Below are 115,343 nucleotides of genomic sequence, written 5' to 3'. Positions count from 1 at the left end.
TACCGTCTCGGCACGGATATTCTGCTGATTCCGACGCGCGAGCTTGTGTCGCCGGAATCGTTGATCGCACGTACCAGCATCTACCGCATGGCCGGATTCACGACGATGCCGCCGCGCGACATCGCCAGTTTCCTGCCGCAGGACGGGTTCGAGCCGCCGGAAGGGCCGTTCTATCTGGTCGTCGAACCGCACACCGGCACGTGCTATATCAACCGCGAGCCGGACGTGGCACGCAAGCTCATCGACTCCGACGAGCGCACGCCGCTCACGCTCGAAGAGGGTCTTGCGATCGCGACGCAGCACCCCGAGTGGTTACTCGAGAAGAACGGGTTCAATCTGCTCGGCTCGCGCAGCGCGGACGGCCGTGTGCCGAGCATCTGGATGAGCCAGAACGCGCCGCGGCTGGGCGCGGTGTGGCCGAATTCGCGGCACACGTGGCTGGGCAACGCGTACTGCATGTCGCGGCGCGGCGTGAGTTTGTTCAGATAACGGGATGATGACTTGCCGACTTCGGCTTCACGATGAGGCATGGACGAGTCATATTCTGTCATTTCGAGCGAGGCGCAGCCGAGTCGAGCAATCTTTGCGTGCGTCGATGGCAAGAGATTTCTCCGCTCGCTGTCGCTCGGTCGAAATGACAGGAATGATTATCATTCGGTCGAAATGACAGGAATATGGGATGCGAATAGCGCAGCCGACGATCGCATGAAGATAGTCATGCGAAGTGCCGCGATCATCGATACGAGAACTGGTACTCTGTCTGACCTGATGTGATGGGTCTGACGCTCCCCCAGTCAGCTACGCTGACGGCGTCCTGTAATTGCGGACGGCCTGCGGCCGCGTTTTGCTGGCTTGCTGTCGCTCGCGCCTTGCCTACAAACGCCTCGGGCGTTTGCTTTACGGCTCGGCCCTCAACCGAGGGGGCCGAGAACGCGTCAGCGCTTTGACTGTTTGAGCGCGGCGCGGATGACGGCGGCGAACGCGGCGGTGGTGCCGATCGTGACGCCGGCGAACACCTGCGGGCGGCGCAGCTCGTTGCGCAGGCCGATCGCGTCGGTGATGCAATGGTCCTCGAAGAACACGCGCAGCTCGTTGCTCGAATACCGGCCGACCAGCTCGCCCCACGTGAGCATGCGCGTCACGTAGTTGCGCGGATTGTCCTCGCGGAATTCGAACAGGCGCACGCCGCGGTAGCGCGACTTCGGACCGTAGCACTCGAATCCGCAGGTCGGCGCGTAGCCGAGATCGATGCCATCGACGTGACCGACGAACGAATTCTTGTGATCGTGCCCGCAGAACAGCGCGAAATAGCCGCCCGCGTCACGCATCGCGTCGACCTCGCCCACGTTCTCGTCCGCGCAGCCGATCGCCTCGCCGAGCCTAGAGCCGGGTCGGCAGATCTCGTGGTTGAGCACATAGCAGTGCCCGGCGAAATTGCGTGCGCCCTCCACCGCGTTCGGCGTCCACGGGCTCACCTCGGTCAGGCAGTCGTAGAACTCCTGCGGCGGGATGTGCTGGAACGCGATCGTCGGCACCGGCTTGCCGTCGCCGTTGCGCTCGGCAAAGTCACGCTGCACGGAACTGAGCCATGCGACCGCCTCCTCGCTCGGCGTGCCGTATCCGTCGGAATCGGCGAGGTCAAGACCGCGCGAATTGGCGACGTAACGCGGATACTGCGCGTCGTTCTCCTCCGGCTTGCCCGCATAGTCGCCCGAGTTGATCATCGTCACGCCCATCGCGACGCGGCCCGAGCCGTCCGACGCGGCGACCGGCAGCGCGAACGTGCCCGGCTCGATCGAATCGGCCGGGTTCAGGCATCCCGGATACTCACGGTAGATGTCGTCCTGCTCGTCGGCGAGGATGCCGCACTGGAAGTCGTGATTGCCGTAGGTCGCGGCGAACGGCACGCCGGCGCGCACGATGGGCCCTAGGAACGCGCTGAACGTGTCGCGCACCTTCTGCCGGGTGTCGTCGAGCAGATCGTCGAGCGTGACGACGTCCTCGACCGGCGGCACGTCGGGGTTGCGGCGGGCGGCGATGCGCCGGTGGATGCCCTTGAGCTTCGCCTCGACCTCGGTGACGAGCCGCACCTTCGCGCCCGGATTCTCGCCGCGGCGGCGCAGGAACGTGTCGATGTACGCCGGATCGTAGCCGCGGATCTGATCGCCGGTGAACACGACGAGATCGGGGTCGGCGGCCTTGATCGCGGCCTCGATCATGCGGATCGTGTCGGGGTGGACGTTCGGGCCGTCCTGGATGTCGGCCATCTGCAGCACGCGGAACGTGCCGTCTTCGCGGAACTTGAGTTCGGTGTGCGGTGTGCGGTGTGTCATGCACCCCATCTAACCGTGCGGCGTCCGCGAACTCCATGCGAACGCCGCGATCTGTGCGGGAGTATCACGTTTGCGCAACCGTGCGTTTCCCGAACGTTCCGATTGGCAGATGACCGACCGGCGACGGTTGCGTGACGATCGTGCGGGGGTTGCGTGACGATCGTGCGGAGGTTGCGCGGTGCTGGACGTCGACTGTGCGCCGGCCGAACGTCGGTTGCGTGACAATCGTGCGATGACTGCGTGACGGTTGCGCGGCGATCGGACGCAGGTTGTGATGACCGTCGCCAAATGCCGGAATGACGGCGATTTGCGGGGGTAAGACCGGTATGATGAAAGGTTGTATATGTTACGTGCGCGTAAACGATGCGTGCTGACATGCAGACAACCGTCGCCGGACGTGCCGGCGAACCCCGAAACACGAGGAATTCCAAGAAAAGGAGGAGTGATGGGTCAGGATCAATCGTCAGTGTTTGATCTCGCGGCAGTCGCCGCAGCGTCCAACGGAGGGAACAACGACCCGCTGCTGCCTCCGGCGCGATTCATCGGCGACCCGCAGAAGCCGAGCAAGATGCCGTACAACAAGTACGCCGCCTACGACAAGCAGGTGCCGTTCGACTATCCGCAGCGCACGTGGCCGGGCAAGCGCCTCGAACGCGCCCCGCGCTGGTGCTCGGTCGACCTGCGCGACGGCAACCAGGCACTCGTCAACCCGATGGATTCCGAACGCAAGCTGCGCTTCTGGAACCTGCTCGTCTCCATGGGCTTCAAGGAGATCGAGGTCGGCTTCCCGTCCGCGTCCGAAACCGATTTCGACTTCATCCGCATGCTCATCGAACGCGAGCTGATCCCGGACGACGTGACCATCGTCGTGCTCACGCAGTGCCGCGAGCACCTCATCCGCCGCACCTACGAGGCGCTGCGCGGCGCCAAGCGCGCGGTCGTGCACTTCTACAACTCCGTGTCCGTGCTGCAGCGCGAGGTCGTGTTCCGCAAGAACAAGGCCGAGATCAAGCAGCTCGCCACCGACGCCGCCGAACTGTGCAAGAGTCTCGAATCCGAGGCCAAGGGCATTGACCTGTACTACGAGTACAGCCCGGAGTCGTTCACCGGCACCGAGCCGGAGTACGCGGTCGAGGTGTGCAACGCGGTCATCGACGTCATCAAGCCGACGCCCGAGCACAAGATGATCATCAACCTGCCGGCTACGGTCGAAATGACCACGCCGAACGTGTTCGCGGACGAGGTCGAATACGTCTCCAACAACTTGAATGACCGCGACTCGATCGTGCTGTCGCTTCACCCGCACAACGACGAGGGCATGGGCGTGGCCGCCACCGAGCTGGCGCTGCTGGCCGGCGCCGACCGCGTCGAAGGCTGCCTGCTCGGCAACGGCGAGCGCACCGGCAACGTCGATCTCGTCACGCTCGGCCTGAACCTGCTCACGCAGGGCATCGACCCGCAGATCGACTACTCGAACGTGCCGGAGATCCGCAAGACGGTCGAGTACTGCAACCAGATCAAGATCTCCGAGCGTCACCCGTACGCGGGCAACTTCGTGTTCACCGCGTTCTCCGGCTCGCACCAGGATGCGATCAAGAAGGGCCTCGAGGCGCGCCAGATGGCCGCGGACCGTGCCGGCGCGGACCTCGACAGCTTCGTGTGGCTCGTGCCGTACCTGCCGATCGACCCGAAGGACATCGGCCGCACGTACGAGGCGATCATCCGCGTCAACTCGCAGTCCGGCAAGGGCGGCATGGCGTACCTGCTCAAGACGAACCACAACCTCGACCTGCCGAAGCGCCTGCAGGTGGAGTTCGACAAGATCGTGCAGAAGTACGCGGACGAGACGAAGAAGGAAGTCAAGGACGAGGATATCTGGCGTCTGTTCAAGGACGAGTACCTGCCGGTCGAGGAGTCGGGCGCGACGGCGGCCGGCGCGATCGTGGGCGATACCCGCGACGCGAGCCTCGAGCAGTGGGGCCGCCTGAAGCTGCTCAAGGTGTCGGTCTCCTCCGGCGAGGACGGTTCGGACACCGTGCTCAAGGCGAAGCTGCTCGACCGTGGCGCGGGCGCGGCGAACGCTGGCGAGCCGGTCGTGCGTGAGCTGAGCGGCATCGGCAACGGCCCGATCGCCGCGTTCATCAACGCGATCTCGAATCTCGGCATCGAGGTGTCGGTGATGGATTACGTCGAGCACACGATGTCCGTCGGCACCGACGCGATGGCCGCCTCGTACGTCGAGGCGCAGGTCGGCGAGGACGCGGAGAGCCAGATCATCTGGGGCGTCGGCATCGACTCCTCGATCATCACCAGCTCGCTCAAGGCGATCATCTCCGCGGTCAATAGGTCGGAACGCTGACATTTGTCAGCGTGCTGTGTTTGTCGGAGTACCCCACCCGTCAGCTTCGCTGACACCCTCCCCTGAAAGGGGAGGGAGATGTTTTCCCTCCCCTCTTAGGGGAGGGTGGCGCGAAGCGCCGGGTGGGGTACCACGCAGACGCTAGTCTGCGTTCCCAGAACAGAGCCGCGCGAAGCGCGTCTGGTAATCCTGATACGACGAAGGGCCTTCTTGCACATGTTTGCAAGAAGGCCCTTCGTGTGTGTTACGCAATCATCACTGGCCGGTGGTGTTGCCGGTGTTGCCGGTGCTGCCGGAATCGCCGCCGGAGGATTGGTTGCCGGAGGTCGTGCCGCCGGGCGACTGCGATCCCGATTCGGTGCCGGTCGTGCCGGATTGCGCGCCGTTCGACTGCGACTGGTCGCCGCCGGTGGATGTGCCGCCGTTCGACGTACTGCCCGACTGCGAGCCGGTCGACGAGCCGTCCGATTCCGACTGCGTGCCGGACTGGCTGGACTGCGAGCCGTTCTGCGACGATTCGCCGCCGTCCGTCGTACCGTCGCCGCCGTTGTTCTGCTGCTGCGACGACGACCCGCCGTTCTGCTGCGAGCCGGTCGAACCGTTCGACCCGGTCGTGCCGGAGCCGGTCGAGGACGACGATCCCGCGCCGAGTCCCCACGTGCCGTCCGGTCCGCCGATCTTGCCGTCGTCGGTCGCGGTCGGGAACTGCTCGACGTCGGTGCCGGCCAGCGCCTGGCTCATGAACTCGCTGAACAGGTGCGCCGGGTAGCCGGTCGAGGAGACGCCGTATCCGGAGAACTCCGGCACGACCTGCGGCGAACCGTTGTCGTCCGGGTTCCAGATCGCCCACACGTTGAGCAGTTGCGGCACATAGCCGACGAACGAGGCCGCGGTCTCGTCGTTCGCGGTGCCGGACTTGCCGGCGACCGCACGGCCCAGCGCGGCCGCGACGCCCGCCGCGGTGCCGTTGACGGTCGTGCCCTGCATGGCCTTCTGCACGAGCGCGCAATCGTTCGCATCGAACACCTGCTCGTTCGCGATCGTCGCCTTGTACATCTCCTTGTTGTCGCCGTCGGTCACGGTCGAGACGATGTGCAGCGTGTTCTTGACGCCGTTCGCGGCGATCGTCGAATGGCCCTGCGCCAGATCCCACGCGGTGATCGAGTTGATGCCGAGCACGTTGTACGGCGACGTTTCGTCGATCTCGCTTTCGATGCCGGCCTCATGCGCGATCTTGGCGATGCGCTGCGGCGTCAGATGCTCGTTGACGTTCATGAACACCGTATTCACCGAGTTCGCCGTGGCCTGGTACAGGTTGATGTACCCCCAGTTGATCTCGAGCGCATTGTTGACCTCGTTCTCGATGCCGGAGAAATGCTGGTGCGAGTTGCCGTTGAACAGCGTGCTGAAGTTCACGCCCTCCTGCGCGGCGCCCAGCAATGCGAACGGTTTCATGGTCGAACCGGGCTGGAACATGGCCTGCGTGGCGTTGTTGTACTGGTGCTTGAGATAGTCCGGGCCGCCGTACATGGCTTTGACCGAACCGTCGCGCGGATCGACCGCGATGCCGCCCACCTGAATCGACTCGGGCATGCCGTCCGGCCGCGTGTCGCCCACGGTCTGGATCTCGTCCTGCATGGTCTTGTCGATCGTGGTGACGATCTTGTATCCGCCCGTCTCGATGTCGTCCTTGGTGAACGTGCCCGAATTGATCAGCTCGTTCTCCACGGTGGTCAGCAGGTAGCCGTTGTATCCGGAGAACGTGTTGTTCTGCGAGACTTCGATCGTGTCCGGCAGCGAGTTCGCCTTGCTGTGCTCGGCGGCGGTGATGTAGCCGTCCTCCTCCATGATGTTGAGCACGCGCTTCATGCGCTGCGTGGCCATCTTCGCGTTCACGGCCGGGTCCCACGTGGACGGCGCGGGGATGATGCCCGCGATCATCGCGGCCTGCTGCAGCGTCAGGTCCTTCGCGTCCTTGCCGAAGTACGCCTGCGCGGCGGCCTGGATGCCGTACGCGCCGCGGCCGAGATAGATCGTGTTCATGTAGTTGCACAGGATCTCGCTCTTGTCCTGCGCCTGCGCGAGCTTGAGCGCGAGGATCGCCTCGCGCGCCTTGCCCACGTACGACGTCGTTTCGCCCAGATAGTAGCGTTCTGCGTACTGCTGCGTGATCGTCGAACCGCCCTGGCGCGTGCCCTTGGTCACGTTGTTGAGCAGCGCGCGGCCCATGCCCTTTAAGTCGATGCCCTTGTTCGTGTAGAACGTGCGGTCCTCGGACGAGACGATCGCGTTGCCGATGTAGTCCGGCAGGTCGTTGCACTGGATGATCTGGCGGTTCTGTTCGGCGAACGAGCCGATCTTGGTGGTGCCGTCCGCGTAGTAGACGGTGGTCGTCTGCGACAGCGCGATCTTGTCGGCCTGCGGGATTTCGGTGGTGATATAGAGGTATGCGAACGCGCCGATGCCGGTGACCAGACCGAGCGCGAACAGGCCGAGGATGACCTTAAGAATAATGTGCCGGTTGCGGCGGGGTCTCTTGGAACCGGACGCGCGATGCGAGCCGTGGCCGCTGCGTCGGTTGACGGGGCGACGGGTCGACGAACTGCGCGACGAACGGCCCGAGTGGGCCGCCGCGTGGCGCGATCCGGAAGTACTGCGTGATGAAACCATGATCACCACCGTAACGTTTCGCCTTGAAAACGACGGCCGGTATCCGCATGACGACGGCGGTGGCAAAGTGAATTTTTCCTGAATTTACACATTTGGCCGGGAGCGTGTCTAATAGGAAAGCGCTTACTCCCGATTGGGATGCGGCGACTGTGTGATGGCTGTGAGCCGGCTGGGCGACGTGGACATGTTGCATGGGTGAACGCTCACAGCGACTAGTATTACGCGCAACTCGTCGCATATCTGTGCGGCGGGGAACCGTAAGGGGAAGGAAACAAGCATGGCTGACAAGCAATGGCCACGCTGGGTCGCGATCGCGGCCAGCGTCGCGATGCTCGGCGCTCTGCCCGCGGGGGTGGCGAACGCCGCGCCGCAAGCGGAGGCGAACACCGCCGATGCCGCCGGTGCGCTGAGCGGACAGGTGTCCGCGAAGGTGCTCGGCGCCAAGGGAGACATCACCGCGTTCGTGCAGACCACCGGCGAATCCGGCGTCGAGGCGAAGGCAAGCGCGCTCGACTCGCTCAACCATCAATGGTCGTTCAAGTCGCAGGAACAGAAGGAAGACGAAGCCGCCAAGGCCGGCGAAGACAGCGCCGCCAAGGCTGAGGACACCGCGAACGGCGTGTTCGGCCAGCTCAAGCAGCTCGACGCGAACGCGCAGCAGCTGTACACCACGTCGTACGCGATCTCCGGCATCGCCGTCAAGGCCGACGCCGCCGCGCTGCGCAAGCTCGCCGAACAGTCCGACAAGGTCGTGTCCGTTTCGGCCATCACGCCGAAGACCGCCACCACCGTCTCCACCGAGGACACCACCGCATCCGAGAACGCGGCCGCCAAGCAGGCCGACGCCGCCGCGCAGCAGGCCGCCGGCAGCGAAAAGCCCGCCAACAAGAACAGCGATCCGCTCGTCAACGCCGTCAAGACTTGGACGCAGACCGGCAACACCGGCGAAGGCGTGAACGTCGCCGTCGTCGACACCGGTCTCGACTACACGCACGCCGACTTCGGCGGCGCGGGCACCACCGCGGCCTACGACACCGCGCTCGCCTCCAAGGCCGACCCGCTGACCGATCCGACGCTGAGCAAGCTGCTCGACAAGACCAAGTTCAAGGGCGGCTACGACTTCGCCGGCCCGATCTACGGTTCCAAGGACGCCAACGGCCAGACCATCGAAACGGCCGAGCCTGACGCCAACCCGATCGACGGCAAGGGCGGCCACCACGGCACGCACGTCGCCGGCACGGTCGCCGGCTACGGCGTGACCAAGGACGGCAAGACCCTCAAGGCCGACTACACCAAGCTCACCGACGGCGACGTCGCCGGCCTCGAAGTCGGCCCCGGCTCGGCCCCGAAGGCCAGCCTGTACTCACTGAAGGTCTTCGGCGACAACGGCGGCACCACCGGCCTCGTGCTCGAGGCGCTCGACTGGGTCGCCAAGCACAACCTCACCGCGGCCGACGCCGACAAGATCGACATCGTCTCCATGTCGCTCGGCGGCAGCTTCGGCGCGTCCGACGACCCGGAGAACAAGGCCGTCGACAACCTGACCAAGGACGGCGTGCTCTCCGTGATCGCGGCCGGCAACGACGGCGACGTCACCGACATCACCGGCGCCCCCGGCACCGCGACCAGCGCGCTGACCGTCGCGGCCAGCCAGTCCGGCAAGACCCTGCAGGACGCCGTCGAGGCGACCTCCGGCCCGCTCAAGGGCACGAAGCTCGCCGGCCAGTACTCGCAGAACTACACCAAGCTTGACGACTTCTCCGTCGAAGGCAAGGTCGTGCGCGTCAAGGCCGCCGACAACCTCGAAGGCTGCGCGCCGTACTCCGCCGAGGACGCGGCCGCCGTCAAGGGCAACATCGCGTACGTCGAATGGAACGACGCGGCCGTCAACTGCGGTTCCGGCAAGCGCTTCAACTACGCCGAGCAGGCCGGCGCGATCGGCATCGTCTTCGGTTCGCAGAGCAACATCCCCGAAGCGGGCATCGCCGGCAACGCCGACATCCCCGGCTTCCAGTTCGTCAAGGACGCGACCGAGAACAAGCAGCTCCAGCAGTCCATCGACGACGGCACGCTCACGCTCAAGCTGGCCTCCAGCCTGCGCCTGAGCGAGGACGTCGACTACTCGGCCGAAGCCGCCGACACGATCGCATCGTTCACCTCGCGCGGCATCCACGGCTCGTACGACGGCACCGTCAAGCCCGACGTGGCTGCCCCCGGCGTCGGCATCATCTCCGCCTCCGCCGGCACCGGCGCCGCATCCGAGGTCATGAGCGGCACCTCGATGGCCACCCCGCTCACCTCCGGCGTGGCCGCGCTCGTGCGCTCCGCCCACAAGGATTGGGACGCCTACACCGTCAAGGCGCAGCTCATCAACACCGCCGACCATGACGTGCTCACCGCTGACCGCAAGACCGCGTACGGCCCGCTGCGCGTCGGCACCGGCCGCATCGACGCGCTCGCCGCCGTCAACAACGGCGTGCAGGTCACGTCCGACAACACCGCGGCCGTCACCGGCCAGTTCGGCGTCGTGCAGGTCACCAAGGCCGGATACACCGCCAAGAAGACCTTCACCGTCACCAACAAGACCGATCAGGCGCGCACCTACAAGGTGTCGTACGATCCGCGCGTCACCACGCCGGGCGTCGACTACCAGGTGAGCACTGACACCGTCACCGTTCCCGCCAACGGCACCGCCACGTTCGACGTCACGCTGAGCATCCCGGACCAGTCCAAGCTCGAGCACACCGCCGATCCGACCAAGGAACTCGAAGTCGCCGGCCTGCCGTCCAGCTACGTCACCGACGCGAGCGGCATCGTCAAGCTCACGCCGGCCGATCCGTCCGCCAAGGACGCGTACGGTCTGCGCGTGGCCGTCTCCGCCGCACCCAAGCCGGTCTCCGAAACCACCGCCGCCTATCAGCAGAACGCCGACGGCAACGGTACGCTGACCATCTCCGGCCACGGCATCAAGCAGGGCGACGCAGCCAACGGCACCGCGTACGAATCCAAGTTCGTGCCGCTCGTCAACGCGATCTCCGATCCGGTCGACGGCTACTACGGCGACGCGAAGAGCGATCCGGACGCCGCACAGCGCAGCCTCGGCGCGGCCGACATCCGCTCGATCGGCTACTCGTCCACCGCACCGCAGCTCGCCGACAAGTCGCAGGGCATGCTGAACTTCGGCGTGGTCACCGACTGGACGTGGAACCACTTGGGCAACGTGTTCATGCCGGACATCGTGTTCCTCACGCCGTACGGCCAGTTCCTGCTGTCGGTGAACAACACCAACGGCGGCGCACAGGCCGACACCGCGTACGCCGTCACGTATCTGGTCGACTCGAAGAGCGGCTCGCTGCTCGGCATCGTCGACCAGGAGCCGATCGACGACGTGTACATCAACGATTCCAACCAGGTCGTGCTCTCCGTCAAGCTGTCCGCGATCGGCTTCACCGCCGACGATGCGAGCGCTCCGGTACAGTTCATGGGCCAGACCGAATCGCTGTACGCGGCCGGCAACACGAAGAACCAGTACATCGCCGACGTGACCAAGAGCGCCGAGATCGACGCGTACAACCCGGACCTGTGGTTCGGCGACGCCGGCCAGTCCGGCAACGGCGTGAGCGCGTTCGACGACCAGGACGGCACCACGGTGGCCGTGCACTCGACCGCCACCCGTACCGCCGCGGCCGAACCGCTCGTGCTGCACCAGCTCGGCCAGATGCCGGATTCGGTGAACAAGCTCAACCTCAAGGCCGCGCTTGACACCGCCGCCGGACTGGACGAGAGCGCGTACACCGCCGACTCGTGGAAGACGTTCAAGGCCGCCTACGATGCGGCGCAGACCGTCTACGCCAACCCGATCGCCAAGCAGGCGGACGTGGACACCGCCACCGCGAACCTGACCAAGGCGACCAAGGCGCTCGTCGTGCTCGTCAAGAAGGATGCGCTGAAGGCCGCGCTTGACGCCGCCGCCGGTCTGAACGAGGCCGACTACACGCCGAACTCGTTCAAGCCGTTCAAGGCCGCGTACGACAAGGCCAAGGCCGTGTACGCGGACGAGAAGGCGAGCCAGGCCGATGTGGACGCCGCCACCAAGGCGCTGACCGACGCGCAGGCCGCGCTCGTCAAGGCCGCCAACAAGACGGCTTTGAAGGAGACGATCGACAAGGCGTCGAAGCTCAACGAGTCCGACTACCGTCCCGAGGCGTGGCCGGCGTTCACCGCCGCGCTCGAGTCGGCCAAGACCGTGTACGCGGATGCGAACGCCACGCAGTCCGATGTCGACGCCGCGCTGAACAAGCTGGTCGCCGCCATCAATGAGCTGGAATCCAACAAGGCCGCCGACAAGACCAAGCTCGGCATCGTGCTCGGCGCGGCCGCGAAGCTCAACGAGTCCGACTACACGCCGGTTTCCTGGGCTGCGTTCGTGGCCGCCCGTGACGCCGCGCAGCAGGTGTACAACGATGCGAACGCCACGCAGGACTCCGTCGACTCCGCCGCCAAGGCGCTGGCCGATGCGGCCGCCAACCTGGTGAAGGCCGCCGACAAGACCAAGCTCAAGGCGGTTCTGGACTCCACTGCTGGGCTCAAGGAATCCGATTACACCGCCGATTCGTGGACCGCGTTCGCTGCGGCCCGTGATGCCGCGCAGAAGGTGTACGACGATGCCAATGCTTCGCAGGCGGATGTGGATGCCGCGGGCAAGGCGCTCGCCGGGGCCTACGCCGATCTGAAGAAGGTCGAGCAGCCGGCCGAGGTGTCGAAGAGCGCGCTGAAGGCGGCTCTGGATGCTGCGGCTTCGCTCAAGGGGTCCGATTACACCGCTGCTTCGTGGGCTGCGTTCGTGGCGGCTCGCGATGCGGCGCAGAAGGTGTATGACGATGCCGGGGCTTCGCAGGCCGCGGTCGATGCCGCCGCCGGTGCGCTGAACAAGGCCGTTGCGGCGTTGGTCAAGGCGCAGGCGGGCGAGAAGCCGGGCCAGCCGGGCGCGGGCGAGAAGCCTGCCAAGCCGGGTGCCGGCGACAACGGCCAGCAGCCGGGCAACAAGGCGCCGTCCAAGAACGGTGCCGAGACCGAGAAGCAGGCCGAGCTTACGCAGACCGGTTCCTCCGTCGCGCCGTTCGCCGCGGTGATCGCGCTGGCCGTTGCGGCCGCCGCAGCCCTGCTCGAGCTGCGCCGTCGCACCGCCGCCCACACCCGTCGCCACTGACATCGCTGACGGATCGCGGTGAAGGTGCCGGCATCCGCCGACGCCTTCCGTGATATGCCCCGCTGGGAGTGTTCCCCGCGGGGCATTTTTCATAAGGCTTCGGCGTTCCGCCCCGCGGGGAGCGGCCCGTGCGGGGCGGTTCCTAGCGAATATCCGCGTTCGGCCCCGCCAGAGCCGCTCTCCGCGGGGCAAAACGCCGAAGCGGGTCGCGAATTGCCTCGCTGGGACCGTTCCTAGCGGGGCAGGACGCTGAAGTCGGGTGCGTGTCGCCCCGCCAAGGGGGTTCCTAACGGGATGAACCACTGAGATTGAGCGCGTCTTGCCTTGCCAGACCGTTCTAGCGAGGCAAGACGTGAGTGCATTCCGTGATATGCCCCATTTAATCCGCCTCTAGCGTGGCGGGACGCGGACGCTTTCGAGAATCGGCCCCGCGGGAAGAGTCGCCCATGCGACCGGTGCCTCGGGGCGGCGCCGTATTCGGTTATGTAAGCACTGAGCGCAACTATTCCCGGAAAAAAAGACGTTGATTCCCTGAAATAGTTGCGCTGACCATGTCTCAGTGCAACTATTTCAGGAAAACAGCCCCGTGTTCCGAGAATTGTTGCGTTGAGCCGTCACCAGCGCAACAAATCTCGGACGAAGCCGTTGATTTCCGAGAATTGTTGCGCGGAACACACGGATTCGTCCGGGCATGATGTACACTAGTGAAAGCCTCCACGCGGCGCTATGTCACCCAACTCCCCCAGGGCAGGAATGCAGCAAGGGTAAGTGGCCTCTGACGGGTGCGTGGAGGTTTTTCATTGCTTCACCGCTGCCGGCGCCGTGGCCTGATGCGGATCGAAGAGGTTCAAGGCGTTAAAGACCAGCCCGGGAAGATCGGGGCCGCAAAGCACGATTCGAGCACCGTTGCGTGATATTCATGCGAGTACCCGCCCGTTACTGGCCGTTTCATCACGCGAATGGCCCTGTTTGCGTGATATTCGTGCGGGTATCGGACCGGAACTGGCCGTTTTGTCACGCAAAGGAACGGCCCGCGAGGCCGCCGGGCATCCGCGGCCATCGTAGAATCGTGGATATGACCGACGAACAGCAGCCCATCGCGCCCCCTCCCACACCATTCGTGCCGTTGCACCTTCCGGATCAGTCATCGGCACAGACCGGGTCCGCGGCACAGTCCGGGGAATCATCGTCGGCCTCGGCCATCGACGGCACCGCGATCGGCGACGCCACGAACGTCATGGCGCCGGTTATCGGCGGCCTCAACCCAACGGAACCGGGCGCCGCGCAATCCGCCCCAACCGACGCCGAATCCGACCCGCTGCTCGCCCGTCCGCGCGTGTCGAGCCGCATACTGTGCGTCGTGTTCGGGCTGCTGCTTATCGCCGCCGCGTTCGGCGTGTGGTGGCTCGGCGTGCGCACCGAAACCGGCCAATCCTACGACGAGATCGTCGTCACGGGATTCGACAACGCGCTGCCCGGCTGGCTTGCGGCGACGCTCAGTCCGTTCATCGATTGGAACGTAGGCACGGTGATCCTCAATCTCACGGTGCTGCTGTCGCTGCTGCTCGGCGCGATCGCGGTCGTGGTGACGATCGTGCGCAAACGTTGGCTGTTGCTGGCCCAATCCGTCGTGATCGTCGTGTTGAGCTACGCGTCGACGTTCCTCAAGGAACTGCTGCCGCGGCCGTATCTGATCGATACGCAGACGCCTCACGCGAATTCCGCGCCGTCCGGTCACACGATTCTCGCGGCGGCCGCGTCGGTGCTCCTGCTGATCGCCGTGCCGCGCGTATGGCGAGCGGTGTGTGCGGCGATATCGGCCGGATTCACTGCGGTGATTGGGCTTTCGGTGATCGCCGGCGGCTGGCATCGACCGACCGACGCGGCGATGTCGGTACTGCTGGTCGGCGGCTGGACGCTGATCGTGCTCGCGTTCACGGCGAGGAACGGTATGGACGAGCCGGGCGGCCGCGTCTCGTCGGCGAGTATCCAGATCGTCGGCACGGTGATGATTACGGCCGGACTGCTGGCCTGCGCATACGCTGCATACGTTATCTGGCAGGTGCTGCCGGGACTTGCGCTGAGCGCGGCATGGTCCGCCTCGGGCGCGTATCTGTCGACGATCGTGGGCGTGAACGGGGTGACGCTGCTGACCGTCGGGCTGGTGCTCGCGATGCGGCAGCTGACCGCCGCCCCGCTGAGCCGGCTCGGACTGATCGGAGCCCCACCCGCCCCACCGCAGCAGTAGCGAGGCCGCAGCCGCCACACGACGGTTTTGGCCTTTGGCCGCACGTCATGGTTAATATGACGTTCCGTAAGGCAAGTATGTAAGGAGCAGTCATGGCAACCGGCAGCAAGCTCGTCATCGTGGAGTCTCCCACCAAAGCCAAGAAGATCGGCGGGTATCTCGGCGAAGGGTACACCGTCAAGGCATCGGTGGGCCACATCCGCGATCTCGCCCAGCCCAGCCAGGTGCCCGCCGCCGACAAGGAGAAGTTCGGTAAGTTCGGCGTGGACGTCCAGGACGGGTTCAAGCCGTATTACATCGTCGACGGCGACAAGAAGAAAACCGTCGCCGACCTCAAATCCGCGCTGAAAACGGCCGACGAACTCTACCTCGCAACCGATGAGGATCGCGAAGGCGAGGCGATCGCGTGGCACCTCGTGCAGACGCTCAAGCCGAAGGTGCCGGTCAAGCGCATGGTCTTCCACGAGATCACGCCCGAGGCGATCAAGGCGTCGCTGACCAACACGCGCGACGTGGACGGCGCGATGGTCGACGCGCAGGAGACGCGCCGCATCCTCGACCGACTCTACGGCTATGAACTCTCGCCGGTGCTGTGGCGCAAGGTCGGTCCCGGCCTGTCCGCCGGCCGCGTGCAGTCCGTCGCCACGCGACTGATCGTCGAGCGTGAGCGCGAGCGCATGGCGTTCGTCCGCGCACCCTACTGGGACGTGACCGCCGAACTCGTCGCCCCTGACGCGGAGGGTCAGGACGCGCAGTTCGACGCGCGCATGATCTCGCTCGGCGGCAAGCGTCTCGCTGTCTCCAAGGACTTCGGTGCGGACGGCAAGCTCACGCCGGACGGATTCGCCGGCAACGTCCTGCAGCTCGACGAATCGTCCGCGAACGCCGTCGCCGAAGCGCTCAAAACCGCCGCGTTCACGGTGCTGTCCACCGAATCCAAGCCGTACCGCCGCCGCCCGCAGCCGCCGTTCACCACGTCGACGCTGCAGCAGACCGCCGGCAACCGGCTCGGCATGAGCTCGCGCCAGACCATGCGTGCCGCGCAGGGCCTGTACGAGAACGGTTACATCACGTACATGCGTACCGATTCGGTCACGCTCTCGCAGGAGGCGATCGCGGCCGCGCGCAACGCCGTCGAATACCATTTCGGCAAGGCGTTCCTGTCGGATGCGCCCAAGCAGTATGCGACCAAGACCGCCGGCGCGCAGGAGGCGCACGAGTGCATCCGCCCGGCCGGCGCGCGGTTCCGTGATCCGGCCGAACTGGCGAGCCTCGTGCCGCCGGATCAGCTGAAGCTGTATACGCTGATCTGGCAGCGTACGTTGGCATCGCAGATGGCCGACGCGACCGGATCGACCGCGACCGTGCGGCTTTCGGCACCGGCGGGTGCGGCGTACGGCGAGGCCGTGTTCCAGGCTTCGGGCACGGTGATCGAGTTCTTCGGCTTTATGAAGGCGACCGGGGAGGGACGCAAGGCGACTGGGGCAGCCGGTGACAAGGGTGCGAACGATGGCAAGGGCGATGGCAAGGCCGCGAAGAACAGCGAGGAGAACGCGTCGCTGCCGCCGATGAGCGTCGGCCAGCAGGTGAGCGTGGACGACGTGACCGCGGACGGCCACGAGACGCAACCGCCGGCACGCTACACCGAGGCGTCGCTCGTCAAGACCCTGGAGGCCAAGGAGATCGGCCGTCCGTCGACGTACGCGAGCATCATCTCGACGATCATCGACCGCGGATACGTGTACGAGCGTGGCCGTGCGCTCATCCCGTCGTGGCTGGCGTTCTCGGTCATCAAACTGCTCGAGACGAAGTTCCCGAAGTACGTGGATTACGAGTTCACGGCCGACATGGAGAACGGGCTCGACCAGATCGCTCACGGGCGTGAAACCGGGCGCGACTGGCTGACCCGGTTCTACTTCGGATCGGGCGAGGGCACGGCCGCGAACGCCGACGAGGCGCACGCGGGTCTGCAGCAGCAGGTCGCGCAGCTTGGCGAGATCGATGCGCGCGCGATTAACACGATCGACATTGGCGACGGTCTGCACGTACGCGTCGGCCGTTACGGCCCGTATCTGGAGGATATGGAGCATCTGGACGCGGAGGGCAACCCGAAGCGCGCGTCGCTGCCGGAGACGCTCGCGCCGGACGAGCTGACCGTCGAGGTCGGGCACGACCTGATCGAGCACAATTCGGGCGGGCCGCGCGTGCTGGGTGTGGACCCGGTGAGTGGCGGCACGGTCGAGGTGCGCAACGGACGGTTCGGGCCGTATGTGGCGCTGGTGCCGGCGGAGGCTGCTGAGGCCGGTGCGGGAGAGGCCGCTGCGGCTGAGACGGGAGACGCCGAGGCTGAGGCTGCGGGTAAGACCGCCGCCAAGACCAAGGTCAAGAAGACCACCAAGAAGGCCGCGGCCGCGCCGAAGCCCAAGATGGCGTCGCTGTTCAAGACGATGAGTCCCGAATCGCTCACCCTCGAGGACGCGCTGCGACTGCTCAGCCTGCCGCGCCTCGTGGGCTCGTACGAGGAGACGAACGCCGAAACCGGCGAGATCTCTGAGGTCAAGGTCGAAGCGAACAACGGTCGTTACGGCCCATACCTGACCAAGACCGGCGCGGACGGCAAGAGCGAGACGCGCTCGCTCGGCTCCGAGGACGAGATCTTCACGGTCGACATCGACAAGGCGAAGGAACTGTTCTCGCAGCCGAAGTACGGTCGCGGCCGTGGACGCGGCGCGGCCAAGCCGCCGCTGCGCGAGCTCGGCCCGGACCCGGAGACCGGCAAGCCGGTGACCATCAAGGACGGCTTCTACGGTGCGTACATCACCGACGGCGAAACCAACCGCACGGTGCCCAAGCAGTACACGCCCGAGTCGATCGAACCGGCAGAGGCGTTCCGACTGCTCGCCGAAAAGCGTGCGGCCGGCCCGGCCAAGAAGCGCACGCGCAAGACGGCGACGAAGTCGGGCACGACCGCGAAGAAGACGACCACCAAGTCGACGGCCAAGAAGACCACGGCCGCCAAGACCAAGGCGTCCTCTTCCGCGAAAAAGACGACCACGCGCAAAACCGCCGCGAGAAAGGCCGAATGACGATGATATGGGGTTTCTTCACTCTTGAAGAAGCCCCATTTTCGTTGTGCATGCGGTAGCTGTTTGTCGCGAGACCGCGTGATGTTTTCGGAAGCCATATCCGGAGACGATCTCGCCATGCCGTCGGTCTTTCCTCAAACTCTGAGGCAGTTTCTTCTCTGTGCAAGGGTCTTTCTGCGAACTTTGAGGCAGCCATTGCGTCTGACAACACGCGGAGCACCCCCGAACATGGCTCGCAAGGTCGTTGTTCCAGGAGACTGCTGCCTCAAGGTTTGCAGAAAGACCTCTTCCGAAGTGAAAAGCTGCCTCAAGGTTTGCGAAAAGACGGTCAATACCGCACGTGCGTTAAGGTGAAGGGTATGACCGGAGTGTTTGTTTCGTTTGAGGGCGTCGACGGCGTGGGCAAAACCACGCAGGTCGAGCGGTTGCGCGCATACCTTGAGGCGCAGGGGCGCGAAGTGGTGGTCACCCGCGAGCCGGGAGGCACGCCGCTCGGACAGGCGATCCGCCGCATGCTGCTGCATGGCGTGGAGAGTTCCGCCGATATCGCCGCCCGCGCCGAGGCGCTGCTGTTTGCGGCCGACCGCGCCCAGCACGTGGCCGAGGTCATCCGCCCGGCACTCGAACGCGGGGCGGTCGTCATCACCGACCGATACCTCGACTCGTCGCTCGCCTATCAGGCGGGTGGCCGTGAACTGACCGCCGACGAGATCCGCTCCTTAAGCATGTGGGCCACGAACAACCTGCTGCCGGCCCGCACGTACCTGCTCGACATGGACCCGGCGCTCTCGCACGCCCGGCTTCAGCACGCGGCCGACCGCATGGAATCCGCGGGCGACGGGTTCCAGACCCGCACCCGTCAGGCGTTTCTCGACCTGGCTGCTACCGAGCCGGCCCGGTTCCGCGTGATCGACGCGAGCAAGTCGATCGACGAGGTGTGGTCGCAGATTCATGAGGATATTGACGGACTGTTGGCGCAGGGCGGTGCGCGATGAGCGTGTGGGATGCGATCGTCGGTCAGAAGCCGGTCGTGGAACAGCTCAAGGCCATCTCCACCGGCGACCCGAAGGCCATCGCGCAGTCGTGGCTGATCTGCGGTCCTCCCGGTTCCGGCCGCTCGAACGTGGCCAAGGCGTTCGCCGCCGCGCTCGAAAGCCCCGATCACGGTCTGAGCGACGAGTCGACCAAAACCACGCGCGACATCCTCGCCGGCACGCATCCAGACGTGACCGTCCTCGCCACGAACAAGGTCACCATCGGCATCGACGAGGTGCGCGACCTGATCGGCGTGAGCGAACAGATGCCCGGCACCGCGCCGTGGCGGATCATCATCATCGAAGACGTCGACCGTATGCTCGAACGCACCACGAACGTGCTGCTCAAGGAGATCGAGGAGCCGGCCGAACACACGATCTGGCTGTTGTGCGCCCCGAGCGCGCAGGACGTGCTACCCACGATCCGCTCGCGCACCCGCATCGTGAACCTCGCCGTGCCCACGAACAAGGCCGTCGCCGCATTCCTCATGAACACGGTGAACCCGAGTCTGCCCGACAAGCAGCGCTTCACCGAGCACGTCGCCGCCCGTGCGGCCCGGCTCGCGGAAGGGCACATCGGCGTGGCGCGGCTGTACGCGACGAACGAACGCGTGATGACCGACCGCGACGAGCTGATCGTCGGCGTGATCGGTCTGCGGCGCGCGTCCGATGCGGTGCTGCTCGCCGGCAACCTGATCGACAACGCGAAGGGTCAGGCCGAGGCCGATGTGGAAGCGCAGGCGGCGCGCGCAGAAGCCGATTTCCGTCGCGTCAACGGACTGGGGGAGAAGGATCGCATCCCGCTCAACCTGCGTGGTGCGTACAACCAGATCGCCAAAAAGGACGAGCTGAAACGTCAGGCGACCCGTCGCAGCCGCGACGTGCTCGACCGTGCGCTCAACTCGATCGCCAGCGTGTACCGCGACGTTGCCGTGATGCAGAACAACGCGGAGGACGCGGTCGGCATCATCAATCTGGAGAACCGCGAGGCGATCGCGGAACTGTCGGTGCGCCTGAGCCGGGCCGGTGCGGTGCGCCGTCTCGACGACATCGCCACGGCCCGCCGCCGCCTCGCCGGCAACGGCAACCCCACCCTCCTGTTCGAGGCCCTCTTCTGCGCCCTGATTCCGTAGCGGGGCGGGAGTTGCGTGTGATCCTGCGTGCTTGATGGCATGCTGTGGTGCGTTGTTGGTGTGCGTGTCATTATGGAATCACGTTGCACGTGATGTTGTTTGTTGGCGGACTTCGTCCGCGGTACCCCACCCGTCAGCTTCGCTGACACCCTCCCCTGAAAGGGGAGGGAAATGGCTGCGGGAATGTTGCAGTGGCTCCCGCGTCACGCCTTCCTCTGAGAGGGGAGAAACACTGGCTGGCTCATGATTCCGTCCTTTTCTGGGGCACGCCCTCCTCTGAGGGTGGAGACGTGATGGGTTCTCCCTCCCCTCTCAGGGGAGGGTGGCGCGAAGCGCCGGGTTGGGGTACGCGGCGCAAGCCGCCAACCAACACGGCATTGCGCGAAGCGCAATCCCGAACACGCCTCGTTACATACGCCCGCGATAGACTGAAGCCATGAAGATTTCCGCTGATTTCACGGTGGTGCCCGACGACTTCGCAAAGGCCGCCGCGCCCGAATATCGCAATGGCGGCGTGCCCGTCATCTCCTTCCCGTTCTACATCGACCAGATCGACCCGGCCGTGCGCTACCTGCACTGGACGTTCACCGATCCCGATTCGATCCCGGTGTGCGGCTTCGAATGGATCCACTGGACGGTCGCGAACCTGCCGATCGACGCGCTCATGTACGACTTCAACGATTCGCACGCGCTGCAGATCCCGCCGGACTTCTCACGCCAGCTTCCCGCGATGATTCCGGAGGCCGTGCAGGGCCGCAACTCGTCGGCGAGCAAGTTCGTCGGCCGCGACAACGATCCGGCCGTCACGATGCGCTACAACGGCCCGCAGCCGCCGGACAAGGACCACGACTACTACCTGCACGTGTGGGGCACCAAGGAACCGCTGCCCGGCCTCAATCAGGGATTCTGGATGAACGAGCTGCTTCACGCACTGAGAAACTGCGGCGAAACCCCGGACCAGGGCGGTATCTTCGTTACCGGAAAAGCGTGATCTACCAGTAGAAGTCACAGCAGTCATCAGAAAGGAAGCAACATGCCCTGCACCACGATTCTGGTCGGCAAGGACGCCAGCTACGACGGTTCCACGATCATCGCCCGCAACGAGGACAGCTCCAACGGCGAGTTCAACCCGAAGCGTTTCGTCGTCATCAAGCCCGAGGAACAGCCGAGCGTCTACCACAGCGTCATCTCCCACCTGACCATCGACCTGAGCGAGGAAACCCCGCTGCGCTACACGGCCGCGCCGAACGCCGACCTCAAGCAAGGCATCTGGGGCGAGGCCGGCATCAACGAGGCGAACGTCGCGATGAGCGCCACCGAAACCCTCACCACGAACGAGCGCGTGCTCGGCGCCGACCCGTTCGTCGAATACCAGCCGGCCAAGGGCGATCCGAACGGCGACGACTATGAGCCGGAGGTCCTCGGCGGCATCGGCGAGGAGGACTTCGTCACGCTCGTCCTGCCGTACATCAAGACCGCCCGCGAAGGCGTCGAGCGTCTCGGCTCGCTGCTCGAACGGTTCGGCACCTACGAGATGAACGGCGTCGCGTTCTCCGACGTGAACGAGATCTGGTGGCTGGAGACGGTCGGCGGCCATCACTGGATCGCCAAGCGCGTGCCGGACGAGGCGTACGTGACCATGCCAAACCAGCTCGGCATCGACGAATTCGATCTCGACGACGCGCTCGGCGAGCAGGAGAACCACATGTGCTCGGCCGATCTCGCCGAGTTCATCGAAGACAACCATCTGGATCTGTCGGTCGAATCGACGTCGCCGTTCAACCCGCGCGACGCGTTCGGCTCGCACTCCGACATGGACCACGTCTACAACACGCCGCGCGCGTGGTCGATGCAGCGTTTCCTCAACCCGTACGACGAGGTCTGGGAAGGTCCGGACGCCGATCACACGCCGGAGTCGAACGATATTCCGTGGGCGCGCCAGCCCGAACGCAAGGTGACGATCGAAGACATCAAGTATGTGCTCTCCGACCACTATCAGGGCACCGAATTCGATCCGTACGGCAAGCGCGGCGACGAGCGCACCAAGCACATGTACCGTCCGATCGGCATCAACCGCCAGAGCCAGCTGTCGGTCATGCAGATCCGCCCGTACCGCCCGCAGGTCAGCCGCGCGATCCAGTGGATCGCCTACGGTTCCAACCCGTTCAACACGCTCATGCCGTTCTACACGAACGTCGACGCGACGCCGGCGTATCTGGAGGACACGACCACGCGCGTGACGACCGAGAACTACTACTGGGCGAACCGCGTGATCGCCGCGCTGTGCGACGCGCAGTTCTCCGACAACGAGCCTGCCGTGGCGCGGTATCAGGAGAAGACCGGCGCGCTCGGCCACCAGCTGGTCGCGCAGACCGACGCGGAAGTCAACGCGATGGACGGCGTGTGGCCGACGGTCGAGGAGGCCGTGGCCGAGGCCGCTGCCGAAGATGTTGCGGATGCGGACGATGCTGACGATTTCGGCGGCGAGCTGGACGAGTTCGATGCCGGCGCCGACCTCGACGTGCAGCCGATGGAACCGGACGAGATCGTCGACGCGCTGCGTGCGAACGAGGCCGTGCGTGAGACGCTGACCGCCGCCAACCAGCGGCTGGCCGACCGCCTGAAGACCGAGACGGACAAGCTGCTCGACACCGTGCTGTACAACACCAGCATGAAGATGAAGAACGGCTTCCATCTGTCCGATTTCTAAGGTTTGGTAACTCGGCTCCCCTTGCTAGGGGAGCTGTCGGCGCAGCTGACTGAGGGGTAGTCAGAAGGTGAGGCATATAATCTTCTGACTACCCCTCATTCTCGTTATGCGAGCTAGCTCCCCTGCCTGGTGGAGCCCAGTAGGTGAGAAAGGATTTCCGTCAATGACCTCCATCGAGGATTTCACCAGCCAGTACGGCCTGGTCAAGAAGATCGACGCGTTCGGCTACATGGACTACCTCAAGTCCAACCCCGACGCGCCGCGCAAGCACGGCAAGGTCGTGCTCGTCACCGCCGACACGCCGCTCAAGGCGTCCCGCGGCGAAGGCAAGACCACCACCACGATCGCGCTCATCGACGCGCTGCGTGCGCGCGGCATCGACGCGACCGCCGTGCTGCGCCAGCCGAGCATGGGCATCACCGCGGCCGGCTCGAAGGGCGGCGCGTCCGGCGGCGGCAAGGCGTCGCTGACCCACCCGGAGCTCATCGACTGGGGCCTGTGCGGCGAGATGGCCGCCATCGCGGCCGCCCAGAACCTGCTCGTCTCCTTCGCCGAGAAGGCGATCGACGAGGGCAAGCTCGACGATGTGCTCGTGCCGCGCGTCTCCGAAGTCCCGTCGCGCTCCCTGCGTTCGATCACCGTGGACGCGGGCAAGAACAACGTGGCTGAGAAGGTCGTGCTCACGCCGACCTCCGAGCTCATGCAGATCGTCGTGCTGTCGCGTTCGATGGACGAGATCGGCGAGCGCGTGTCCCGCATGATCGCCGGCACCAAGGACGGCAAGGCCGTCACCTTCGGCGAGTTCATCGACCTGTGGCGCATCACGAACATGCTGGGCGACGCGGTCAAGCCGGCCCTGACCGAGACCGTCAACGGCTCGCCGGTGTACGTGCACGGCGGCCCGTTCGCGAACGTGTCGATCGGCATCCCGACGCTGATCTCCGTGGAGATGGCGTGCGCGCTGCACGACGTCGTCATCGTCGAGGCCGGCTACGGCACCGACGCTGGCGCGCAGAAGTGGCTCGACATCGCGTGCCGCGAGTTCGGTGCGCAGTGGCCGTCCGCCGCGGTGGTCGTGACCCGCGCCTCGACGTGGCGCGACGATCCGGAGCTGGCGTGGCGCTACCCGTTCCACGTGAACCGTCTCGAAGGCCTTGATATTCCGGCGTTCCCGCTCATCAACCTGTGGGAGGGCGAGGACGACCAGATTCCGGCGCTGCGCGAGACCGCCAAGAAGCTGGAGTTCCGCGATCCGATCATCGGTAACCTGTACCGCGACGGCGGCGAGGGACTGGCCGACCAGCTCGATGCGTTCGTGGACGTGCTGACCAACGGTTCGATGCCGGCCCGTCCGCACAGCCACAAGGGCATGTCCGTGATCGAGAACGTGAAGTGGGTCGCCGAGCATGCATACGGCGTGCCGGCCGAGCGCGTGCTGCTCAAGGACGGTTTCGTCGCCTCGCGCGATGCGGCCGTGGCGCTGTGCGAGTCCGCGGGGCTGTCGCTGGCCGATCTGGCGCTGGTCGCGGTCAAGTCCCCGGCCACGATGACCGACAACGACCGCGCGCCGGAGGACGAGCGAACCGTGACCCTGAAGAAGGTCGAGGTGCACGCGGGCGCCGGTCTGGTGCACGTGAACCTGACCACGTCGCTGACGACCCCGATGCCGAAGATCGTGTGATATTTCGGTTGGTTTGACTGGTTTGACTGGTCCAGCTGGCTGTTGGCTGATTGCTGGCCGGTCTGACTGACTGCTGAAGGCCGTAACTGAGTCCGTTTCGTTCCTGACGATCGCGACTCGGTTACGGCTTTTTGTGACTGTTTTTGTGTCTGTCACTGCGCGGTGAACAGTTGGCCCGGGAAGTGGCGGCTGATTGACGCGGTGCGATCGGGATTGAGAACCGCACATTCAAAGGGGAATCGTGCGACGAGGTTGTCGGGGGAGACGACGAACAGCGCGGTTGCCAGTCCGTCGGCCAGCGCGGTCGGATACCATTGCCTGTCATTTCGACCGGGGCGGCAGCCGAGCGGAGAAATCTTTCCGGAACCGTCGCGTCCATCGTCCCTAACCGCGACCCACGTTGCGGCGACGTCACGCACGGGCCGACCGTCGATCGCGTTGAGCAGATGATGCAGCTCAAGATGCCCCGCCGTCTGCCAATGCCGCCGGCTTGGGGCGCTGGCGCAGAACGATCCGCGCGTGACGTTCGCCGTGCCCACCGCCCGTGACGTATCGGCCGGGTCCTCCAATCCGATCGTGATCGGTTTCGAGGAATGAATCAGCAGATCGCCGCCCGCATCGATCAGGAATTCAGGATAAGCGTTGTTCGTCCTCTCTCTTGTGCTGGGCGGAACAGCGGTTTCTGCACGATGCTGGAATGCGAAGGAGTCCATCGACTCACCCACGTCATCGCGCGAAACCGACGTACCGTCGATCAATCGTCCGATGCAATCGACCAGATACCCCTTGCCGCACGCGCCGAAATCAAGATGCACTGCACGCCGCGTGACCAGCGTGGTGCCGTGCCGCCCGTCGCGCGTCACATCGCCGCGCCATGTCGGCCGTCCATGAACCGCGCCAAGCCGGTCGCTCGCGTCGGCGGCCATCGTGAACGAATACCGCGCGTCATAGCCAAGCCGGATCAGGTCCTCCCCGACGCACGGGTCGATCGCCCCGTCGGTCGCGTCGACCAGTGCGTCATACAGGTCAAACAACCTTGCCGTCCACTGCGGAAACTCGAACCTACCGCCATGCGCCGCCTCGCCCATCGCCGTGACGGTCGAGTCGGCGCGAAACCGCGACAGCACGCGCTCATACTCGCTGATGAACGTGGCAATGCGGGCGTGGAGAGAGGCATCGGCCGTCTGCAAGATGTCTCCGCTCGCTTCGCTCGGTCGACATGACGGGAGTGAATCGTCCGGACGACATGACGGGGATGAATCGCTCGATCGGCATGGCAGAGAGGAATCGTCCGGTCGGCATGACGGGGAAGTCTGATCGCGCGACAGACATGACGAGGAACGCGCATCGCTCATCCGCACGATCAACCCGGTTCCCAGCGCCCCCGGAAACGCCATCACCCGCGGCATCCGCTCGCTCAGATCACTCATGCCACCATCGTATTCGCAGTGCTGGTTTTTAGATCCGTGAGAGCGGGACGCATGGGTCTTTCTTGAAACTCTGAGGCAGATTCTGCGTCTGGTAGGGGTCTTTCTTCAAACTTTGAGGCATGGTGTGGTTTTCTTGGTCTTTGCATATTTGAGTACGGGGGGATGCATGTGGTGCGGTATGCGAGCGCGCTGCCTCAACGTTTGGAGAAAGACTCAAACACAGGCGAAGATCTGCCTCAAGGTTGAGAGAAACCCGCGGCTTGGGGGTGTCTGATGGTGTGTTCGACGAGGTGTCGTCTTTGATGGTCATCTTGGTAAGCATCAACGCGAGATAGGCTCGAAAAGTTATGTGCATTGGATCGCGTCGAAACCGCGATACTATTGACGTAGTGTCAATGCTGATGGGAGGTTCAACGATGAGCACGGTGCCGCAAACGCATGAAGACGGAAGCCACGAGTCGGAGAGCGGGGCAGCTGCTGCGGTCAAGGGGCCGGGTGTTGCGCCGGCGGGAACCAAAGCCGTCAAGGACTTGCCAACCGCCAAAGTATGGGCGTTCGCGACTGGGCAGTTCGGCTGGGCGCTGCTGAGCGGCATCATTTCGAACTGGCTCGTCTACTTCTACCAGCCTGACGCCGAAACCATCGCCCAAGGCCAGACCGTGTTCGTGCCGCAGGGCCTCGTCATTCTGGGCATTGTCACCGTCGTCGGCGGCATCACCGCGTTCGCGCGCTTCTTCGACGCGTTCGTCGACCCGGCCGTCGCAAGCCTGTCGGATCGCAGCAAGTCCCCGCGCGGCCGCCGCATACCGTTCCTGCAGTTCGCCGCGCTCCCGCTCGCCGTCGTCACGGTCCTCGTCTTCTGGAGCCCGGTGGGCACGACCAGTTGGGCGAACGCCGTGTTCCTGTTCGTCACCGTCATCGGCTACTACATCGCGCTCACGTTCTATTGCACGCCGTACAACGCGCTCATCGCCGAGCTGGGCCACGACTCGAAGCAGCAGCTCAACATCTCCACGACCATCTCGTTCACGTTCATCGCCGGCACCGCCGTCGCGTACGTCGCGCCGGTCATCTGGGGCGCGTTCGTGCCCGGGCTCGGCCGCGTGAACGCGATCCGCGTCACGTTCACGATTCTCGCCGCGATTGCATTCGTATGCATGCTCGTGCCGGCGCTTGCCATCGACGAGCGCGAGTACGTGGATTCCAAGCCGACCAGCGAGGACACGCTCACCTCGCTCAAGGAGACGTTCCGCGACCGCGAGTTCGTGAAGTTCGTCAGCTCGGACATCGTGTATTGGATCGCGATCACGATGTTCCAAACCGGTCTGCCGTTCTTCGTGACCAGTCTGCTCAAGCTGCCGGAAACGAGCACGACGATCTACTTCGTGCTCATGACTGGTGTTTCGGTGCTGTTCTATCTGCCGGTGAACATGTTCGCGGGGCGCGTCGGCAAGAAGCGGCTCATGCTGGTCGGATTCGTGATCTTCACGTGCGCGTACGTGTTCGCGTCGCTGCTCGGCTCGGGCGTGCTCGGCGCGGTGCCGGCGATGGCGCAGGGCGTGGTGCTGTCGGTCGCATGCGCGATCCCGATGGCGATCTTCGGCATCCTGCCGCAGGCCGTGGTGGCGAACATCGCGGGCGCAAGCTCCAAGACGACCGGCGAGGACCGGCAGGGCATGTTCTACGCGGCGCGCACGTTCGCGATGAAGATGGGGCAGAGCCTGTCGATGCTGCTGTTCACCGGTCTGAGCACGATCGGTGCGGCTTCTGGATTCGGCTATCGCGTGGCCGCCGTGTGCGCGGCGGTGCTGTGCGGCCTCGGCGGATTGATCTTCGCGTTCTATGACGAGAAGAAGGTGCTCGCGGTGTTGGAGGCATAACCGTTGAACGGTATCTTGCAGTTGTAGGGCCATGCCTTGGCTCGTCCGCAGTCGGAAGCGATGGTGCCGAATGCCGAATCGTTGGAAAATCAAGCTTTTCTGATTCGGGAATATCGGTTGTTTTTGGTACATGGCCCTACAACTGCAAGATATGCTTGTGCGATTACCGTGAATGCGGTTTGGTGGCGAAACAAATAACGGTCCGGGTCCAATGCGGGGTTGCCCGCTGATTCGGCGTGTTGCGAGAGGGCGACAGTGGCGGAATATCGGATGGTGAGACGACGGCGGGTGAATTTTGACGCGTTCGTCGTTGATATTCCGCCATAATCGCGTCACTACCGCAAACCGGCCAAAAAATCAAGACTGTTTTTTCTGTGAGTTTCCTCGTACCTTATTGGCGGTGGGTGAAAAACCCCTATGCGCATATGAGAGGAAGCTTCGCAATGTCGAATCGTGCCATGATGAGTCGCGCCGTCGAACAGACGATGGACGCGCGCACGGCGATGAAGACGATCGCAACCAAGACCACGGTTGCCGCGATCGCATTCGTCGCCGCGTTCGTGACCATGCTGAGCCTCGCCGTCGCCCCCATTTCGACGGGCACGTCAACGGATCAGTCGGTTCTGCCGTTCACGCAGGCCGCGTTCGCTGACGACAGCTCAAGCGTCGACTACGAGACGTGGGCCGCCGTCGCCAAGGCCATTGACGACCAGCTGCAGGACGGCCTCAAGGAATACACGTCCGGCAACACGGCCGGCTCGACGTCCAAGTTCATGGCCGCGTACAACACGATCTACATCGCGTCCAACTTCACCGCCGTCGTGCGCGACTCGGTCAGCTCCGACAAGCAGACGAGCCAGCAGCAGGCGTTCCAGGACATCCAGAACCTCTCGTACACGTCCGGCAACGACGACCAGCTCAAGACCAAGATCACCGATCTCGTGAACGACCTGAACGCAACCGCGCAGCAGCTCGACGCCAACACGAGCCTCGCCAACCCGAAAAAGTACGCCGAGGCCCTGCAGGCGCAGATCGCCAAGGAACGCAAGGAACTCGACGCCAAAAAGAAGAAGAACCCGGGCAAGGGCAACCGTTCGTGGACCGACGTGGCCAACGAGATGACCCCGATCCTCGACAACGCGTACAAGGCGTATGCGGCGGGCGACGCGGCCAAAGGCGCGACGCTCGTGAACAACGCGTACTACCAGTACTACGAGAAGCTCGGCTTCGAGAAGAACGTGATGAACGCGATCAGCGGCAACCGCGTCTCGCAGGTCGAATACCAGTTCAAGATGTGCCGCAAGTCGATGAACACCGGCGCGGACCTCAAGAGCACGAAGAAGCTCATCGACGACCTCAAGGCCATGCTGGTCAAGGATGCGGGCATTCTCGACGGCGGCGCGGCCGACAAAGAGGGCGGCTTCACCAAGCTCATCACCAGCGCGGTCGGCCAGGCGTTCCTGATCCTTATCCGCGAGGGCCTTGAGGCGCTGCTCGTGGTCGCGGCCGTGGTGGCGTACCTCGTCAAGTCCGGCAACAAGCGCTTCACCAAGTGGATCTACCTCGGCGTGCTCGCCGGCCTTGCCGGCGCGGGCGTGGTCGCGGTGATCTTCGTGCTCGCGTTCGGCGGCTCCGGCCCGATCCAGGAGATCATGGAAGGCGTGTGCGCACTCATCGCCATGGGCATGCTGCTGTGGACCAGCAACTGGATGCTCAACAAGTCGAGCGTCGAGGCGTGGAACCGGTACATTCGCACCAAGACCGAGGCGGCCGTCAAGTCGGTCTCCGCGCAGGTCGAGTCCGGCGATCACGTCGCGTTCGGCACGGTGATGTCGCTTGCGATGCTGAGCTTCCTCGCCGTGTTCCGCGAGGGTGCCGAAACGGTGATCTTCTACCAGTCGATCTACTCGATGAGCCAGGATACGAAGGGCATGTGGACGGGCGGCATCGCCGCGGCCGTGGTGCTCGTGATCATCTTCGTCGTCATCCGGTTCACGTCGGTGAAGATTCCGATCGGCCCGTTCTTCCTCGTTACGTCGATCCTGATGTCGGTGCTCGTGGTCGTCTTCGCGGGCGGCGGCGTGCACGCGCTGATCGAGGGCGACGCGCTGCCGGCCAACTACCTGCAGGGCGTGCCGACAAACGACTGGCTCGGCTTCTACCCGTACGTCGAATGCATCGTGGCGCAGGTGATCGCGGCCATCGCGGTGATCACGCTGTTCGTGGTCGGTTTCGTCAAGCAGCGCAAGGCCAAGGCCGAGCTTGCCGCGTGCGGTGATCGCTGATGAATACGACATACCTTGTCATTTCGACCGAGCGTATCGGAGCACCTGTCATTTCGACCGAGGCGATAGCCGAGCGGAGAAATCTTCCCAAGCGGCAACGCCTCTGAAAGATTTCTCGACTCCGGCCTTACGGCCTCCGCTCGAAATGACACCTACAGATTTTCCCCAAAATTTCAACCTAGACAAAGGAAGAGAAATATGAAGAACAAGAAACTCGCCGCCGTCCTCGGCGTGCTGCTCGCCGGTTCGATGGCCTTCTCGCTGGCCGCCTGCGGCTCGACCACCGCGTCGAACGACAACGCCAAGTCGGACACCTCCACCTCCGACACCAAGTCGGATGACACCAAATCGGACGACACCTCCTCCGACGCCGGCACTGGCTTCGAGGAAGTCCCGGTCGGCCCGTCCGGCACCGCCGAGGAGCAGGATCAGGACAACGGCCCGCTGACCGTCGGCGCCGTGTACTTCCAGCCGATCGACATGGAACCGGCCTCCTCCGGCCTCAAGGCCGCGGACGCCTCCTTCCACCTCGAGGCCGACATCCACGCCAACGAGAAGGGCACCGAGCTCGGCTACGGCAAGGGCGACTTCATCCCGGACCTGACCGTGAACTACACGATCATCGACAAGTCCACCGGTAAGGAGGTCGAGGGCGGCAAGGCCACCTCCGGTACCTTCATGCAGATGAACGCCTCCGACGGCCCGCACTACGGCGCCAACGTCAAGCTCGACAAGGCCGGCACCTACCAGCTCAAGCTGTCGATCGAATCCCCGGCCGCCAAGGGCTGGATGCTGCACGTCGACCCGGAGACCGGCGTCAAGGGCCGCTTCTGGACCGAGCCGATCGAGGTCACCTTCGACAACTGGGATTACACGCCGCGTCAGTGGTGAGCGCGTAGGCGAACAGCCCAGTGGGCTGTTCGTAGCGCTCATGGGCGATGTGGCAACATCGCCCGGGACAGCCGGCCAAAGGCCGTCCTCCAGTGCACGACGGAGTGGCCGAGCCGTTAAGGAAACAGCCCAGTGGGCTGTTTCTAGGCGAGGGCGAGCGATAGCGAGCCAGCAATAACGCGTTCGCGATAGCGAACGTCCGAATTTGCCGGCGGTATCGTTGATTCCATTGTGGCGATATAGCGAACGCTCCCTTCCGCGAGAGGGGAGCTTTTGCTGTTTTGGGGATGCTGGGTTGATGAGGCTGGTCGGGTGTGACCCCCTCAGTCAGCTGCGCTGACAGCTCCCCCTAGGTAGGGGGAGCAGAGGTGACGACTCTTGCGCCCCCTGTTAGGGGGGCTGTCAGCAACGCTGACTGGGGGGCAACACCCCAACCACATAAAGCCCGACAAAGTATTAGACGTATAACCATTGTCTCTCCCTCAGTCAGCCCTGCGGCTGACAGCTCCCTCATCAGAGGGAGCCAAGGAGCGGCGTGAAAGGACGCGAATGCTTGAACAATTCGTGACGGTGATGCCGGGGACGCTGGCCCCCGCATTGCTCGTGATGTGCCTGAGCGTGATGCTCACGGTCGGCGAGGGGCGCGACAAGCCGATCAGCACGCATTGGCGTCTGTGGGGCGTCGGCGTCGGCCTCGTCGCCGCGATCGTGTTCGCGGCCCTGCGCGCGTCGGCCGTCATCAACCAGCGCACGTTCGTCAACTATCCGGTGCTGTGCGTCGCGGTCGTCGTCGACCTGCTCGCGCTGGCGACCGTCATCCTCGCCCGCCGCATCACCACGAACTGGCAGCGGCACGCGGTCTGGATGCACGTCGCGAACGCGATCGCTGCGATCGACATCGCGCTCACGCTGTTCTACGCGCTGCCCGACGTCATCCTGCAGCTGACGATCTGGGTCGAGCCGGGAGACCCGATCTTCACGTCCGCGATGCTGCTGCGAGCGCTCGGTTTCGCGCTGGGACTGGCGATGTCGATCATCGTCGCCGCGATCTTCCGCACGATGCGCTCGACCGCGGTGCGACCTGCGTTCACGGCCGCCGTCGTGCTGACGATGGCGATCCTGTTCGTGCAGCATCTGACCGGACTCGCGCAGATCCTGCAGGCGCGAGGATTCCCGATGAACCACACCGAGTTCGTGATGCTCGCGTGGTCGATCAACAACAACCGCGAGATGATTCTTGCGCAAACGTTCGCGTTCCTGATCCCGGCCGTCGCGTCGGTGGTGGCCGGATTCCGCATGCCGATGACCGGTCCGAATGAGGCGACCGTGCGCCGGCACAAGGCGTTCCGTCGTCGTGCGGTCGCGGCGGCCGCGTGGAGCGTCGTCGCGATGATCGGCGTGGCCGTGACGCTCACGGTCGGCGTGGCCGCGACCCAGCAGGAGGTCACGCTCTCGCCGCCGGAAGCGTACTCGTTGAAGGACGGCGTCGCGACGATCCCGTTCAGCCAGGTCGAGGACGGCCACCTGCACCGCTTCGAATACAAGGCGAAGGACGGTACGGTGATGCGGTTCATCATCATCAAGAAGAACGGCGGCGCGTACGGCATCGGCCTCGACGCGTGCGACAACTGCGGCGACGCTGGCTACTACGAGAAGGACGGCAAGATCATCTGCAAGAAGTGCGAGGTCGCGATCAATCTGGCGACGATCGGCTTCAAGGGCGGATGCAACCCGGTGCCGTTCCCGTACAAGACCGGCAACGGCAAGATCACCATTCAGACTGCGGATCTGGACGCGCTGAGCGCCCACTTCCAGTGAGTCCACTCTCTTGGCCCCCTCAGCTGAGGGGGGCTGTCGAGCGAAGCTCGACTGGGGGAGTGTTGAAAGGGCCGAACGCATAAGCGCTTGGCTGCCCCTCAGTCTCGCTACGCGAGCCAGCTCCCCTGACAGGGGGCAAGAAAAAGGAACGTTTGGCTTCTGACGCTCCCTCAGTCAGCTGCGCTGACAGCTCCCTCAACCGAGGGAGCCGAGAAAAACGGAAAAGGAGGAACACGTTGTTCTTTCTGCGAATGATCGCGCGGTCGTTCACGCGCCAGCTACGCAGGCGGCTGCTCATCGCGCTCACCGTGTGCCTGTCGGCCACGGTCAGCGTCTCGATGCTGGGCGTCGTCTTCGACGTCGGCGACAAGCTCAACGCTGAACTGTCGACGTACGGTTCGAACATCATCGTGCAGCCGAAGGCCGACGCGGTCGTCTCCGACCTGTACAACACGACCGGCGTGACCGGCGCGGCCGCCCAGGCCGACCCGACCGCGTTCCTCAAGGAATCGGACGCGGCCAAGATCAAGACGATCTTCTGGGCGTTCAACATCACCAACTTCGCGCCGCAGCTCAACGTGCACGCCGAGGTCAACGGCACGAATGCGCCGCTTGTCGGCACGTGGTTCAACAAGGAACTCAAGCTCGCGTCCGGCGAGACGACCGTGGTCGGCGTCGAGGGCATGCGTTCGTGGTGGAAGATCGAAGGCGCGTGGCCGAAGGACGACACCGATCAGGGCATGATCGGCGCGACGCTCGCGCAGCAGCTCGGCGTGGGCGTGGGCGATACGGTCACGCTCAAGAAGACCACGGCGTCCGGCAAGCACAACGAGCAGGCGATCAAAATCGTCGGCGTGTACGATTCCGGCGATGACGAGAATGGCTCGCTGTACCTGTCGAGTTCGGTCGCGCAGGTGCTCGCGGACCTGCCCGACGCGGCCGACAAGATCGAGGTGAAGGCCCTGACCACGCCGGAGAACGACCTCGCGCGCAAGGCCGCGCAGAACCCGGCCGCGCTCAGCCAGGACGACTGGGAGACGTGGTACTGCACCGCGTACCCGAGCTCGATCGCGTACCAGATCGAAGAGGTGATTCCGGACGCGGTCGCCAAGCAGGTGCGGCAGGTCGCCGCGTTGCAGGGGAACGTTTTGCAGAAGACGCAGGCCGTGATGATCCTGATGACCGTGCTGAGCCTGATCGCGGCGGCCGTGGCCGTGGCGAACCTGATGGTCGCCTCGATCGGCGAGCGGTCGGCCGAACTGGCGCTGCTTAAGGCGATTGGCGCGACGGACGGCGCGGTGTCGCGTCTGATGATGGCCGAGACGGCGGCGATCGCGCTGCTCGGTGCGATCGTTGGCGCGGGACTCGGTTCGGGCGTCGCGCAGCTGATCGGGCATGTGGTGTTCGGTTCGGGCATCACGATGCGGCCGATGGTGTTCGTGCTTGTGTTCGTGCTGCTTGCGATCACCGTGCTGCTCGCGTCCGCGTCGTCGATCCGCTCGATCCTGAGTCTGCGCCCCGCGGAGGTGCTCCATGGCCGGTGAGTTCGCTTCACAGTGTCATTTCGAGCGCAGCGTAGCGGAGTCGAGAAATCTCTTCCTTGCGACGCGTATGGCGTTGGTTGCCGCAGGGTCGTTCCTCGGGAGAAGATTTCTCCGCTCGGCTGTCGCCTCGGTCGAAATGACAGGGTTACGCATCGGTACGACGAGAAAGGAGTGGTGAGATGACGAATACCGGAATGTTCTTCCGCATGCTGTTCAGCGCCGTGTTCCGGCGGCGCTCGCGTGCGATGATGGCGGTCGTCGCGTCGCTCGTCGGCGCGGCCACGCTGTTCTGCCTGGCGATGATCTGCATCGCCGTGCCGCAGCAGATGAACGAGGAGATGCGCGCGTACGGCGCGAACCTGATCGTCACGCCGACCTCGTCCACCGCGTCGGCCGACAAGGCCGGCATCGACGAGGCGATGGTCGAGCACACCACCGAAATGGTCGCGGCGAAGGGGTCCGAGAAGCATGCGACCTACCGGTATGAGAACGTTCGCGTGAACGCCGCGCCGTACGTGATGGCCGGCGTGGACGCCGCGCAGGTGAAGAACCTCAACCACCACTGGGTGATCGACGGCTCATGGCCGTCCGACGGCAAGGTGCTCATCGGCCGCGACATCGCCGACGCGATCGGCCTCAAGGTCGGCTCGCGCATCACCATCGGCTACCGCGCCTCCGACAACTCCTCCACCTCCTCGGCCCCCTCGGCTGGGTCGAGCCGTGAAGGAAACGCCGGCGGCGTTTCTAGGCGAGAGAGCGACGACAGTCGCTCCAGTGAAACGGCCGAAGACTCCGCAGTTGCTGGGCAGGCTGGCTCGCGCAGCGAGACTGAGGGAGGGAACACGGGTTCCACCTCCACCACCAACGGCACGTCCAACACGCAGTCCTCCGGCCAGCCCACCCAGGATGGCCGCGTCTCCAGCGACATCATGGACACGTCCGGCACCGAATTCCGCGTCGCCGGCATCGTCGACACCGGCGGCAGCGAGGACTCGATCATCTACGCCACCAACGCCGACGTCAACAAGCTCACCGGCGTCACACGCGGCGTCGACGTCATCGAATACTCCGCCGGTGCGAACGATCTCAACGCGCTCGTGCAGAGCATCAACGACATGACCTCCATGCACGTCAAGGCGCAGCAGGTCACCAAGATCACCGCATCCGACACGCGCATCATCACCATGCTGCAAACGTTGTTCTGGATCGTCTCGCTCGTCGTGCTCGTGCTCACGCTCGTCGGCGTCGGCACCACGATCAGCTCGATCGTCTCGCAGCGACGCAACGAAATCGGCCTGCGCAAGGCGCTCGGCGCCAGCTCGTCGGCGATCGGCATCGAATTCTACGTCGAATCGGCCATGTACGGCCTCATCGGCGGCCTCGTCGGCACCGCGATCGGCTACGGGCTCGCGCAATGGCTGTGCGTGGCCGTGTTCGAGCGTTCGATCGGCTTCAACTGGTGGCTCGGCGTCGCGTCCGTGCTGCTTGCGGCGATCGTCGCGGTCGTCGCGTCCATCCCGCCCGTCCACCGCGCCACGCGCATCGACCCGGCCGTCGTGCTGCGCGAGGAATAATCCGTCGGCTTACGGCTTCGTGAACAACGCTTGTGAATAACGTAAGGAAACATCATGGATATGCTGCTTGAACTCGACCATATCTCGAAAATCTACGGCGATCTGCACGCCGTGGACGACCTGAGCCTGACCGTGCCGGCCGGGCAGTGGCTGGCGATCGTCGGCTCGTCCGGCTCCGGCAAGACCACGCTCATGAACATGATCGGCTGCATGGACACGCCGTCGCGCGGCTCGGTCAAACTCGAAGGGCGCAAACTCGAGGATCTGAACGCCGGCCAGCTCGCGGACGTGCGCAAGAACCTCATCGGACTCGTGTTCCAGAAGTTCTACCTCGTGCCGCATCTGACGGCCGTGGAGAACGTGATGGTCGCGCAGTACTACCATTCGGTCGTCGACGAGAAGCAGGCGCTCGAAGCGCTGGACCGCGTAGGGCTGAAGGACCGCGCGCACCACCTGCCGAGCCAGCTGTCCGGCGGCGAACAGCAGCGCGTGTGCATCGCGCGTGCGCTCATCAACGATCCGAAGCTGATCCTCGCGGACGAGCCGACCGGCAACCTCGACGAGAAGAACGAGAAGATCGTGCTCGACCTGTTCCGCCAGCTGCACGAGCAGGGCACGACGATCATCGTCGTGACCCATGACGCTTTGGTGGCGAGCTGCGCCGAGCGCGAGATCATGCTCAACCACGGCGTGCTCGTGGGCGAGAAGTGGAACGACGAGGCCGCGCGCGCCGCATACGAGGCGGCGGGCGGGCGCCCGGCGTCGACCGGTGCGGCCGTCGAGGGCGCGCAGACCGGCGAGACCGCGATCGGGTTCGCCGACCCGACCAAGGCCGCGAAAACGGGCCAACTCGTGAGCGAATAGTCCTGTGGACTATTCGTAGAGTTGGCCGAACAGCGGCAGCTGTGAGGTAATGTTGAGCCCGACCGATAGGTCGGTCCGTAATTGCAGGACGGTGAGGAATAATCCGCCGGCGTGGATTCTCTTCTGTCATTTCAAGTGAGGCGAAGCCGAATCGAGAAATCTTGATACCTCGCTGGATGGTAGAGATTTCTCCGCTCGCTGGCGCTCGGTCGAAATGACAGTGAGGGCCATGAGATCAACTACTGTGGAGTGATATGAGCGATACGAACACGTTGAAGAAGTCCGCGGTCGCGGCGGCGGCCGGACTGGTGGTGGCCGGCGCGATGCTGGCCGGATGCGGCGAGCCGAAGGCCACGCCGATGAACGACGAGTATTCCGGCAATTCGGGCGAGACCGAGCAGTCGCAGGAGGAGCAGTCGAACTCGTCGGATGGGTCCTCGTCTTCCGGCTCGTCGTCTTCGACCGGCGCAGGCAGCCGAGACACCGGCACGAAGTCCGACAAGAAGGACACCGGCAACTACGCGGACGGCACGTATTCGGTCAATGGCCAGTACGGGCCGATCGGCGAGGACACGATCGACGTGCACGTGACCGTCAAGGACCAGAACGTCGAGAAGGTCGAGATCATCGGGCATCCGTTCACGAGCATCTCGAAGAAGCACCAGACCGATTTCGCGGAGGCGATCAACGGCGTGGTCGACGGCAAGCCGCTCAAGGATCTGAAGGTCGACACGGTCGCCGGCGCCAGCTGGACCACCGACGCCTTTAATGCCGCTCTGGAGGTAGCCCGTCAGGAGGCTTCCGTTCAGTAGTTGTCACACTCGCTGCAGAACAGTGGTTGCGGGAACAGTGTGACACGATGTCGTGTCACACCTGCAGTGGAGTGGCTTTTGCGGGGAAAGCGTGGCACGGATTCATGTCACGCTTTTTGGAAAAGCGTGTTGTATTGGAGGGTGTGACAGACAGCGTCCCTCTGCGCTACTGGGGATTGTTGCAATTTCAAGGAATCTGTTGTCTCACCTTGCATTTGTGATGGATATTCGCCAAGGTGTGACAATTCGTATGTCACACCTTGCCCATCGCGCCGCATTTGACGATAGTGTGGCAGGATATCTTGTCACACCATCGTCAAACATCGGTCATCGCATCAAGCGTGACAGATCCTATCTCGCAAGCACGGGCCACAGGAGGGCTGTCATGCGTTCGGGCCAGTCGACGGCTGCATCCGGGGCGAGCGCTTTGGCTGCGAGCATCGAACCGAGCGTGGTGCCGAACAGGAAGCGCGCATCCACATCCGCGCGGAACGCGCCGGAGTCCACGCCTCGCGCGATGAACTGCGCGAACCGCTGCTGCGCCGGGTCAAGAATCTGCCGCGCCAGCCCATGCACGGACTCATTGCTGGTCGAGAGCACCACGCCCACCGCCTTCAGGCCGATCTCGTCGTTGAAGCTGGCCGCGACGCGTTCCAGCAACGTCCGCAACCCTTCGCGCGTGGTCTCCAAGTGTCCGAACTCCGGCAGGCTCACCGCCTCGATCTGCAGGTGGCGCAGCAAGTCATCCGTGTTGCGGTAGCGTCGGTAGATCGTGGTTTTCGCGACGCCGGACCGGCGCGACACCTCCTCGATCGTCATCGCGCCGATGCCGTCCGAGATGAGAATGTCGAGCGTCGCCTGTGCGATCTTGCGATCCGTGGCCTCGCGCGTGCGCGCGGCGCGTGGTGGCACGGCGGTCGTTGATGAGTCAGTCATGATTCCTTCTTCGTTACGTTCATGATAGGTCGGGGTGACGGGTGTTGACCCCCTCAGTCAGCTTCGCTGACAGCTCCCCCTTGTGTAGGGGGAGCAGAGAGGAACGGGGCCGAGTTCATCGAGCCATCCCTGAGCTCTCCCTGTGCAGGGGAGGGTGACCGCAAACGATCGTTCACGGTCGTCCCGATGCTTGAGACCCTTGTGTTGTAGGGGGTCGGCCAATGTGGCCGGTCACAGCAGCTTCGTGCTTTCGACCTGCGCCACGTACCACTTGTTGAATCCGATCAGGGGCTTGCGCAGCAGCAGTCCAAGCAGCAGCAGCGGCGGCACGAACAGCGCCAGTTTGCCCAGCGCGATCCAGTAATCATTCGCATAGATGCCCGCGATCGCCGCGCGCACCATCGTCACCGAATGCGTGATCGGCAGCCACGGACTCAACGCGGAGACGAAGTCGGGCAGGATCTGCAACGGATACGCCGCACCCGACCCGCAGATCTGCACCACGAGGTACAGCACGCCGATCGCCTTGCCAACGTTGCCAAAACTCACCACCATCGTGTACGCAAAGAACGAGTACACGAGCGAGCTCACCCACCCGTCGAGCATGAACAGCCACGGATGCACGGCCTGGATGCGCATGAACAGCAGCGTGCCGCCGCACGAGACCGTGCTTTGCAGCAGCGCGATCGTTGCGAACACGCCGTAATGTCCCAAATACAGCTCGTGTGGTCGCGCCGGGCGGCCAACGGCCGCCTCCAGCTCGTCGCGCACGCGCCGCGACACCGAGGTCTTCAGCGTCACCGCCATAAGCAGCGAGCCGACCCACAATGGCAGGAACGTGTACAGCGGCGCGAGCGAGCTGCCGAAGTTCGCGACCGGGAAGATTGCCTTGCGTTTGAGCTGTACCGGCGCGGCCAGCGTCGACGCCATCGCGTCCGTGTCCGTCCCGAGCAGATCGCGCACCTGCGCCATGTCGCCGCTGCTCAGCGCGTCCTTCATTTTCCCGTTGAAGTCGCTCAGTTTCGCGCTTGCGGCCGTCAATGTCGCGGCCGTCTCGTTCAGTGTGGCCTTGACATCCGCGAGCTTGGCGTTGGCCGTGTCTGCGGTGTCGCGCAGTCCGTCGATCGCATCGGCCGTGGATGACGAACCGGCCGTCAGCGTGCCGGCAAGATCCGTGACCGACGAGGCCAGCGAGTCGATCTGCGGCTTGAGCGATGCGTCGAAGTCGGACTGCGCCGACGTGACGCTCGCCTTGGCCTGTGCCGCAAGATCCTTGATCTGCTGCCGCTGAGCCGTCGCGTCCGCGGTCTTTGATGTCAGATCGCTCGCCGCGTCGTTCAGCGCGTCGCGCAGCGCGGTCTGCCGGGCGATCACCCGATCCAGTCCGTCCAGCAGCGTGGCCTGCGCGTCCGAGCCGATCGTCGTGGACGGATCGAGTCCGGCGACCGTGTCGCGGATCGACTGGTACTGCGCACGTTGGCTGTCAACGTTCGCAGCCTGTGCGGTCAGCGATGCCGCAAGATCGTCGCTCGACTTGCTCGCGCTCGCGTACACGTCGTCGATGCTGCTTGACACCGCGTCGAAACTGTTCGCGCTGGTCTTCAGCGCGTCCGTCATCGTGCCCGTCGCCGAGGCGAGCGCGTCGCTCACTGTCGCGGCTCCCGACTTCGCCGAATCGACCTGCGACTTGACGTCCGCCGCCGAACCCGACGCGGTGTCGATCAGATCGACCGAACTCGACATCAGCGATCCGGCCGAATCGGTGAGTGTGCCGTACATGGTCAACGTCGCCGCCGTATCGTCCAGCGTGCTCGCGAAATCGCCAACCTTTGCATTGAACGAGCCGATCATCTGCGTGGCCTGCGGACTGTCGAGCTGGTCGAGCAGATTCGATGCGATCGACAGCGCGGTGCCGGTGATCGTCTTCGCGAACATCTCGTTGACCTGCGCGGCGACTTGGTCCGCGCCTTGGCCGGTCACCTTCGGCGCGAGCGCGTTGACCTTCTCGTTCGTGTAGTACGTGAGCTTCGCGTGGCTCACGGTATCGGCCGTGAAGAACGTCATCATTTTTTCGGAAAAGTCCTTCGGAATGATGACGGCCGCATAGTATTCGCCGGATTTTGTGCCATCGATTGCATCGCTTTCAGTCGTGAACGTCCAGTCGAGCTGGCTGTTCGCGCGCAGGGCGTTGACGACCGAGTCACCGACCGTGATCCTGACCGGAATCAGGTCGGACTGATAGCCCTCGTCCACGCTGGCGACCGCGAATTTCAGGTTACCGGTGTTCGAGAACGGGTCCCAGCTCGCGGCGATGTTGAACCACGAGAACAGGCCGGGAATGGTGACCAAGCCGATCACGATGATGACCGAGACGACGTTGCCGGTGATGCGTTTGAGATCGCCGACGAACAGCTTGATGATCGCGTTCACTTCGCGTGCCTTCCTTCCGTGTGCATGACGGGCAGCTCGACGGACAGCGCTGCCGGCATCCCTGACGCCGTATGTGCAGGCCGTTTGCGCGAACGTTTGCGTCGGTAAATCACTTCGCGGATCGCGTCGTCGCTCAACGTGCCCAGCTGGACCTGCCGTTCAAAGCTGTCGCGCATGAGTTCGATGGCCATCAGGAATCCGATGATGACCAGAATCCACACGATCCACGTCGCCAGCACGGCGAGCTTCACGCCGATCACGTCCGAGCCGTTCGCTCCGGCCACGAATGAAAACGTAACTGCAAGCACGGCAGGAACGGCCAGCCCGGCCACGAGCGCCCCACGACGCAGCCGCGGATAGCGTGTCATGAACGCGGCCGCACGTCGTTCGACGCCCGCGCGGTACACGTCCTTGTCCGCAAGCATGCGGATCGCCTGCGCCATGCTGAACGGTCGGTCCGGCAGCTGCACCTCCTCGCCGACGAACATGTCGCTCTCGGCGAGCTGGCGCGCGAACAGCCGGTTCAGATTCGTCAGCAGCGGGCGCACGACCAGTCCGATCGCAAACGAGACGGCCGCGAACGCGAGCAGCATCGCGATGTCGCGCGCCCAGTGACCGCCGTAGAACCCGCCGATCGTCTCGCGGAACGCGCCGATCGAATACGTGAACGGGAAGAACGGGTACAGCCCGCGGTAGAAGCTCGGCATCATCTCGATCGGATACAGGCCGGACGCGCCCGGAATCTGCACGATGATCAGCGCCACGCACAGGCCCTTGCCGACGTGCATGAGCGTGGTCGACAGCATGTAGATCAGGCTCAGGTACGCGAGCGACGTGCTCACGCCGGTGAGCAGGAACAGCGGCGCGTTCACGGTCTGCACGCCGAGGATCAGGTCGCCGGCCGTGGTGACGAGACCCTGCGCGGCGGCCGGCACGGCCAGCAGCAGGAAACGCGCGAGATAGCGTTCGCTCGCGGTCGGCTCCTCGTCGAGACCCTCGTCGTCGACCTCGAGCCTGACGATCACCATGAGCGCGAACGCGCCCACCCACAGCGCCATATTCGTGAACAGCGGGGCCATGCCGGAGCCGTACGTGGCCACCGGATACACGGTTTTCGTGGTGAGCACGGTGGGGGAGAGCATGAATGCGGAGATCGCGGAGACGTTGAGCTTGCCGTCGGTGCCGAGCAGCTGGCCGAGTGCGTTCGTCGATGCCAACGTTGCCAGATCGGTGGCGGTGGTGTCGAGTTTCGTCTCGACTTTCGTAAGGCCCGAATCGGTCTGCTTGAGCGCTTGCGTGGTGTTGGCTGCGGCCTGGTCGAGCTGGTCGAGCACGGTTTCGGTCTGCGCGATGAGCGCGTCCTGGCTGGTGACAGCGTTCGCAAGGCCGGTTGCGGTGCCGGCGAGTTGGTCGAGTCCGCTGCTCAGCTGCGGCGCCGCGGTGTTCGCGATCGTCTTGCGGGCGGCTGCGGTCTGGTCGAGCGTAGTCTGCGTTGCCGTGTTCATCGCATCGGCCGAGTTCTGCGTGCCGCTGATCAGCGATCCGGTGTCGCTGTTGAGTGCGGTGAGGCGGTTGACCGAGTCGCCGATCTTCGTGTGCTGCGCTTCGAGTTTGCTGATAAGGTTCGCGGTGACGCTGGTCGACGGCAGTTGCTTGAGCTGGTTGATCAGGTCGGTGGTCGTGTCGTTGGCCTGCTTAGCGACGGTGAGCGCGTCGCCGACCGCCGCGTTCGCGCTGGTCATGCCGCCGGTGATCGTCGCGATGCCAACGTTCGCCTTCGCGCTCGCCTGCGACAGCAGATTCGTGCCCTGATCGATCGCCGCGCTCGTGCTGCTGATCGTGCTGCGGGCCGTATCCTGCGCGTCGGTGATGAGCTTAGCGGTCGATTCCAGCGTGCTGCCGGCGTTCGCCGCGGTGAGCTTCGCCTGTGCGATCGTGCCGCGTGCGTCCTTGGTCTTGTTCGGGATCTTGCCGAGCGCATCGGTCAGATCGGCGATCGAACCGCGCGCCTTGACGATCTTCGATTTCGTCTCGTTGAGCTGCGCGACCGTCTTGCTCGTGGTGTCGTTCGTCTGCGCGGCGACCTTGTCGCCGGCCTTGTTGACCACGTCGGAGATCACCTTGCTCGCGGTCGAGACGAACGCGTTGTTGACCTGCGTGTCGACCGTGGACGCGCCGGTGTCGGTGATCTTCGGCGCGACCGCGTTCGCTTTTTCGTTGACGTAGTACTCGAGCGTCGGGCGGTTCTTGCCGTTCGTGATCACGCTGGCCATGTCCTCGCTGAACGTCTTCGGGATGACGATCGCGGCGTAGCTTTCGCCGGATTCGACCTGCGCGATCGCCTCGGACTTGCTTACGAATCGCCAGCCGAGATCGTGGTTCGCCTTGAGCTGGTCGACAAGCTGGTCGCCGAGGTCGAGATCGCCGAGCAGCGCGTCGCTGGTGCCGGCGTCGTTGTTGGCGACGGCGACCTGCACGCCTTTGGTGTTGCTGTACGGGTCCCAGAAACCGACGATGTTGAACCACGCGTAGAGCGCGGGAATCACGGTGATGCCGACGATGATGACCCATGCGGTCGGCACGCGCAGCAGGCGCAGGGCGTCGCGGCGCAGTATCTTCAGCACATTGCTCATGGCATCCTTCCGGTCGATGGCGGTTCGGGTTTGTCGGCGGCGTGCGGTTCGTGCCGTCGCGCGTTTCCGCGTTGCAGTGCTACGCAATCCGTAGCGCTACGCATCACGTAGTGTAACGCTCCCTGTGGATCGTTTTGCGTGGGCTGATGTGAGACGTCGGTTCTGCGGTCGTGCCGCATTCGAACGGTATCCCCATCCTCTTGCGTGACAAATCTGCTAGTACCGGCCGGATAATCGCCAAAACATCACGCGAGGAGCTTGGTTTGCGTGATGTTTTGGATAGTAATGGGTGGTTGATAGCCCGAATATCACGTGAAGGGTCTGGTTTGCGTGATGTTTTGGATAGGATCGGCTGACTGCTAGCCAAAACATCACGCGAGGAGATTGGTTTGCGTGATGTTTTGGATAGGATCGGGTGCTGAATAGCTCGAATGTCACGTGAAGGGTCTGGTTTGCGTGATGTTTTGGATAGGATCGGTTGGCTGCTAGCCAAAACATCACGCGAGAGGGGTCGGTGACCGAGGCTGATGGCTGAGGGCCGGTGGTTGATGGTTGACGCCCGGATGCCGTCGCGGTTGGGCGGCGCTGATAGCGTGGACTGCATGAGCGAAGCAACAGACCAGACCAAGGATGCCGCGCAAACCGGGGAGACCGCGCAGATCGAGGGTACTGCTCGGCATGATGCCGTCGTGCCGGCGGAGGAGCCGGGTCGGTCCGAATCGACGGATATCGGACCGATCATCGGCATTCCTGGGGAGGTCATGCCGGAACCGGCGGAATCCGAGCCGTCATCCGCGGAACTTGCGCCATCGTCAACGGAACCGTCGGCCAGCGGACCCGAAGCATCGATCGCCGGCGAACCGATCCCCGGCGACATCAACGGCGACGGCATCGTCGACATCGATGACGAACGCCTCCCGCTCGTCGCGCGCATCTACGGCATCGTGCTCGTCGTCTACGGCATCACCACCGTCCCGATCATCGTGCTCACCGTCATCGCCGTCGTCCGTGCGCTCGCCTCAGGGCAGGTCGTCGTCACCCAGCCCGACCTCACCGCCATCCTCAGCTGGCTGTCGGCCGGCACGAACTCCGTCACCACCGTCATCCTGATGATCTTCGGCATCCTGCTGCTGCGCAACCGGCGCAAGCATGCGGCCCGCTGGATCGAAGCGCTCATCCCGCTCACCATCGCCGAAGGGCTGTTCGTGGTCGCGCTCGACGGCCTCAAACCGGCGCTGTTCCTGCCGATCGTCCAGCTCGTCATCCTCGTCGCGCTGTCCGTCACCGTCGACCCGGCGCTGCGCGAGGAACGCCGGCTCAAAACAGCGCTCTGGCACATGGACAGGCGCTCGGAATACGAACGCGCGCTCGCCCAGGGCATGCCCGGTCGCGACCTGAGCGGCAAAGGCTACATCTCGCTCGACTTCTTCAACATCTTCTGGCTGTTCATGGTCGGCTGCGTGTTCGGCCTCGCGATCGAGACGATCTACCATTTCGCGCTGTACGGCGGTGAATGGCAGGACCGCGCGGGCCTGCTGTGGGGCCCGTTCTCGCCGATCTACGGCTGCGGCGCGGTGCTGCTGACCGTGCTGCTCAACCGGCTGTGGCGCGCGAACTGGCTGCTGATCTTCTGCGCGAGCGCGGTGATCGGCGGCACGTTCGAATACCTGACGAGCTGGTTCATGGAGGTCGCGTTCGGCATCACCGCGTGGGATTACACCGGCCAGTGGCTGTCGATCGACGGGCGCACGTCGGGCAAGTACATGTTCTTCTGGGGGCTGCTGGGCTTGGCGTGGGTCAAGCTGATCCTGCCGCGACTGCTTGCGCTCATCCAGCGGATTCCGTGGGGATGGCGGTATACGCTCACGCTCGTGTGCCTCGTGTTCATGGTGATCGATGCGACGATGACCCTGATGGCGCTGGACGCGTGGTATTCGCGCCTGGCCGGCATCGCGGTCGACTCGCCGGTATCGGACTTCTTCGCGCGGCATTTCGGCGACGAGTTCATGGCGAACCGCTTCCAGACCATGAGCCTCGACCCGTCCAAGGCCGGGCGCGCGTAGGGGTGATGCTGCCGTGCGGTCGGACGCGCGAACGCCGGCTGAGAACGGGGGTATTGTGTCGCGGGGCGAAGCCCGATAGATTGGGTGGAGTTTGTCCGTTCCGCGTGTTCCGCTGATGTCGGGACCGGAACCCCAGCACAGTATCGGAGATCACATGAGCCAGCAGCAGTCTGCCGCCAACCAGCCCAATGTCAGCCAGCCCGGCCCGACCGTCCAGCCCGCGCCGAAATCCTCCCGTCTCGCCGTCCCCGACCTCATCTCGATCGGCATCTTCACCGCCCTCTACTTCGTGTGCGTGTGCGTCGCCACGCTCGTCTCCACCCTCATCGCCGGCGCGGGTACGATCTTCCTGCCCGCCGTTGCCGCGCTCATCTGTGGCCCGGTGTTCATGCTCTCGGTCGCGCGCGTCGGCAAGTTCGGCGGCATCACCGTCATGGGCGTCGTGATCGGCCTGTTCCTGTTCGTTTCCGGTCATTTCGCGCTCTCGTTCGTCGCGAGCATCGTCTTCCCGCTCGCCGGCGACCTCATCGCCCGCATCGGCAACTACAGGAACCGCGTCACCATCCTCATCGGCTACGTCGTGTTCTGCTACGGTCTGACCGGCCCGATCCTGCCGCTGTGGTTCATGAAGGACGCGTACGTCGCCTCGCTTGAGGCGCGTGGCAAGAGCGCGGCGTACATCAATGACCTGTTCTCGCAGATCAGCGTCGGCTCGTTCTTCGTGGCGATGGCCGCGATCCTTGTATGCGGCCTGATCGGCGGCTGGTTCGGCCAGCGCATCCTCAAGAAGCACTTCGTCAAGGCCGGCATCGCCTGATGACCGCGTCGATTGCGATGACTGCGTTACGTGACCGGTGTACGGGTGCGTACGTTCGCATGATGATGCGTGGTGCGAACGTGTGCGTTGGCCGTGGCGGCTTGAGCATCGGGCGGTGTGCATGATCGGCCAGTTGCCCGCATCCTCCGACCGCTTCGTGTCGCATGATGGGACGCGTGATGGGTCACGTGATAGGTTGTGTGACGGGGAGCGTGACGGGGTGCGGGTCGAGCCACACGAGTCACATGGGGCATGCGTCAGGTCGCGCTCCGAATCGTATGCGTCAAGCGGGCCATGTGACGGGTCGCGCATCGAGGCGCACGGGGCACAGTCACGCTCCGGGCCACGCGCCGCGTCGCAATACAACGGCATACGTCTCGACCCGCGCGCGAAACTGTACCTGTTGCTGCTCGCGAACCTGCTGCTGTTCTTCCACGTGGATACGCGCGGCGAGGCGGTCATGGTTGCGCTGTTCCTGCTGCCGCTGTTCGTGGCTGGGCGGTGGCGGAACGGGTTGCGATTGGCGGTGCTGTATTTTGCGCTGCTCGGGCTGGGACTGTGGTCTGATGCGGTGACGCTGGACGGCTCGGGCGGCGGTTCCGGTGGATCGCTGATCGGCATGATGAACGATGGTGCACACGGTGGTGCTACGACATCGTTTGCAGTGATGGCAGGCCACATCGCCGGACTGCTGTCGGTTGGCATCCGCATGATGATGCCGTGCCTGATCACCGGCGCGTACGCGTTCACCACAACCTCGATCAGCGAATTCGTATGCGCGATGCGGCGCATGCGCGTGCCCGAGGCGATCGTCATCCCGTGCATGGTCGTCATCCGGTTCTTCCCGACCATCGCGCACGACTACCGGCAGATCCGCAACGCGATGGCCCTGCGCGGCATCGCGGCCGGCCGGTTCGCACTCGTGCGCCACCCGGTGCAATCATTGGAATTCATCATCGTGCCGCTGCTCATGAACGCGACGTTCGTGTCGCGCGACCTGTCCGTCGCGGCGCTCACCAAAGGACTCGGCATCGCCGGCGAACACACCTGCATGACCACGATCCGCATGCGCTGGTTCGACTGGGCGTATATGGCCGTGTGCACCGCGCCGCTGGCGCTCGCGATCGGAGGCGTGCTGTGAACGAAGCTCCTGCCATGTTATTTCGACCGAGCGAAGCGAACGGAGCAATCCTAGCCCACGCCGCATCCTCACCGTCCGCTCCCATCATCGTAATCTCCGACACGTCGTTCCAATACGCGCACGACGACACCGGTGCTGCGGCTGCCAATCCGGCCGTTGAAATCTCTTCGCGGGTCGACGCGACGGCTCCCGCCCTCTCCCACATCGATCTCGCCATCCGTCCCGGCGAAACCGTCATGCTGTGCGGGCAGTCCGGCTGCGGCAAAACCACCGTCACGCGGCTCGTCAACGGTCTCATCCCGAACTTCTTCCACGGTCCGTTGACCGGAACGCAGACCATCTGCGGGCTGGGCGGCGCCGGTGACGCGACGGACAGCGCACACGCTGCAAACGTTACCGCTCCCGTGTCGATCGAAACGCTCGTGCCGCTCGTCGGCAGCGTCTTCCAGAATCCGAAAACGCAGTATTTCAACGCCGACACGACCAGCGAACTTGCGTTCCCATGCGAGAACGTTGGCATGCCGTCCGCCGAGATCCGTGCGCGCGTCGCCGAGGTCGCGCACCGGTTCGGCATCGAGCATCTGCTCGGCCGCAGCGTCTTCAAGCTGTCCGGCGGCGAGAAACAGCGGCTCGCGGTCGCCGCGGCGACCATGCTGCACCCGCGGATCATCGTGATGGACGAGCCGACCAGCAACCTCGACACGGACGCGATGCGCGACCTGCACGACATGGTCGCCGCGCTCAAACGCGACGACGTGACGGTCGTGATCGCCGAGCATAGGCTTGCGTGGTGCGCTGATCTTGTCGACCGGTATGTGCGGTTCGAGCACGGCTCGATCGCGGGCGAATACACGGCCGCCGAGTTCGAGGCGCTCCCGGCGGAACGGCTCGAATCATGGGGCTTGCGCGCGCTCGACCTCACGCCGTACCGCGAGGCGTTGCGGGCGAAAGCCGGTGTGGCCGGCGGTGCGCCGGACGGTGCCGATACGGCCGTGAAAACGTCGGACGAGCGTCCGCGGCCGGCTCGCGAACGCAACGACAGACTGTCTTCGGGGCGGGAAACATCGCAGCCGTCGGTCAACGTTGCGGTCAACGCGGAGACCGCAACGCCGGCCGATATGCCGGTCGCATCGCAGGTCGGTCCGGTCATCGATTCGGCAAGACGGCATCCGTCTGCTGCGTCCGTGCTGGCCAATCCTTCCACGCCGCAAACGGAACGTCAGTCGTCTGCCATCGGCAACGTTCCCATCATCGCCACGCGCGACCTCGTCGTCGGCTATCGACGTGCGTTCCGCCGCAATATCGCGGATCTGGCGTTGCGCGGCGGCGAGATTGTCGGACTGATGGGCCGCAACGGAGCCGGCAAAAGCACGCTCGTACGCACGCTGTGCGGCTTGCAGAAACCGCTCGCCGGACGGGTGCTGCTGCACGGCGCCCCGGCACGGGCGGCCGCGCTCACCCGCACCGGGTTCCTCGTCATGCAGGACGTCAACTACCAGCTCTTCGCCGACAGCGCGCGCGAGGAACTGCTGCTCGGCCTCGGCGACGCGGACGATGTGATTCGTCAGCCGGTCGGCCTGCCGGCCAATCAGCCGGCCGACCGGCACACCAGCCAGTCGAACGCGACCGCATCCCCGACGTCGTCCCATCCTGCTGCAACGTTCGGCGAACAAGCCGACCGGGTGCTGGAATCGCTGGATCTGCTGCCGTACGCGGACCGTCATCCGATGAGCCTGTCGGGCGGCCAGAAGCAACGGTTGGCGATCGCGTCGGCGATCATGTGCGGCAAGGAACTCATCGTGCTCGACGAACCGACCAGCGGACTCGACCGCGCGCACATGATGCAGGTCGGCGCGCTGCTGCGGGGATTGGGCGCCCAAGGCAAGGCCGTGCTCGTCGTCACGCACGACGAGGAGCTCGCTGCGCTGTGGTGCGACCGGATCATCGATTTGGACAACGACGCGGCTTGACCGAACAAGGAGGATGTATGACGGAGCCTACAACGGCCCCCGCAATGAACCATGCGGCACGACCCACGGTTAACGTTCCTGCCGGCCCCACGGTGACGCATATGGCAACTGGCCGTGCGGCACAACCCACGCCGGAATCCAATCCGGCTGCCGCGGCGACTGGTTCCGGACCTGAACCCCGACCGCCGTTCGACCCGACCGAATGGATCGGTGACTGGATCAGCTTCGAGCAGCTCATCGACAGCCACGACCCCGCCATCGAACGCGCATGGGCGGAATCAGAAGCGGCAATGCGCGGCCGGCGATCCGCGTTCTCGCTCATGCTGCCGTTCTTCGGAGGCAGCATCCGCCGGTTCTGGCGCTGGGCATGCCGCACCACCTGCCGCGAAAACCGGCACGTGCCGATCGCCGGCTGGCACATCGAACCGTTGGAATTCGGCGACAACGCGGGCAACGGGTTCGCGCTCGAATGGCGCAGCGACGAATCTACGGTGATCGGCCGCTACGCGTACCAGTTCGACCACATGATCGATCGTGGTCTCGAAGGCAAGCCATGCTACGTGTTCCACGCCGACTCCGCACCGGCCGGCAGTCCGTTCCGCGTGCTCATCGCGATGGACCCGATGCCGGAACGCGCCGCGCTCGCGAACGGCGGGCTGCTCAGCCACCTGCATTTCCAGTACGGCAGCAGCGAGGAGGCACTGCTGCGCGGTCCGGATAAGGGTGCGGTCGCTAGGCTGCGCCATCGCATGTGGTATCCCACCATGTGCGCGGCCGAAGGCGACCTGCTCGCCCGGTGCAACATCGTCCGCGCGTTGCACCACCTGCCGGCGTGGAAGCAGCTGCCCGAGTCGGCATGAGTATTTCCGCGCGCGGAGCGTGACCGGGAGCGGTTTGATGATCGAGAGGCTGAACACGGACGTTACGCGAGTCGGTTTGACGATTGAGAGGCGGGTTTTGCGCCGCGGTCGGTCAATATAGGTCAATACGGGGGGTGAATCCGGGGCGTTGAGACGGATTCTCTCGTGACATCAGCCTCTCGATCGTCAAACCGACCTCGGCAGCCGGCCGAATCAGCCTCTCGATCAACAAACCGGGCATGATGCGCGAATCGACGCTAACGGTTCATGCCCTGCGCTTGACGCGTCCGACGGATCGTGCACGATTCGCGCCTATAGTAAAAGCATGGGAAACGCCGTCGTGCATCAGAGACCACGGGAGCAGCAGGAATCGGACACAGTGGCCGTAACCGCGACCGAAGAATGGCAGGGGAGCCGTCAACCGGTGCGGCGGCTGATTCGACGTCGGTTGTGGCGGACGTTCGGACCGTTGTTTGTGGTGATGACGGTCGGCGCGGCGTGCGCCTTCTATGTGTGGGCGACTCGAAGGGCCGCCGGCAAACCGCTGTTCCCCGACAGCATGGTGGTTTGGGAATATACGGCAGTCGGCATCGGCGTTGCAGTGTTGGCGGCCGTAACATACGCGACGTGGCGGGCTGCGACGGCGATCCTGCCGCGCGGCGCGGTCGGCGTGCCCACGGGCGAGGACTTTCCATTCCGCCTAGTGCGCAAGCCGCACGACAACAGCGATCTTGAACTGGAGGAACCTGATTTTCAGGTGTCGATGATCGTGTTTCCCGCCGGCCTCACTCGGGTGTTCAAGGTGTTGGAACTGGTCGGCGGCGAGGCCGACGTATGCTGGACCATCATGCAGGTGAGCGGCGGCCGGCTGCGGTTCCTTGGCCGCGACGCCGTCGACCCGGGCACGCGGCTTGCCTGCGCGCGGCAATACGCCACCGACGACCTTGACGGCGTCCCGCTCGACGAACATTGCACCTACGACCGGCGCAACAGCGTGCTCATCGTGCGCTGAACCGCGTGAGCCAATATCGGCACAAGTCGCCCGCGATTAATTCACCGCGTCGTCTCCCGTTACCGCTCTGCCACGTCGTTCGCCAAGATGCCCGCACTCGGGCTTTATGTAAACTTTGAGGCAGTTTTCCCTCGCTGCAGAGGTCATTTCGCAAACTCTGAGGCAGCCTTCGACGAATACCGGCCAGTATCCGACCCATATCGGGGATACAGCGCCGGATCACCGCCGGTGGCTGCCTCACAGTTCGCAGAAAGACCTCTACGGCAAGGGAAAACTGCCTCAAGGTTCGCGAAAAGGCTTCAGCAAGGTCCCAAAACCCTCACACGGTCAGAAGTCCCAATCCTCGTCGTCCGTCTCCTCGGCCTTGCCCATCACATACGACGAGCCGGAACCGGAGAAGAAGTCGTGGTTCTCGTCCGCGTTCGGCGACAGCGACGCGATGATCGCCGGATTCACATCGCAGATCTCCGCCGGGAACAGCGCCGGATAGCCGAGGTTCATGAGTGCCTTGTTGCCGTTGTAGCGCAGGAACTTCTCCACATCCTCCGTCAGGCCCACGCCGTCGTACAACGACTCGGTGTACTCCACCTCGTTGTCGTACAGCTCGTTGAGCAGATCGTACGTGTACTCGCGCAGCTCCTCGCGCTTCGCGTCGCCCACCAGCTCCAGCCCGCGCTGGTACTTGTAACCGATGTAATACCCGTGCACGGCCTCGTCGCGGATGATCAGGCGGATCACGTCGGCCGTGTTCGTGAGCTTCGCGTGGCTCGAGAAGTACATCGGCAGGTAGAAGCCCGAGTAGAACAGGAACGATTCGAGCAGCGTCGAGGCGACCTTGCGCTTGAGCGGGCTGTCGCCCTCGTAGTAGTCGAGCACGATCTGCGCCTTCTTCTGCAGGTACTCGTTCTCCTCGCTCCACGCGAACGCCGCGTCGATCTGTTCGCTCGAGCACAGCGTCGAGAAGATGCTCGAATACGACTTCGCGTGCACGGACTCCATGAACGCGATGTTCGTGTACACGGCCTCCTCGTGCGGGGTGAGCGCGTCCGGAATGAGCGAAACCGCGCCGACTGTGCCCTGGATCGTGTCGAGCAGCGTCAGGCCGGTGAACACGCGCATGGTGAGCGTGTGTTCCTCTTCGCTCATCGACTGCCAGCTGGGGATGTCGTTGGAGACGGGGACCTTTTCGGGCAGCCAGAAGTTGCCGGTGAGACGGTCCCAGACCTCGAGGTCCTTCTCGTCCTCGAGCTTGTTCCAGTTGATCGCGCTGACGCGGTCGATGAGCTTGAGCGGCTTGCGCGGAACGGAAATCGGTGCCATAGTACGGTGTCCTTTTTGGTTGTCTGATTGTTTGATTGTTTGATGATGTCTGTGATTGACCGCTGAACTGAACGGCTGGGTGCGGGGGACGCGTCGGGAGCCGGCATATGTTGCTCGACACGCTCCGGGCCGCTCGGCCAAGTCTTACGGTCGATCAACATATGCCGGCTCCCGACGCTTCGTTTGCGCTGTTATGTTACGTCGTGCGAATCCATGACTGCGGCCTTTGGCACGATAGAGGTTTCTTCGATGTTTCTCTGCATTTTTTCCGCTCGTTTACGGAGCGGTGGGGTGCGGGTGTGTGTTGCGCGACCGTAAGACTTGGCCGAGCGGCCCGGAGCGTGTCGAGCAATACATACCGCACCCCACCGCGGCAGAGCTACCAGCCATCAGAATAAAGCGTAGCTCAGTAACGCGGCAGAGTCACCGCTCAAAAATGAGCGATTACAGCATGCAGGAGACGCAGCCCTGGACCTCGGTTCCTTCGAGGGCCTGCTGACGGATGCGGATGTAGTACAGGGTCTTGATGCCCTTGCGCCACGCGTAGATCTGCGCCTTGTTCACGTCGCGCGTGGTGGCCGTGTCAGGGAAGAACAGCGTGAGCGAGAGTCCCTGGTCGACGTGCTGCGTCGCCTCCGCATACGTGTCGACGATCGCCTTCCAGCCGATCTCGTACGCGTCCTTGAAATATTCGAGATTCTCGTTCGTCATGTACGGCGCGGGGTAGTACATGCGGCCGATCTTGCCTTCCTTGCGGATCTCGATCTTGGAGACGATCGGGTGGATCGACGACGTGCTGTGGTTGATGTACGAGATCGATCCGGTCGGCGGCACGGCCTGCAGGTTCTGGTTGTACAGTCCGTCGCGCAGGATCTCGTCGCGCAGCGCGGACCAGTCGGCGACGGTCGGGATCGCGACGCCGTACTTTGCGAACAGGTCGCGCACGCGGTCGGTGCGCGGCTCCAGCGAGCGGCGGCCGTCCGTGTACTTGTCGAAGTAGTTGCCCTGGCCGGCCGGCTTCGCGTACGCGGAGCGCTCGAAGCCGACGAACGCGCGGCCGCGGCTCACCGCGAGGTCGTGCGACGCGCGGTAGGCGTGGTAGGCGACAGTCATGAAGTACATGTCGGTGAAGTCGAGCGCCTCGTCGGAGCCGTACTGGATGCCTTCGCGGGCGAGGAAGCCGTGCAGGTTCATCTGGCCGAGGCCGATCGCGTGGCCTTCCTCGTTGGCGCGGCGGATCGACGGCACCGCGTTGATGCTGGTCTGCTCGGCGACCGACGTGAGCGCGCGGATCGCCGTTTCGACCGTGCCCGCAAGGCCGCCGTCCATCGCCTTGGCGATGTTGAGCGAGCCGAGGTTGCATGAGATGTCGCGGCCGACGTGCGCGTAGCTCAGGTCCTCGTTGAACGCGCTCGGCTCCTGCACCTGCAGGATTTCGGAGCACAGGTTCGACATGGTCACGCGGCCGTCGATCGGGTTGGCGCGGTTGACCGTGTCCTCGAACACGATGTACGGGTAGCCGGACTCGAACTGCAGCTCGGCGAGCGTGGTGAAGAACTTGCGCGCGTCGATGTAGGTCTTCTTGATGCGATCGTCCGCGACCATCTTCTCGTAGTTTTCGCTGATCGGCACGTCGGCGAACGGCTTGCCGTACACGCGCTCGACGTCGTACGGGCTGAACAGCGCCATCTGCTCCTTGCGTTTGGCCAGTTCGAACGTGATGTCCGGCACGACCACGCCGAGCGCGAGCGACTTGATGCGGATCTTCTCGTCCGCGTTCTCGCGCTTGGTGTCGAGGAAGCGCATGATGTCGGGGTGGTGCGCGCTCAGGTAGACCGCGCCCGCGCCCTGGCGCGCGCCGAGCTGGTTCGCGTACGAGAACGAGTCCTCGAGCAGTTTCATGACCGGCACGACGCCGCTCGACTGGTTTTCGATGTGCTTGATCGGGGCGCCCAGCTCGCGCAGGTTGCTCAGCAGCAGGGCCACGCCGCCGCCGCGCTTGGACAGCTGCAGGGCCGCGTTGATGCCGCGCGAGATCGACTCCATGTTGTCTTCGATGCGCACGAGGAAGCAGCTGACCGGCTCGCCGCGCTGCGCCTTGCCGAGGTTGAGGAACGTGGGCGTGGCCGGCTGGAAGCGGCCGGCGATCATCTCGTCGAGGTATGCGTTCGCCGCGTTCTCGTCGCCGGCGGCCAGATCGAGCGCGACCGCCGCGCAGCGCTGCGGGAAGTCCTCGAGGTACTGCTTGCCGTCGAACGACTTGAGCGCGTAGGAGCGGAAGAACTTGAACGCGCCGAGGAACGTTTCGAACTCGTAGCCGCTGGCGGCCGCGCGCGCGTAGAACGCGTCGAGGAACTCGGGGGAGTACTGCTCGAAGACGCGGGCCTCGTAGTACTGGTTGTCGATCAGGTAGGCGAGGCGCTCGGCCGTGGAGTCGAAGTGCTTGGTGTTCGGCTCGATCTCGCTGGCGACGTACGCGCGTTCGGCTTCCTTGTCCTTGCCGAACTGGATGCGGTGGTGCTCGTCGTACAGGTTGAGCATCGCGTTGAGCGCGTGGTAGTCGGTGGACGGATCGTAGGTGCTCATAGATGATCTTTCGGTTGGGGTGGGTTATGGGGACTGTTTTGCGTGATGTTGGTGCGGCTTGCCGGTCGATACTATCCAAAACATCACGCTAGGCAGTGTGTTTGCGTGACATTTATGAGAGTAGCCGGTTGATACTAGCCCAAACATCACGCTGATCGGTCTTGATCGGTCTTGTTCGGTCTGTTGGTCTTGATTGGTCTGTTGGTCTTGTTCGGTCTGTTGGTGTGATATTTCGGCTAGTAGCTGGACCGTACTATCCTAAACATCACGCCGACGGACCGTTTTGCGTGATGTTGGTGCGGTGATCACGTTGGTGCTAGCAGAAATATCACGCGATGGAGGCGGGTTGCGCGGTGGCCGGCTGGGCGGTGTCAATCCGAGCGATGTCGGAGGCGGTGCCGGGCTGGATGGCGCCAACTTGGGCGGTGGCGGGCTGTACGGCACCGGCGTCCGCGAAGAACCGGGCGAGCCCGTCGCGCGTTTTGCGCACGTCATCGGGGGTGCCCATGAGTTCGAACGTGAACAGCAGCGGTATCTTGCATTTCGCGGAGACGATGCGTCCGGCCGCCCCGTACGCCTCGCCGAAGTTGGTGTTGCCGGAGGCGATCACGCCGCGGATCCATGCGCGGTTGTCCGGGTCGTTGAGGAAGCGTTTGACCTGCGGCGGCACGGCTTTGGAGACGACGCCTCCGCCGTAGGTCGGCACGATCAGCACGTACGGCTCGCGCACGGCGAGCGGCGCGTCTCCGGGACGCAGCGGGATACGGTAGGTCGCGATGTCCAGCTCGTCGAACCGGCAGCTCTCGACGAACCGAGTGGTGTTCTCGGATGCGGAGGAGAAGTAGACGACCGCTCCGGCATGGGGTGTGCCGGACTGAGACTGATCGTTGGATGATGGTGTTGCATTGCTCATATGCAGTTGATGGAGAGGCGATGATCGTGCGGTATCGGCGCGCGATTCGCGATCATCGGGACCGACGGATGACGTTTGTACAGTGGCCGGTCACGCGGCCAGCACGCGCTGATCGTCGGCCGGCGTCGAGATGACGTCGTGCTCGGCCACGGACTTGGCGGCGAGCGACTTCGCCAGTTCGCGGATCAGGTCCGGACGGTAGCCGGTCCAGGAGTGGTCCGGCGCGATGACGACCGGGGCCTGCTTGAATCCGGCGCGCTGCAGCTGCTCGAGGGTCTCCGGGCTTTCGGACACATCGATGGTCTCGAACGGGATGCCGAGCTTGGTGAACTGGCGCTTGGTGGCATCGCACTGCGGGCAGCGCGGCTTGGTGAAGACGGTGACGGTCATGGTTGCCTCCATTCGTATCGATGAGTCCCGTGTACCCTGTGGTTCGTTACGCGGTCGGTGACAGTTGACCCATAGTACAACTACCTTTTCCCGGGTGACCACTAGTTCTTGTGGCGTGTTGCGAGTGATTGCACTAGATGTAGTGTTTGGAATCGCGTCGGCAGTAGGCGTGTCGCGGTTGGATTGTCGACCGGTTCCTGCAGAGGACACAAAATGTCAGATTGATCACACTCGTGGCGAGGCCGTGCGGCGCGATAGGGCATGGGGTAACGTAAGCCGCATGAGCGAGAGCAATACGCAGACGGCATATTTTGCAGGCGGATGTTTCTGGGGACTGGAACGGTACTTCCAGAACGTGGACGGCGTGACCGATACGACGGTCGGTTATGCTCAATCTCGAACGGAATCTCCCACGTATGAGCAGGTGTGCTCAGGCCAGACGGATGCCGCCGAGACGGTGAAGGTCGTCTTCGATCCGGATCGCGTCACCCTGCGCACGTTGTCACTACTGTTCCTCGAAGTCATCGATCCGTTCTCCGTCGATCAGCAGGGCGAGGACCGCGGCCGCCAGTACCGCACCGGCATGTTCTATACGGACGATGTACAGAAAGCCGTATATATCGCCGCGCTGGAACAGCTCGTCGACCGCCAGCCGCAGCGTCCGGCCGTGCTCGTCGAGCCGCTGCGCAACTTCTATCCGGCCGAGGACCGTCATCAGGACTATCTGATCAACAATCCCGGCGGATACTGCCACATTCCGATCGCCGCGATCGCAAACGTACGCAACCGGCAGCGGTACGTCGAGAAAATCTGGGACCTGACCCTCGAACAGTTCGCGGTCACGCAGCTCGCCGCGACCGAACGACCGTTTGTGAACGAATATGATCACGAATTCGAGCCGGGCATCTACGTGGACATCGTCAGCGGCAAGCCGCTGTTCTCGTCGCGCGACAAGTTCGACTCCGGCTGCGGTTGGCCCGCGTTCAGCAAGCCGATCGACGCGGACTCGCTGACCGAGCACGAGGACCATCGCATCCCCGGCCGCGACCGCATCGAGGTGCGCACCGCAGACACGCAACTGCACCTCGGCCACGTGTTCACCGATGGCCCGGCCGATCGCGGCGGCCTGCGTTACTGCATGAACTCCGCCGCGCTGAGGTTCGTCCCGCGTTCGCGCATGGCCGAAGAGGGCTACGCCGACTGGCTGCCCGCCGTCGACGGCGAGTGAATGGGTGAGCGGAGTTGTGGAATGCGAAAGGGCTTGGAACCGATGTGATTCCAAGCCCTGTGCCGTGCCCCCCGTGGGATTCGAACCCACAACCCACGACTTAAAAGGACGCTGCTCTAACCGTTGAGCTAGAGGGGCAACAGCACTAAGATACACACTTCCGTCAGACAATCCCAAATCGGCGTGGCGGTTCGTCTTCGCGGCGGCCGTGGTTTCCTTGGCTGCGTCAATGGCGTTCCGGCCGCGAATATATGTGGGCCACGCGGCGGAAGTCCGCCGTTCCGTCGGTTCCGGGCGTTATATGCTGGTCTCACAACATAAGAAAGCCCCTATCGAATGACCGGAATCCAATCCTTTTAAGTCGTGGGTTGTGGGTTCTCTGATCCCGCAGGGTTGTGCTGCGTGTCCCCTGATCTATATGATCTCAGTCGGTGTTTGCTGAGGTCGTGCCGCTGCGGGTAGGCTTGCCTTTAGCAATGTCAACGCGGATGGGCGGGGAGATGCGCATGGAGTCGAAAACCAGTGAGGTGGCAGCGTTCGCTCGTATGCGCGAGAACCAGTATTTCGATCGCAAGAGCGCGCGCATCAGGCCCGAGGACGTGGCGAGGCATCTGATCGCGTTCGCGAACGCTTCGGGCGGACAGTTGGTCATCGGTATCGAGGACGACGGCGAGATCACCGGCTTCAAGCGCGCGAACGCGAAACTGGTCGAATCGTTCGAGCAGCTGCCGATCACGCAGTGCGCGCCCACCCCGCAGGTGGCCGCCCGGCGAGTTCCCTGCGTGAACTCGTCCGGCGAGGACGATCTGATCCTCGTATTGGACGTGTCGCCGTCGTCGAACCATGTGGTCGCGAAACGGTCGAACGGAGACGTGTATCTGCGCGAGGACGACCGCAGCGTGTTGTTGGACCGTGAGCAGGTGCTCGCGTTGGAGTACGACAAGGGGCAGCGTTGGTTCGAGGACGAGCCGGAAGACCGGTCGGGCGTCGACGATATCGACCATGACGTGTTCGACCGGTACAAGCAGGCCATCGGCGCGACGGATATCCCCGACGAGCGGGTGCTGCGCAGCCGCGGATTTCTCACGGATGGGCATCTGACGAACGCCGGCGTGCTCCTGTTCTCGCAGTATCCGGCCGCGTTCCTGCCGTCGGCGCGCGTGCGCGTCGTCAAGGTCGACGGGACCGAACTGCATACCGGCCGCAGCCTGAACATCGTCAAGGACGTGGAGTTCGACGGTCCGCTGCCCGAGGTCGTGGAGCGGGCCAGCCAGCTGATCGGCTCGCTGCTGCGCGAGTTCCAGGTGCTCGGCGACGACGGCCGGTTCCGCACGGTGCCGGAGTATCCGCGGTTCGCGTGGTTCGAGGGTTTGGTGAACGCGGTCGCGCACCGTGACTATTCGATCCGCGGCGAGCACACGCGCGTCATGATCTATGACGACCGTCTGGAGATCACCAGTCCGGGAGCGTTACCGAACCGGGTGACGGTGGAGAACATGCGCACCACCCGGTACGCGCGCAACCCAAAGATCTGACATGTGCTCACCGCGTTCGAGCTGGTGCGTGAGCTCAACGAGGGCGTGCACCGCATGTACGAGGAAATGGCCGAACTCGGCCTACCTGACCCCGAATACAGCGAGCCCAACAACTTCATGGTCAAACTCGTCCTGCGCAACAACATCCGGCAACGCGTGCCCTACCTCAACGAGCGAAACGACACGGCCCCGTCCGTCGTCAACCAGACCGAAGTGCCCGCCACCGGACTGACCAACACCGAACGCGAAGCCTTGGCCATCGTCGCGGTCGAGGGGAAAGTGACCACCAAACGCTTGGCCGAAAAGATCGGTGTAAATCCGCGTACGGCGGCAAGGACATTGAAACAGCTCGCCCAGCAGGAATTGCTGCACTGGCACGGGTCCGGGCTACGTGATCCCAAACAGTACTACAGTCGAGACTGACATACTCCGACATACTCCGACATACTCCGACATGTATATGTCGGAGTACTATAAGACCAGTGTAGGCAGCGGCTTCTGTGCACTGATTTTGGCCATTGTCGAGGATTTCAATTCCAAGAACATTTCCGTTTCTGACTGAAATCCACATTGTTGTGAAAGATCTTGCTGTCATCTGCTGAAGCGTATGCGTGGTCAGACGAACGGCAATATTATCCAGCCATACTTAAGTGGGATGTGGTTTGTCTTGGACCGTTCGGCTTCTTCGCAGATGCGACGAAGCGGGGCTGGCTACTGGTCGAAGCGTCCTTTGAACAGTTGGATGACGAGGACGGCGATGCCGCATAGCAGTCCGCCGATCTCCCACGGCAGCCAGAACGGCACGTCGGGCGCGAACATCAGCAGACACAGCGCGACGATCGTGGCGACGAGCATGATGACGCCGCATGCCGTCGCGGCGAGCTTGGAGGAAGCGGTCTGCAATCCGGCGCGTTCCTTGCGGTCCTCCTCGGACGCACGGTTGTAGGCGTCGAGGTCCAACTGCAGATACCGCATGCCGCAGTAAATGAACAGGAACACGCCGACCGCGTTGAGCGTCAGCATGACGGCGTTTGGCCAGCCGGCGTCGACGCCCCGCACCTCGTCCATGTACACCACGAGCATAACGCCGATCAGGATCGCCGCGATGCCGCCCGTGATGCCGGCCACCAGTATGCGGGCCTCACGGCTGCGGTCGTCCTGTGTGTAGAAGTCCTGGACGTACGGGTGCCGTCTCATGAACGCGACGCGCATCATGCCGCCGCCCAGCAGTAATGCCAGTCCGACGACCACGCCTATGCCGATGCAGGTGAACATCAGGAAGTCGTTGAGCGGGGAAGGACCGATGATCGAGTTGTCGGAGTCGAACAGGTTCGCGACGCCGACCGCAGCGATGACCGCCGCGATGCCGGACGCGATCAGCAGTGCGAAGCGGCGGCGATGCTCGTCGTATCCGGTCAGATCCTGCGGCAGGGGTGGCGTGCCGGCGTCGGCCGGCCCGATCGCCGGTTCGGCCGGTTCCGTATCGGGATGATTCTGCTCGCCTGACGGTTCCGTCGTCGGGTCGGGTGCGGTGCCGTTTGCCGGCCGGTTCACATCCCCGAGTACGAGGTCGTCGAGCGTGCAGCCGAACAGGTCGCAGATCGCCAGCAGCTTGTCCATTTCCGGGTACGCCTTCTCGGATTCCCATTTCGAGATCGCCTGCCGTGAGACGCCGAGCAGCATGGCGAGCTGCTCCTGCGTCATGTTGCGCCGTGCGCGCAACGTCTGCAGATTGGTGCGAAACGTCATCGTATTTTTCCCCTCTTCCAGTGGTGTCGTCATGTCTTGTCCGGACGATGACTCCACTATGACAGACCGCGCCGCCGCCCGCCACCATCTTGCGGTTGCACACGCCGATCACGAGGCCAATCGTCGCGCAACCAGCGGTTGCATCGGCGAAATTCCAACGTTTTCGGAGATTGTTTCAAGTATGCTGCGGGACTCGGCGCGCATGATTCGTTCGCTGGTGATCATGGTGGCGTTGGTGTGTCCGATGCCAGCTTATGGTGGCATGCCGTCAAGAATGTTGGACGGAACTGAGAGCGGCTTTGAAATAGGCGATCGCCGGAGACGGATCGCCATCACCCTCATACCGTTGCAGCGAGGCGAGAATACGACCGACGCGTTCGGCGTCCAGATTGCGTTTCTTCGGCTCCTTGCTGACGATCGTGTACGAAACGTCACCGGGCTCCGTTTTCACGATGGCGAGGATGCTGTGCGCATCCTCCCACTGACGTTCGAGATTAAGAGCGGTTTCCGGTACCCGTTTCCTTCCCAGCTCCTTGAACCCGATGGCGGCGTTGCGATTGACGGCGACGCAATCCGCATGCGTGTTGCCCGGCAGGGACGGGTGCAGGGAAAACAGCATGGCCTTCGAGTCGATGCAAGATACCGTGGCTAGGATCAGCAGCTTGTCCTCGCTCTTGCGATCGTATCGGAACGACAGCAGCTCGTGGTTCAGCCTGCGTGCGCAGGCGTATTCAAAGAACTGTCTTTTACTGGTCACGGGATAGTCCACGCCGCACAGGTGCATGAAGTTGTCCGGACCGAAGCACGCCTCCAGCGGGGCGGTCCGGTCTCCAGGAATGAACAGCACCCTGCGGTCGCACAGGTTGCGACGATACAGGTCGGCGGCCGCGTAGATGCGGGATACTGCGGAGGGTTTGTCCATCCCGAATCCTCTCTTGAAACGAAAGAAGCCGGCGCCCTTGGGCTGACCGGCTTTCTTTTGGCCTTTAACGTCTACCGCGGTGACTATCCACCCCGCCTTTCGGTGGAGCGTTCCCCACGATGCTTAGCGTCCCCGTGGTGGGACTGGATACGTTCCGGGGCTTTGCAATCCCTGACGCCATTCGTATCGGGCGGCGGAATCCTGTTATACGTGCGGAGGCCAGCACGGCAAGTATGGACGCGGACGGCGCACCTGTATCTGCACTCATCAGTTTAACAGCACATCCAACCCAATGGCCCCCGATTGCGCCGAAGGCGGCAACTCACTTGTGCCGGCCGAGGTATTCGGCAAGGGCCTGGGCGACGAGGTCCTGCATGCGGCCGCCGCCATACGCATAAGAAAAAGCCCGGCAGGGGAACCGGGCTTTTGTGAGAGAGGAAGAGAAGAAGAAGGTTTTCAGTTATGTGCGACCTTGCGGCCGTGGTTACATATAACAACGCGAATCTCGGCGGAACGTGCCGTTTGGCTGGGAACGTTGTGGGAAACCCGTGCCCGTTCTGTGAATGTGCGAGCGGATATGTGCTGATGCCGTGAAGCGGAACGGTCGGTGGCGCGGATGACGTGATGATCGTGCTTGATCGATGATCGTTGATGATCGGGCATGATCGCTTCTGATGGGTTGCTCGCGTGTCAAGCGTGCCGTGTTCAATGGCTGGAGTGAAGAAACTGATTGCGCAGCTTATGAAATTCGGCATCGTCGGTGTGATCGCCTTTATCATCGACTGGGGCATCCTGAACATCCTGGTCGGCGTGTTCCACATGCACAACGTGCTCGCCGCCACCATCTCCTTCATCATCTCGCTGATCTTCAACTACTTGGCGAGCATGAAGTTCGTGTTCAAGCACCGCGACGACATGGCGCGGTGGATGGAGATCGTGATCTTCGTGGTCGGCGCGGTGATCGGCCTGTTCATGAATGACGCGATTATCTGGATCTCGACGTACGGCATGAACCACGACGCGTACGTCTCGCAGCACGCGGAGTACCTGCTGCGCACGAATGTGGGCAAGCTGATCGCCACCGCCGTGGTGATGGTGTGGAACTTCCTGATCCGCAAGTGGCTGCTCGACGACACGCATACGAACGCGATGAACCGTCTGCGCTCCGCGGAAAACCGCCTGAGCGCCGAGGAGTTGGAGGCCAAGTGGCTCAACAGCTTCTCGCACAAGCTCGGTGTGTGGTCGCTTGAGCACACGCCCAAGGGCTGGCCGAAGTAGGGGCGAGCTGGATCGGACGGAGTCGCCCTATCCCTATCCGTGCGGCCGGTCCGTTCGTGCGGTGGGGGAGGCTGCGCGGTCTGCGCGCTGTCCCGTTCTTGGTGGTCTTGGTATTGTCCGGGTCTTCAGCGCAACTATTCCCGGAAATAAAGCCATTCTTCCCGAAATAGTTGCGCTGTGCGGTTGCCGGCGCAACTATTTTCGGACGAAGCCGCTCTTTTCCGAGATTTGTTGCGCTGGGACGGTGGTAGCGCAACTATTTTCGGAACAGTGGGATGATTTCCGGGAATAGTTGCAACGGATGACTGGACTGTGACTGGGGCAGGGGACGGTCGCGCGATGATGTCGCCGATGATATATCCGAATAAGACTGTCGCTCTGTCTTCTCTGACTATTGCCACGCAAATGGCTTCGATTCCGTGGCGATAGTCGGAGGAATGGCCGTATCGTCGGATTGTTGCCATGTGAACAAGCCTGTTTGTGTGGTGAAAACCCGAGAACTGCCCGGCTTCCCCGGTTAATCCCAGATCCGGCATCGGCACCGAGCGGGCCGAGAGACGAAAAAAGCTAGGAATCGTTGTGATTCCTAGCTTTCTGTTGGTAGCGGGGCATGGATTTGAACCATGGACCTCTGGGTTATGAGCCCAGCGAGCTACCGAGCTGCTCCACCCCGCGTCGGCTTGTCTTGCGACAGCTCTATCTAAGATACCGGCAACCGGTCAGATGTCAAATCGGCGTGTCGCGCCAAAAACCGCAGCGGCAGCCGCACCCCGATAGCCCGCCATAACCGCAACCGATAACCCGCGCGGCGTCCCGTCGCCGGCATGTTGCCATAATAGATGCCATGCCTATCAAGATCCCCAGCGGCCTGCCGGCCCGTGCCATCCTCGACTCGGAGCGCATCTTCGCGCTTGAGAAGCCCGAAGCGGAGCGTCAGCGCGTGCGTCCGCTTAAACTGGTGATCCTGAATCTCATGCCCAAGAAGATCGAGACCGAAACGCAACTGCTGCGCCTGATCTCGAAATCACCGCTGCAGGTCGAGATCGACTTCATGAAGACCTCCACGCACGAGGCCACGCACGTCTCCGCCGACCACCTGCTCAAGTTCTACGAGACGCTCGACGCGTTCAAGGACAATTACTACGACGGTTTCGTCGTCACCGGCGCGCCGGTCGAGCACATGCCGTTCGAGCAGGTCGACTACTGGGACGAGTTCAAGTCGATCCTCGACTGGGCCTCGACGCACGTGTTCTCGACCATGTACCTGTGCTGGGGTGCGATGGGCGCGCTCAACTACCGCTACGGCGTGCGCAAGATCGACTATCCCGAGAAGATCTTCGGCGTGTTCCCGCAGTATCTGCAGGACGAGTACTGCTTCCTGACGAACGGATTCGACGAGATCGCGCTGCAGCCGCACTCGCGACTGGCCGGCGTGGACGAGGACGACGTCGCCGCGCACCACGACCTGCAGATGCTCACGTGGGGACCGCAGTCCGGCCCGGGCCTGATCGCCACGCGCGACTTCTCCGAAGTGTTCGCGCTCGGCCATTGGGAGTACGGCAAGTACACGCTCGCCGAGGAGTACGAGCGCGACATGGCCAAGGGTCTGACGAACGTGCCGTTCCCGAAGAACTACTTCCCGCACGACGATCCGAAGCTGGAACCGCTGTTCAGCTGGCGTGCGCACGGCAATCTGCTGTGGCGCAACTGGCTGAACTGGGTGTACCAGACGACGCCGTACGACCTGACCGAGGTGCCGCAGCTGCGCAGGGAGAAGCGGCTGGGGACGGACCGTTCGATCCGGCACGAGCCGGGGAGCCCGCGCAAGGACGGTTTCGCGCCGTTTGTGCACGATGGGTACGGCGTGATCGAAGGCTGATGGTGGTGGACGGTCTGCGACCGCGTTGTTGATTGGCGGCCTGATGGCCGCGTACCCCACCCGTCAGCTTCGCTGACACCCTCCCCTGAGAGGGGAGGGAAAGCCTGAGCGCACGTTCCGTCATCTGCGCGTTAGCTCACCCTATCCTGAGGGGAGAGAGGAAGGCCTCCGCGTGGCAGCGGCAGCGGGGTGCCCGTCCTACCTTTCCCCGAGGGGAGGGAAAGCCTTAATGCATATTGCTGAAACGTCATCCTTTCCCGAGAGGGGAGGTTTGAGTGGGACGGCATCGCTTCGCCGCGGGGGATGTTTCGACGGCGTCGCCAGAGACGGGATGTCCACAACGTGGACGGGGCGATAGCCGAAAAGCGAACGTCGGGAATGTCACAGTGCGGATGTGACTGTGAACGATAACACAACAATTGTTGACAGATCGTCTAAACACGCGGATTGTGCAAAACGCCGACGGAACGGCGTGGTTCCGCCGCTGCTTGACTTTGTCCGAACACGGGCTAATAATCACTTCTCAGCCATTCGGAGTCGAATGCACGACGTCGACTCCAAGCCACGCCGCGCGGACCCTGAACCGGGGAGACGGAAGTAACCGGCATGTCACATTCGCCCTACCCCTTGGGCTAAACTGACACCGGAAACAAGAAGCAGGAGGCGTGATTATGGTCGGTTCATTCGGCACTGGCATGCTGTTGGCAGCCGAGACTGGCGCGCATCTTCCGTCGGTCGATGACTTCCTTCCTCCGGAGATCCTGTTCCAGGGCACTCCGTTCGCGATCAATCGCATCATTCTTATCCGCATCGTCGCCACGATCGTGCTGCTGCTCGTGCTGGGCGTCACCGCCAGCCGTGCCAAGCTGATCCCCGGTCGCTGGCAGGGCGTCGTCGAGATGGGCCTCGACTTCGTGCGCGACAAGATCGTCTACGACATCATGGGCGAGACCCGTGGCAAGCGCTACGTGCCGATGATCACCACGCTGTTCTTCACGATCTTCGTGTTCAACCTGTGCGGCATCATCCCGGGCATGAACATGGCCGCCACCGCGACCGTCGTCATGCCGCTCGTGTTCGCGCTGTGGACGATGATCCAGTACTGGATCGCCGCCGCCCGTTCGCAGGGCCTCGGCCACTACCTGCGTCACGAGCTGTTCACGCCGGGCGTGCCGTGGCCGGTCTACATCCTGCTCGCGCCGATCAACATCCTCGAGCTGCTGGTCATCCGCCCGGCCTCGCTGACGATCCGACTCTTCGCGAACATGGTCTCCGGCCACCTCATGGTCGCCACCTGCCTCGCGTTCGCGCAGTACTGGATGGTCGACGCGGTCAACAAGCTGCAGGGCGTCCCGGTGGGAGCGCTGTGGTTCGCCGGCGGCTTCGCGATGACCTGCTTCGAGGCGTTCGTCGCGTTCCTGCAGGCCTACGTGTTCGCGATCCTGTCGACCGTGTACATCAACCTGAGCTTCCCGGAGGAGTGACCCGAGCGGTCATCCCATCCCCGTCCCCGCACGTCCCGCACCGCAGCGATCGGCAACGGTCGCACCAATCGCACCAATCACACCAACCAGCGGAACGCAAGCGGAACCCCAAGATTTATAACGTCACCTCGTACGTTAGAAAGGAAACAGAAATGGATATCATCACCCTCGCTGAGGTCGCCGGCAACCTGTCCGTCATCGGCTACGGCATCGGTACTCTGGGCCCCGGCATCGGTCTGGGCATCCTCTTCGGTAAGGCCATGGAATCCACCGCCCGCCAGCCCGAGATGTCCGGCAAGATCCAGACCATCATGTTCATCGGCCTGGCTCTGGTCGAGGTGCTGGCCCTGATCGGCTTCGTCGCCGCCCTGATCATCAAGTAACGATCACCCGACGCACGAAACAACGATTTCATGTCCAACAATGAAAGGAGGGCTTCATGATGACACTGGCAGAAGGCGGAATCGATCTGTTCATCCCCGAGACCTATGACATTGTGTGGTCCCTGATCATCCTTGTCATCGTTGCGCTGTTCTTCTACAAGTTCTTCCTGCCGAAGTTCAATGCGATCTTCGACGAGCGTGCGGCAAAGATCGAAGGCAACATCGCCAAGGCCGAACAGGCCAAGAAGGACGCTGACGAGGCGAAGGCCAAGTACGAGGCCCAGCTGAGCAACGCCCGCGTGGAAGCCTCCAAGATCCGCGACGACGCCCGCGCCGAAGCCTCGCACATCATCGCCGACGCCCGCTCCCGCGCCGAATCCGACGCGGCGCAGATCACCGCCAACGCGCAGCGCTCCATCGAGTCGCAGCATCGTCAGGCGATGGTCAGCCTCAAGGGCGAAGTCGGCACGCTCGCCGCTGCCCTCGCGGGCAAGATCCTCGGCTCCAAGCTCGAGGACGCGGACGTGCAGTCGAGCATGATCGACAACATGCTCGACGAGATGGACTCCGACAAGAAGTGATCGTCTGGCAGTGACTGTCAAGACTACAACGCAAACGTCAAGGAAAGGGAGGTGACCAATGCGAGGAGAAGCATCGCGCATCGCCGATCGCGTCTCTCGTGACTCGCTGGCACCCAAGCTGCGCGAAGCAGGCGAGGACGCGTGGCGCATCGGGAACGAACTGTTCTCGATCACCAACGTGCTCGATCACAACGTCCAGCTTGAACGCGCGCTCACCGACCCGTCGCGCCCGGTGGCGGACAAGGTCGCCGTACTGAACACCCTGATCGGTGCTCAGGCGCACCCGATGACGATGGAGATCATGACCGATCTGGTCGGTCGTCGTTGGAGCCGCGTGTCCGACATCGCCAACGCCGTGGAGGACTTCGGCGTGGACGGCATGATGTACTACGCGGACGCCACCGGCACCACGCTGCAGGTGTCCGTCGAGCTGGCCGAACTGCATTCGGCGCTGCTCGGCATGCCGGTCCTGCGCTCCGAACTGTCGGACGACAGCGCCCCGGCCGAGGCCCGCACCAAGCTGCTCAACAGCCTGATCGGCTCCAGCGACCTCAACAAGGTCACCAAGCGCCTGGCGGAACACGCGACCTGCAACCTGCGCAACCGCCGCTACCTGCAGACCGTGCAGTGGCTGATCAACAAGTTCTCGCGCCACATGGGCGAGTCGATGGTCACCGTGACCACCGCCACGCCGCTCAAGATCGAACAGATCAAGAAGCTGGTCGCGATCTACACGAAGAAGATCGGCCGCCCGGTGCACATCAACTCGGTCGTGGACCCGTCCGTGATCGGCGGCATGCGCATCCAGGTGGGCGACGAGGTCACTGACAACACGGTGGTCGCCCAGCTCCAGCATTTGAACCGCACCGTCCAGGCCAGCGCCTGACGGCATATATCCCGCGCCCGCAACGCCGCCGCCCGGCAAGCCAACCGGACGTGCGCGCGGCGCGAGATCCCAAGATTTACCAATAACAACAAGGAGTGATCATGGCAGAACTTACCATTGATCCCACCACGATACGCAAGGCGCTCGATGATTTCGTCGAGTCGTACAAGCCGTCGGACACGCCCACCCAGGAAGTGGGCTACGTGGCCACGGCCGGCGACGGCATTGCGCACGTGACGGGACTGCCTGGTTGCATGGCCAATGAGCTGCTGACCTTCGAGGACGGCACGCTCGGCCTGGCGTTCAACCTTGACGCCCGTGAGATCGGCGTGGTTATCCTCGGCGACTTCGCAGGCATCGAGGAAGGCCAGGAGGTCCGTCGCACCGGCGAAGTGCTCTCCGTGCCTGTTGGCGACGGCTACCTCGGCCGCACCGTGGACCCGCTGGGCAACCCGATCGACGGTCTGGGCGAGATCACGGACATCGAGGATCGTCGTATCCTCGAGGCCCAGGCCCCCGACGTGATGCACCGCCATCCGGTCGATGAGCCTATGTCCACCGGCCTCAAGGCCATCGACGCGATGACGCCGATCGGCCGCGGCCAGCGCCAGCTCATCATCGGCGATCGTCAGACCGGCAAGACGGCCATCGCGATCGACACCATCATCAACCAGAAGAAGAACTGGGAATCCGGCGATCCGAAGAAGCAGGTCCGCTGCATCTACGTCGCCATCGGCCAGAAGGGTTCGACCATCGCCTCGGTGCGTCAGAGCCTCGAAGAGGCCGGCGCGATGGAGTACACCACCATCGTCGCCTCCCCGGCTTCCGATTCCGCTGGTTTCAAGTACATTGCCCCCTACACCGGTTCCGCCATCGGACAGCACTGGATGTACCACGGCAAGCACGTCCTCATCGTCTTCGACGATCTGTCGAAGCAGGCCGAAGCCTACCGTTCGATCTCGCTGCTGCTGCGTCGTCCGCCGGGGCGTGAGGCCTACCCGGGCGATGTGTTCTACCTGCACTCCCGTCTGCTCGAACGCTGCGCGAAGGTTTCCGATGACCTCGGCGGCGGCTCGATGACCGGTCTGCCGATCGTCGAGACCAAGGCGAACGACGTGTCCGCCTACATTCCGACCAACGTGATCTCCATCACCGACGGTCAGATCTTCCTGCAGTCCGACCTGTTCAACGCGAACCAGCGTCCTGCCGTGGACGTCGGCATCTCCGTGTCCCGAGTCGGCGGCGCGGCGCAGACCAAGGCCTTGAAGAAGGTCTCCGGCACGCTGAAGATCTCGCTGGCGCAGTACCGTTCGCTGGAATCCTTCGCGATGTTCGCGTCCGATCTGGACGCCGCGTCCAAGGCCCAGCTGAACCGTGGTGCGCACCTGACCGAGCTCCTGAAGCAGCCGCAGTTCTCGCCGTACTCGATGGAGCAGGAAGTCGTGTCCGTGTGGGCCGGCACCCACGGCAAGATGGACGATCTGCCGCTGGGCGACGTGCTGCCGTTCGAGCATGCGCTGCTCGACTGGCTCGACCACAACACCGACATCCTCACCACCATCCGTGACACCGAGAACTTCACGCCCGACACCGAAGCGGCCCTCGACAAGGCCGTGGACGAGTTCCGCGAGACCTACGTGACCAAGGCCGGCAAGCCCTTGGTCGAGAAGAAGAAGGTCTCCAAGAACCCGACCCCGATCGAGCAGGAGAAGATCGTGTCGAAGGCCGAGAAGCCGGAACACGACCCGAACAAGCACCCGATGGCCGGAGAAAAGAAGTAATTCATGGGATCGCAACTCGCATTGAAGAGCAGGATCGCCTCCACGGGTTCGTTGGAGAAGATCTTCAACGCCCAGGAGATGATCGCGTCTTCGCACATTGCCAAGGCACGTGACGTTGCCCTGAACGCGAAGCCCTATGCCGATGCGATTTTCGATGCCGTACAGGCTGTGGTGGCCCATTCGCATATCACGCATCCGATCGTGAAGAAGGAAGAGGACAACCCGAAGGTTGCTGTGCTTGCTCTCACGTCGGATCGTGGTATGGCCGGCGCGTACACGTCGTCGATCATCCGTGAGACGGAGGATCTGCTCAACCGTCTCGAATCGGACGGCAAGCAGCCGGAGCTGTACGTATACGGTCGCCGCGGTGTGACGTACTACAAGTACCGCAACCGCGACGTCGCCGATACGTGGGAGGGCGATACCGACAAGCCTGGCGTCGAAGTCGCCGAGGCGATCTCCACGGCACTGATGAACGCCTACATGAAGCCGGCCGCCGAGGGTGGAGTCTCCGAGCTCTACATCGTCTACACCGAGTTCATCAACATGGTGGTTCAGAAGGTGCGCGTGCTGCGGATGCTTCCGGTCGAGGTCATCGAACCCGAGCGCGAGCAGGCCGACCCCGGTCTGGACGCGCCGAGCGATGCCAGCAAGGCCACGCCGCTGTACTCCTTCGAGCCGAGCCTCGAAGAGGTGCTCGACGCGGTGCTGCCGAAGTACATCCAGTCGCGTATCCACGAGTGCCTGCTGGAGGCGGCCGCATCCGAGACCGCCAGCCGACAGAACGCCATGCATACGGCCACGGAGAACGCCCGTAACCTGATCGACGACCTGACCCGCAAACTCAACGCCTCGCGTCAGGCCTCGATCACCCAGGAACTTACCGAAATCATCGGCAGCGCCGACGCGCTGAACAACAAGGAAGAGTAGGAACATGGCTGAGAATCTTCAGACCACAGCACCTGCCGAGACGGCCGCAGAGCCGATCAATGGTCGCGTCACGCGTATCCAGGGTTCGGTTATCGACGTCGAATTCCCGGTGGGCCACCTGCCTGACATCTACAATGCACTGACCGTGCAGCTGACCAGCACCGGCAAGCATGAGGAGGGCGAGACCGCCCACTCCATCACGCTGGAAGTCGAGCAGCACCTCGGTGACTCGACCGTGCGTTGCGTCGCGCTCAAGCCGACCGATGGTCTGGTCCGCGGCGCGGTCGTGACCGACACCGGCGGCCCGATCTCCGTGCCGGTCGGCGACGTGACCCTCGGCCACGTGTTCGACGTGACCGGCCACGTGCTCAACAAGAAGCCCGACGAGACCATCAAGGTCACCGAGCGTTGGCCCATCCACCGCAAGCCGCCGGCATTCGATCAGCTGGAGTCCAAGACCCAGATGTTCGAGACCGGCATCAAGGTCATCGATCTGCTCACCCCGTACGTGCAGGGCGGCAAGATCGGTCTGTTCGGTGGCGCCGGCGTCGGCAAGACGGTTCTGATTCAGGAAATGATCCAGCGAGTCGCGCAGAACCACGGCGGTGTGTCCGTGTTCGCCGGCGTCGGCGAGCGTACCCGTGAGGGCAACGATCTGATCGGCGAGATGGGCGAGGCCGGCGTGCTCGAGAAGACCGCACTGGTCTTCGGCCAGATGGATGAGCAGCCGGGCACCCGTCTGCGCGTCCCGCTGACCGCACTGACGATGGCCGAGTACTTCCGCGACGTGCAGAACCAGGACGTGCTGCTGTTCATCGACAACATCTTCCGCTTCACGCAGGCCGGTTCCGAGGTGTCCACGCTGCTGGGCCGTATGCCTTCCGCCGTGGGTTACCAGCCGAACCTGGCCGACGAGATGGGTGCCCTGCAGGAGCGCATCACCTCGACGCGCGGCCACTCGATCACCTCGCTGCAGGCCATCTACGTGCCGGCCGATGATTACACCGACCCGGCCCCGGCCACGACCTTCGCCCACCTCGACGCGACCACCGAGCTGTCTCGTGACATCGCCTCGAAGGGCATCTACCCGGCCGTGGACCCGCTTTCGTCGACCTCGCGAATCCTTGACCCGCGCTACGTCGGCCAGGCCCACTACGAGTGCGCCAACCGCGTCAAGGCGATTCTGCAGCGTAACAAGGAGCTGCAGGACATCATCGCCCTGATCGGTATCGACGAGCTCTCGGAAGAGGACAAGACCACCGTCAACCGCGCCCGCCGCATCGAGCAGTTCCTCGGCCAGAACTTCTACGTGGCCGAGAAGTTCACCGGTCGCCCGGGCTCGTACGTGCCGGCCGACGAGACCATCGAAGCCTTCACGCGCATCTGCGATGGCGTGTACGACGACGTTCCGGAGCAGGCGTTCTCCGGCATCGGCGGCATCGACGACCTCGAGAAGAAGTGGCACGACATGCAGAAGGAGCTTGGTGAGTGATGGCTGGATCCTCAAAGACCTTGATGCAGGTGAATATCGTCGCCGCTGACCACCCGGTGTGGCACGGCGAGGCGAAGTCGGTGACCATCCCCGCCTCCGAAGGCGAGATGGGCATTCTGGCCGACCACGAGCCGGTGCTGACCGTCATCAAGGGCGGTTCGCTCACCGTGGTCGACCCGGCTGGCGAACGCCACGTGTTCGAGGTCACTGACGGATTCATCTCCTTCGACTCGAACAAGCTCACCGTCGCGGTCGAACGCGGCCGCGACGTGGTCCGCACCTCCGGCGCGGACGCCGACGCCGAGTAGTTTCGCTCGGTTCGCGCTTTTGGCCTCCCGCACACTGCGCTGTGCGGGAGGCCTTTTGCTTGGTTGCGGAGCCGCGTGTGGTTGTGGAATCGGCCGCATGATGTGCGGCCGATGCTGGTTGTTGGCGGCTGACGCCGCAGTACCCCAACCCGCCCGGCTGGCGCCGGGCACCCTCCCCTAAAAGGGGAGGGAAAGATGATTGCTTTCCCCTAGGAGGGATGTGTTCGGCCTTTCCCTCCCCTCTTAGGGGAGGGTGGCGCGCAGCGCCGGGTGGGGTACTGCGGCGTCAGCCGCCAACAACCAGCATCGGCCGAAGGCCGATTCCGCCCCCATCCCGTGCGTCATGCTACAGTGTTGCGACGTGCGAATTATTGTTGCTGACTGCTCCGCTGAATACTCCGGCCGTCTGACGGCCTCGCTGCCGCCGGCCAAGCGCGTGCTGCTGATCAAAGCCGACAACAGTCTGCTGATCTTCTCCGAACTCGGGTCATACAAGCCGCTCAACTGGATGGCCGCGCCGTGCACGATCAAGGAGATCGTGCCGGAGGGGGACGCTGATGCTGCTGCGGATGCTGTGGATGTCGATTCCGTCGTCGGCAAGGACCCATCCGAACTGACGCCGATCAAGACGCTGCGCGTCTCCGCCGACAAGTCCAGCGACATCCTCGAAGTCGCGCTGTACCGCGTCTACTCCGACGAATCGTATGATTTGGGCGAGGACCCCGGCCTGATCAAGGACGGCGTGGAAGACCATTTGCAGCGCTACCTTGCGCAGCAGATCACGCGCATCGGCGAGGGCGCGAAGCTCGTGCGCCGCGAATATCCGACCGCGATCGGGCCGGTCGACATCATGGCCACCGATGCGGACGGCACGCATGTGGCGATCGAGATCAAGCGCCACGGCGGCATCGACGGCGTCGAACAGCTCACGCGCTATTGCGAGCTGCTCAACCGTGATCCGCTGCTGGCCCCGGTGCGCGGCATTTTCGCCGCGCAGACCATCACCCCGCAGGCGCGCGTCCTCGCGCAGGACCGCGGCTTCGAATGCCTCATCCTCGACTATGACGAGATGCGCGGCGTCGAGGACGACGCGCTGCGCCTGTTCTGAAAACTGAATCGGCCTTCGGCCGATGTTGTGTTGATAGCGGACTTCGTCCGCCGTACCCCACCCGTCCGGCCTGTGCCGGACACCCTCCCCTGAGAGGGGAGGGAGGTGTTTGGCCTTTTCATTCAATATGTCGGTCAGCATCCTCTCCTGAGAGGATGCTTGGCCTTTCCCTCCCCTCTAAGGGGAGGACGACGCGCTGCGCCTGTTCTGAAAACTGAATCGGCCTTCGGCTGATGTTGTGTTGATAGCGGACTTCGTCCGCCGTACCCCACCCGTCCGGCCTGTGCCGGACACCCTCCCCTGAGAGGGGAGGGATGCGCATGGCCTTTCCCTCCCCTCTCAGGGGAGGGTGGCGCGAAGCGCCGGGTGGGGTACTGCGGCGCGAATGCGCCGCCAGCAACGCAGCATCGGCCGAAGGCCGATTTCGTTTTCGCTAAGCAGCCATCCCCTAAAATCAGTACGCGGCGAGGATATCCACCACGAACACGAGCGTCGAGTTGGCCGGAATCGAGCCGGTCGCGGTCGAGCCGTATCCCAAGTCCGGCGGAATCACCAGCAGCACCTGCGAACCGACCGTCTGGCCCTTCAGACCGTCCTTCCAGCCCTGAATCACCTGGCCGGACGACGACAGATCGGCGTCGAACGTCGTGTTCTTGTCCCACGACGAATCGAACTGCGTTCCATCCAGCAGCCAGCCGGTGTACTTGACCACCGCGGTCATGCTGTCGGTCAGCTTCGTGCCGGAGCCCTGGATCAGCGTCTGCGACACGAGCTTGCCGCTGCCCTTGTATCCGTTGATCTTGATCGACGGCTTGCCGTCCGCCGCGCGCGTGACCTTCGGCAGGTCGGCCGGCACGTCAGTGACTTCCGTGCCGGACGCCTTGGTTGGGTCCTTCGACGCGGACACGATCGTGAGCGCCATGATGTACGACGTGCCCGACGAGTTGGAATCGTTCACGCCGATCGCGACCGTTGCGTTGATCTTTTGCCCGACGAACAGCTCCTTGTACGCCTCGTTGAGCTGGGTGCTGGCGAGGTTCCACGAGCAGTCCGGCGTGTTCTTCTCCCACGTGCTGTCGAGTTCGGAACCGTCTTTGACATTCACGGCGATGCCCTGCACGCACACGCGTTCGTCGGCCTTGACCTCGGCGCCGTTGCCCTTCTGCAGCACCGCGTACGAGCCGTTCTCCACGCTCATCGGCGTCTTCGCCAGCGCGATCGTCGGCTTCTTGCCGAGTTCGCCGGTCGCCGTGACGCCGGCGATCTGCTTGAGGTTCTTGAGTGCGGACTTGCTGTCCGACGACGAGTTGGACGAGCTGGACGAATCGTTGGTCTTGCTGGAATCCGACGAGTTCGACGAGCCGCCGCACGCGGCAAGCGTCAGGCACAGGCCGAACGCGCATGCGCCGGCGAGAGCGGCGCGCAGATACTGGGGAATGGTCTTGTTACGCATGATCTCCACACTACCGGCAGTGCCTGATTATGCGGGGGATTGTAGAATGGGATGGCTATGACTGTGAACAAACAAGAATCTCAACCCGAACGCGAGCCGGGCAAGTCGGACGGCAAGAAGGGCACGGCGGACAAGCCGGGCAAGTCCGACGCCCGCCGCGTGTGGATCATGCGCGGCCTGGTCACGCCGTTTTTGGGGTTGCTGGCCGTCGCGAGCATTGCATTGGGGCTGCTCAATGCGACGGTGTGGAAGCCGAGCCGTGAGATCACGGCCACGGGTCAGGCCAGTGGCGTGCAGTACATCACGACCGATCCGGGCGTGCTGCCGTTGGTCGACCGGCGCTCTACGCTGACGGTGGAATCGTCGGCGGGTGACAACGTGTGCGTTGCGCTGGCGTCCGGCAAGGATGTCAACGGCTGGGTCGCGGGGTCGCAGTACCTGCGCGTGACCGGACTGAGCAGCTGGACCGAGTTGGCGACTGAAAAGGCGTCTGCGAAGGGTTCGTCCGATACGGCTGACGGGCAGACCGCGGTCGCGTTCAAGGATTCCGATATGTGGACCAAAGTGTCCTGCAATACGGGATCGGTGTCGCTTAAGACCGACGTGGACGCCGATTCCTCCACGATGGCGCTGATCGATCTCGGCAAGTCCGGCGACGCGACGATTTCACTGAAATGGGAACGCCAGACGTTGCCCGATTTCGCGATGCCGTTCTACTTCGCGGGCGGACTGCTGGCCGGCATGGCCGTGCTCACCGCCTCGCTGTTCGCGATGCCGCCGCACAAGCGCCGCAAGCGCGTGGTCGCCAGCGCCCTCGCCGCCGCCAAGGCCGAGGAAGTCAGCGTCAGCGAGGCGATCGCCGGCAGCTGGCGTGCGATCAGGCCGAAGCCGGTATCGGCCGAGCGGGCCAGCCGAGGCCGTCGCCGTCACGCATCGCACCGCATCACCGACACCGGCACGATCCTGCCGGTGACCGACGAATCGCAGACCGGTCCGACGATCGTCGACCCGTCGTCGCGCAACCTCGTCGCGGAAGCCGCACAGGACAGCACGACCGTTGACTCCGCAGCCATATCGTTCTCCGAAACGTCGATCGATACGCCGGTCGTGCAACCGGGCAGCGATACGAACGATGCCGAGACGCCGTCCGCAGAGCCGATCTCGACCGACGATACGGCTGCGGATTCGTCGGCCACGCAGCATGACGATGCGGCCGACGAAGCGGCCACGTCCGTGATCACACCGGAGGAACTGCAGGCGTACTTCGCGCGGTTCGCGCAGGAATCGTCAGCCGGCGCGGGCGACGATACGGACGGCGCACATGACGATGCGCACGATGGCGAGGAGGCGAAATGAACAGCAAGACCATGAAAACGATAGCGGCCGCCGTGCTGGCCGTCGCCGCAACCGTGTCGCTCGCCGGCTGCGAAGGCCAGATTCCGCAGCCCGCATCCGGTGACGCGACCTCGACCTCCGCGTCCGGCGCCAAGGCGACGCCCGACCTGACCGAAGCGCAGGAGAAGGCCATCCGCAAGGCCATCCTCGATGTCTACCAGTCCGCCGGCGACTCCAAGAACACCGACGGACTCGACGCGCGCGTCACCGGCCCCGCGTTCGACATCTACTCGAGCCGCATCGCCATCGCCAAAGCCGCCAACAGCGACGTCGACAAGTACGCGACCATCCCGTCCGACATCGCGCAGACCGTCATCCCGACCGACTCCGGCTGGCCACGCACCGTCTTCAGTATCACCACCACCACCGAGGACCAGCAGTCCAAGCGACTGCTCGTCATGGTGCAGGAATCCGCGCAGTCCAACTACAAGCTGTGGGGCATGGCCCGCCTGTTCCAAGGCACCACGCTGCCCAGCTTCGCCGTGCCGAAGATCGGCGCGTCGATGGGCACCGCCACCGATTCCGGACTCGTCGCCACGCCGCAGGACGCGGTCAAACAGTACGCCGACGTGCTCGCCAACGGCTCGAACAGCCAGTACGCGGCCAACATCGCCGACGACGAACTGCGGCAGAACCTCGCCACCACCACCAAGCAGGTGGCCGACGGCATGGCCCGCAACAACGGCACCCAGCAGCAGACCTTCACCCCCGTCGACGGTGCGATCTACGTCATGCGCTCGGTCGACGGCGGTGATCTCGTCGTCGCGCAGATCAACTCCGAATGGACCCGCCAGGCCGGCGAAGGCCGCGAATCGCAGCCCGCATCCAACGACGAGCGCGCCCTCTTCGGCAACGGCAAGACCACCAGCACTATGAAGGTCTCCTACGTCAACACCATCGCCCTCTACGTGCCGGCCAAGGACTCCGGCAAACAGATCACCGCGGTGGGAGCGGATAGGCAAGTCGTCAAAGTCGAAGCCATCTAGCAATCGAATAACGGAGCGTATACGGCCTTTCTTCAACCTCGACGTGCTTAAGCACGCCTTCGGTTTCGGACGGCCGTCTCCGCACACGTTATTCGATTGCTGCACAATCGGAGCGTCCTCTGCGTTGCTCCTCGGTCGACGTGCTTAAGCACGCCTTCCTTCGGTGCGCCTTGAGGCCGCACACGTTGCCCGTCATCTAGCAATCGTGTCTATAGTTATTGCGGACTGCAATACGCACTCACGGAGGCATCATGGTAGATCAGTATGATTCCTGGCTCGTCGGTCAGGGCAACAACGCTGCCGCAAGCGGCGATCTCAACGAACTCAAGCACCAGACCAAGGCCGAGCCGGGCCAGCCGGGCGGCGCCCCCGCGGCCGGCGCGTACGTGATCGACGTCACCGAATCCACGTTTCAGGCGACCGTGCAGACTTCCGCCACGTTCCCGATCCTGCTGCTCCTGTGGACCGCGAAGGACGACCGCCTGTTCGACATGGCCCGCGCGCTCGGCGACGCGGTCAACAAGCTCGACGGCAAGATCCAGCTTGCACGCATCGACGTCAACGACAATCCGCAGATCGCGCAGGCGTTCCGCGTCACCGCCGTGCCCGCGCTGTTCGCGCTCGTCAACGGCCAGCCGATGATGGTCGCGCAGCCCGGCGTGCTCACCGACGACGAACTGCAGCAGGTCACCGACGCGGTCATTCCGCAGATCATCAAGCTCGCCCAGCAGCAGGGCGTGACCGGCACCGCGCCGTATTCCGGCGATCCGGAAGCCGACAGGAAGGCTGCCGAGGAAGCGGCCGAGCAGGTGCCGCCGGAGCACGAGGAGGCGCACCGCCTGGCCCAGTCGGGCGACTACTCCGGTGCGGCCGCCGCGTACGCGAAGGTGCTCGAGGCGAACCCGGCCGATGCGCTCGCCGCGCGCGAGCGCTCCAAGGCGCTGCTGCTGGCCCGTTCCGCGACCGCCGACGTGCGCGAGGTGCGTGCGGCCGCGGCCGCGCATCCGGACGATGTGGACGCGCAGCTGGCCGTCGCCGACATTGACATGATCGGCGGGCAGATCCAAGACGCGTTCGACCGTCTGTTGGACTTCCTCGCAGCCGGTCACAAGGCCGATCTCGAGCCGGTGCGCAAGCGTCTGCTCGAATACTTCGCGATCCCCGAGCCGACCGACGAGCGCCTGAAGCGCGCCCGCCGTCGCCTCGCCACGTTGATGTTCTGAACGGAGTCCCGCGGGATTCCGCCAGGACGCGCCTATTCCATCGGATAATGGTCGGTGGATAACGGGCATCAGTAGTGGTCGGCGGTAGCTGGCATTGGTGCGGTCGGCGCAACGGAGCATCGGTAGCGGTAGCAATATCACGCGAGAGCACCTGTTTGCGTGATGTTTTGGCTAGCGGTCGCGGCTATTATCCGAAATATCACGCAAACAGGTCCTCTCGCGTGATGTAGGGGATAGTAAGAGGTGGTTGGCTATCCGAAACATCACGCAAACAGGGTTTCTAGCGTGGTGTTTTTGCCAGTAACGGATGGTTGCTAGCAAAAACATCACGCAAATGAGACTTTGAGCGTGATGTGCTGGCTAGCACCGAATGCGTACTAGCCAGCACATCACGCCGGAAGATGTTCGGAAGATGGTTCGGCCTGTTGCTCAGCGGGGGTGAAGCGCTTCAGTCGCCGGTCATGTCGCCGGCGGCGACGTAGACCGCGTGCGAGCGGGTCACCTTGTTCACGCGGTACGTGTTATCGCCCAGAATGCCGTCCGCGCCCATCGTCAGGCATCGGTTCGCCTCGCGGTAATCATTGCCCACTCCGGCGTAGATCGGCACGTTGTCGCGCCGCGCGCGCTCCACGACCTCGCGCGTGAGCCTGGTGCCGCGCATCACCACGAAATCCACGCCCTTCGGCCACACGATCGCCGGATCGCCCTTCGGACTGACGCACTTGCCGATCGTCCAGTCCGGATGATCGCGCAGCAGCATCCGTACCGCGGCGTCGGTCACCGACATCAGCATCACGCGATCCGCGAAACCGTACCGTTCGATCACGTCGGCCACCGCGCGGGTCAGTTTCGGCGCGCCTTTCGAACCGGTTTTCAGATCGAGCAGCAGACTCAAATGATCGGACGACCGTTGCGCGGCTTCGATCGCCTGAGCCAACGTCGGCACGTGATAGTCCGCGCCGCGATCGCGCATCGTCATATGCTCGAGTTCGCGGTCGGTGAGCTTCGCGACGCGCAGATTGCGACCGTTCGCAGCAAGTCGGCCGGTGCGTTCGTCATGGAAGACGACCGGCGTGCCGTCCGCGGTCAGCCGCACGTCGATCTCCGCGTAATCGGCACCGTCCGTGCCTGCGTTGGCGATCGCATTCAGCGAGTTCTCCGGCGCGGAATCGTCGCCGCGATGCGCGATCGCAACCGGTCGGATCTCCCACTGGTCGGCGTGTTCGCGCCGGCGCAGACGCGCGGCCGCAACCCCGGTCAACACCAGCGACAGACACAACAACGGCGCCATCCAACGGAACATGCGGCGGAACGTGGTCGCGTGCGTATCCGTGTACGAGCGGCTGTTCTGATCGTCCATTGCGCACCTCCTGCAAAGTCGAACCAATCCCGCCTTCATTATGGGTGCGGATGGGCGGCAACGGCATCATCCTGCAGAACGAATCCGGTGTCGACAAGGGCGCGCGGAAACGACGAAGCCCCGCGTTCCAAACGTGCGGAAGCGGGGCTTGATGGTGGGCCCAAAGGGGATCGAACCCTCGACCTTCTGTTCCGGAGACAGACGCTCTATCCACTGAGCTACGGACCCAAGCAACGCACTACTTTACACGGCGGGCGGACCGAACGCGAATTGTGCGGTGCAAGACTTCCAAAACCGCCATAACACGCGCAATCGCGTCTACACTGGTTTTATGGCCGATAACCTGAACGATTTCGAATTTGAGCGTCGGTTCTTCTGCCGTCACATGCCGGCTGAGCTCGACGACGGGGACGCGCCGGCGCTCATCGTGCAAAGCTACTACGTGCACGACGGCAACTATGCGTTGCGCGTGCGGCTCACGACCCGCGCGATGCGGCTCGACATGACGCCCGATCTCGACCCGATCGAGGTGCTGCGCGAGTACCGCGATCTGTTCGGCGAGGCGTATGTGACGGTCAAGGGGCCGTCCGTGGGCGGCACGCGGTACGAGGCCGAGCGCGAGATCGACTCGCGCATCGCGGCCGAACTCGCGTTGCGCGGCGGCGCGCCGATCATCAAGAACCGCTATTCGGTCTGGCTGGACGAGGACGGCTGGAGCATCGACGTGTTCGGCGGGGCGAACGCGCCGCTCATCGTCGCGGAGGCGGAACGCAGCAGTCCCGTCACGAATCTGATCATCCCGAAATTCTGCGTCACTGAGATCACCGATCAGGCACGGTTCAGCAACGACGGACTCGCCGGGCGTCCGTATCGCGAATGGCAGGACGACTTCGAGCGCGAGCTGGCGGCGGACGGGCCGCAGTTCATGCAGTTCTTCGGTAAGAACCGGATGGTGTGAGCCGGGCGGTGCGAGCGGTCCGTTCCGAGTCGCGGTCCGTTCCGAGTCGCGGAACGGTTCGTCTCGCGCATGATCGGCGCGCCTAGAATGGCGGGCATGATGCCGCGCGTGGCGACCGTGACGGAATGCCGCGAAACCGCGCGTGAAACATCGGTGATGTGACGTTCGACCGAACCGCAAAGGAGTATCGATTATGAGCGAAAAGATGGAAGAGGTCGCGACCTCGCAGGCCCCGGCCGCACTGGGCGCGTACAGCCAGGCCGTCAAGGCCAACGGCTTCGTGTTCGTCTCCGGCCAGCTGGGCATCGACCCGGCCACCGGTGAACTGGCCGGCGAGACGGCGGGCGAGCAGGCCGCACAGGCCCTCAAGAACATCAAGTGCATTCTTGACACGGCCGGCACCGGCATCGAGCACGTCGTGCGCGCGACCATCTACCTGAAGAACGTCGAGGACTTCAAGGAGGTCGACGCCCGCTACGCCGAGGTGTTCATCGGCTCCGTCAAGCCGGCCCGCGTCGCGTTCGGCGGCAACGACATCCCCAAGGGAGCGCTCGTCGAGATCGACGCGATCGCCGCGCTGTGACGCATACGTACGCATGACGGTGCGTGCTGCGGCGTGCGCTGTGTCGCGCGATACGTATTCCAAACGGTGCGCCGCCTCATCCGATGACGGATGGGCGGCGCACCGTTGTTGTCGCATTGGCGCGTGTTCTGTGCCGGGCCATCCGGCGTAACGTTGAGCTGGTCCTATTCAGGATATTCGGCGCATATTCGGCGCAACTATTTTCGGAAATCAGCCCATCGTTCCGAAAATAGTTGCGCTGCCGTTGGTTCAGCGCAACTTTTCTAGGAAGATTGAGATGATTTCCGAAAATAGTTGCGTTGATGTCGTCTTAGTGCAACTATTTTCGGGACAATGGGTTGATTCCCGGGGAAAGTCGCGCTGGCTCGTGGACTCGTCTGGTTTGCTGATGGCGTTGTGGAATATCCCCCGAACGGGGCATGTCATCGTTCATGTTCGATGAATACGGCCGTATTCATCAGCAACAGCATATGCAGCCGCGCGCGGCATGGATGTCGTACAGAGTGCTATGGCTGCCACAGTGCCAGTATGCGGCGACTGTTCGTACATCGCGGCTATCATACGTAAGTCGCCCGCGCGATGACGCGCGCGACGGAACCATCGACCCGAACCACGAACCGAAGGAGTCCGACATGGCCGAACGCGGCACCGGCGAGGCGAACGCTGCGGATACCGTGGCAAGCCACACGGACAATACCGACACCGATCTCGAACGGCGCATGGAATCGCGCCACCTGACCATGATCTCCCTTGGCGGCGTGATCGGCACCGGCCTGTTCGTTAGCTCCGGATACACCATCAACCAGGCAGGTCCGCTCGGCGCGATCCTCGCCTACGCGATCGGCTCGCTGCTCGTCTACTGCGTCATGGTCTCCCTCGGCGAACTGTCGGTCGCCATGCCGTACGCGGGCAGTTTCCACCTGTATGCCAAACGTTTCATCGGCCCGGCCACCGCGTTCGTGATCGCCGTGCTCTACTGGCTCAACTGGGCGGTGGCGTTCGCCAGCGAATTCACCGCGGCCGGGCTGCTCATGCAGCGCTGGTTCCCGAGCAGCCCGGCGTGGGTATGGTCGGCGGTGTTCATCGCGGCGGTGTTCGCGCTCAACATCATGTCGGTGAGGCTGTACGGCGAGGCCGAGTTCTGGTTCGCGTCGATCAAGGTGTTCGCGATCGTCGCGTTCATCGTGATCGGCCTGCTCGCGATCTTCGGCGCGATTCCGATTGCCGGGCGCCCGGCCGACGCCGGCGCGCCGCTGTTCGGCAACTTCGTCACGGACGGATGGTTCCCGCGCGGCATCGCGCCGGTCTTCTCCACGCTGCTTACCGTCGTGTTCGCGTTCTCCGGCACCGAAGTCGTGGGCGTGGCGGCCGGAGAGACGCGCGACCCGGGCATGGCCATCCCGAAGGCCGTGCACACCACCGTGTTCCGCCTCGCCATGTTCTTCATCGGCTCGATCGCGGTGATGGCCGCGCTCATCCCGTGGCAGCAGGCGGGCGTGGACACCAGTCCGTTCGTGCTCGTGTTCCAGTCGATCGGCATGCCGTTCGCCGGCGACATCATGAACTTCGTGGTGCTCACGGCCGTGCTGTCGGCCGCGAACTCCGGGCTGTACGTGTGCTCGCGCATGGTATGGTCGCTGGCCAAGGAGCGGCTGATTCCGGCGCGGTTCGCCAAGACGAACTTTCGTGGCGTGCCGGTATGGGCGGTGCTGTTTTCGATGTGCGGATCGCTGTTGGCGCTGCTGTCGAGCGTGGTGGCGGCCTCGACCGTGTATCTGGTGCTGGTGGCGGTGTCGGGACTGGCGACGCTGGTGGTGTGGTTCTCGGTGGCGGTGTGCCATATCCGGTTCCGGCGTGAATGGGTGCGCGGCGGGCATGACGCGGCCGAACTCGGGTATCGCGCGCCCGGATACCCGGTGTTGCCGTGGCTGGCGATCGTGATGTGCCTTGGGGCGCTGGTGCTGGTGGCGCTGGACGACACGCAGCGGTCGACGCTGTATTGCATGGTGCCGTTCGTGGCGCTGTGCTACGGCGGCTATTGGGCGATCGAACACGCGCGGCGGAAGGATGATCGTCAATCGTGACGAATTTCAGACGAGGAGTTTCGCGATCGAGAGGCTGATTTGGCGCTTTGACGAGGTCGGTTTGACGATCGAGAGGCATTCATAGGATGTACATCCCGCCTCGATACCCCCTAAATGTGGTACAAGGTTAAGGGAAAGGCGGTTGATGTCGTGTTGATTGCCTCTCGATCGTCAAACCGACCTCGACGGATACACAAATCAGCCTCTCGATCGTCAAACTGCCGAACGGAATCAGACATTTTGGTTGTACTCCGGCGGTTTACAACGTCCGATGCGCCAGTCGGCCCGTTCGCCGGAAGTCAGACTCGCCGGTATTCTTGGAAGAATGAGTCCTGAAGCCCTGAGCGAACTGATTTCGCGTATTGCCCATGAACTGGTTGCGTCCGGCAAGGCCGGCAACCTCACCGATGACCTGATCCCGCCCGTCGACAAGCTCGCCGTCATGCGCCCGAAGGATCGCGCGCACGGTGACTGGGCCTCGAACGCGGCCATGCAGCTGGCCAAGAAGGCCGGCATGAAGTCCCACGACCTGGCCGAGCTGTTCGCCGCCGGCCTGACCGCAGCCGACGGCATCAAGTCCGTCGAAGTGGCCGGCCCCGGCTTCATCAACATCACCCTCGACTCCGCGTCCGCCGCGGCCGTGGTCGACCAGGTGCTCGCCGCCCCGGCCGACGCCAACGGCGTCTCCACGTTCGGCAAGAACGCGCACCTCGCCGGCAAGACCCTGAACCTCGAATTCGTCTCCGCGAACCCGACCGGCCCGATCCACATCGGCGGCACCCGTTGGGCGGCCGTCGGCGACTCGATGGCCCGCGTGCTCGAGGCGAACGGCGCGAAGGTCGTGCGCGAATACTACTTCAACGACCACGGCGAGCAGATCAACCGCTTCGCCAAGTCGCTCGTCGCCGCCGCGCACGGCGAGGAGACGCCGATCGACGGCTACAAGGGCGCATACATCAACGAGATCGCCGACCGCGTGATCGCCGAGGCCGAGGCCGACGGCGTGGACGTGCTCGCCCTGCCGCGCGTCGACGGCGGCCTCGACAAGGACGGCAACCCGCTCGGCGAAGGCGATTCCGAGCAGCGCGAGGAGTTCCGCAAGCGCGCCGTGCCGATGATGTTCGACGAGATCCGCAAGTCGATGAAGGACTTCCGCGTTCACTTCGACGTGTGGTTCCACGAGAACAGCCTGTACACCGACGGCGAGGTCAAGCGCGCGATCGAGGTGCTGCGCGAGCGCGGCGACATCTACGAGAAGGACGGCGCAACTTGGTTCGAGTCGACCAAGCACGGCGACGACAAGGACCGCGTGATCATCAAGTCGAACGGCGAGTTCGCGTACTTCGCGGCCGACATCGCGTACTACTGGAACAAGCGCCACCGCGCGACCGATCCGGCCGACATCGCGATCTACATGCTCGGCGCCGACCACCACGGCTACATCGGCCGCATGATGGCCATGTGCGCCGCGTTCGGCGACCAGCCGGGCGAGAACATGCAGATCCTGATCGGCCAGCTCGTCAACGTGCTGAAGGACGGCAAGGCCGTGCGCATGTCGAAGCGCGCCGGCAACGTCGTCACGATCGACGACCTGACCGAGGCGATCGGCGTGGACGCATCGCGCTACTCGCTCGCGCGCACCGACTACAACTCGCCGGTCGACATCGACCTGAACCTGCTCGCCTCGCACTCCAACGACAACCCGGTGTACTACGTGCAGTACGCGCACGCGCGCTCCTGCAACGTGGACCGCAACGCGGCCGCCGCCGGCATCACCTATGAGGGTGCTGACCTCGCCCTGCTCGATACCGAGGCGGACGGCGAGGTGCTCGCCGCGCTCGCCCAGTGGCCGGCGCTGCTCACGCTCGCCGGCGACGCGCGCGCACCGCACCGCGTGGCGCACTACCTCGAGGACCTGGCCGCCGCGTACCACAAGTGGTACAACGTGGAGCGCGTCGTGCCGATGGAACTGACCGACCCGGAGGCCCGCGGCGACGAGGCGGAGGCGTTGCGCATCGCCAAGGCCCCGGAGCCGGCCCGTGCCGCCGCGCGACTCAAGCTCAACGACGCCGTGCGCACCGTGATCGCCGAAGGCCTCGACCTGCTCGGCGTCACCTCTCCCGACAAGATGTAACGGCCTTCGGCCGTTGCTGTGTTTCGCGGCGCTCACGACGCTATCGCTGTTTTATTTCCTTTTGCTCCCCCCTGATAGGGGGAGCTGTCGAACGCAGTGAGACTGAGGGGGTATCTCGAGGTCTGTCCCGTATGAACCCCCTCAGTCAGCTTCGCTGACAGCTCCCCCTATCAGGGGGAGCATATGCTGGCGGGGAGCCTGCCGAACAGGATGCCGTCTAGCTCCCTCTGATAAGGGAAGCGCATGCTGGAACATCCCGAAAAGTCAGACACATTCGACAGCTCCCCCCTGATAGGGGAGCACAGTCATGGAGAAGAAGGAATCACCTATGGCAATCACCCCGATTTGGCCGGCCGCTGCGGCCATCGACCCGGCGAGCGGCGCGATCACGTTCCACGGCCGCACCGCCGAGTCGCTGCTCGACGAGTTCGGCTCACCGCTCTACCTGATCGACACCGACGAGGTCGCGAACCGCGCCAAGCATTTCGTGCGCGCCGCCGCGACCGCGTTCAACAACTCGACCACGCACGTGAGCTTCGCCGGCAAGGCGTTCCTCTCCAAGGAGATCGTGCGTCTCGTGCTCGCGGCCGGCATGTACGTCGACACCTGCACGATGGGCGAGATGAGGATCGCGCTCGCCGCCGGCGCTCCCGGCCGCCGCCTCGTGCTGCACGGCAACAACAAGTCCGATGCGGAGATCGAGCTGGCCATCAACGAGGGCTTCGCGAAGATCGTCGTCGACGAGCCCGACGAACCGGCGCGCATCGCCGCGATCGCTCATCGCCTCGGCAAACGCGCCCGCGTGATGCTGCGCGTCACCTCCGGCATCCACGCCGGCGGCCACGAGTACATCTCGACCGCGCACGAGGACCAGAAGTTCGGCGTGCCGCTGCTGCCGGCCGGTGCGGACACGTCCGTGCTGTCGATCCTCGACGACCTGACCGACGTGACCCCGGCCGCGACGAACGCGCGCGTGGGGGAGCGGCACGACGACGCGGAGTCTGCCTCCGGTGCGACCGCCAAGCCGGAACGCAAGCTGCGCTACGACGTCAAATACCCGTACGACCTGAGCGGCGAGGAACTATCCGAACCCGACCGCAAGCTCGCCGAGGCGATGACGGCCGTAGCGAACGGCCCGGCGCTCGCCGTGCTCAAGGAGATCCGCCGCCACGAGGACGTGCTCGAGCTGGTCGGCGTGCACTCGCATATCGGCTCGAACATCCACGACGCGGACGCGTTCATCCAGGCCGCCAAGCGCATGATGCTCCTGCGCAAGACCTTCTACGCCACCGACGCCTACACGCTGCCCGAGGTCGATCTCGGCGGCGGCTATTCCGTGGCGTACACGGACGGCGAGGATTCGATGGACATCGACGTGGAGCTGGGCCGCTTGGCCGACGCGGTCACGGCGATCAACCGCGCGCTCGGCATGCCCGCACCCGCGATCTCGTTCGAGCCGGGCCGTTGGATCGTCGCGCCCGCCGGCGTCACGCTGTACCGCGTCGGCACGATCAAGCACGTGCTGCTCAGCGCGGATGCGGAAGGCCACCAGCCGACCGATCGCGCCGGCAATCCGATCGACGAGCGCGTGTACGTCTCGGTGGACGGCGGCATGAGCGACAACATCCGTCCGGCGCTGTACGGCGCGGATTACACGGTGCGGCTCGCGAACCGACGCGGCTCGGACGAATCGATGCTCGTGCGCGTGGTCGGCATGCATTGCGAGTCCGGCGACATCATCATCCACGAGGACCGTCTGCCGGCCGATCTCAAGCGCGGCGATGTGCTCGCGGTGCCGGTGACCGGCGCGTACGGCCGCACGATGGCGAGCAACTACAACCAGGCGCTGATCCCGGCCGTCGTGGCCGTGAGCGAGGAAGGCGCGCACGTGATGCTGCGCCGCCAGACCATCGATGACCTGCTCGATCTCGATCTGGGCTGAGTGGGCCAAGTCAGCCCCGCGGCTGAGTCGATAGACCGATTGGCCGCACACGTAAGTGGGGGCTTCCTCTCGATCGAGAGGAAGCCCCCACTGGCTACTTCACACTATTTGTGGAAGCGAGTCGTCACGCCTTGGCGGCGATCTTCTTCATCTCCTCGGCGACGAACTCGACGTCCGTGCCGACGATCACCTGAATGTGCGTCTTGTCCATCACGCGCTGGCCCGGAACGCCGGTCTTCTTGATCGCGTCCTGATCGACCGCGCCGGTGTCCTTGACGACCAGACGCAGACGGGTCGCGCAGTTGTCGATCTCCTGGACGTTCGCCTTGCCGCCCAGCGCCGCGTAGATGCGCTCGGCCAGCATCGTGTACTTGTCGCCGGAGGCGGCGCCGACCACCGCGTCGTCCGCGGCCTCGTCGTCAGGCTCGCGGCCCGGGGTCATCAGGTTGAACTTCTTGATCGCGAAATCGAACACGAAGTAGTAGACCACCGCGAACACGAGGCCCTGCACGATGAGCATGTACGGCTTCGTGCCGAGCGGCCAGCTGAGGATGAAGTCCACGAAACCGGCGGAGAAGTTGAAGCCGGCCATCCAGTCCATCGCGGCGGCGATCGCCACGGAGATGCCGGTGAGCACCGCGTGCACGACGTACAGCGGGAACGCGACGAACATGAACGAGAACTCGAGCGGTTCGGTCACGCCCGTGAAGAACGCGGCCACGCCGGCGGCCAGCATGAGCGAGCCGATGGCCTTCTTGCGCTCCGGGCGGGCGTTCTTGTAGATCGCGAACGCGCCGGCCGGCAGACCGAACATCATGATCGGGAAGAAGCCGGCCTGGTACATGCCCGGGTGGTAACCGGCGATGGACACCGGGTCGCCCTGATAGGCGGCACCCTGCCAGAAGCGGGCGATGTCGTCGATGCCGGCGATGTTGAACCAGAACACGTTGTTGAGCGCGTGGTGCAGACCGGTCGGGATGAGCAGACGGTTCGCGAAGCCGTAGATGCCCGCGCCGACCGCGCCGAGCGACATGATGGCCTCGCCGAACGCGGTGAGCCAGCCGAAGACGAGCGGCCAGATGAACAACAGGATCAGCGAGACGACCGACATGAGCGCGACCGTGACGATCGGCACGAGGCGCTTGCCGCTGAAGAAGCTCAGCGCCGCGGGCAGCTTGACCTGATGGAAGCGGTTGTACATCGCCGCCGCGAGCAGACCGGCGAGGATGCCGATGAATACGTTGCCGTTGTTCATCTTGGAGAACGCGTTGTACGTGTTGACCGCGGACTCCTGCATGGCCGCGGCGTCGGCATAGCCGAGGAACTTCGAGGCCGCGTCGGGTACGAGCAGCGTCATCGGTGTCAGGAAGCCGACGAGGCCGGCGAGGGCCGCGGCGCCGTGCTGGTCGCGCGACATGCCGAACGCGAGGCCGACCGCGAACAGGATGCCCAGGTTGTTGAGCACCGCGCCGCCGGCGGTCGTCAGGAACGTGGAGACGACGTCTCCGCCGGTAAAGCTGGCGATCCAGTTACCGACGCCCACGAACAGCGCCGCCGCCGGCAAGCAGGCGACGGGCAGCATGAGCGAACGGCCCATGCGCTGGATATAGTCCTTCATTTCTTTCCATCCTCCCTCTGCAACGATGCAGGGTCATGTGAGCGACGGGTACTGCTTTCTGTGATCGCCGGCTCTCGTCATCGATCGCGCTCCGCCATCCTTGGCGGACCCCGGTAACCCGGGCGGCTATATCGCTCTAGTGGCTAGTTTACGGCACGTGCGACACCGTTGTCGAACATTTTGTTAAGTTTCTTTACTGCAAATGACTTGCAGCAACGTTTGCCGTCATCGCTGAGCACTACTGGCGATTGACGGCAACGATTGACGGACCGTCACCGCACGTTTGTTAAGAAACTTGCGTTCCGGCGTGTCGGATTCGGACCGTAGGATAGTGGAGGAATTGTGATCGCCGCCCGTTGCGGCGGCATAAGTGACTTTCAGGGAAAGGATGCCTGTGGCACAGCCGAACGAAACCCCGATCCGCGTGGGACTTCTGGGCGCGGGAACCGTCGGATCGCAGACCGCGCGCCTGCTGGTCGAGCAGAAGGACGAGCTGGCCGCGCGCATCGGCCGGCCGGTCGAACTGGTCGGCGTCGCCTGCCTCGACCCCGACGAAGTGAACTATCCGTGGATCGACAAGTCGCTGCTGACGACCGACACGATGAAGGTCGCGACGAACGCGGACATCGTGATCGAACTGATCGGCGGCACCGGCGTGGCCCGCACGTTCGTGATGGCCGCGATCGAATCCGGCGCGTCCGTCGTGACCGCGAACAAGGCGCTGCTCGCCAAGTACGGCCCGGAGATCTACAACGCGGCCGCGGCCAAGGGCGTCGACATCTACTTCGAGGCGGCCGTGGGCGGCGCGATCCCGTTCCTGCTGCCGCTGCGCGAATCGCTGGCCGGCGACAAGGTGACGAGCATGCTCGGCATCGTCAACGGCACCACCAACTACATCCTCGACGAGATGACCACCAAGGGCCTCCAGTTCGACGACGTGCTCAAGGAAGCACAGGCCAAGGGCTACGCCGAGGCCGATCCGACCGGCGACATCGAGGGCCACGACGCGGCGAACAAGGCCGCGATCATGGCCACGCTCGGCTTCCACACCAACGTGACGATCGACGACGTCTCGGTCGAGGGCATCACCCGCATCACCGCCGACGACATCGCCGCGGCGACCGCCGAGCACAAGGTCATCAAGCTGCTCGCCGTGGTCGAGAACGGCGAGGCGGGCGTCTCCGCGCGCGTCTACCCGGCGCTGCTGCCCGAAACGCATCCGCTGGCCTCCGTGCACGGCTCATTCAACGCGATCTTCGTTAAGGCCGAGGCCGCCGACGATCTCATGTTCTACGGTCGCGGCGCGGGCGGCGCGCCGACCGCCTCCGCCGTGGTCGGCGACGTGGTGACCGAGGCACGCCACATCGCGCAGGGCTGCACCGGCCCGACCATCCCGATGTACAACGACCTGCCCAAGGCCCCGATCGAGGCGAGCCGCGCCGCGTTCGCCGTGCGCTTCCTCATCCACGACAAGCCGGGCGTGCTCGCCGCGATCGCCAAGGAATTCGCCGACAACGGCGTGTCGATCAACGGCGTGAATCAGGACTTGAAGCCCACCATGAAGGAGCCGGGCTACGACGGCGAGCTGCAGCAGCTGCGCCTCGTGACGCACCTGACCGACGAGGTCACGCTGCGCAAGACCGTCGACGCGGTGTGCAAGCTCGACTGCGTCGCCGGCGAGCCGTCCATCCTGCGCGTGCTGGACTGACGGTCGCGAGGGAGCCAAGGAAGGATAGGAATGGAACCGATCTGTAAACAGGTCAAGGTCAGCGTGCCGGCCACCAGCGCGAATCTGGGGTCCGGATTCGACGCGGTCGGCCTCGCGCTGGAATACCACGACGAGCTCACGTTCACGCTGTGCGCCGACCCGTCGAACCGCGCCGCGCAGGTGCTCATCTACGGCGAGGGCGAGGACACGCTGCCGCGCGACGAGACGCATCTGGTCGTCTCGACCTTCCGCCGCGCATGCCAGACGTTCGGCCTGGGGCGCATCGGCTTCATCCTCGAGGCGCACAACAACATCCCGCAGGCGCGTGGCATGGGTTCGTCTGCCGAGGCGATCGTCGCCGGCATCGCAGCGGCCGCCGCGTTCGCGCACGACGACGACCTCAACCGCGACTCCGTGTTCGAACTGGCCGCCGCGATCGAAGGCCACCCCGACAACGTCGCTCCGGCCGTCTACGGCGGCATGACCGCGTCGTGGAACTTCGACACGGCCGAAGGCGTCGGCTCCGTGCCGATCCCGGGCGGCGAACCCCTGCACGGCGGCTTCCACACGATCAAGTACAAGGTCGATCCGAACATCAAGACCTCCGTGTTCGTGCCGGACTACGAGCTGTCCACCGAAAAGGCGCGCCAGGCGCTGCCCGACCAGATCGCCCGCCGCGACGGCGTGTTCAACGTCTCGCGCGTGGCGCTGCTGGCCGCCGCGATGAACCCGGCCGCGCTCGCCAAGTCGTCCGACCCGAACGCGCTGCTGTTCGCGGCCACGCAGGACAAGCTGCACCAGCCGTACCGCAAGGATCTCATGGCGCCCTCGTGGCAGCTCATCGAGGACCTGCGCGCCCGCGGCTATGCGGCGATGGTGTCCGGCGCGGGCCCGTGCGTGCTCGTGCTGCACTACGGCGACGCGGCCGAGGCCATCGACGAGGTGGCCGGCGACCGTCTCGCGGACGGCCACTGGCGCGTGCTGCACCCGGCCGTCAACACCAAGGGCGTCGAAATCATCCGCAAATAGGCAAGTAACGCGGACGCAGTGAGTCTCGGTTCCCGTGGCCAGTTGTGATGCGCCCGTCCTTTTCCTCTGCTCCCCCTGAAGGGGGAGCAGTCAGCGAAGCTGACTGAGGGGGTGAAGCACCCGGCGCGCCGTCAAATCTGACAAAGCATGGAGAAGCTGTCGAATCGAGCCGTAAGAAGGAGATCGTCATGTCCATTCCGCTGATTCTGGCATCGAAGTCGAAGCCGCGCCGCGACGTGCTGTATTCGGCCGGCATCTGCCCGACCATCCGCGTTTCGCACGTCGACGAACCGGCCGCGCTCGAACGCGCCGCCGCGGCCGCCGGATGCGATGTGGACGATCTGACCGTCGACAAGCGCGTCGCGATCCTCGCCGAAGCCAAGGCGCAGGCCGTCCATCAGGTGTATCGCAACGTCGCCGATGCAGCCGCGGCGGCGACCGGCGAACGGGTTATCGCATATCCGCTGCAGGCAGCCGAGCCGTCGTCCGAATCCGTCGCAGACGGTACCGCGACGGACGACGGCACCGCAGCCGCCGGCGAATCCCCGCGTGACATCCTCCTCGCCAAACTCACCAACGACCAGCCGAACGCGCACGACGCCGACATCAACGCGACGACCCGCGACTTCTCCGGCGTCGACGTGCCGACCCAGACCGAGCCGATCTCCAACATCGTCGTCATGCAGCCGGGACTGACGCACGCGCAGGTCGGCCCGCTTATCGTCGGCTGCGACTCGATGTTCCTGTTCGACGGCGAATGCTACGGCAAGCCGCACAGCGTCGAGATCGCGCGCGAACGACTCAAGGCGATGCGCGGGAACACCGGCGAACTGTGGACCGGCCACTGCCTGATCGACTTCGCGACCGGCCGCGTCGTGCGCGGCGTGAGCTACGCGAAGATCCACTTCTGCAACTATTCCGACCACGATATCGAACGGTATCTGGCCACCGGCGAGCCGCTTGAGGTGGCCGGCTCGTTCACGCTCGAGGGCTTCGGCGGCGCGTTCATCGACGGCATCGAGGGCGACCCGCACGGCGTGATCGGCATCAGCCTGCCGCTGCTGCGTGACTTGACCGGCCAGCTCGGCATCGAGTGGACCGACCTGTGGAACGTGGAGCGCGGCGAGCTGTTCCCGAACGGCAAATCCGACCCGTCAAGCCTCGTGCCGCCGGCGGAGAACGTGCACCAGCCGGGCGACGGCTGGGTCGACTGCATGTGCGGACGGCGGCACTGGGGGCTGAACGGGGCGTCCGGCGTGCTGCTGGCGCGGCGCGACGCAGCGACCGGGGCCGTGACGCACGTGGTGATGCAGCATCGCGCCGCATGGAGCGCGGAAGGCGGCACGTGGGGCATCCCGGGCGGCGCGACCGCGGACGGCGAATCGCCGATCGAGGGTGCACTGCGCGAGTCCTACGAGGAGGCGAATATCACGCCCGAGGACATCGAGGTGGTCGGCTCGTGGCGCGAGGACCACGGCAACTGGGCGTACACCACCGTGTTCGCGTTCGAGAAGCCGGGGCATCGCGTGGAGCCGCGCGCTAACGACGACGAAAGCATAGAGATCGAGTGGATTCCGATCGACGAGGTGCCGAACCGCAAGCTGCTCACCGCGATGAAGACCGACTGGCCGCGCTTCCGCGCACGGCTCGACGCGATCGCCGCAGCGCATCGCGGCCACTGACACATAAGCCCACTCATCCGAGTGGGCTTATGTCTACGGCCATACGCGTCCTGATCGGGAACGGCTGTGTCGCGACGGTTCATCGTCGTCGCAGCGCAACGATCGTCAGCTCAACAACGCGGCGATGATCGCGATAAACACCGGGCTGGTCAGCGTCGAAATGAGGATGCCGTCGCGTGCGAACGTGAGACCCACGTTGTAGCGCGCCGCGTAGTTGTACACGTTCTGGCCGGTCGGCAGCGCGGCGAGCACCACGCACGCGTACAGCACGTTGCCGCGGAAGCCCATCACGAAGTACGCGAGCAGGAACGCGATGATCGGCATCACGATGTTCTTGAGCACCGCGACAGTGAAGATCGCCGGCACATCGCCCTTCTGCTGCAACGGCTTCGTGCCGTGCAACGACATGCCGAACGCCATCAGGATCATCGGCACCGCGGATTCGCCGATCATGTTGATCGGGTCGTACAGGTAGTTCGGGATGAACCAGCCGGTCTTCGCGTTGATGGCCGACAGGGCGATGCCCAGCAGCGAGCCGATGAGCAGCGGCTGGTGCAGCGGCTGCTGCAGGATCGCCTTGGCCGACACCTTGCCCTTGGTGGTCACGTCGAGCGCGGTCAGGCCGATCGGCGTGAACAGGGCCTGCTGCATGACCAGGATCGGTGCGACGAGCGCGCCGTTGCCGAGGATGTACGTGGCGATCGGCAGGCCGATGTTGTTCGAGTTGAGGTACAGCGAGTTGAGCGAGCCGATGATCGCGTCCGGCGTGCTCATGTGGAAGAACATGCGGTTCAAGATCAGGAACACCACGCCGACCAGCATCGCGGAGAAGAACGCCACGATGATCGACGAGTGGAAGATGTCGAAGATCGGCTCCTTCGATAGGATCGCGAACATCAGGCACGGGCTGGAGACGAAGAAGCTGAACCGGTTGAGCACCATCTGGGCGGTCGAACCGCCGATCTGCATGCGCGCGGCGATGTACCCCGCCAAAATCACGATGCCGATGACGCAGAAGCCTTCCATTGCGCTCAACAAACCCGCCATAATCCCTCTTTTCCGCTGCTTCGGCTGACCGCCGCATATATCACAGGCGTTGCAATTGGCTCACGCCTCGCGAATCTGAAAACCTAACCCCATAGTGCCACACGCCGCCGAACCGCGCGGGACTGTCTCATAACGTCGTGTGATGCAGTTTGACGATCGAGAGGCTGAATTGTCGTTTCGTCGGAGTCTGTTTGACGATCGAGAGGCTATGCGTAAACGTATAAGGCCTTTTTCGGGGGTAATGCACCGTCCTTTTCGCGGTTGATACGAGGAATCGGTGCCGCTCGATCGTCAAACCGATCTCGACAAGACACTTTTTTAGCCTCTGAATCGTCAAACTATGCCTCGGAACTTGGGACGGGTGGGGGAGCGGCGGGCGAAACCCGCTACGATGAGCCGCATGACGAACGAACTGGCACAGCAGACGGCGACGGAACTCGGATTCGATGCGGGCGCGACGCGCGAACAGACGCTCGCGGCCTTGCTCGAACAGATCATGGGCGCGTATTCGGTGAGCGATGACGAAGGGCCGCTTGCGGACGCGGTCGAGGCGTTCCTGCGCAAGCAGCCGCATCTGACCGTGCGCCGCCACGGCGACACGGTGGTGGCGAGCACCGCGTTCGGCAAACCGCAGCGCGTGATCCTGGCCGGACACATCGATACGGTGCCGGTGATCGACAACTTCCCGCCGCGCTGGCTCGATCCGGGCGATCCGCTGATCCGCGAGGACGTGGCCGCCGCGCATCCGGGGGAGCGCGTGCTGTGGGGGCGCGGCGCGACCGACATGAAGGCGTCCGACGCGGTGATGCTGTACCTGGCCGCCGTGCTGAACGGCGGTGCGGCCACCGGCATCGACCCGAACTACGACTTGACGTACGTGTTCTACGACCATGAGGAGGTCGCGGCCGAGAAGAACGGTCTGCGCAAGGTGGTCGAATCGCATCCCGATTGGATCACCGGCGATTTCGCGATCATCGGCGAGCCGACCGACTGCGGCATCGAGGGCGGCTGCAACGGCACGATCCGCTTCGACGTGGTCACGCACGGCGTGGCCGCGCATTCGGCACGCGCGTGGATGGGCGAGAACGCGATCCACAAGGCCGCCGAGATCCTGACCCGCTTGGCCGCGTACCGACCGGCCGACGTTCCGGTGGATGGGCTGGTCTACCGCGAGGGCGTGAACGCGACGCTGATCTCCGGAGGCAAGGGCACGAACGTGATTCCCGACGAATGCCGCGTGCACGTGAACTACCGGTTCGCGCCGGACAAGACGATCGCCGACGCCAAGGCGCTGATGATGGGCGCGGACTGCGGGGCCGAACTCGGCAACGGCGAGCATGTGGCTACCGGCGGCATGTTCGAGGGCTTCGGCATCGAGATGGCCGACGAGTCGCCGAGCGCCCGTCCCGGCATGGACTCGCCGCTGGCGGTTTCGCTGGCCCATCTTGTGCGCGAACGCGCCGGCCGCGAACCGCTCGCCAAGCTCGGCTGGACCGATGTGGCCCGTTTCGCGATCCTCGGCATCCCCGCCGTGAACCTCGGCGCCGGCAGCCCCCTGCTCGCCCACAAACACGACGAACAACTCCCCGAATCCGAACTCACCCTCCTCGCGGATATTTTGGGGGAATGGCTGAGCCGTTAAGCGGACAGTCCTGTGGACTGTCCGTAGGTTCAGCCTGAGTGAGGCGATAGCCGAGTGAAGGTAACGTTGAGTCTCGCCGTAGGCGAGTCCGTTGTTGCAGGGCTGAGCCGTTAAGCGGACAGTCCTGTGGACTGTCCGTAGGCTCAGCCTGAGCGAGGCGATAGCCGAGTGAAGGTAACGTTGAGTCTCGCCGTAGGCGAGTCCGTTGTTGCAGGGCCGAAGGCGAGCCGTTAAGCGCTAAGTCTGGTGGGCTTCGCGCAGTATGAGCCTGACGAGTCTATCCTCCTCATGTTCGCGTCGTGGTGCCGATCGCGCGAACATACGGAGGATCGAACCCCGACAAGCGCCCATCAAGGCCTGCGACTCGCGTGAGGCCGCATGATTCCGCCGTTGTTCACCGGGCGTCAATTTTTGTGTCATACTTAATGGCGGCGGTTCTGCAAGCCGCCGAGCATCCGATGGCGTCGATCCCCTCGCGTGTGAATTCCGCGGGGCCGGTGTCCGCCGTCGCAGCATTGACTTTTTGACCGGTGCTTCATATGGGCGCAATCGATGCGCGGCCGCGGTGAGAGCGCGGTGTGACGACCGTATGAGGCTTGACATAGGCGTTGCGATTGCAGCGCGACGCCGAGGAGCATCGTGCCCAGTGTGAACCATGAGGGCTTTGGCGAAGCCGAAGCCGTTGACCAGAATTCAATCCAGAACAACGCGGATCAGACCGCTCCGGCAGCCGCCGATACCGCATCGTCCGACGCGTCGCAGCCCGCAACCGCGGCCCCCGCGCAGCCGTCCGGCTCATCCGTGTCCGTCAATCCCGCCCCGCGTCGCCGTCGTGGCGGCCGTCGCGTGGTGCGTGGCGCGGGTGCGGCCGGCGCCGCGCTCGAACTGACCGTGCAGGAGCACGCCGCGCCGCTGTTCGAGGAGCCGCGCGTCGCCGACATTGAGGCCGCGGAAGCCGCGCAGCGCAAGGATTCCGAGTCGTTGGTCGTCGTCCCGGCGGCTGATTCGGATGCCGATTCGCCGCGTCGCGCGTCGCGTTCCGGCGCTCGCCGCCGTTCGCTCGCGCATGACGATCAGCATGACGATTCGCGCGCCACGGTTGCGCATGACGATCGCGACGACCAGTCCGACGACGAACGTTCGTCTCGCCGCGTCCGTTCGCGTCGGCGTCGCTCGTCGTACGACGACGATTACGACACCCGGTACGACGACGATCAGCCCCGTTCGCGCCGGCGTGGCCCGGTGTCCGATTACGAACCGTTCAGCGATGACCGTCACTCCGATCGTGCTGCGTCTCGCCGCAATCGTTCGCACGACGACTATCGTGAGGAATCCAGCGACGAGCGCGCGTTCGACGCGCTCGATTCGCTGCCGATCGAACCGTCGCCGCGTTCCGGTCGTCCGATGACCTCGCTGCTGTTCCAGGAGCCGGTGCTGCCGTCCGCGGCCGGCCGTGCGGATAACCGCAACGACGATCAGGAGGACAGTGCCGATGACGGCCGCGCCTCACGCCGCCCGGCTCGCGCCGATCGCGACGGTTCGGCATCGGACAACGCCGACGCCGAGTCCGCCCGTCCGTCACGTCGTTCGCGTCGCCGTCGCGGTGCCAGCACCGAGTTGACGGTCGTGCCGCAGGATGCTGCAATCGATGGCACTGCGAACGCCGACGACACGAACGTCGAGCAGTCCGCATCCGCGCAGTCCGACGAAGCGCCGACTTCCGGCCGTTCGCGCCGCTCCCGCCGCCTGAATGCGCAGGAACGTCGTGCCGCCGCCGAGGTCGAACAGATCGAGGAGGACCTCGAGTTCGACGACATCACATATGCGCCGATCACCGAGGAGGATTTGTCGGAAGGCCCGACCCGTTCGCGTCGCCGTCGTCGCCGCGGCAACCGTGACGCGGAGCGTGACACGGCCGTCGCCGACGAGACGAGCGCGACCGAATCCGCCGACGACACCGAGTCCGACGAGCGCGACGAATCGTCGCGCCGCCGCCGTGACGACGAGGAGTCCGAGGATTCGACCGTCACGCGTCGCCGTCGCCGTCGCCGCTCCAAGTCGGGCGAGGAGTCCGTCGAGGATCTCGTGCCGCGCCGCTCGCGCAAGCAGCAGTACATCGACGAGATCACCGACATCGAAGGCTCCACGCGACTCGAGGCGAAGAAGCAGCGCCGCCGCGACAACCGTCGCGAACGCAGCCGCCAGTCCACGATCCTCGAGCAGGACTTCCTCGCGCGCCGCGAGAACGTCGAACGGCTCATGGTCGTGCGCGAACGCGGCCGTCACACGCAGATCTCGGTGATCGAGGACAACGTGCTGGTCGAGCACTACGTGTCCGACATCCAAGAGGTTGCAACCGTTGGCAACGTGTATCTCGGCCGCGTGCAGAACGTGCTGCCGAGCATGGAGGCCGCGTTCGTCGACATTGGTCAGGCGCGCAACGGCGTGCTGTACGCGGGCGAGGTCAACTGGGACGCGGCGCGTCTCGACGGCCAGCCGCGACGCATCGAGCTGGCGTTCAAGTCAGGCGATCCGGTGCTCGTGCAGGTCACCAAGGACCCGATCGGCCACAAGGGCGCGCGTCTGACCTCGCAGGTCACGCTGGCCGGTCGTTTCCTCGTGCTCGTGCCGTCCGGCGGCATGACCGGCGTGAGCCGCAAGCTGAGTGACCGCGAACGTTCGCGCCTGAAGAACATCGTGTCGAAGATCGCGCCGAAGGACATGGGCGTGATCATCCGAACGGCCGCCGAGGGCGCGTCCGAAGAGGCGATCGTCAAGGATCTGGAGAGCCTCGTGCGCCAGTGGGAGCGCATCAACGCCAAGCGCGAGGAGTTCCTGCACGGCCGTCGCCCGAAGCTCCTGCAGGGCGAGCCGGACGTGGCGATCCGCGTGGTGCGCGACATCTTCAATGACGACTTCAAGCAGATGATCGTCGAGGGCGACAAGGTGTACGAGCGTATCGAGGAATACCTCGAGACGATGGCCCCGGACCTGCGCGACAAGCTCGTCAAGTGGGACCCGGCCGAGCACAACGGCAAGGACGTGTTCGACAAGTGGCAGATCGACTCGCAGCTCAGGAAGGGCATGGAACGTCAGGTGTACCTGCCGTCCGGCGGCTCGATCGTCATCGACCGCACCGAGGCAATGACCACGATCGACGTGAACACAGGCCGCTTCATCGGCCGCGGCAAGTCGCTCGAGGAGACGGTGACCCGGTGCAATCTCGAGGCGGCCGAGGAGATCGCACGCCAGCTGCGGCTGCGCGACATCGGCGGCATGGTGATGATCGACTTCGTCGACATGGTCATGCCGGCGAACCGCGACCTCGTGCTGCGTCGTCTGGTCGAATGCCTGGCGCGCGACCGCACCAAGCATCAGGTGGCGGAGGTCACCTCGCTCGGCCTCGTGCAGATGACGCGCAAGCGCATCGGCCAGGGCCTCGTGGAGGCGTTCTCCGAGGAGTGCCCGACCTGCAAGGGCCGCGGCTTCATCCTGCACGACGAGCCGACCGTGAACGCCGACTACGACGATCCGTACGCACTCAAGGGCGGAGACCCGTTCATCAAGACGAACAAGCACGGACGCGGCACGGACGTGCAGGTTCCGCAGGGGTCCTCGCCGGACGTGAAGGCCAAGCTCGCCGCGATCGCCGCGGCCGCCGTCGCCGCGAACAACGCCGACGGCGAGGAGTGATCCGTCGCCTGTTCGACGCCATAATTTAAGATATTCCGGGCGTGTCGTGATTGACACGCCCGGAGTTCAACTTGCGTTAGTACATGGGTCGGTGTAAGTTAGACAGTCGGTGTCTGACCAGCGGCTTGCGTGCGTCAGGCAAGTAGCTTTATAACACCATAGCAAGGAACGAAGAATGTACGCGATTGTGAAGGCCGGTGGCCATCAGGAAAAGGTCGAGGTCGGTGACGTGATCCTCGTGAACCGTCTCGACGCCAAGAAGGGCGATGCCGTGGAGTTCCCGGTTGCCCTCGTTGTCGACGGTGCCAAGGTCACCCTGTCCGCCGCTGATCTGGCGAAGGTGTCCGTCAAGGCCGAAGTTGTTGACGATGAGGCCAAGGGCCCCAAGATCAACATCATGAAGTACAAGAACAAGACCGGCGTTGCCCGTCGCAAGGGTCACCGCCAGAAGCTGACCGCCGTCAAGATCACGGCGATCGCCTGATTTCAGGCTTGGGCTTAGGACCGAAAGGAACAGATCATGGCACACAAGAAGGGCGCTTCCAGCTCGCGCAACGGTCGCGATTCTAACGCGCAATACCTCGGCGTGAAGAAGTTCGGCGGCGAAGCCGTCGTGGCCGGCAACATCATCATCCGCCAGCGTGGCACCAAGTTCCACCCGGGCGAGAACGTCGGCATGGGCAAGGATCACACCCTGTTCGCCCTCACCGACGGCAGCGTGAAGTTCGGCGTTCGCCGCGACCGCAAGGTCGTCGACGTGATCGCCGCCTGAGACACGCAATCCCAAGCGTAAAAAGCCGCGCCCCACGGACGCGGCTTTTTCTATACCCTCCTTCCCCTCCCTCTCCCTCCCCACGCGATCCACAAACACACCCCTCTGGATCGTAAAGAATCAGCCCATCTCGGCACAACAATAAGTACCGCATTCCAACGCAACATTTCGCACATACGTAGCGTGGGATGGGGCATATGTTGATCGACCGTAAGACTTGGGCGAGCGCCCCGGAGCGTGTCGAGCAACATATGCCCCATCCCACGCGGTAGCGGGCACTACGTAACGTGTCGGGAATACGCATCCATCCCACGCAACAGAACGACGAAATACATCGTCATCGTGGATAACGCGGCGCAACAGCAAGACCAACGGCAACGATAAGGTAAACACATGAGTGATTTTGTGGATCGCGTAACCGTCCATGTCAAGGGCGGCGACGGCGGCAACGGCTCCGCCGGCATCCGACGCGAAAAGTACAAGCCGCTCGCCGGCCCGAACGGCGGTAACGGCGGCGACGGCGGCTCCGTCATCTTCGAGGCGACTCGCAACGCGAACAGCCTGCTCGACTACCGTTTCGTGCCGCACCGCGCGGCAGGCAACGGCACGATGGGCCTGGGCGACACGAAGGACGGCTCCAAGGGCGAGGACCTGATCCTGCCGGTTCCGGTCGGCACGGTCGTCTTCGAGGCCAAGGGCGCGGCCGGCCAGTCGAAGCGTCCCGGTGAGCAGCTCGCCGACCTGCGTCACGAGGGCGACCGGTTCGTCGCCGCGTACGGCGGTGCTGGCGGTCTCGGCAACGCGGCCCTCGCGAATCGCACGCGTCGCGCCCCGGGCTTCGCGCTGCTTGGCGAGCTGGGCGAGGAACGCGATGTGATCCTCGAGCTTAAGTCGATCGCCGATGTCGCGCTGGTCGGCTTCCCGTCGGCCGGCAAGTCCAGTCTGATCGCCGCGATGAGTTCGGCCAAGCCGAAGATCGCGGATTATCCGTTCACCACGCTCGTGCCGAATCTGGGCGTGGTCATGGCTGGTGATTCGCGTTACACGATCGCCGATGTGCCGGGGCTGATTCCGGGCGCGTCCGAGGGCAAGGGCCTGGGACTTGAATTCCTGCGCCACATCGAGCGCACGGAGATCATCGCGCATGTGATCGACTGCGCCACGCTCGAGCCGGATCGCGACCCGATGAGCGACTACCAGGCGCTCGAGCACGAGCTGGCCGAGTATGCCGACAAGCTTGAGCTGCCGCTGGGCGCGATTCCGATCCCGGACCGTCCGCGCATCATCATCCTCAACAAGATCGACGTGCCGGAGGCCAAGGAACTGGCCGATTTCGTGCGCCCGGACTTCGAGAAGCTCGGCTTCAAGGTCTTCGAGGTGTCCACTGCCTCGCATGTGGGCTTGAAGGAGCTCGGCTTCGCGCTGGCCGCGATGGTGGCCGACATGCGTGCCGAGGTCGCCAAGCGCGAGCAGGCCGAGGAGGAGGCCCGCGTGGTCATCAAGCCGCTCGAGCAGGGTGGTCGCCGCCGTCGCCGCGCCGATGAGGGCGGCACCGCGCTCGACTTCACGGTGGAGCGCCGCGAGAGCGCGGACGGTTCGCAGTTCTGGTTCGAGGTGCGTGGCACCAAGCCGGAACGTTGGGTCATGCAGACGAACTTCGACAACGACGAGGCCGTCGGCTATCTTGCCGACCGTCTGGCCAAGCTGGGCGTGGAGGACGAGCTGCGTCGTCAGGGTGCGAAGCCGGGCGACGAGGTGCGTATCGGCCGTGGCCCGCGTGCGGTCGAGTTCGACTGGGACCCGACGATCGCGGCCGGCGCGGAGATGCTGGACGGCGCTCAGCTGGGCGCCCGCGGCAAGGATCTGCGACTGGAGACCGAGGAGCCGGGCGGCCGTCGCCGTACGAATTCCGAGCGTCGCCGTCAGTATCACGAGATGATGGATGCGCGTGCGGCCGTGCGCGAGGCGATGGCCGCGGAACGTGCGGCCGGCCACTGGGCCGACCCGTCCGTCGACGACGACCGTCACGACGAGACGAGCCTGTTCGGCCGCGGCGACTCGGACGAGGAGTAGTCCATGCCTATGACGTGTCATTTCGACCGAGCGTGAGCGAGCGGAGAAATCTTCTTCGATGGCAATGTCCTCGCAAGATTTCTCCGCTCGGCTTCGCCTCGGTCGACGTGACATATGCGGGTAGCAGAGGGGGCAATCATGCTTACGGAAGCCGAGGTGCGCCGCGCGGTCGCGGGCGCGCAGACCGTCGTCGTCAAGGTCGGATCGAGTTCGCTGACCAAGCCGTCCGGCCATCTGGACGCCGGCAAACTCGGCGCGTTGGTCGCCGCGCTGTCGGCGGCTGCACAGCAGGGCGCGCGTGTCGTGCTCGTCTCGTCCGGCGCGATCGCGGCCGGCTTCGGCCCGCTCGGCTTCGATTCCCGACCGTCCGACGTCGCCACGCAACAGGCGACGGCAGCGGTCGGCCAAGGTCTGCTCATGGCCCAGTATGAGGCCGCGTTCAGCCGGTTCGGCGTGCGCGTCGGACAGATTCTGATCACCGCGGAGGACACGATCAGGCCGCAGCAGTACCGCAACGTGCAGCGCACGCTCGGCCGTCTGCTCGATCTCGGCGTCGTGCCGATCGTCAACGAGAACGATTCGCTGGCCAGCAACGAGATTCGTTTCGGCGACAACGATCGGCTGTCGGCGCTGGTGGCGAATCTCGTACGGGCCGACGCGCTCGTGCTGCTGACGGATGTGGATGCGCTGTATACCGCGCCGCCGTCCGAACCGGGGTCGCGGCGTATCTCGTTCGTGCCGGATGTGGTCGAGACGCTTGACAACGTGCGCATCGGCGGGTCGACATCCGGCGTAGGCACGGGCGGCATGGTGACCAAGCTGGAGGCGGCGCGCGTGGCCGCGGCGTCCGGCATCCCGACCGTGATGACGTGCGCGCGGTTCGCAGGACCGGCCCTGATGGGCGACCCGGTGGGCACGGCGTTCGCGCCGGTCAAGCAGCGCGGGTCGTCGCGCCGGCTGTGGATCGGGTTCGCGGCGAATCCGCGCGGGGTGCTGGTGGCCGATGCGGGCGCGGCCTCGGCGGTGCGCGGCGGGCGTGCGAGCCTGTTGGCCGCGGGCGTGCTCGAGGTGCGCGGCGAGTTCTCGGCCGGCGACCCGGTGTGGATCGACGACGAGGCAGGCACGCATCTGGCACGTGGCCTCGCGGGCTTCGACTCGGAGGAAATCCCGCAGATGCTCGGCCGCACCACCACCCAGCTCAAGCGTTTCCTCGGCGAGGAATACGCCCACCCGCTCGTTCACCGCGACAACCTCGTGCTGGTGTGAGCGGGGCCGTTCCTAAACTTTTCCGGGTTTCGCCCCGCTGAGCATGCCTTAAGCGGGGCAAACCCCGGAAACCATGATGATGTTGCCCCGCTAAGCCGCTCTTTGGCGGGGCAACATCCAGAACAATCCCGGGAACCGCCCCGCTGAGTTGCCCCTTTGCGGGGCAGTATTCGGAAAGGCCCGGGAACAGCCTCGCTAGGTGTGTACTTGACAGGGCAACATCCTGAAATCTCCTAGGAACTGCCCCGCTGAGTATGCGCAATGGGGCACAATCCCGAAGGCGCGGTGATGCTGCCCCGCTGGGAGTGCCCTCAGCGGGGCAAAACCCCGAAATTCTCTAGGAGCCGCCCCTCTGAGTATGTGCGGGGCGATACCCCGAAGGCGCGGTGATGTTGCCCTGCTAGTACTTTGTCGGACCTAAACTGACGCGTCTTTACTCTCGGCCCTTCGGCTGGGGGCCGAGCCGTGAAGCAAACGCCGGCGGCGTTTGTAGGCGAGGTGCGAGCGGCAGCGAGCCGACAAGGCGCGGCCGTAGGCCGTCCGCAATTGCGGGACGCTGTCGGCGAAGCCGACTGGGGGAGCGTCAAACCCATCACATTAAGTCCGACAAAGTACTAGGCGGGTGAGTGGCGGGGTCGAACCCTGAAATTCCCTAGGAACCGCCCCGCTGAGTAACCCCTTTGCGGGGCGGAATCCAGAAAGGTCCGGGGAACAGCCCCGCTAGGTGTGTGCTTGGCGGGGCAACATCCTGAGATCCCCTAGGAACTACCCTGCTAACCATGCGTAGTGGGGCGCAATCCCGAAGTCGTGGCGATGTTGCCCCGCTGGGAGTGCCCGTAGCGGGGCGAAGCCCGGAAAGCATGGCGTTGCCGCCCCGCCACAGTCGCCATCATCACTGAATCGCGGCGGCGAACGCATCCAGCGTGCCATCGCCCTGAATCCGCACGCGCGGCAGCAGCGTCGGATCATCGCCGATCATCGCCCAGCCGTACGCCGTCGTGAACGCAAGCGGCACGCCGGCCTCGGCCACCGCGGCCTGCGCGTCCGCGGTCGTATCGCCGAACGGATACGCAAACGCTTGCAGCGACCCGGTCACCAACTCCGACTGCTTGAGATCGGCCACGATCTCGTCCTTCGTCATCGCACTGATCCGCCCGCCGTGACCGACCGTGCCTCCCGCGCGATGCATGTCGAACGAATGCGATTCGTACTCCAGATACGACGACGCGTACTGCTTCATCTTGTTCAGCGCGTCGCCGTCCGACCCGATGACGAACGACGTGGCCGGCACCTGGTACTTGGTGATCAGCGGCTCGCCGTAACGGAAGAACCGCGGTTCGCCGTCGTCGAACGTGAGCACGACACTGCGCGCGGGCAGCGAATGCGTGCCGTCGATGAACGCGCGCACCTCGGCCCACGACGGGAAGTAGAAGTCATGTTCGGTGAGGTACTTGAGCTGCTGCTCGAGCGACGTGGCAGGGATGAAGTTTGCGTTGAGATCGGCGGGCGGATCGGCCGGATCGTACACGTAGTGGTACATGAGCACGGGGATGCCGCCGGACTGCGTGTCCATCGAATCGACGACCTTGACCGTGCGCGTGACGGTCGCGGCGTGGCCCTGCGAGTCGCGCACGGCGTACCGGACCGTGTAGTCGCCGGGCGTGGCCGTGTCGACCGTGCCGCTGACGGCGATCTTCGACGTGAGCACGCCGTCGGTCGGTTCGATCGCGTGCGCGCCGCCCTCGACGTATTGCTCGCCCTTGAGCACGTAGGTGACGGCGGAACCGTTGAGGCCGATCGTGATGTCGCCGGGGTTGGTTTGCGGCGCGGACCGTCTGTTCAACGCATCGTGCGTGGGACTGGCTGCGGTCGTGTCATTGTCGGATCGGGATGATTGGCCGGCTGCGTTGCCGGACGTGCTGTGGCGTGCGTAATAGCGCGGGATGCCGTATGCGATAGCGAACACGATCGCGAAGACGGACAGTGCGGCCACCGCGTTGCGCAAGCCGGCAAGCACGACGTTGATTCGGCGGCGGCGTGCGGTGATCTGTGCGTGCGAACGATCGCTGACATGCTGGCCGATGCGCTCGCCGCCGTGTTGCGGAGGATGGCTGGAACCGGTCATGACTGCTCCTTGGGTCTCTTCTCGTAGCACCATTGCACCATACGTCGTATCCAATCGGCCGTTCCGGTCCTGCCGCGTATTTCGGCGACGCGACACGCTTCCATACATCGTGCGCCGGGGTTATCTTAGAAGCCATGACTATGGCTGATTGGCAGACTCTTTCCGACCGTATCAACAACGTGGCACCCAGCGCGACGCTGGCCGTCGATGCCAAGGCGAAGGCGATGAAGGCCGCCGGACTCGACGTGATCGGCTTCGGTGCGGGAGAGCCGAACTTCCCGACCCCCGACTATGTGGTCGACGCGGCCGCCGCGGCGTGCCGTGACCCGAAGAACTACAAGTACACGCCGACCCCGGGCCTGCCCGAACTGCGTGAGGCGATCGCCGCGAAGACCCTGCGCGACTCCGGCTACGAGGTCGCCGCCGATCAGGTCGTGGTGACCAACGGCGGCAAGCAGGCCGTGTACTCGACGTTCCAGGTGCTGCTCAACGACGGCGACGAGGTCATCATCCCGACCCCGTACTGGACGAGCTATCCGGAGGCCGTGAAATTGGCCGGCGGCAAGCCGGTGCTGGTGTTCGCGGGCGGCGACCGCGGTTTCGAGCCGGATCTCGACGCGTTGGAGGCGGCGCGCACCGAGCGCACGAAGGCGATCATCGTCAACTCTCCGAACAATCCGACCGGCGCGCTGTGGTCGGCCGAAACGATTCGCGGCATCGCGAAGTGGGCCATCGAGCACCATATCTGGATCATTTCCGACGAGATCTACGAGCACCTCAACTACGACGGCGAGAGGACCACGTACATCGGCGCGGCCGTGCCGGAGTGCCGTGACCAGCTCATCGTGCTCAACGGTGTGGCGAAGACGTACGCGATGCCGGGCTGGCGCGTCGGCTGGCTGATCGCGCCGCTGCCGGTCGCCAAGGCCGCGTCCAAGCTGCAGGGGCATATGACCTCGAACGTGGCGAACGTGTCGCAGCGTGCGGCGCTGGCGGCCGTTTCCGGGCCGCTTGACGTGGTATATGCGATGCGTGAGGCGTTCGATGCGCGACGCAAGGCGATCGTCGCCGCGTTGAACGACATCGACGGCGTGGTGTGCCCGACGCCGCGCGGCGCGTTCTACGCGTTCGCCGATGTGACCGGACTGCTGAACCGTCCGCTGGGGGAGCGGGGCACCGTGTGCGCAAGCTCCTCCGAGCTGGCCGCCGCGCTGCTCGACGAGGCCCATGTGGCCGCCGTGCCGGGCGAGGCGTTCGGCGCTCCCGGATACCTGCGCTTCTCCTACGCCCTCGCCGACGACCAGCTCGCCGAAGGCATGCGCCGGTTCAAGGAGTGGGCTGACGCGTGAACGCGAAGCCCAGTGGGCTTCGCGTAGCGTCAGCCTGAGCGAGACGGTAGTCGAGCGAAGGCAGTGTTGAGTCCGAGCGTAGCGAGGTCAATAATTGCGGGACCGAGCCGTTAAGCGAACAGCCCGGTGGGCTGTCCATAGGCGAGTTCTGAGTGAGGCCGATAGGCTGAGCGAAGGCAGTGTGAATCTCGCCGTAGGCAAGCCCGTGATTGCGGAATCGCGCTGATGCGCGATGCTGTGTTGTTTGCGGCCTGAGACCGCAGTACCCCACCCGTCAGCTTCTCTGACTCCCTCCCCTAAAAGGGGAGGGAGAGATGGCGACTGAGTGTGTCGGTTCGAGAAATGGGCGGAATCGCGCTGACGTGCGATGCGATGTTGTTTGCGGCCTTGACGGCCGCGGTACCCCACCCGCCCGGCCTGCGCCGGGCACCCTCCCCTAAACAGGGGAGGGAATCATGACAACCGAAACCATGGACATCGACGGCAGGACACCCTCCTCTAAAAGGGGAGGGAAAGGTGGGGGCTCGTATCGGATCGTTGATTTGCCGGACGCTCTCCCCTGAGAGGAAAGGGAAGCGCTAACCTTTCCCTCTCAGAGTAGGGTGCCGATCGAGTCTCAAGGTCCCTATGTCGGTCCTTTCCCTCTCAGGGAGGGTGCGACGAAGGACAGTCTGAAGGCCGCGCAGGATGCTTTCCCTCCCCTCTCAGGGGAGGGTGTCAGCGAAGCTGACGGGTGGGGTACTCGCGGCGTAAGCCGCCAAATTGCAGCATCGCACGCAGTGCGATTCCACATCGAGACATGCCGTAAAAACGTTGAAATCCCGTGGTTTTCCACGGGATTTTTTCGTACGACTGGACGAAATCGCAGCCATGCGCTACTATTCCATCTTGGCGGTTTTGCCGGGCGCAAGCGTCCTGTCTGACAGGTTCGCTAGCATGGCAGAGTTCACCTAGGGAAGTGGCGCAATTGGTAGCGCAACGGTCTCCAAAACCGTAGGTTGTGGGTTCGAGTCCCGCCTTCCCTGCCAAGTCTTCTTGATGAATATGTGATCGTAAGGATGGTTATGGCGAAGGCAAGCAAGGCCGTCTCGGCAAAGAAACCTAATATCTTTATGCAGATCGGCTTGTTCATCAAGCAGATCATCGACGAACTCCGCAAGGTCGTTACTCCCACCGCCAAGGAACTGTTCTTCTGGTCGCTGGCCGTTTTTCTTTTCGTGCTGTTCCTCATGGCGCTCGTCACGGGCATGGACTTCGGTCTGGGCAAGCTCGTGCTGTGGATTTTCGGCTGATTTTCGAACCAACCTGAAGGTGAATTGACGCATGAATGATGAAGTGAATCTCGAAAATCTCGATGCCCTGCCGGACATCGCGCCGGATGACGAGGCGCAGCAGCCCGAGGTGAATCTCGATGCCCTGCCGGTCGACGACGAGAATGACGAGACCGCCTCTGACATCGCCACCGAATCCACTCCGGCCGATACCGCTTCCGCTGCGGAACCGGCGGATGACGACACGACCGGGTCTGCATCCGACGATGGCGCGGACCAGCAGTCCGACCAGTCCGGTACCGACGAGGCTCAGGATGCCGGCGCTCAAGCCGTCGAAGAGTTCTCCAAGTCGCTGCGCAATCTCGAAGGCAAGTGGTACGTGCTGCACACGTACTCCGGCTACGAGAAGCGCGTGAAGACCAACGTCGAATCCCGTATCGTCAGCTTCGGTCTCGAAGACAAGATCTTCCAGGTCGAGGTGCCGATGGAGGAAGTCGAGAAGCACACCGACAAGGGCAAGAAGGTCATCACCCGTGTGCGTGTGCCGGGTTATGTGCTCATCCGCATGTGGCCGGATGAGGACGCCCGCCGCATCGTGCGCGAGACCGAAGGCGTGACGGGCTTCGTCGGCCCGACCAAGGACCCGGCGCCGCTGTCGCGCAAGGAAGTCGTCCAGATGATGGCTCCGATGATCGCTTCCGAGGCGCTCAAGAAGGCCGGCGACAAGCCTGCCGCCGCCAAGAAGCGTACCGTCGAGGTCTCCTACGCGGTCGGCGATCAGGTCACCGTCACCGACGGCCCGTTCACCACGATGGCCGCCGTCGTCTCTGACGTCGAGCCCACCACCCAGAAGCTCACCGTGCTCGTGTCCATCTTCGGCCGCGATACGCCGGTGGAGCTGGGCTTCAACCAGGTCGAAAAGCTTCAGTAAGCGTATTCATTAGCAAAAGGCTTCCTTCGGAATTTTCCGGGGGAAGCCTTTTTGCTATTGGAATGGGTTTGCAGGAACTGAGGCCCTCTGGCGTGACAAGGTTGCTAGTAACCAACGGTTACTAGCAACCTTGTCACGCCAGAGGGGCAGCAAGTGATGAGGATGCTGGGCGGCTGCTGAGGGCAATGAATGGCCGCTCAGTGTTCAGTGCAACAATTTCCGGAAGATTGCCACGTTAGTGGGTGTTTGCATACTATGCAACGCAGCCTCGTCGGTGGGTGGATACATATCCCGAAACGAATAGTGGGTGTTTGCGTACCATGAGTGGGATTCGTAAGTGGGTGGATTCGGACGCGGAATCCGTAAGTGGGTGTTTGCCTACCGTGAGCACGGTCCGTAAGTGGGCGAATCCATACCACGAAACAGAAAGTGGGTGTTTGCCTACCACGAAAACAGCCAAAGCGCGGTTTTCGTGGTAGGCAAACACCCACTTACGATTTTTCGTGTCCGGATTCGCCCACTCATGACGGGATAGTGGGTGAATCCGGACACATAGGACGACCGGAAGAGACCGATCGAATCTCCAGACCAGAAATCAGATCGAACCTCCAGATCGGGTCAAACTCAGCGTCCTGACTCAGAGATCTGGTCCGATCGGTCCGGATTCAGTGACCAGATCAGGGATCAGATCGAACCTCCAGATCGGGCCAAACTCAGCGGTCAGACCCAGCGACCAGATCGGACCAGATCAAATCTCCAGGTCAGGTCGGATCAGGGCAGACCAAGCGGCCAGATAAGGGACCCGGCGGCCGCACTCAGCGGCAGGGCTTGGTGAGAGGCTGCCAAGGCTCGAGCTCGACCGGCTCGGCGGTCAGCAGCTCGCGCGTGGCCTCGTCAAGGTATTCCTTGCGAATGATGATCTCGGTCACGAAGCGGTCGAACCACGCGTCGGACATCACGTAGTATCCGTCCACGCCGTTGTCCTTGCCCCAGCTGTTCTCGACCTTCCAGCGGTTCGGCTTGCCGTTCTCGTCGAGGTTCACGCCGGTGAACGTCATCGCGTGGTTGCTCGGGCTGTCGCCGTACTCGAGGCCGTCGGCCTTGTCGAGCGGGAAATCGGTGCCGAACAGGCGATCCACGCGCACGACGGACTGGTCGAAGAAGCCGGCGTCGCGCAGCGCGAACTGCATGCAGTCGCACGCAAACCAGATCGGATGGCCGGCCGTGAGCTGGTCGATCGCGGCCTTGCGGAACACGTCGAGCGGCACGTTGACGAACTCCATGTCGCCGGCTTCGGCCACGTTCGCGGAATACTTGATGACGTAGCGCTTGCCGAACGGCGTGCGCTCCATCGGCGAGTTGCACAGCGACGCGAAGTCGTTCACGTCGACCGGCACGTACTTCTTGTAGAACTCGAGCGGCGTGATGCCGGTCTCGCGGATGACCGGACGATCGTCGATGCCGGAATGCCTGCCGTCCTTGCAGCCGCAGGACTTGCCGGATTCGCACGTGCATTCGTCGCCGCAGTCGCAGGACTTGGAGCCGTCCTTGCAGCAGCCCTCGGCCTTCTTGCAGCAGTCCTTGCCGGCCTTGTCGCCCTTCGCATCGTCGTCGCCCTTGGTACGCGCGATCCAGTCGAACTTCGCCGGCGGCTCGCCGAGCGAGATCGCGCAGATGCGGTACACGACCGACATCTCCTCGTCCTTCGCCGCACGCAGCTCGTCAACGGACGCGCCGGCCGCGTGACGGCGGCGCAGCTCAGCCGCGAAGCCGTGCAGCCGCGAGTTGAGGTACTGCTTGAACGCGGAGGAGTCCGTGGAGTTGGCCGACTCCGGGTAGGCGCTCTTGGGCACCAGACCGTACTTGTTCACGAGCGCGGCGAACATCTGCCACCAGCCGCCGTCGTCGGACGGACCGTAGTTGATGGCCTCGAAGACGCGGCTGTCGGTCGGCTCGTCCAGCGTGGCGAGCACGTTCTCGAGGTACGTGTTGGACTTCTCCATCGCGTCCCAGAAGAACAGGTACGTCTCGGAGAACTCGAAGTCCTCGAGGTTCCAGCGGTGCATGAGCTCGTAGCGCAGCGTGTTGAGCGAGGCGAACATCCAGCAGCGTCCGGAGTGCTTCTGGTTGGTGATCGAACCCTGCTTGAGTTCGACCGAGAAATCGCGCGGCAGCTCGCGCACGCCGCGGTAGTCGGTGGCGGCCTTGAGCACGCCGGACGAGACGGCGGCGTCGGCGGCGACGAGGTTGGCGCGGTCGGCGTTGAAGTCGGCGGCGTACTTGGACAGCAGCTCGGGGTTGATGGCTACGTTGCTTGGCATGACACTTCCTTTGATTGGGCTGAAAAACCTCCCGCATTGTACTGCGTGTTTGCTGTACGGAATCGAAACACAAAATTAACAAACGGGTCCGAGGTGGCTCGTTACCGCTAACTAAAGCGATTTTGACTTACAGCGAAATCGTAAATCAGTCAATACCTCATCTCATATATTGGATTCGATTTTGTGGATTCACCTCCACGGGATAAACCTATCGAGGCTTTAGGAGGTGAAGGGTGCTCAAGTACATCATCAAGCGCATCGGCAACTACATCATCATGCTGTTCGTGGCAGTGTCGATGACGTATTTCCTGGCGAGCGCGTTCATGGACCCGCGTTCGAACTACATGTCGCGTAATCCGCGCCCGCCGATGGCGTCGATCAACCGTTCGCTCGACATGGCGAACATCAACGATCAGACACCCGTCATTGTTCGCTACGGTCGCTGGCTCAAGGGTATCGTGACCCGCTGGGACTGGGGTCTGAGCCCTGACCAGTCGCCGGTCGGCCCGGCCATCGCGTCGCGCATCGCCGCGTCGCTGCAGCTCGTGACGCTCGCGACGATCCTCGCGATCATCTTCGGCGTGAGCATCGGCGTGTACACCGCCATCCGCCAGTACAAGTGGCAGGACCGCGTGCTCAACTCGGTCGCCACGTTCTTCCTGGTCATCCCGGCCGCCGTCATGGGCCTGATGGTCGTGCTCATCGCCATCAACTTCAACAACCTCATCGGCACCCGCGCGTTCTACGTGACCGGCCTGCACTCGTACCAAGGCAACAACCCGGTCCTGTGGGTGCTCGACTACCTGCAGCACCTGATCCTGCCGACCATCGTCATGACGATCCCCGGCACGGTGAGCTATCACCTCACCCAGCGCACGTACCTGCTCGACACGATGAACGCCGACTACGTGCGCACCGCCCGCGCGAAGGGCCTGCCGCTCAACATCGCGATCCGCCGCCACGCGCTGCGCACGAGCCTGATCCCGACCGCCGTGGACGTCGCGTTCTCGATCGCCGGCGTGTTCACCGGCGCGGTCATCACCGAGAACGTGTTCGCGATCAACGGCCTGGGCATGTACTTCACGCAGACGATCGCGCAGAACGACATCAACGGCGCGGTCGCCGTGGCCGCGTTCGGCGGCGTGTGCACGCTGACTGGCGCGCTGCTGGCCGACATCTTCTCCGCGTGGCTCGACCCGCGCATCCGACTGAGCTGAGACGCCCGATCCCGATACGTGGAACGTGAGTAAAAGGACGATCGATATGATGAACGATTCCGAGAACATGGTCGCCGACGCGGACGCGACCGACGAGGTGCGCGACTTCCAGCAGGGAGACGGCCAGACGGCCGATGTGACGGCGGACAACAAGTCCGGCAAGTCCGAGCACGACGACTTCAAGCGCACCGGCCGCATGATGCTGTACGTGCGCCGCTTCTGCCGCCGCCCGTCCGCCGTGGTCGGCCTGATCGTGCTGCTGATCCTGATCTTCTTCGCCGCGTTCGGCGCGCGCTTCTCGCAGTGGAGCTACGACGAGCCGGACTTCGCCGCGCTCGCCGCGCCGCCGTCCTCCGAGCACTGGCTCGGCACGACCGTCGGCGGCTCCGACCTGTACGCGATGATCGTGCGCGGCCTCGGCCGTTCGCTCACCATCGGTATTCTTTCCTCGATCTGCATCACGATCATCGCCGCGCTCGTCGGCACCGCGGTCGCGTTCTTCGAAGGCTGGTTCGAGCACGTCGGCATGTGGCTGCTCGACATGCTGCTCGTCGTCCCGTCGTTCCTGCTCATCGCGCTGATCGTCGGCATGGCCAAGGGCGGCAGCGACTGGATCTGGTTGGCGACCGGCCTGACCGCGTTCGGCTGGATCGGCTACGCGCGAACTCTGCGCACGCTGACGCTCTCGCTGCGCGACCGCGAGTACGTGCGCGCCGCGAAGTTCATGGGCGTGCCGTCGTTCACGATCATCGTGCGCCACCTCGTGCCGAACCTCGGCTCCGTGCTCGTCATCAACACCGTGCTCGGCGTCATCGGCGCGGTCAACAGCGAAACCTCGCTGAGCTTCCTGGGCCTGGGCATCAAGGCCCCCGATACGTCGCTCGGGACGCTGCTCAACGCCGGCCAGTCGGTCGTGCAGACCTCCCCGTGGGTGCTGGTCTTCCCGTCGATCATGCTGATCATCCTGACCTTCTCCGTGCAGCTGATCGGCGACGGCCTGCGCGACGCGATCGACCCGTACTCCCGTTCCGGCGGCAAGGCCGAGTAAGCCAGGACGGCGATCATCATGAACGACAAGAACGCAACGACTACGAACGCAACAGGAGCAACCGTGAACGACACCGCGAACGAGAACGAGCAGCCGGTCATCAGCGTGCGCGACCTCACCGTCAGCTTCGCCTCCGAAGCCGGCACGGTGCACGCGGTGCGCGGCATGAACTTCGACCTGTACCGCGGCCGCACGCTCGGCATCGTCGGCGAGTCCGGCTCGGGTAAGTCCGTCACGTCGATGGCCATCATGGGCCT

At 64.1% G+C, this 115,343-nt stretch carries 78 protein-coding genes, 4 tRNA genes, 1 other RNA gene and 2 pseudogenes (2 of these 85 running past the window's edge); 64 read left to right on the top strand and 21 right to left on the bottom strand.

What is annotated here, in order from left to right; genetic code table 11:
• Positions 1-489, top strand: partial view of a DUF5701 family protein gene (locus AC1A0G_RS02805; protein ID WP_476527320.1) — the 3' portion only. It extends 159 nt beyond the left edge of the window; 489 of the gene's 648 nt are visible here — the last part of the coding sequence; its start codon lies beyond the left edge, outside the window; the stop codon is at positions 487-489.
• Between the two features lie 446 nt (positions 490-935).
• Here the strand turns inward: AC1A0G_RS02805 and AC1A0G_RS02800 are convergent, their stop codons facing one another.
• Entirely contained in the window at positions 936-2,333 is a 1,398-nt protein-coding gene (locus AC1A0G_RS02800; RefSeq protein WP_476527319.1) for a metallophosphoesterase family protein, read from the bottom strand.
• Between the two features lie 445 nt (positions 2,334-2,778).
• Here AC1A0G_RS02800 and leuA point away from each other — a divergent pair, with 445 nt between their 5' ends.
• The gene (gene leuA / locus AC1A0G_RS02795; protein ID WP_476527317.1) at positions 2,779-4,692 is read left to right on the top strand and encodes a 2-isopropylmalate synthase; all 1,914 of its coding nucleotides are present in this window, start codon (positions 2,779-2,781) and stop codon (positions 4,690-4,692) included.
• A gap of 255 nt (positions 4,693-4,947) precedes the next feature.
• Here leuA and AC1A0G_RS02790 read toward each other — a convergent pair whose 3' ends face one another.
• A complete protein-coding gene (locus AC1A0G_RS02790; protein WP_476527315.1) occupies positions 4,948-7,362 on the bottom strand; it encodes a transglycosylase domain-containing protein in 2,415 nt (804 codons plus the stop codon).
• Positions 7,363-7,639: 277 nt separating this feature from the next.
• Here AC1A0G_RS02790 and AC1A0G_RS02785 point away from each other — a divergent pair, with 277 nt between their 5' ends.
• The 9 genes from AC1A0G_RS02785 to AC1A0G_RS02745 all read left to right on the top strand — a co-directional run bounded on the left by AC1A0G_RS02785 (position 7,640) and on the right by AC1A0G_RS02745 (position 24,463).
• Positions 7,640-12,571 (top strand): S8 family serine peptidase, encoded by a 4,932-nt coding sequence (locus AC1A0G_RS02785; RefSeq protein ID WP_476527314.1) that lies wholly within the window; start codon positions 7,640-7,642, stop codon positions 12,569-12,571.
• 705 nt (positions 12,572-13,276) lie between these two features.
• Positions 13,277-13,373, top strand: an RNA gene (gene ffs, locus AC1A0G_RS02780) — signal recognition particle sRNA small type.
• A gap of 273 nt (positions 13,374-13,646) precedes the next feature.
• Positions 13,647-14,819, top strand: a complete 1,173-nt coding sequence (locus AC1A0G_RS02775; RefSeq protein WP_476527313.1) for a phosphatase PAP2 family protein — start codon at positions 13,647-13,649, stop codon at positions 14,817-14,819.
• A 92-nt stretch (positions 14,820-14,911) separates the two neighbouring features.
• Positions 14,912-17,905, top strand: a complete 2,994-nt coding sequence (topA, locus tag AC1A0G_RS02770; protein WP_476527311.1) for a type I DNA topoisomerase — start codon at positions 14,912-14,914, stop codon at positions 17,903-17,905.
• Positions 17,906-18,264: 359 nt separating this feature from the next.
• Positions 18,265-18,900 carry a dTMP kinase gene (tmk, locus tag AC1A0G_RS02765; protein WP_476527309.1) on the top strand — a complete coding sequence of 212 codons (636 nt, stop codon included), beginning with the start codon at positions 18,265-18,267 and terminating at the stop codon, positions 18,898-18,900.
• Positions 18,897-20,072 (top strand): DNA polymerase III subunit delta', encoded by a 1,176-nt coding sequence (locus tag AC1A0G_RS02760; RefSeq protein ID WP_476527307.1) that lies wholly within the window; start codon positions 18,897-18,899, stop codon positions 20,070-20,072. The genes tmk and AC1A0G_RS02760 overlap by 4 nt, the downstream gene beginning before the upstream one ends.
• Positions 20,073-20,508: 436 nt before the next feature.
• Positions 20,509-21,063: a YbhB/YbcL family Raf kinase inhibitor-like protein gene (locus tag AC1A0G_RS02755; RefSeq protein WP_476527305.1), complete on the top strand. Its 555-nt coding sequence runs from the start codon at positions 20,509-20,511 to the stop codon at positions 21,061-21,063.
• Positions 21,064-21,105: 42 nt separating this feature from the next.
• On the top strand, positions 21,106-22,782 hold the full coding sequence (locus tag AC1A0G_RS02750; RefSeq protein WP_476527303.1) for a C69 family dipeptidase: 1,677 nt from the start codon (positions 21,106-21,108) through the stop codon (positions 22,780-22,782).
• A gap of 163 nt (positions 22,783-22,945) precedes the next feature.
• Positions 22,946-24,463 carry a formate--tetrahydrofolate ligase gene (locus AC1A0G_RS02745; RefSeq protein ID WP_476527302.1) on the top strand — a complete coding sequence of 506 codons (1,518 nt, stop codon included), beginning with the start codon at positions 22,946-22,948 and terminating at the stop codon, positions 24,461-24,463.
• Positions 24,464-24,615: 152 nt separating this feature from the next.
• On the opposite strand, the gene AC1A0G_RS02740 is transcribed toward AC1A0G_RS02745, so the two are convergent.
• Positions 24,616-25,653 carry an FAD:protein FMN transferase gene (locus AC1A0G_RS02740; RefSeq protein WP_476527300.1) on the bottom strand — a complete coding sequence of 346 codons (1,038 nt, stop codon included), beginning with the start codon at positions 25,651-25,653 and terminating at the stop codon, positions 24,616-24,618.
• A gap of 656 nt (positions 25,654-26,309) precedes the next feature.
• Here AC1A0G_RS02740 and AC1A0G_RS02735 point away from each other — a divergent pair.
• From AC1A0G_RS02735 to AC1A0G_RS02695, 9 genes and pseudogenes are all read left to right on the top strand, one after another.
• Positions 26,310-27,773 carry an MFS transporter gene (locus tag AC1A0G_RS02735; protein WP_476527298.1) on the top strand — a complete coding sequence of 488 codons (1,464 nt, stop codon included), beginning with the start codon at positions 26,310-26,312 and terminating at the stop codon, positions 27,771-27,773.
• A gap of 503 nt (positions 27,774-28,276) precedes the next feature.
• A complete protein-coding gene (locus tag AC1A0G_RS02730) occupies positions 28,277-30,058 on the top strand; it encodes an FTR1 family iron permease (protein WP_476527340.1) in 1,782 nt (593 codons plus the stop codon).
• Between the two features lie 198 nt (positions 30,059-30,256).
• Positions 30,257-30,949 (top strand): iron transporter, encoded by a 693-nt coding sequence (locus AC1A0G_RS02725; protein WP_476527296.1) that lies wholly within the window; start codon positions 30,257-30,259, stop codon positions 30,947-30,949.
• Positions 30,950-31,498: 549 nt separating this feature from the next.
• The gene (locus AC1A0G_RS02720; protein ID WP_476527295.1) at positions 31,499-32,767 is read left to right on the top strand and encodes a Fe-S-containing protein; all 1,269 of its coding nucleotides are present in this window, start codon (positions 31,499-31,501) and stop codon (positions 32,765-32,767) included.
• A gap of 236 nt (positions 32,768-33,003) precedes the next feature.
• Positions 33,004-34,311, top strand: a complete 1,308-nt coding sequence (locus AC1A0G_RS02715) for an ABC transporter permease (RefSeq protein ID WP_476527293.1) — start codon at positions 33,004-33,006, stop codon at positions 34,309-34,311.
• A gap of 179 nt (positions 34,312-34,490) precedes the next feature.
• Positions 34,491-35,000: pseudogene (locus AC1A0G_RS02710) on the top strand (ABC transporter permease); the annotation flags it as partial.
• A 240-nt stretch (positions 35,001-35,240) separates the two neighbouring features.
• The gene (locus tag AC1A0G_RS02705) at positions 35,241-35,885 is read left to right on the top strand and encodes an ABC transporter permease (protein ID WP_476527338.1); all 645 of its coding nucleotides are present in this window, start codon (positions 35,241-35,243) and stop codon (positions 35,883-35,885) included.
• Between the two features lie 60 nt (positions 35,886-35,945).
• Positions 35,946-36,749 (top strand): ABC transporter ATP-binding protein, encoded by an 804-nt coding sequence (locus AC1A0G_RS02700; protein WP_476527336.1) that lies wholly within the window; start codon positions 35,946-35,948, stop codon positions 36,747-36,749.
• Positions 36,750-37,003: 254 nt separating this feature from the next.
• Positions 37,004-37,561, top strand: coding sequence for an FMN-binding protein (locus AC1A0G_RS02695; protein WP_476527292.1), 558 nt, complete (start codon positions 37,004-37,006; stop codon positions 37,559-37,561).
• Between the two features lie 351 nt (positions 37,562-37,912).
• Here AC1A0G_RS02695 and AC1A0G_RS02690 read toward each other — a convergent pair whose 3' ends face one another.
• From AC1A0G_RS02690 to AC1A0G_RS02680, 3 genes are all read right to left on the bottom strand, one after another.
• Positions 37,913-38,497, bottom strand: a complete 585-nt coding sequence (locus AC1A0G_RS02690; RefSeq protein ID WP_476527290.1) for a TetR/AcrR family transcriptional regulator — start codon at positions 38,495-38,497, stop codon at positions 37,913-37,915.
• Between the two features lie 231 nt (positions 38,498-38,728).
• On the bottom strand, positions 38,729-40,927 hold the full coding sequence (locus AC1A0G_RS02685) for a YhgE/Pip domain-containing protein (RefSeq protein ID WP_476527289.1): 2,199 nt from the start codon (positions 40,925-40,927) through the stop codon (positions 38,729-38,731).
• Positions 40,924-43,560, bottom strand: coding sequence for a YhgE/Pip family protein (locus AC1A0G_RS02680; RefSeq protein ID WP_476527287.1), 2,637 nt, complete (start codon positions 43,558-43,560; stop codon positions 40,924-40,926). The genes AC1A0G_RS02685 and AC1A0G_RS02680 overlap by 4 nt, the downstream gene beginning before the upstream one ends.
• Before the next feature lie 761 nt (positions 43,561-44,321).
• On the opposite strand from AC1A0G_RS02680, the gene AC1A0G_RS02675 reads away from it, so the two are divergent.
• The 6 genes from AC1A0G_RS02675 (at position 44,322) to AC1A0G_RS02650 (ending at position 51,423) form a co-directional block, all read left to right on the top strand.
• Positions 44,322-45,623 carry a putative ABC transporter permease gene (locus AC1A0G_RS02675; RefSeq protein ID WP_476527335.1) on the top strand — a complete coding sequence of 434 codons (1,302 nt, stop codon included), beginning with the start codon at positions 44,322-44,324 and terminating at the stop codon, positions 45,621-45,623.
• A gap of 154 nt (positions 45,624-45,777) precedes the next feature.
• Positions 45,778-46,440 carry an MptD family putative ECF transporter S component gene (locus AC1A0G_RS02670; RefSeq protein WP_476527285.1) on the top strand — a complete coding sequence of 221 codons (663 nt, stop codon included), beginning with the start codon at positions 45,778-45,780 and terminating at the stop codon, positions 46,438-46,440.
• 220 nt (positions 46,441-46,660) lie between these two features.
• A complete protein-coding gene (locus AC1A0G_RS02665; RefSeq protein ID WP_476527283.1) occupies positions 46,661-47,581 on the top strand; it encodes an energy-coupling factor transporter transmembrane component T family protein in 921 nt (306 codons plus the stop codon).
• Positions 47,582-47,595: 14 nt separating this feature from the next.
• Positions 47,596-49,551: an ABC transporter ATP-binding protein gene (locus AC1A0G_RS02660; protein WP_476527282.1), complete on the top strand. Its 1,956-nt coding sequence runs from the start codon at positions 47,596-47,598 to the stop codon at positions 49,549-49,551.
• Between the two features lie 101 nt (positions 49,552-49,652).
• Complete coding sequence (locus AC1A0G_RS02655) at positions 49,653-50,411, top strand: hypothetical protein (protein ID WP_476527280.1); 759 nt, start codon at positions 49,653-49,655, stop codon at positions 50,409-50,411.
• A gap of 325 nt (positions 50,412-50,736) precedes the next feature.
• The gene (locus tag AC1A0G_RS02650) at positions 50,737-51,423 is read left to right on the top strand and encodes a hypothetical protein (RefSeq protein ID WP_476527279.1); all 687 of its coding nucleotides are present in this window, start codon (positions 50,737-50,739) and stop codon (positions 51,421-51,423) included.
• A 327-nt stretch (positions 51,424-51,750) separates the two neighbouring features.
• Here AC1A0G_RS02650 and nrdF read toward each other — a convergent pair whose 3' ends face one another.
• The 4 genes and pseudogenes from nrdF to AC1A0G_RS02630 form a co-directional block, all read right to left on the bottom strand.
• Entirely contained in the window at positions 51,751-52,743 is a 993-nt protein-coding gene (gene nrdF, locus AC1A0G_RS02645) for a class 1b ribonucleoside-diphosphate reductase subunit beta (RefSeq protein ID WP_476527277.1), read from the bottom strand.
• 444 nt (positions 52,744-53,187) lie between these two features.
• Positions 53,188-55,329 (bottom strand): class 1b ribonucleoside-diphosphate reductase subunit alpha, encoded by a 2,142-nt coding sequence (gene nrdE / locus AC1A0G_RS02640; protein WP_476527276.1) that lies wholly within the window; start codon positions 55,327-55,329, stop codon positions 53,188-53,190.
• A 448-nt stretch (positions 55,330-55,777) separates the two neighbouring features.
• Positions 55,778-56,242: pseudogene (nrdI, locus tag AC1A0G_RS02635) on the bottom strand (class Ib ribonucleoside-diphosphate reductase assembly flavoprotein NrdI); the annotation flags it as partial.
• A 90-nt stretch (positions 56,243-56,332) separates the two neighbouring features.
• Positions 56,333-56,632: a glutaredoxin family protein gene (locus AC1A0G_RS02630; RefSeq protein ID WP_476527275.1), complete on the bottom strand. Its 300-nt coding sequence runs from the start codon at positions 56,630-56,632 to the stop codon at positions 56,333-56,335.
• A 280-nt stretch (positions 56,633-56,912) separates the two neighbouring features.
• Here AC1A0G_RS02630 and msrA point away from each other — a divergent pair, with 280 nt between their 5' ends.
• Positions 56,913-57,860 (top strand): peptide-methionine (S)-S-oxide reductase MsrA, encoded by a 948-nt coding sequence (msrA, locus tag AC1A0G_RS02625; protein ID WP_476527273.1) that lies wholly within the window; start codon positions 56,913-56,915, stop codon positions 57,858-57,860.
• Between the two features lie 65 nt (positions 57,861-57,925).
• Here msrA and AC1A0G_RS02620 read toward each other — a convergent pair.
• Positions 57,926-57,998: transfer RNA gene (locus AC1A0G_RS02620), tRNA-Lys, on the bottom strand.
• Positions 57,999-58,366: 368 nt separating this feature from the next.
• On the opposite strand from AC1A0G_RS02620, the gene AC1A0G_RS02615 reads away from it, so the two are divergent.
• Together AC1A0G_RS02615 and AC1A0G_RS02610 are read left to right on the top strand one after the other, a co-directional pair.
• Positions 58,367-59,395 (top strand): RNA-binding domain-containing protein, encoded by a 1,029-nt coding sequence (locus tag AC1A0G_RS02615; protein WP_476527272.1) that lies wholly within the window; start codon positions 58,367-58,369, stop codon positions 59,393-59,395.
• Between the two features lie 3 nt (positions 59,396-59,398).
• A complete protein-coding gene (locus AC1A0G_RS02610) occupies positions 59,399-59,818 on the top strand; it encodes a MarR family transcriptional regulator (RefSeq protein WP_476527271.1) in 420 nt (139 codons plus the stop codon).
• A 288-nt stretch (positions 59,819-60,106) separates the two neighbouring features.
• On the opposite strand, the gene AC1A0G_RS02605 is transcribed toward AC1A0G_RS02610, so the two are convergent.
• Together AC1A0G_RS02605 and AC1A0G_RS02600 are read right to left on the bottom strand one after the other, a co-directional pair.
• Entirely contained in the window at positions 60,107-61,144 is a 1,038-nt protein-coding gene (locus AC1A0G_RS02605) for a helix-turn-helix transcriptional regulator (protein ID WP_476527269.1), read from the bottom strand.
• A gap of 268 nt (positions 61,145-61,412) precedes the next feature.
• Complete coding sequence (locus AC1A0G_RS02600) at positions 61,413-62,066, bottom strand: PBECR4 domain-containing protein (RefSeq protein ID WP_476527267.1); 654 nt, start codon at positions 62,064-62,066, stop codon at positions 61,413-61,415.
• A 741-nt stretch (positions 62,067-62,807) separates the two neighbouring features.
• Between AC1A0G_RS02600 and AC1A0G_RS02595 the strand changes: the two genes are divergently transcribed.
• A complete protein-coding gene (locus AC1A0G_RS02595) occupies positions 62,808-63,344 on the top strand; it encodes a GtrA family protein (RefSeq protein ID WP_476527333.1) in 537 nt (178 codons plus the stop codon).
• Between the two features lie 598 nt (positions 63,345-63,942).
• Here AC1A0G_RS02595 and AC1A0G_RS02590 read toward each other — a convergent pair.
• Positions 63,943-64,019: transfer RNA gene (locus AC1A0G_RS02590), tRNA-Met, on the bottom strand.
• A gap of 169 nt (positions 64,020-64,188) precedes the next feature.
• Between AC1A0G_RS02590 and AC1A0G_RS02585 the strand changes: the two genes are divergently transcribed.
• The 10 genes from AC1A0G_RS02585 to nucS all read left to right on the top strand — a co-directional run bounded on the left by AC1A0G_RS02585 (position 64,189) and on the right by nucS (position 74,176).
• Complete coding sequence (locus AC1A0G_RS02585; protein WP_476527265.1) at positions 64,189-65,223, top strand: homoserine O-succinyltransferase; 1,035 nt, start codon at positions 64,189-64,191, stop codon at positions 65,221-65,223.
• Between the two features lie 671 nt (positions 65,224-65,894).
• On the top strand, positions 65,895-66,707 hold the full coding sequence (gene atpB, locus AC1A0G_RS02580; RefSeq protein ID WP_214373589.1) for a F0F1 ATP synthase subunit A: 813 nt from the start codon (positions 65,895-65,897) through the stop codon (positions 66,705-66,707).
• A gap of 152 nt (positions 66,708-66,859) precedes the next feature.
• Entirely contained in the window at positions 66,860-67,090 is a 231-nt protein-coding gene (gene atpE, locus AC1A0G_RS02575; protein WP_033493409.1) for an ATP synthase F0 subunit C, read from the top strand.
• Between the two features lie 59 nt (positions 67,091-67,149).
• Positions 67,150-67,671 (top strand): F0F1 ATP synthase subunit B, encoded by a 522-nt coding sequence (locus tag AC1A0G_RS02570; RefSeq protein WP_163146883.1) that lies wholly within the window; start codon positions 67,150-67,152, stop codon positions 67,669-67,671.
• A gap of 58 nt (positions 67,672-67,729) precedes the next feature.
• Complete coding sequence (locus tag AC1A0G_RS02565; RefSeq protein WP_476527263.1) at positions 67,730-68,557, top strand: F0F1 ATP synthase subunit delta; 828 nt, start codon at positions 67,730-67,732, stop codon at positions 68,555-68,557.
• A gap of 101 nt (positions 68,558-68,658) precedes the next feature.
• Complete coding sequence (gene atpA / locus AC1A0G_RS02560; RefSeq protein WP_152358858.1) at positions 68,659-70,338, top strand: F0F1 ATP synthase subunit alpha; 1,680 nt, start codon at positions 68,659-68,661, stop codon at positions 70,336-70,338.
• Positions 70,339-70,341: 3 nt separating this feature from the next.
• Positions 70,342-71,268 carry a F0F1 ATP synthase subunit gamma gene (locus tag AC1A0G_RS02555; RefSeq protein ID WP_476527261.1) on the top strand — a complete coding sequence of 309 codons (927 nt, stop codon included), beginning with the start codon at positions 70,342-70,344 and terminating at the stop codon, positions 71,266-71,268.
• Positions 71,269-71,272: 4 nt separating this feature from the next.
• Positions 71,273-72,760 carry a F0F1 ATP synthase subunit beta gene (gene atpD / locus AC1A0G_RS02550; protein ID WP_476527259.1) on the top strand — a complete coding sequence of 496 codons (1,488 nt, stop codon included), beginning with the start codon at positions 71,273-71,275 and terminating at the stop codon, positions 72,758-72,760.
• Entirely contained in the window at positions 72,760-73,068 is a 309-nt protein-coding gene (locus AC1A0G_RS02545) for a F0F1 ATP synthase subunit epsilon (protein ID WP_476527258.1), read from the top strand. Before atpD ends, AC1A0G_RS02545 begins: the two co-directional genes overlap by 1 nt.
• Before the next feature lie 361 nt (positions 73,069-73,429).
• Positions 73,430-74,176 (top strand): endonuclease NucS, encoded by a 747-nt coding sequence (gene nucS, locus AC1A0G_RS02540; RefSeq protein WP_476527256.1) that lies wholly within the window; start codon positions 73,430-73,432, stop codon positions 74,174-74,176.
• 454 nt (positions 74,177-74,630) lie between these two features.
• On the opposite strand, the gene AC1A0G_RS02535 is transcribed toward nucS, so the two are convergent.
• A complete protein-coding gene (locus AC1A0G_RS02535) occupies positions 74,631-75,629 on the bottom strand; it encodes an FKBP-type peptidyl-prolyl cis-trans isomerase (RefSeq protein WP_476527254.1) in 999 nt (332 codons plus the stop codon).
• 57 nt (positions 75,630-75,686) lie between these two features.
• Here AC1A0G_RS02535 and AC1A0G_RS02530 point away from each other — a divergent pair, with 57 nt between their 5' ends.
• The 3 genes from AC1A0G_RS02530 to AC1A0G_RS02520 all read left to right on the top strand — a co-directional run bounded on the left by AC1A0G_RS02530 (position 75,687) and on the right by AC1A0G_RS02520 (position 79,233).
• A complete protein-coding gene (locus AC1A0G_RS02530) occupies positions 75,687-76,985 on the top strand; it encodes a hypothetical protein (RefSeq protein WP_476527252.1) in 1,299 nt (432 codons plus the stop codon).
• Positions 76,982-78,010: a DUF8094 domain-containing protein gene (locus tag AC1A0G_RS02525; protein WP_476527250.1), complete on the top strand. Its 1,029-nt coding sequence runs from the start codon at positions 76,982-76,984 to the stop codon at positions 78,008-78,010. Before AC1A0G_RS02530 ends, AC1A0G_RS02525 begins: the two co-directional genes overlap by 4 nt.
• 251 nt (positions 78,011-78,261) lie before the next feature.
• The gene (locus AC1A0G_RS02520; RefSeq protein ID WP_476527248.1) at positions 78,262-79,233 is read left to right on the top strand and encodes a tetratricopeptide repeat protein; all 972 of its coding nucleotides are present in this window, start codon (positions 78,262-78,264) and stop codon (positions 79,231-79,233) included.
• A gap of 448 nt (positions 79,234-79,681) precedes the next feature.
• Here AC1A0G_RS02520 and AC1A0G_RS02515 read toward each other — a convergent pair whose 3' ends face one another.
• Positions 79,682-80,593, bottom strand: a complete 912-nt coding sequence (locus tag AC1A0G_RS02515) for a glycerophosphodiester phosphodiesterase family protein (RefSeq protein ID WP_476527247.1) — start codon at positions 80,591-80,593, stop codon at positions 79,682-79,684.
• Positions 80,594-80,745: 152 nt separating this feature from the next.
• A tRNA-Arg gene (locus AC1A0G_RS02510) sits at positions 80,746-80,821 on the bottom strand.
• Positions 80,822-80,924: 103 nt separating this feature from the next.
• On the opposite strand from AC1A0G_RS02510, the gene AC1A0G_RS02505 reads away from it, so the two are divergent.
• From AC1A0G_RS02505 to AC1A0G_RS02485, 5 genes are all read left to right on the top strand, one after another.
• The gene (locus tag AC1A0G_RS02505) at positions 80,925-81,551 is read left to right on the top strand and encodes a CYTH domain-containing protein (RefSeq protein WP_476527246.1); all 627 of its coding nucleotides are present in this window, start codon (positions 80,925-80,927) and stop codon (positions 81,549-81,551) included.
• 193 nt (positions 81,552-81,744) lie between these two features.
• The gene (locus AC1A0G_RS02500) at positions 81,745-82,134 is read left to right on the top strand and encodes a Rid family detoxifying hydrolase (protein ID WP_214373599.1); all 390 of its coding nucleotides are present in this window, start codon (positions 81,745-81,747) and stop codon (positions 82,132-82,134) included.
• A 719-nt stretch (positions 82,135-82,853) separates the two neighbouring features.
• The gene (locus AC1A0G_RS02495) at positions 82,854-84,218 is read left to right on the top strand and encodes an amino acid permease (RefSeq protein ID WP_476527331.1); all 1,365 of its coding nucleotides are present in this window, start codon (positions 82,854-82,856) and stop codon (positions 84,216-84,218) included.
• Positions 84,219-84,543: 325 nt separating this feature from the next.
• Positions 84,544-86,352: an arginine--tRNA ligase gene (gene argS, locus AC1A0G_RS02490; RefSeq protein ID WP_476527244.1), complete on the top strand. Its 1,809-nt coding sequence runs from the start codon at positions 84,544-84,546 to the stop codon at positions 86,350-86,352.
• A 328-nt stretch (positions 86,353-86,680) separates the two neighbouring features.
• Positions 86,681-88,294, top strand: coding sequence for a diaminopimelate decarboxylase family protein (locus AC1A0G_RS02485; protein ID WP_476527243.1), 1,614 nt, complete (start codon positions 86,681-86,683; stop codon positions 88,292-88,294).
• Between the two features lie 124 nt (positions 88,295-88,418).
• On the opposite strand, the gene nagE is transcribed toward AC1A0G_RS02485, so the two are convergent.
• A complete protein-coding gene (gene nagE / locus AC1A0G_RS02480; RefSeq protein WP_476527242.1) occupies positions 88,419-89,912 on the bottom strand; it encodes an N-acetylglucosamine-specific PTS transporter subunit IIBC in 1,494 nt (497 codons plus the stop codon).
• Between the two features lie 394 nt (positions 89,913-90,306).
• On the opposite strand from nagE, the gene AC1A0G_RS02475 reads away from it, so the two are divergent.
• From AC1A0G_RS02475 to AC1A0G_RS02465, 3 genes are all read left to right on the top strand, one after another.
• Positions 90,307-91,620, top strand: a complete 1,314-nt coding sequence (locus AC1A0G_RS02475) for a homoserine dehydrogenase (RefSeq protein WP_476527240.1) — start codon at positions 90,307-90,309, stop codon at positions 91,618-91,620.
• Positions 91,621-91,650: 30 nt separating this feature from the next.
• Positions 91,651-92,649 (top strand): homoserine kinase, encoded by a 999-nt coding sequence (thrB, locus tag AC1A0G_RS02470; RefSeq protein ID WP_214373605.1) that lies wholly within the window; start codon positions 91,651-91,653, stop codon positions 92,647-92,649.
• A gap of 188 nt (positions 92,650-92,837) precedes the next feature.
• The gene (locus tag AC1A0G_RS02465) at positions 92,838-94,331 is read left to right on the top strand and encodes a Maf family protein (RefSeq protein ID WP_476527238.1); all 1,494 of its coding nucleotides are present in this window, start codon (positions 92,838-92,840) and stop codon (positions 94,329-94,331) included.
• 105 nt (positions 94,332-94,436) lie between these two features.
• On the opposite strand, the gene AC1A0G_RS02460 is transcribed toward AC1A0G_RS02465, so the two are convergent.
• A complete protein-coding gene (locus AC1A0G_RS02460; protein WP_476527236.1) occupies positions 94,437-95,378 on the bottom strand; it encodes an AEC family transporter in 942 nt (313 codons plus the stop codon).
• Between the two features lie 400 nt (positions 95,379-95,778).
• Here AC1A0G_RS02460 and dapE point away from each other — a divergent pair, with 400 nt between their 5' ends.
• The 6 genes from dapE to proB all read left to right on the top strand — a co-directional run bounded on the left by dapE (position 95,779) and on the right by proB (position 104,824).
• Positions 95,779-97,020: a succinyl-diaminopimelate desuccinylase gene (gene dapE, locus AC1A0G_RS02455; protein ID WP_476527234.1), complete on the top strand. Its 1,242-nt coding sequence runs from the start codon at positions 95,779-95,781 to the stop codon at positions 97,018-97,020.
• Positions 97,021-97,659: 639 nt separating this feature from the next.
• Complete coding sequence (locus tag AC1A0G_RS02450) at positions 97,660-100,713, top strand: Rne/Rng family ribonuclease (protein ID WP_476527232.1); 3,054 nt, start codon at positions 97,660-97,662, stop codon at positions 100,711-100,713.
• A gap of 175 nt (positions 100,714-100,888) precedes the next feature.
• Positions 100,889-101,197: a 50S ribosomal protein L21 gene (gene rplU / locus AC1A0G_RS02445; RefSeq protein WP_152357957.1), complete on the top strand. Its 309-nt coding sequence runs from the start codon at positions 100,889-100,891 to the stop codon at positions 101,195-101,197.
• Between the two features lie 36 nt (positions 101,198-101,233).
• Positions 101,234-101,485 carry a 50S ribosomal protein L27 gene (gene rpmA, locus AC1A0G_RS02440; protein ID WP_152357956.1) on the top strand — a complete coding sequence of 84 codons (252 nt, stop codon included), beginning with the start codon at positions 101,234-101,236 and terminating at the stop codon, positions 101,483-101,485.
• 393 nt (positions 101,486-101,878) lie between these two features.
• Entirely contained in the window at positions 101,879-103,558 is a 1,680-nt protein-coding gene (gene obgE, locus AC1A0G_RS02435; protein ID WP_476527230.1) for a GTPase ObgE, read from the top strand.
• A gap of 138 nt (positions 103,559-103,696) precedes the next feature.
• Positions 103,697-104,824 carry a glutamate 5-kinase gene (gene proB / locus AC1A0G_RS02430; protein ID WP_476527229.1) on the top strand — a complete coding sequence of 376 codons (1,128 nt, stop codon included), beginning with the start codon at positions 103,697-103,699 and terminating at the stop codon, positions 104,822-104,824.
• An 892-nt stretch (positions 104,825-105,716) separates the two neighbouring features.
• Here the strand turns inward: proB and AC1A0G_RS02425 are convergent.
• Positions 105,717-106,949, bottom strand: coding sequence for an immunoglobulin-like domain-containing protein (locus tag AC1A0G_RS02425; RefSeq protein WP_476527227.1), 1,233 nt, complete (start codon positions 106,947-106,949; stop codon positions 105,717-105,719).
• 140 nt (positions 106,950-107,089) lie between these two features.
• On the opposite strand from AC1A0G_RS02425, the gene AC1A0G_RS02420 reads away from it, so the two are divergent.
• The 4 genes from AC1A0G_RS02420 to nusG all read left to right on the top strand — a co-directional run bounded on the left by AC1A0G_RS02420 (position 107,090) and on the right by nusG (position 110,500).
• Entirely contained in the window at positions 107,090-108,298 is a 1,209-nt protein-coding gene (locus AC1A0G_RS02420; protein WP_476527225.1) for a pyridoxal phosphate-dependent aminotransferase, read from the top strand.
• 952 nt (positions 108,299-109,250) lie between these two features.
• Positions 109,251-109,326: transfer RNA gene (locus AC1A0G_RS02415), tRNA-Trp, on the top strand.
• Positions 109,327-109,362: 36 nt separating this feature from the next.
• Positions 109,363-109,590: a preprotein translocase subunit SecE gene (gene secE, locus AC1A0G_RS02410; protein WP_476527224.1), complete on the top strand. Its 228-nt coding sequence runs from the start codon at positions 109,363-109,365 to the stop codon at positions 109,588-109,590.
• 31 nt (positions 109,591-109,621) lie between these two features.
• A complete protein-coding gene (nusG, locus tag AC1A0G_RS02405; protein WP_476527222.1) occupies positions 109,622-110,500 on the top strand; it encodes a transcription termination/antitermination protein NusG in 879 nt (292 codons plus the stop codon).
• Between the two features lie 815 nt (positions 110,501-111,315).
• Here the strand turns inward: nusG and AC1A0G_RS02400 are convergent.
• A complete protein-coding gene (locus AC1A0G_RS02400) occupies positions 111,316-112,821 on the bottom strand; it encodes a C1 family peptidase (RefSeq protein WP_476527220.1) in 1,506 nt (501 codons plus the stop codon).
• A 233-nt stretch (positions 112,822-113,054) separates the two neighbouring features.
• Here AC1A0G_RS02400 and AC1A0G_RS02395 point away from each other — a divergent pair, with 233 nt between their 5' ends.
• The 3 genes in view from AC1A0G_RS02395 to AC1A0G_RS02385 are tightly spaced (at most 46 nt apart) and all read left to right on the top strand, a layout consistent with a single transcriptional unit that may run on beyond the window.
• The gene (locus AC1A0G_RS02395) at positions 113,055-114,038 is read left to right on the top strand and encodes an ABC transporter permease (RefSeq protein WP_476527218.1); all 984 of its coding nucleotides are present in this window, start codon (positions 113,055-113,057) and stop codon (positions 114,036-114,038) included.
• Between the two features lie 46 nt (positions 114,039-114,084).
• Positions 114,085-115,086 (top strand): ABC transporter permease, encoded by a 1,002-nt coding sequence (locus tag AC1A0G_RS02390; protein ID WP_476527216.1) that lies wholly within the window; start codon positions 114,085-114,087, stop codon positions 115,084-115,086.
• 18 nt (positions 115,087-115,104) lie between these two features.
• A protein-coding gene (locus AC1A0G_RS02385) for a dipeptide ABC transporter ATP-binding protein (protein ID WP_476527215.1) crosses the window boundary here: on the top strand, positions 115,105-115,343 show its start. It continues 1,894 nt past the right edge of the window; only the first 239 of its 2,133 coding nucleotides appear in the window; its start codon is at positions 115,105-115,107; its stop codon lies off the right edge, out of view.

Source organism: Bifidobacterium sp. LH_230 (assembly GCF_056357555.1).
Note: the sequence above shows the minus strand (reverse complement) of the source record. Positions and strands in the feature narration are given on the sequence as shown.

Excerpts from the sequence above, each read along its gene's own strand:
- AC1A0G_RS02695 (WP_476527292.1), top strand. The coding sequence starts at position 37,004 with ATGAGCGATACGAACACGTTGAAGAAGTCCGCGGTCGCGGCGGCGGCC.
- AC1A0G_RS02565 (WP_476527263.1), top strand. The coding sequence starts at position 67,730 with ATGCGAGGAGAAGCATCGCGCATCGCCGATCGCGTCTCTCGTGACTCG.
- AC1A0G_RS02730 (WP_476527340.1), top strand. The coding sequence starts at position 28,277 with ATGAAGACGATCGCAACCAAGACCACGGTTGCCGCGATCGCATTCGTC.
- AC1A0G_RS02615 (WP_476527272.1), top strand. The coding sequence starts at position 58,367 with ATGGAGTCGAAAACCAGTGAGGTGGCAGCGTTCGCTCGTATGCGCGAG.
- AC1A0G_RS02775 (WP_476527313.1), top strand. The coding sequence starts at position 13,647 with ATGACCGACGAACAGCAGCCCATCGCGCCCCCTCCCACACCATTCGTG.
- obgE (WP_476527230.1), top strand. The coding sequence starts at position 101,879 with ATGAGTGATTTTGTGGATCGCGTAACCGTCCATGTCAAGGGCGGCGAC.
- rplU (WP_152357957.1), top strand. The coding sequence starts at position 100,889 with ATGTACGCGATTGTGAAGGCCGGTGGCCATCAGGAAAAGGTCGAGGTC.
- AC1A0G_RS02750 (WP_476527303.1), top strand. The coding sequence starts at position 21,106 with ATGCCCTGCACCACGATTCTGGTCGGCAAGGACGCCAGCTACGACGGT.
- AC1A0G_RS02535 (WP_476527254.1), bottom strand. The coding sequence starts at position 75,629 with ATGCGTAACAAGACCATTCCCCAGTATCTGCGCGCCGCTCTCGCCGGC.
- AC1A0G_RS02545 (WP_476527258.1), top strand. The coding sequence starts at position 72,760 with ATGGCTGGATCCTCAAAGACCTTGATGCAGGTGAATATCGTCGCCGCT.
- AC1A0G_RS02505 (WP_476527246.1), top strand. The coding sequence starts at position 80,925 with ATGGCCGATAACCTGAACGATTTCGAATTTGAGCGTCGGTTCTTCTGC.
- AC1A0G_RS02465 (WP_476527238.1), top strand. The coding sequence starts at position 92,838 with ATGTCCATTCCGCTGATTCTGGCATCGAAGTCGAAGCCGCGCCGCGAC.
- atpD (WP_476527259.1), top strand. The coding sequence starts at position 71,273 with ATGGCTGAGAATCTTCAGACCACAGCACCTGCCGAGACGGCCGCAGAG.
- atpA (WP_152358858.1), top strand. The coding sequence starts at position 68,659 with ATGGCAGAACTTACCATTGATCCCACCACGATACGCAAGGCGCTCGAT.
- proB (WP_476527229.1), top strand. The coding sequence starts at position 103,697 with ATGCTTACGGAAGCCGAGGTGCGCCGCGCGGTCGCGGGCGCGCAGACC.
- AC1A0G_RS02425 (WP_476527227.1), bottom strand. The coding sequence starts at position 106,949 with ATGACCGGTTCCAGCCATCCTCCGCAACACGGCGGCGAGCGCATCGGC.
- AC1A0G_RS02585 (WP_476527265.1), top strand. The coding sequence starts at position 64,189 with ATGCCTATCAAGATCCCCAGCGGCCTGCCGGCCCGTGCCATCCTCGAC.
- AC1A0G_RS02495 (WP_476527331.1), top strand. The coding sequence starts at position 82,854 with ATGGAATCGCGCCACCTGACCATGATCTCCCTTGGCGGCGTGATCGGC.
- AC1A0G_RS02400 (WP_476527220.1), bottom strand. The coding sequence starts at position 112,821 with ATGCCAAGCAACGTAGCCATCAACCCCGAGCTGCTGTCCAAGTACGCC.
- rpmA (WP_152357956.1), top strand. The coding sequence starts at position 101,234 with ATGGCACACAAGAAGGGCGCTTCCAGCTCGCGCAACGGTCGCGATTCT.
- AC1A0G_RS02800 (WP_476527319.1), bottom strand. The coding sequence starts at position 2,333 with ATGACACACCGCACACCGCACACCGAACTCAAGTTCCGCGAAGACGGC.
- atpE (WP_033493409.1), top strand. The coding sequence starts at position 66,860 with ATGGATATCATCACCCTCGCTGAGGTCGCCGGCAACCTGTCCGTCATC.
- AC1A0G_RS02485 (WP_476527243.1), top strand. The coding sequence starts at position 86,681 with ATGGCAATCACCCCGATTTGGCCGGCCGCTGCGGCCATCGACCCGGCG.
- AC1A0G_RS02600 (WP_476527267.1), bottom strand. The coding sequence starts at position 62,066 with ATGGACAAACCCTCCGCAGTATCCCGCATCTACGCGGCCGCCGACCTG.
- AC1A0G_RS02700 (WP_476527336.1), top strand. The coding sequence starts at position 35,946 with ATGCTGCTTGAACTCGACCATATCTCGAAAATCTACGGCGATCTGCAC.
- AC1A0G_RS02520 (WP_476527248.1), top strand. The coding sequence starts at position 78,262 with ATGGTAGATCAGTATGATTCCTGGCTCGTCGGTCAGGGCAACAACGCT.
- leuA (WP_476527317.1), top strand. The coding sequence starts at position 2,779 with ATGGGTCAGGATCAATCGTCAGTGTTTGATCTCGCGGCAGTCGCCGCA.
- nrdF (WP_476527277.1), bottom strand. The coding sequence starts at position 52,743 with ATGGCACCGATTTCCGTTCCGCGCAAGCCGCTCAAGCTCATCGACCGC.
- AC1A0G_RS02725 (WP_476527296.1), top strand. The coding sequence starts at position 30,257 with ATGAAGAACAAGAAACTCGCCGCCGTCCTCGGCGTGCTGCTCGCCGGT.
- argS (WP_476527244.1), top strand. The coding sequence starts at position 84,544 with ATGAGTCCTGAAGCCCTGAGCGAACTGATTTCGCGTATTGCCCATGAA.
- msrA (WP_476527273.1), top strand. The coding sequence starts at position 56,913 with ATGAGCGAGAGCAATACGCAGACGGCATATTTTGCAGGCGGATGTTTC.
- AC1A0G_RS02690 (WP_476527290.1), bottom strand. The coding sequence starts at position 38,497 with ATGACTGACTCATCAACGACCGCCGTGCCACCACGCGCCGCGCGCACG.
- nrdE (WP_476527276.1), bottom strand. The coding sequence starts at position 55,329 with ATGAGCACCTACGATCCGTCCACCGACTACCACGCGCTCAACGCGATG.
- AC1A0G_RS02570 (WP_163146883.1), top strand. The coding sequence starts at position 67,150 with ATGACACTGGCAGAAGGCGGAATCGATCTGTTCATCCCCGAGACCTAT.
- nusG (WP_476527222.1), top strand. The coding sequence starts at position 109,622 with ATGAATGATGAAGTGAATCTCGAAAATCTCGATGCCCTGCCGGACATC.
- AC1A0G_RS02675 (WP_476527335.1), top strand. The coding sequence starts at position 44,322 with ATGCCGGAACCGGCGGAATCCGAGCCGTCATCCGCGGAACTTGCGCCA.
- AC1A0G_RS02670 (WP_476527285.1), top strand. The coding sequence starts at position 45,778 with ATGAGCCAGCAGCAGTCTGCCGCCAACCAGCCCAATGTCAGCCAGCCC.
- atpB (WP_214373589.1), top strand. The coding sequence starts at position 65,895 with ATGGTCGGTTCATTCGGCACTGGCATGCTGTTGGCAGCCGAGACTGGC.
- AC1A0G_RS02500 (WP_214373599.1), top strand. The coding sequence starts at position 81,745 with ATGAGCGAAAAGATGGAAGAGGTCGCGACCTCGCAGGCCCCGGCCGCA.
- AC1A0G_RS02595 (WP_476527333.1), top strand. The coding sequence starts at position 62,808 with ATGAAATTCGGCATCGTCGGTGTGATCGCCTTTATCATCGACTGGGGC.
- AC1A0G_RS02755 (WP_476527305.1), top strand. The coding sequence starts at position 20,509 with ATGAAGATTTCCGCTGATTTCACGGTGGTGCCCGACGACTTCGCAAAG.
- AC1A0G_RS02655 (WP_476527280.1), top strand. The coding sequence starts at position 49,653 with ATGGCAACTGGCCGTGCGGCACAACCCACGCCGGAATCCAATCCGGCT.
- AC1A0G_RS02745 (WP_476527302.1), top strand. The coding sequence starts at position 22,946 with ATGACCTCCATCGAGGATTTCACCAGCCAGTACGGCCTGGTCAAGAAG.
- AC1A0G_RS02720 (WP_476527295.1), top strand. The coding sequence starts at position 31,499 with ATGCTTGAACAATTCGTGACGGTGATGCCGGGGACGCTGGCCCCCGCA.
- AC1A0G_RS02735 (WP_476527298.1), top strand. The coding sequence starts at position 26,310 with ATGAGCACGGTGCCGCAAACGCATGAAGACGGAAGCCACGAGTCGGAG.
- AC1A0G_RS02705 (WP_476527338.1), top strand. The coding sequence starts at position 35,241 with ATGGACACGTCCGGCACCGAATTCCGCGTCGCCGGCATCGTCGACACC.
- AC1A0G_RS02605 (WP_476527269.1), bottom strand. The coding sequence starts at position 61,144 with ATGACGTTTCGCACCAATCTGCAGACGTTGCGCGCACGGCGCAACATG.
- secE (WP_476527224.1), top strand. The coding sequence starts at position 109,363 with ATGGCGAAGGCAAGCAAGGCCGTCTCGGCAAAGAAACCTAATATCTTT.
- AC1A0G_RS02460 (WP_476527236.1), bottom strand. The coding sequence starts at position 95,378 with ATGGCGGGTTTGTTGAGCGCAATGGAAGGCTTCTGCGTCATCGGCATC.
- AC1A0G_RS02680 (WP_476527287.1), bottom strand. The coding sequence starts at position 43,560 with ATGAGCAATGTGCTGAAGATACTGCGCCGCGACGCCCTGCGCCTGCTG.
- AC1A0G_RS02630 (WP_476527275.1), bottom strand. The coding sequence starts at position 56,632 with ATGACCGTCACCGTCTTCACCAAGCCGCGCTGCCCGCAGTGCGATGCC.
- tmk (WP_476527309.1), top strand. The coding sequence starts at position 18,265 with ATGACCGGAGTGTTTGTTTCGTTTGAGGGCGTCGACGGCGTGGGCAAA.
- nagE (WP_476527242.1), bottom strand. The coding sequence starts at position 89,912 with ATGAAGGACTATATCCAGCGCATGGGCCGTTCGCTCATGCTGCCCGTC.
- AC1A0G_RS02390 (WP_476527216.1), top strand. The coding sequence starts at position 114,085 with ATGATGAACGATTCCGAGAACATGGTCGCCGACGCGGACGCGACCGAC.
- AC1A0G_RS02660 (WP_476527282.1), top strand. The coding sequence starts at position 47,596 with ATGTTATTTCGACCGAGCGAAGCGAACGGAGCAATCCTAGCCCACGCC.
- AC1A0G_RS02515 (WP_476527247.1), bottom strand. The coding sequence starts at position 80,593 with ATGGACGATCAGAACAGCCGCTCGTACACGGATACGCACGCGACCACG.
- AC1A0G_RS02420 (WP_476527225.1), top strand. The coding sequence starts at position 107,090 with ATGGCTGATTGGCAGACTCTTTCCGACCGTATCAACAACGTGGCACCC.
- AC1A0G_RS02530 (WP_476527252.1), top strand. The coding sequence starts at position 75,687 with ATGACTGTGAACAAACAAGAATCTCAACCCGAACGCGAGCCGGGCAAG.
- AC1A0G_RS02650 (WP_476527279.1), top strand. The coding sequence starts at position 50,737 with ATGGGAAACGCCGTCGTGCATCAGAGACCACGGGAGCAGCAGGAATCG.
- dapE (WP_476527234.1), top strand. The coding sequence starts at position 95,779 with ATGACGAACGAACTGGCACAGCAGACGGCGACGGAACTCGGATTCGAT.
- thrB (WP_214373605.1), top strand. The coding sequence starts at position 91,651 with ATGGAACCGATCTGTAAACAGGTCAAGGTCAGCGTGCCGGCCACCAGC.
- AC1A0G_RS02760 (WP_476527307.1), top strand. The coding sequence starts at position 18,897 with ATGAGCGTGTGGGATGCGATCGTCGGTCAGAAGCCGGTCGTGGAACAG.
- AC1A0G_RS02790 (WP_476527315.1), bottom strand. The coding sequence starts at position 7,362 with ATGGTTTCATCACGCAGTACTTCCGGATCGCGCCACGCGGCGGCCCAC.
- topA (WP_476527311.1), top strand. The coding sequence starts at position 14,912 with ATGGCAACCGGCAGCAAGCTCGTCATCGTGGAGTCTCCCACCAAAGCC.
- AC1A0G_RS02555 (WP_476527261.1), top strand. The coding sequence starts at position 70,342 with ATGGGATCGCAACTCGCATTGAAGAGCAGGATCGCCTCCACGGGTTCG.
- AC1A0G_RS02525 (WP_476527250.1), top strand. The coding sequence starts at position 76,982 with ATGAACAGCAAGACCATGAAAACGATAGCGGCCGCCGTGCTGGCCGTC.
- AC1A0G_RS02785 (WP_476527314.1), top strand. The coding sequence starts at position 7,640 with ATGGCTGACAAGCAATGGCCACGCTGGGTCGCGATCGCGGCCAGCGTC.